At 70.7% G+C, this 82,435-nt stretch carries 86 protein-coding genes and 1 rRNA gene (1 of these 87 cut by a window edge); 43 read left to right on the top strand and 44 right to left on the bottom strand.

Features of this window, described 5'->3' with window-relative positions:
* Nucleotides 1-129: 129 nt before the first annotated feature.
* Nucleotides 130-258: ribosomal RNA gene (rrf, locus tag IA22_RS0117220) — 5S ribosomal RNA — on the top strand.
* Between the two features lie 154 nt (nucleotides 259-412).
* Here the strand turns inward: rrf and IA22_RS0117215 are convergent.
* Nucleotides 413-1,639, bottom strand: coding sequence for an esterase/lipase family protein (locus IA22_RS0117215; protein WP_030124087.1), 1,227 nt, complete (start codon nucleotides 1,637-1,639; stop codon nucleotides 413-415).
* A 518-nt stretch (nucleotides 1,640-2,157) separates the two neighbouring features.
* On the opposite strand from IA22_RS0117215, the gene IA22_RS0117210 reads away from it, so the two are divergent.
* A complete protein-coding gene (locus tag IA22_RS0117210) occupies nucleotides 2,158-3,432 on the top strand; it encodes an LAETG motif-containing sortase-dependent surface protein (RefSeq protein ID WP_030124086.1) in 1,275 nt (424 codons plus the stop codon).
* Nucleotides 3,433-3,581: 149 nt separating this feature from the next.
* Entirely contained in the window at nucleotides 3,582-4,133 is a 552-nt protein-coding gene (locus IA22_RS0117205) for a GNAT family N-acetyltransferase (protein WP_030124085.1), read from the top strand.
* Nucleotides 4,134-4,156: 23 nt separating this feature from the next.
* Here the strand turns inward: IA22_RS0117205 and IA22_RS0117200 are convergent, their stop codons facing one another.
* The 9 genes from IA22_RS0117200 to IA22_RS0117160 all read right to left on the bottom strand — a co-directional run bounded on the left by IA22_RS0117200 (nucleotide 4,157) and on the right by IA22_RS0117160 (nucleotide 15,997).
* Nucleotides 4,157-5,734: a type IV secretory system conjugative DNA transfer family protein gene (locus IA22_RS0117200; protein WP_030124084.1), complete on the bottom strand. Its 1,578-nt coding sequence runs from the start codon at nucleotides 5,732-5,734 to the stop codon at nucleotides 4,157-4,159.
* Nucleotide 5,735: 1 nt separating this feature from the next.
* On the bottom strand, nucleotides 5,736-7,154 hold the full coding sequence (locus IA22_RS0117195) for an ATP-binding protein (RefSeq protein WP_014154989.1): 1,419 nt from the start codon (nucleotides 7,152-7,154) through the stop codon (nucleotides 5,736-5,738).
* 18 nt (nucleotides 7,155-7,172) lie between these two features.
* Nucleotides 7,173-8,723 carry an SCO6880 family protein gene (locus IA22_RS0117190; RefSeq protein WP_014154988.1) on the bottom strand — a complete coding sequence of 517 codons (1,551 nt, stop codon included), beginning with the start codon at nucleotides 8,721-8,723 and terminating at the stop codon, nucleotides 7,173-7,175.
* Nucleotides 8,720-10,060: a hypothetical protein gene (locus IA22_RS0117185; RefSeq protein ID WP_030124083.1), complete on the bottom strand. Its 1,341-nt coding sequence runs from the start codon at nucleotides 10,058-10,060 to the stop codon at nucleotides 8,720-8,722. The genes IA22_RS0117190 and IA22_RS0117185 overlap by 4 nt, the downstream gene beginning before the upstream one ends.
* Nucleotides 10,050-10,916 carry a hypothetical protein gene (locus IA22_RS0117180; RefSeq protein ID WP_030124082.1) on the bottom strand — a complete coding sequence of 289 codons (867 nt, stop codon included), beginning with the start codon at nucleotides 10,914-10,916 and terminating at the stop codon, nucleotides 10,050-10,052. Before IA22_RS0117180 ends, IA22_RS0117185 begins: the two co-directional genes overlap by 11 nt.
* 183 nt (nucleotides 10,917-11,099) lie before the next feature.
* Complete coding sequence (locus tag IA22_RS0117175) at nucleotides 11,100-11,408, bottom strand: hypothetical protein (RefSeq protein ID WP_014047394.1); 309 nt, start codon at nucleotides 11,406-11,408, stop codon at nucleotides 11,100-11,102.
* Between the two features lie 362 nt (nucleotides 11,409-11,770).
* Nucleotides 11,771-12,466, bottom strand: a complete 696-nt coding sequence (locus tag IA22_RS0117170) for a ribonuclease FAU-1 family protein (RefSeq protein ID WP_030124081.1) — start codon at nucleotides 12,464-12,466, stop codon at nucleotides 11,771-11,773.
* Complete coding sequence (locus IA22_RS0117165; protein WP_030124080.1) at nucleotides 12,463-13,380, bottom strand: aldo/keto reductase; 918 nt, start codon at nucleotides 13,378-13,380, stop codon at nucleotides 12,463-12,465. The genes IA22_RS0117170 and IA22_RS0117165 overlap by 4 nt, the downstream gene beginning before the upstream one ends.
* A 49-nt stretch (nucleotides 13,381-13,429) precedes the next feature.
* Complete coding sequence (locus tag IA22_RS0117160) at nucleotides 13,430-15,997, bottom strand: polysaccharide lyase family 8 super-sandwich domain-containing protein (RefSeq protein WP_030124079.1); 2,568 nt, start codon at nucleotides 15,995-15,997, stop codon at nucleotides 13,430-13,432.
* Nucleotides 15,998-16,184: 187 nt separating this feature from the next.
* Between IA22_RS0117160 and IA22_RS0117155 the strand changes: the two genes are divergently transcribed.
* The gene (locus tag IA22_RS0117155) at nucleotides 16,185-17,021 is read left to right on the top strand and encodes an alpha/beta fold hydrolase (protein WP_014154982.1); all 837 of its coding nucleotides are present in this window, start codon (nucleotides 16,185-16,187) and stop codon (nucleotides 17,019-17,021) included.
* Nucleotides 17,022-17,043: 22 nt separating this feature from the next.
* Complete coding sequence (locus IA22_RS0117150; RefSeq protein WP_030124078.1) at nucleotides 17,044-17,577, top strand: TetR-like C-terminal domain-containing protein; 534 nt, start codon at nucleotides 17,044-17,046, stop codon at nucleotides 17,575-17,577.
* 62 nt (nucleotides 17,578-17,639) lie between these two features.
* On the opposite strand, the gene IA22_RS0117145 is transcribed toward IA22_RS0117150, so the two are convergent.
* Genes IA22_RS0117145 through IA22_RS0117135 form a run of 3 tightly spaced genes read right to left on the bottom strand, consistent with a single transcriptional unit; the run spans nucleotide 17,640 to nucleotide 18,925 of the window.
* Nucleotides 17,640-17,888 carry a DUF397 domain-containing protein gene (locus tag IA22_RS0117145; RefSeq protein WP_030124077.1) on the bottom strand — a complete coding sequence of 83 codons (249 nt, stop codon included), beginning with the start codon at nucleotides 17,886-17,888 and terminating at the stop codon, nucleotides 17,640-17,642.
* Nucleotides 17,881-18,069: a DUF397 domain-containing protein gene (locus tag IA22_RS0117140; RefSeq protein ID WP_030124076.1), complete on the bottom strand. Its 189-nt coding sequence runs from the start codon at nucleotides 18,067-18,069 to the stop codon at nucleotides 17,881-17,883. Before IA22_RS0117140 ends, IA22_RS0117145 begins: the two co-directional genes overlap by 8 nt.
* Nucleotides 18,070-18,079: 10 nt before the next feature.
* Nucleotides 18,080-18,925: a helix-turn-helix domain-containing protein gene (locus IA22_RS0117135; protein ID WP_030124075.1), complete on the bottom strand. Its 846-nt coding sequence runs from the start codon at nucleotides 18,923-18,925 to the stop codon at nucleotides 18,080-18,082.
* Between the two features lie 202 nt (nucleotides 18,926-19,127).
* Here IA22_RS0117135 and IA22_RS0117130 point away from each other — a divergent pair, with 202 nt between their 5' ends.
* Nucleotides 19,128-19,592: an ATP-binding protein gene (locus IA22_RS0117130; RefSeq protein WP_030124074.1), complete on the top strand. Its 465-nt coding sequence runs from the start codon at nucleotides 19,128-19,130 to the stop codon at nucleotides 19,590-19,592.
* On the opposite strand, the gene IA22_RS0117125 is transcribed toward IA22_RS0117130, so the two are convergent.
* Nucleotides 19,580-21,157, bottom strand: coding sequence for an adenosine deaminase family protein (locus tag IA22_RS0117125; protein ID WP_030124073.1), 1,578 nt, complete (start codon nucleotides 21,155-21,157; stop codon nucleotides 19,580-19,582). The genes IA22_RS0117130 and IA22_RS0117125 overlap by 13 nt on opposite strands.
* Before the next feature lie 88 nt (nucleotides 21,158-21,245).
* Nucleotides 21,246-21,878 (bottom strand): histidine phosphatase family protein, encoded by a 633-nt coding sequence (locus IA22_RS0117120; protein WP_030124072.1) that lies wholly within the window; start codon nucleotides 21,876-21,878, stop codon nucleotides 21,246-21,248.
* A 206-nt stretch (nucleotides 21,879-22,084) separates the two neighbouring features.
* Between IA22_RS0117120 and IA22_RS0117115 the strand changes: the two genes are divergently transcribed.
* The 6 genes from IA22_RS0117115 (at nucleotide 22,085) to IA22_RS0117090 (ending at nucleotide 30,186) form a co-directional block, all read left to right on the top strand.
* On the top strand, nucleotides 22,085-22,465 hold the full coding sequence (locus IA22_RS0117115) for a hypothetical protein (RefSeq protein ID WP_030124071.1): 381 nt from the start codon (nucleotides 22,085-22,087) through the stop codon (nucleotides 22,463-22,465).
* A gap of 5 nt (nucleotides 22,466-22,470) precedes the next feature.
* Complete coding sequence (locus IA22_RS0117110; protein WP_030124070.1) at nucleotides 22,471-24,252, top strand: alpha/beta hydrolase; 1,782 nt, start codon at nucleotides 22,471-22,473, stop codon at nucleotides 24,250-24,252.
* Nucleotides 24,253-24,512: 260 nt separating this feature from the next.
* On the top strand, nucleotides 24,513-24,788 hold the full coding sequence (locus tag IA22_RS37600) for a hypothetical protein (protein WP_245229578.1): 276 nt from the start codon (nucleotides 24,513-24,515) through the stop codon (nucleotides 24,786-24,788).
* Between the two features lie 115 nt (nucleotides 24,789-24,903).
* Entirely contained in the window at nucleotides 24,904-25,893 is a 990-nt protein-coding gene (locus IA22_RS0117100; RefSeq protein WP_030124068.1) for a C40 family peptidase, read from the top strand.
* A gap of 301 nt (nucleotides 25,894-26,194) precedes the next feature.
* Entirely contained in the window at nucleotides 26,195-26,923 is a 729-nt protein-coding gene (locus tag IA22_RS0117095) for a phosphatase PAP2 family protein (protein ID WP_014154970.1), read from the top strand.
* A 224-nt stretch (nucleotides 26,924-27,147) separates the two neighbouring features.
* Nucleotides 27,148-30,186 carry a tetratricopeptide repeat protein gene (locus IA22_RS0117090; protein WP_245229577.1) on the top strand — a complete coding sequence of 1,013 codons (3,039 nt, stop codon included), beginning with the start codon at nucleotides 27,148-27,150 and terminating at the stop codon, nucleotides 30,184-30,186.
* A gap of 77 nt (nucleotides 30,187-30,263) precedes the next feature.
* On the opposite strand, the gene IA22_RS0117085 is transcribed toward IA22_RS0117090, so the two are convergent.
* Nucleotides 30,264-30,452, bottom strand: coding sequence for a hypothetical protein (locus IA22_RS0117085; protein ID WP_015578116.1), 189 nt, complete (start codon nucleotides 30,450-30,452; stop codon nucleotides 30,264-30,266).
* Between the two features lie 153 nt (nucleotides 30,453-30,605).
* Here IA22_RS0117085 and IA22_RS0117080 point away from each other — a divergent pair, with 153 nt between their 5' ends.
* Together IA22_RS0117080 and IA22_RS0117075 are read left to right on the top strand one after the other, a co-directional pair.
* Nucleotides 30,606-31,511: an SCO4651 family lipoprotein gene (locus tag IA22_RS0117080; protein ID WP_030124066.1), complete on the top strand. Its 906-nt coding sequence runs from the start codon at nucleotides 30,606-30,608 to the stop codon at nucleotides 31,509-31,511.
* A 100-nt stretch (nucleotides 31,512-31,611) separates the two neighbouring features.
* Nucleotides 31,612-31,821: a hypothetical protein gene (locus tag IA22_RS0117075; protein WP_030124065.1), complete on the top strand. Its 210-nt coding sequence runs from the start codon at nucleotides 31,612-31,614 to the stop codon at nucleotides 31,819-31,821.
* 102 nt (nucleotides 31,822-31,923) lie between these two features.
* On the opposite strand, the gene IA22_RS0117070 is transcribed toward IA22_RS0117075, so the two are convergent.
* Nucleotides 31,924-32,271, bottom strand: a complete 348-nt coding sequence (locus IA22_RS0117070) for a metal-sensitive transcriptional regulator (RefSeq protein ID WP_014154966.1) — start codon at nucleotides 32,269-32,271, stop codon at nucleotides 31,924-31,926.
* A 221-nt stretch (nucleotides 32,272-32,492) separates the two neighbouring features.
* On the opposite strand from IA22_RS0117070, the gene IA22_RS0117065 reads away from it, so the two are divergent.
* Both IA22_RS0117065 and IA22_RS0117060 read left to right on the top strand, forming a co-directional pair.
* The gene (locus tag IA22_RS0117065) at nucleotides 32,493-33,113 is read left to right on the top strand and encodes a DUF47 domain-containing protein (RefSeq protein ID WP_014154965.1); all 621 of its coding nucleotides are present in this window, start codon (nucleotides 32,493-32,495) and stop codon (nucleotides 33,111-33,113) included.
* A gap of 5 nt (nucleotides 33,114-33,118) precedes the next feature.
* Nucleotides 33,119-34,117, top strand: coding sequence for an inorganic phosphate transporter (locus tag IA22_RS0117060; protein WP_014154964.1), 999 nt, complete (start codon nucleotides 33,119-33,121; stop codon nucleotides 34,115-34,117).
* A gap of 140 nt (nucleotides 34,118-34,257) precedes the next feature.
* Here the strand turns inward: IA22_RS0117060 and pstB are convergent, their stop codons facing one another.
* The 12 genes from pstB to IA22_RS0117000 form a co-directional block, all read right to left on the bottom strand.
* Complete coding sequence (gene pstB, locus IA22_RS0117055) at nucleotides 34,258-35,034, bottom strand: phosphate ABC transporter ATP-binding protein PstB (protein WP_014154963.1); 777 nt, start codon at nucleotides 35,032-35,034, stop codon at nucleotides 34,258-34,260.
* Nucleotides 35,035-35,074: 40 nt separating this feature from the next.
* Entirely contained in the window at nucleotides 35,075-36,163 is a 1,089-nt protein-coding gene (gene pstA / locus IA22_RS0117050; RefSeq protein ID WP_014154962.1) for a phosphate ABC transporter permease PstA, read from the bottom strand.
* Entirely contained in the window at nucleotides 36,160-37,152 is a 993-nt protein-coding gene (gene pstC, locus IA22_RS0117045; RefSeq protein WP_015578122.1) for a phosphate ABC transporter permease subunit PstC, read from the bottom strand. The genes pstA and pstC overlap by 4 nt, the downstream gene beginning before the upstream one ends.
* Before the next feature lie 135 nt (nucleotides 37,153-37,287).
* The gene (gene pstS / locus IA22_RS0117040) at nucleotides 37,288-38,421 is read right to left on the bottom strand and encodes a phosphate ABC transporter substrate-binding protein PstS (RefSeq protein ID WP_014154960.1); all 1,134 of its coding nucleotides are present in this window, start codon (nucleotides 38,419-38,421) and stop codon (nucleotides 37,288-37,290) included.
* Nucleotides 38,422-38,755: 334 nt separating this feature from the next.
* Nucleotides 38,756-39,181 carry an NUDIX hydrolase gene (locus IA22_RS0117035; protein ID WP_033248189.1) on the bottom strand — a complete coding sequence of 142 codons (426 nt, stop codon included), beginning with the start codon at nucleotides 39,179-39,181 and terminating at the stop codon, nucleotides 38,756-38,758.
* Entirely contained in the window at nucleotides 39,178-40,170 is a 993-nt protein-coding gene (locus tag IA22_RS0117030) for a CHAD domain-containing protein (RefSeq protein WP_030124063.1), read from the bottom strand. Before IA22_RS0117030 ends, IA22_RS0117035 begins: the two co-directional genes overlap by 4 nt.
* Nucleotides 40,157-42,403, bottom strand: coding sequence for an RNA degradosome polyphosphate kinase (locus tag IA22_RS0117025; protein ID WP_014154957.1), 2,247 nt, complete (start codon nucleotides 42,401-42,403; stop codon nucleotides 40,157-40,159). Before IA22_RS0117025 ends, IA22_RS0117030 begins: the two co-directional genes overlap by 14 nt.
* A gap of 291 nt (nucleotides 42,404-42,694) precedes the next feature.
* The gene (locus tag IA22_RS0117020) at nucleotides 42,695-43,669 is read right to left on the bottom strand and encodes a hypothetical protein (protein WP_030124062.1); all 975 of its coding nucleotides are present in this window, start codon (nucleotides 43,667-43,669) and stop codon (nucleotides 42,695-42,697) included.
* Complete coding sequence (locus IA22_RS0117015; protein WP_472959867.1) at nucleotides 43,666-44,529, bottom strand: ABC transporter ATP-binding protein; 864 nt, start codon at nucleotides 44,527-44,529, stop codon at nucleotides 43,666-43,668. The genes IA22_RS0117020 and IA22_RS0117015 overlap by 4 nt, the downstream gene beginning before the upstream one ends.
* A gap of 32 nt (nucleotides 44,530-44,561) precedes the next feature.
* Nucleotides 44,562-44,972, bottom strand: coding sequence for a GntR family transcriptional regulator (locus IA22_RS0117010; protein ID WP_014154954.1), 411 nt, complete (start codon nucleotides 44,970-44,972; stop codon nucleotides 44,562-44,564).
* Nucleotides 44,973-45,064: 92 nt separating this feature from the next.
* Nucleotides 45,065-45,988, bottom strand: a complete 924-nt coding sequence (gene mshD, locus IA22_RS0117005; protein ID WP_030124060.1) for a mycothiol synthase — start codon at nucleotides 45,986-45,988, stop codon at nucleotides 45,065-45,067.
* Nucleotides 45,989-46,069: 81 nt separating this feature from the next.
* On the bottom strand, nucleotides 46,070-47,140 hold the full coding sequence (locus IA22_RS0117000) for a PDDEXK nuclease domain-containing protein (protein WP_030124059.1): 1,071 nt from the start codon (nucleotides 47,138-47,140) through the stop codon (nucleotides 46,070-46,072).
* A gap of 181 nt (nucleotides 47,141-47,321) precedes the next feature.
* On the opposite strand from IA22_RS0117000, the gene IA22_RS0116995 reads away from it, so the two are divergent.
* Both IA22_RS0116995 and IA22_RS0116990 read left to right on the top strand, forming a co-directional pair.
* On the top strand, nucleotides 47,322-49,124 hold the full coding sequence (locus IA22_RS0116995) for a bifunctional metallophosphatase/5'-nucleotidase (protein WP_030124058.1): 1,803 nt from the start codon (nucleotides 47,322-47,324) through the stop codon (nucleotides 49,122-49,124).
* Nucleotides 49,125-49,318: 194 nt separating this feature from the next.
* On the top strand, nucleotides 49,319-50,206 hold the full coding sequence (locus IA22_RS0116990; RefSeq protein WP_030124057.1) for a phosphatidylinositol-specific phospholipase C domain-containing protein: 888 nt from the start codon (nucleotides 49,319-49,321) through the stop codon (nucleotides 50,204-50,206).
* 7 nt (nucleotides 50,207-50,213) lie between these two features.
* On the opposite strand, the gene IA22_RS0116985 is transcribed toward IA22_RS0116990, so the two are convergent.
* From IA22_RS0116985 to IA22_RS0116960, 6 genes are all read right to left on the bottom strand, one after another.
* On the bottom strand, nucleotides 50,214-51,629 hold the full coding sequence (locus IA22_RS0116985; protein WP_030124056.1) for a sensor histidine kinase: 1,416 nt from the start codon (nucleotides 51,627-51,629) through the stop codon (nucleotides 50,214-50,216).
* Nucleotides 51,626-52,357, bottom strand: a complete 732-nt coding sequence (locus IA22_RS0116980; protein WP_014154948.1) for a response regulator transcription factor — start codon at nucleotides 52,355-52,357, stop codon at nucleotides 51,626-51,628. The genes IA22_RS0116985 and IA22_RS0116980 overlap by 4 nt, the downstream gene beginning before the upstream one ends.
* Nucleotides 52,358-52,403: 46 nt before the next feature.
* Complete coding sequence (locus tag IA22_RS0116975; protein ID WP_014154947.1) at nucleotides 52,404-52,586, bottom strand: hypothetical protein; 183 nt, start codon at nucleotides 52,584-52,586, stop codon at nucleotides 52,404-52,406.
* Between the two features lie 13 nt (nucleotides 52,587-52,599).
* Nucleotides 52,600-53,742, bottom strand: coding sequence for a S1C family serine protease (locus IA22_RS0116970; protein WP_030124055.1), 1,143 nt, complete (start codon nucleotides 53,740-53,742; stop codon nucleotides 52,600-52,602).
* A gap of 94 nt (nucleotides 53,743-53,836) precedes the next feature.
* Nucleotides 53,837-54,880: a LacI family DNA-binding transcriptional regulator gene (locus IA22_RS0116965; protein WP_014154945.1), complete on the bottom strand. Its 1,044-nt coding sequence runs from the start codon at nucleotides 54,878-54,880 to the stop codon at nucleotides 53,837-53,839.
* Between the two features lie 24 nt (nucleotides 54,881-54,904).
* A complete protein-coding gene (locus tag IA22_RS0116960) occupies nucleotides 54,905-55,708 on the bottom strand; it encodes a response regulator transcription factor (protein WP_030124054.1) in 804 nt (267 codons plus the stop codon).
* A gap of 297 nt (nucleotides 55,709-56,005) precedes the next feature.
* Between IA22_RS0116960 and IA22_RS0116955 the strand changes: the two genes are divergently transcribed.
* The 8 genes from IA22_RS0116955 (at nucleotide 56,006) to IA22_RS0116925 (ending at nucleotide 61,659) form a co-directional block, all read left to right on the top strand.
* On the top strand, nucleotides 56,006-56,953 hold the full coding sequence (locus IA22_RS0116955) for an alpha/beta hydrolase (protein WP_030124053.1): 948 nt from the start codon (nucleotides 56,006-56,008) through the stop codon (nucleotides 56,951-56,953).
* A 41-nt stretch (nucleotides 56,954-56,994) separates the two neighbouring features.
* Nucleotides 56,995-57,249, top strand: a complete 255-nt coding sequence (locus tag IA22_RS0116950) for a MoaD/ThiS family protein (RefSeq protein ID WP_014154942.1) — start codon at nucleotides 56,995-56,997, stop codon at nucleotides 57,247-57,249.
* A gap of 10 nt (nucleotides 57,250-57,259) precedes the next feature.
* Nucleotides 57,260-58,639: a hypothetical protein gene (locus IA22_RS0116945; RefSeq protein WP_030124052.1), complete on the top strand. Its 1,380-nt coding sequence runs from the start codon at nucleotides 57,260-57,262 to the stop codon at nucleotides 58,637-58,639.
* 154 nt (nucleotides 58,640-58,793) lie between these two features.
* Entirely contained in the window at nucleotides 58,794-59,489 is a 696-nt protein-coding gene (locus IA22_RS0116940) for an LmeA family phospholipid-binding protein (RefSeq protein ID WP_030124051.1), read from the top strand.
* Between the two features lie 252 nt (nucleotides 59,490-59,741).
* Nucleotides 59,742-59,822 carry a putative leader peptide gene (locus IA22_RS38245; RefSeq protein WP_350310325.1) on the top strand — a complete coding sequence of 27 codons (81 nt, stop codon included), beginning with the start codon at nucleotides 59,742-59,744 and terminating at the stop codon, nucleotides 59,820-59,822.
* A gap of 151 nt (nucleotides 59,823-59,973) precedes the next feature.
* Nucleotides 59,974-60,813, top strand: coding sequence for a sulfurtransferase (locus IA22_RS0116935; protein WP_014154939.1), 840 nt, complete (start codon nucleotides 59,974-59,976; stop codon nucleotides 60,811-60,813).
* Between the two features lie 48 nt (nucleotides 60,814-60,861).
* On the top strand, nucleotides 60,862-61,149 hold the full coding sequence (locus IA22_RS0116930) for a DUF1416 domain-containing protein (RefSeq protein ID WP_014154938.1): 288 nt from the start codon (nucleotides 60,862-60,864) through the stop codon (nucleotides 61,147-61,149).
* A 120-nt stretch (nucleotides 61,150-61,269) separates the two neighbouring features.
* Complete coding sequence (locus IA22_RS0116925; protein WP_030124050.1) at nucleotides 61,270-61,659, top strand: DUF3099 domain-containing protein; 390 nt, start codon at nucleotides 61,270-61,272, stop codon at nucleotides 61,657-61,659.
* Nucleotides 61,660-61,691: 32 nt separating this feature from the next.
* Here the strand turns inward: IA22_RS0116925 and IA22_RS0116920 are convergent, their stop codons facing one another.
* Nucleotides 61,692-62,054, bottom strand: a complete 363-nt coding sequence (locus IA22_RS0116920; protein WP_030124049.1) for a DsrE family protein — start codon at nucleotides 62,052-62,054, stop codon at nucleotides 61,692-61,694.
* Between the two features lie 105 nt (nucleotides 62,055-62,159).
* On the opposite strand from IA22_RS0116920, the gene IA22_RS0116915 reads away from it, so the two are divergent.
* The 6 genes from IA22_RS0116915 to ygfZ all read left to right on the top strand — a co-directional run bounded on the left by IA22_RS0116915 (nucleotide 62,160) and on the right by ygfZ (nucleotide 67,004).
* Nucleotides 62,160-62,960, top strand: a complete 801-nt coding sequence (locus IA22_RS0116915; protein ID WP_030124048.1) for a hypothetical protein — start codon at nucleotides 62,160-62,162, stop codon at nucleotides 62,958-62,960.
* Nucleotides 62,957-63,781 carry a hypothetical protein gene (locus IA22_RS0116910; RefSeq protein WP_030124047.1) on the top strand — a complete coding sequence of 275 codons (825 nt, stop codon included), beginning with the start codon at nucleotides 62,957-62,959 and terminating at the stop codon, nucleotides 63,779-63,781. The genes IA22_RS0116915 and IA22_RS0116910 overlap by 4 nt, the downstream gene beginning before the upstream one ends.
* Nucleotides 63,778-64,653, top strand: coding sequence for a hypothetical protein (locus IA22_RS0116905; RefSeq protein WP_030124046.1), 876 nt, complete (start codon nucleotides 63,778-63,780; stop codon nucleotides 64,651-64,653). Before IA22_RS0116910 ends, IA22_RS0116905 begins: the two co-directional genes overlap by 4 nt.
* Before the next feature lie 259 nt (nucleotides 64,654-64,912).
* Nucleotides 64,913-65,485, top strand: coding sequence for a heme-binding beta-barrel domain-containing protein (locus IA22_RS0116895; protein WP_014154932.1), 573 nt, complete (start codon nucleotides 64,913-64,915; stop codon nucleotides 65,483-65,485).
* Nucleotides 65,486-65,549: 64 nt separating this feature from the next.
* Nucleotides 65,550-66,008, top strand: coding sequence for a Fur family transcriptional regulator (locus IA22_RS0116890; protein ID WP_014154931.1), 459 nt, complete (start codon nucleotides 65,550-65,552; stop codon nucleotides 66,006-66,008).
* Nucleotides 66,009-66,038: 30 nt separating this feature from the next.
* On the top strand, nucleotides 66,039-67,004 hold the full coding sequence (gene ygfZ, locus IA22_RS0116885; RefSeq protein WP_014154930.1) for a CAF17-like 4Fe-4S cluster assembly/insertion protein YgfZ: 966 nt from the start codon (nucleotides 66,039-66,041) through the stop codon (nucleotides 67,002-67,004).
* Nucleotides 67,005-67,021: 17 nt separating this feature from the next.
* On the opposite strand, the gene dtd is transcribed toward ygfZ, so the two are convergent.
* Nucleotides 67,022-67,471, bottom strand: a complete 450-nt coding sequence (dtd, locus tag IA22_RS0116880) for a D-aminoacyl-tRNA deacylase (RefSeq protein WP_030124045.1) — start codon at nucleotides 67,469-67,471, stop codon at nucleotides 67,022-67,024.
* A 115-nt stretch (nucleotides 67,472-67,586) separates the two neighbouring features.
* Between dtd and IA22_RS0116875 the strand changes: the two genes are divergently transcribed.
* The 3 genes from IA22_RS0116875 (at nucleotide 67,587) to IA22_RS0116865 (ending at nucleotide 70,619) form a co-directional block, all read left to right on the top strand.
* Nucleotides 67,587-68,261: an RsiG family protein gene (locus tag IA22_RS0116875; protein WP_030124044.1), complete on the top strand. Its 675-nt coding sequence runs from the start codon at nucleotides 67,587-67,589 to the stop codon at nucleotides 68,259-68,261.
* Nucleotides 68,262-68,314: 53 nt separating this feature from the next.
* The gene (locus IA22_RS0116870) at nucleotides 68,315-69,292 is read left to right on the top strand and encodes an asparaginase (protein ID WP_015578147.1); all 978 of its coding nucleotides are present in this window, start codon (nucleotides 68,315-68,317) and stop codon (nucleotides 69,290-69,292) included.
* A 70-nt stretch (nucleotides 69,293-69,362) separates the two neighbouring features.
* Nucleotides 69,363-70,619, top strand: coding sequence for a GNAT family N-acetyltransferase (locus IA22_RS0116865; RefSeq protein ID WP_030124043.1), 1,257 nt, complete (start codon nucleotides 69,363-69,365; stop codon nucleotides 70,617-70,619).
* Nucleotides 70,620-70,674: 55 nt separating this feature from the next.
* On the opposite strand, the gene IA22_RS37140 is transcribed toward IA22_RS0116865, so the two are convergent.
* Entirely contained in the window at nucleotides 70,675-70,839 is a 165-nt protein-coding gene (locus tag IA22_RS37140) for a hypothetical protein (RefSeq protein ID WP_014154925.1), read from the bottom strand.
* Nucleotides 70,840-71,098: 259 nt separating this feature from the next.
* On the opposite strand from IA22_RS37140, the gene IA22_RS0116855 reads away from it, so the two are divergent.
* The 3 genes from IA22_RS0116855 to IA22_RS0116845 all read left to right on the top strand — a co-directional run bounded on the left by IA22_RS0116855 (nucleotide 71,099) and on the right by IA22_RS0116845 (nucleotide 74,003).
* Complete coding sequence (locus IA22_RS0116855) at nucleotides 71,099-72,028, top strand: GntR family transcriptional regulator (protein ID WP_030124042.1); 930 nt, start codon at nucleotides 71,099-71,101, stop codon at nucleotides 72,026-72,028.
* A 53-nt stretch (nucleotides 72,029-72,081) separates the two neighbouring features.
* A complete protein-coding gene (locus tag IA22_RS0116850) occupies nucleotides 72,082-72,852 on the top strand; it encodes an HAD family hydrolase (protein WP_030124041.1) in 771 nt (256 codons plus the stop codon).
* Between the two features lie 71 nt (nucleotides 72,853-72,923).
* Nucleotides 72,924-74,003 carry an aminoglycoside phosphotransferase family protein gene (locus IA22_RS0116845; RefSeq protein ID WP_051694800.1) on the top strand — a complete coding sequence of 360 codons (1,080 nt, stop codon included), beginning with the start codon at nucleotides 72,924-72,926 and terminating at the stop codon, nucleotides 74,001-74,003.
* Here IA22_RS0116845 and IA22_RS0116840 read toward each other — a convergent pair.
* Nucleotides 73,990-74,763 carry an ABC transporter permease gene (locus IA22_RS0116840; RefSeq protein ID WP_030124039.1) on the bottom strand — a complete coding sequence of 258 codons (774 nt, stop codon included), beginning with the start codon at nucleotides 74,761-74,763 and terminating at the stop codon, nucleotides 73,990-73,992. The two genes, IA22_RS0116845 and IA22_RS0116840, sit on opposite strands and share 14 nt — an antisense overlap.
* Complete coding sequence (locus IA22_RS0116835) at nucleotides 74,756-75,724, bottom strand: ATP-binding cassette domain-containing protein (protein WP_030124038.1); 969 nt, start codon at nucleotides 75,722-75,724, stop codon at nucleotides 74,756-74,758. Before IA22_RS0116835 ends, IA22_RS0116840 begins: the two co-directional genes overlap by 8 nt.
* A 96-nt stretch (nucleotides 75,725-75,820) precedes the next feature.
* On the opposite strand from IA22_RS0116835, the gene IA22_RS0116830 reads away from it, so the two are divergent.
* Nucleotides 75,821-76,594 carry a TetR/AcrR family transcriptional regulator gene (locus IA22_RS0116830; RefSeq protein WP_030124037.1) on the top strand — a complete coding sequence of 258 codons (774 nt, stop codon included), beginning with the start codon at nucleotides 75,821-75,823 and terminating at the stop codon, nucleotides 76,592-76,594.
* The gene (locus IA22_RS0116825) at nucleotides 76,591-77,223 is read left to right on the top strand and encodes a TetR family transcriptional regulator (protein ID WP_030124036.1); all 633 of its coding nucleotides are present in this window, start codon (nucleotides 76,591-76,593) and stop codon (nucleotides 77,221-77,223) included. Before IA22_RS0116830 ends, IA22_RS0116825 begins: the two co-directional genes overlap by 4 nt.
* A 110-nt stretch (nucleotides 77,224-77,333) precedes the next feature.
* On the opposite strand, the gene IA22_RS0116820 is transcribed toward IA22_RS0116825, so the two are convergent.
* The 3 genes from IA22_RS0116820 to IA22_RS0116810 form a co-directional block, all read right to left on the bottom strand.
* Nucleotides 77,334-77,825: a pyridoxamine 5'-phosphate oxidase family protein gene (locus tag IA22_RS0116820; protein ID WP_030124035.1), complete on the bottom strand. Its 492-nt coding sequence runs from the start codon at nucleotides 77,823-77,825 to the stop codon at nucleotides 77,334-77,336.
* A gap of 252 nt (nucleotides 77,826-78,077) precedes the next feature.
* Complete coding sequence (locus IA22_RS0116815; protein WP_030124034.1) at nucleotides 78,078-78,566, bottom strand: MarR family winged helix-turn-helix transcriptional regulator; 489 nt, start codon at nucleotides 78,564-78,566, stop codon at nucleotides 78,078-78,080.
* Nucleotides 78,567-78,693: 127 nt separating this feature from the next.
* Nucleotides 78,694-79,314 (bottom strand): DinB family protein, encoded by a 621-nt coding sequence (locus tag IA22_RS0116810; RefSeq protein ID WP_030124033.1) that lies wholly within the window; start codon nucleotides 79,312-79,314, stop codon nucleotides 78,694-78,696.
* Nucleotides 79,315-79,610: 296 nt separating this feature from the next.
* On the opposite strand from IA22_RS0116810, the gene IA22_RS0116805 reads away from it, so the two are divergent.
* From IA22_RS0116805 to IA22_RS0116795, 3 genes are all read left to right on the top strand, one after another.
* Nucleotides 79,611-80,114 carry a helix-turn-helix domain-containing protein gene (locus IA22_RS0116805; RefSeq protein WP_015578159.1) on the top strand — a complete coding sequence of 168 codons (504 nt, stop codon included), beginning with the start codon at nucleotides 79,611-79,613 and terminating at the stop codon, nucleotides 80,112-80,114.
* A gap of 28 nt (nucleotides 80,115-80,142) precedes the next feature.
* On the top strand, nucleotides 80,143-80,823 hold the full coding sequence (locus IA22_RS0116800) for a hypothetical protein (protein WP_030124032.1): 681 nt from the start codon (nucleotides 80,143-80,145) through the stop codon (nucleotides 80,821-80,823).
* Nucleotides 80,824-80,940: 117 nt separating this feature from the next.
* Entirely contained in the window at nucleotides 80,941-81,276 is a 336-nt protein-coding gene (locus tag IA22_RS0116795) for a DUF2516 family protein (RefSeq protein WP_014154913.1), read from the top strand.
* Nucleotides 81,277-81,303: 27 nt separating this feature from the next.
* Here the strand turns inward: IA22_RS0116795 and IA22_RS0116790 are convergent, their stop codons facing one another.
* Nucleotides 81,304-82,435: the 3' portion of a PP2C family protein-serine/threonine phosphatase gene (locus tag IA22_RS0116790; RefSeq protein WP_030124031.1), read on the bottom strand. Its footprint extends 218 nt past the window's final position; the window shows 1,132 of its 1,350 coding nt (coding positions 219-1,350); its start codon lies beyond the right edge, outside the window; the stop codon is at nucleotides 81,304-81,306.

Raw genomic sequence — 82,435 nt, 5'->3', positions numbered from 1 at the left:
CCGGTAACGGGTGGAGCTGACTGGTACTAATAGGCCGAGGGCTTGTCCTCAGTTGCTCGCGTCCACTGTGTTAGTTCTGAAATAACGAACGGCCGTGTTGTGTTCCGGTGTTGGTTAATTTCATAGTGTTTCGGTGGTCATTGCGTTAGGGAAACGCCCGGTTACATTCCGAACCCGGAAGCTAAGCCTTTAGCTAAGCCTTTCAGCGCCGATGGTACTGCAGGGGGGACCCTGTGGGAGAGTAGGACGCCGCCGAACAATTATTCCGGGAAAGCCCCGTGCCCTTGTGGTACGGGGCTTTTCTGCGTTCCAGGCACTTTTTCGGGCGTGACCGGCGGGGCCGGACAGAAGCACGCTGTCCGGCCCCGCTGTTCGTTCCACCGTCTGCTTCACAAGGCCGCTCACGCGTCCGTCAGTCAGGCAGACGCTCCAGGAGCCACGTGCAGAGCTCCTCGGTGACCTTGGTGTGGCGTTCGTTCTGCGACGCGCAGAGGAAGTCGTCGACCTGGGCCTCGTCCGGGGGCAGGGAGTCGATGTCCGCGTACAGGTCCTTGTGACTGTCGAGCCCGCGGATGGCGACCGCGCTGACCGCCGGCACGAAGCAGTGGTCCTTGACCGGGTTGTCGACGCCCAGACCGACGATCTTGTTGAGGGCGTCGGCGAGGATCTGGAAGCTTTCGAGAGTGCCGCCAGGGGCGCCGTCGATGTCCGGGAGGCGCTCGGCGAGGACCTCGTTCTTCTGGAGCGAGACGACGCGGAGCTTCGCCGCGAGCGTGTCACTGCCCGTCGGTGTGGTGCGCAGGTCGGTGCCGACGATGCCGAGGCCCTTGCCCTTGACCGCTGTCGTGCCCGGGTCGATGCCGTTGCCCGTGCCGTTGCCGGCGCCGTTGGCGACTGCGAGGATCCGCGGGATCCTCGGCCAGCCGCCGACCTTCTCCAGTTCGTCGAGGAACTCGGTGCGCAGCGGGCTGACGCCCGGCTTGTCCGACCAGTTCTCGATGTGCTGCCACAGCAGCTGCTGCGCGGCCGGGCTGTTCATCTGGTCGGAGAAGCGGCTGTCCAGCTTACGGATGTAGTGCGCGAACGCCTGGAGGGACAGGGGGATGTGGGCCCCGTTGTGCGGGCTGTCGTACGAGAAGTACACGCCGACCTGGTGGTCGATGCGCTGCATCTCCATCCTGGCGAGCGCGTAGCGGGTCACCAGTCCGCCCATACTGAAACCGCCGACCGCCAGGCGCGTGCTGCCGAGTCGTTCGGCGACGGCCCGGTGGATCGCGGCTGTGGCCGCCTGCGCGTTCTCGAGGATCGACGCGCTGCGTTCGTCGAAGCCGATCAGGACGACATCGCGTCCTCGCCGGCGCAGTTCGCCGATCAGCGGGTACGCGGAGCTCTCCAGGCCGGCCCACAGATCGTCCAGCGAACTCGGGCCGCTGTTGAAGCCGTCGGCCATCAGCACCGGCCGGACGATGCCCTGGTTGCGCTCGCCGTAGTAGACCCAGGCCGTGCCGCCCGGCAGCGGCCATGTCTCGTCGGGCTTCGGCGCGGGTGTGACCTGCTCCTGAGGCGGAGTGGCGGCCAGCACGATGGGTGCGGCGGCCTCGAACGCGTCGGTGACTTCGCGCTCGGTGGGTTCGGACATGCAGTTCCCCTGACATGGGACGGAGATCGGGACGCGGCGCCGGCCCTCGGCACCGTCGCCATCCTGGAGCAGCCGATCCATGGGGTGCCGATCTCGGACGGGGAATCACTCGTATGGAGGCGCCGACGCGTTCACCAGGGGTGATGCGCGGACGAACGGCTGACGTCCACCGGCAGCGGCGTGCGGTCTCGGTGTGCTCCCCGTGGCCGGCTCGTCGCCGGACGCGGCGGGCAGGTGGTGGGCGTATGCGTCCAGGAGCCGGTGGGTGACGGCTCGGAGGGCATCGGGGCCGCTTCACGGCATGTGGTGTTCCTCACAGCGAAACCACAGCAAGTGAAGGCAACTGCGTCCTTTCGTCATTTCTGTCCGCCCGGGGGGCGTTATTCCGGTTGAGAAGGGTGAAGAACTCGTGACGGTGTACAGCTACTTCGGCTCTACGATCACTTCGAGTCGCACCTGCGTGCCCCATTTCCGCTCTGCTGCGACCCCTTCTTCTTTCCGGACCTCGAAGGGCTCACGTGAAGATCCGCCGAATACTTGCCACAGCTGTTGCCGCCGCAGTGACCACGCCTGCCCTCATGCTGTCGGTCACCCCCGCGTTCGCCGATGAGAAGCCCGCGTCGCAGACGCAGGAGAAGCCGTCCATCGCTGAGCTGGAGAAGGCCGCCGCAGCGGCCAAGGCCGTGTACGACGACGCTGTGGCGGCCGAGAAGGCCGCCTACGCGGCTGTCGAGGCCGTCATGTCCGACACCACGCCGCTTGCGCTGGCCGCGGCGGAAGCCAAGGCCGAGGCGGACGCGGCGGGCACCGGGAAGACCGCTGCGGACCAGGCGGTCGTCGACGCCCAGGCCGCGGTCGATGCCCTCACGGACGAGGACACCGCCGAGGCCAAGGAGGCCGCCCAGGCGGCTCTCACCAAGGCGCAGGCCGACTCCGTGGCCGCCGACGCTGCCAAGACCGCAGCGGACACCAAGCTCGAGGAAGCCGACAAGGCACGCGACGACGAGCGGGTCGACGCGGCCCGGACGCTTCACCTGGCGAAGCAGGCCACCAAGGCGGCGCTCGCCGACAAGGAGGCCGCCGACGAGGCGCTGGCCAAGGCCAAGGAGGAGGCGGCCGAGGAGGGCGAGGACGACGAGGACTGCGTCCCCGAGCCGAAGCTCACCACGGTCGTCAAGGGTCTGCCGTCCACGGTCGTCGCCGGCACGAAGGTCGACTTCAAGCTCCGGGTGACCAACGGCACCGACAAGACGATGGACGAGGTGTTCCCGTTCGCCTATGTCCACGCCACGGACAAGAGCGGCCTCAACGACCTCGACGACCTGGTGCACCTGCAGTGGGCGTCCGGCGCTTCCTCGAAGTGGCAGAACGTCGACAACGAGAACTACATGGACCCCATCAGCTCGCTGAAGGGCGGGGCCCACGTCGACGTGAAGATGCGGCTCGCGGTCGACGCCTCGGCCCCCGCGGGCAACGGCGTCACCTTCGTCGCGGGTGACTACTGGAACGACAACGGCAGCTGCGGTGGAAGCCCGGATCTCGAGGGCTACGAGTTCCTGATCGCCGCCAAGGGCAGCAAGCCCGTGAAGGGCGAGGCCACGCCCGGCCCGGTCAAGTCGAACACCCCGGACGTCAAGCCGCAGAGCGCCTCGTCCGCCCCGGTGGGCAGCCTGGCCGCCACGGGCTCGTCCGACGCCACGTCGCAGCTGGCTCTCGCGAGCGGCGCCGCCCTGGCGATCGGCGCCGGTGCGGTGTTCGTCGTACGCCGCCGCAAGGCCGGCTCCCACGTCTGACACGTGAGGCGTGGTGCCGGCCGGGCACCATGACCCGCGCAGGCTGTCCCGACGGGCCCGACACCGAGTGGTGTCGGGCCCGTCGTCGTTCCACGTCCCGTCGGCGTATCTCGTTTGCCGTGATCGGGGTGACGGGGCACGATCGGCGAATGGACTACGTCGTGCGTGCGGTTCGGGCCGAGGAGTGGGAGCGGGCCAAGGAGATCAGGTTGGCGGCCCTGCGTGACCCGGCTGCCCCGATCGCCTTCCTGGAGACGTACGAGCAGGCGCTGACCAAGCCCGATGTGTTCTGGCAGGAGCGGTCGGCGAGGGCTGCCGAGGGGGAGCACAGCCGTCAGTTCGTCGCGGAGGCGCCCGACGGCCTGTGGGCGGGGACCGTGACGGTCCTCGTCGAGCGGCCCGCGGGCGAGCCGGGCTTCGGGGAGGCGGCCGAGGTCGACCAGTCGCACCTGGTGGCGGTGTTCGTCCGGCCCGGGCACCGGGGTCGCGGGGTGGTGGACGCGCTGTTCCGCGAGGCCGTCGACTGGTCCTGGTCGCTGACCGGACCGCCGCTGCGGCGGGTGCGCCTCTACGTCCACGAGGCCAACGCGCGGGCAGCGGCCTCCTACCGTCGGATCGGCTTCGCCCCGACGGGGCGGACGCTGCCGATGGAGGGTGACCCGACCGCGCTGGAGCTGGAGTACGAGATCCGCCGCCGGTGAGCGGGAAGTGGGAGCGGCAGTGGTCAGCACTGCCCGGGTGCGGGAAGGGGCTCCCGCCAACGGGCGCGGGCCTGTTCCTCGGAGCGGAGCAGGACCAGGGGAGTCATCCCCTGGCTCTCGCCGGCCGACAGGAGCTCCGGGAGCTGGGGAAGCGGGGCCACGGCAGCTACGTCGTCGAGGACGAGCGTCATTGGTGGGTCGAGCCGACCGTCGGTTGACCGTGCGGCCATGCGGCGGCCGTGCTCGACCACGTGCGAGGCGAGTGCGGTGAGCAGAGGCATCGCACCGGGGTGGTGGCGAGGATCCTCGATGGATTCACCGACCACATAGAGCGTTCCCCCTTCACGCGCAAAAGAATCCAGTACGAGCGCATCGGCTCGGTTGGGTGTGCATGCTTCGCGGACGTGGACGGAGGACAGCGTCGTGAAGGCACGCACGATCAGTTCCTGTGCCATGTCCCGGCGTTCGGGGTACGCGGTGAGCGCGGACTCCAGAAGCCCGGCGAGGCCCGAGGCCGCCTTGGGGTGCGTACGGAGCAGGCGTACCGGTTCGTGGCCTCCGGCGCCGGATGCCCAGCGGTGGACCTGGCGGAAGGGGCGGCCGTCCACGGCGGCGGCGTGCAGCCAGCAGCGGAGCAGGGTCTCGGCGGTGTCGGCGATCGCCGCGTCGATGCGGGCCATGGGGCGCACGGGGGTGAGGAGCGCGGCCGCCCGGGACGCTGCGGTGGCGGGGTCCTCGCAGCCGGCGGTGGGTGCCCAGTGGAGGCGGGCCGGGGTGTCGCAGAGGTGCCCCGGATCGTAGACCAGGACAGGGCCGAGCTTGCTGCGGGCGTCCTTCGTTTCGGCCCAGACGGTGGGGTCCGAGGTCACGACGAGGGCGGGGCCGTCGGCGTCCCGGATGGCCTGGACGACGGCGGGGCGGCGGGTGGCGGACGCGCCGTAGAGGACGGTGGCTGTGCGGGGTGTGGGGACCAGTGGGGCGGTCTCCTGTGCGTACGCGGCGAGTGCCTCGACGGGGTCGGCGTGCGCGGTCTCGTGGGTGAGGGGCGTGCGGGGCGCGTGGGGCGTGACGGTCGCGGGCGCCGGGACGGCGGTCTCTGCGGGGGTGACAGCGGGTGCCGGAGCGGGCGCCGGTCCGGCGGGCGGCACCTCCCGTGGGAGGCCCTGGGCCGCCTCCTGCGGCACGGGTACGGGCGCGGGTGCGTCGGACGCCCGGGCCGCGCTCCGCTGTTTGCGGACCAGCCTCCAGCGCGTCACCACGCCCACGGCGAACACCGTCAGGACCAGCAGGACCATCAACTCGCCGATGAACAGGCCCCAGAACAGCCCGTGTCCGGAGAGGTCGCCCGGCGGGGTGTCGGGCCAGGCCCCCGGCAGGTCCGTCGGCTCGACCGCCAGGGCGCGCAGGGCCAGCGGCGTCCGTGCGAACGAGACGTTGTCCGGCCAGCCCCCGTGGGCGAAGAGTCCCGCCAGACCCGTCGCCGTCCAGGCCAGGACCGTGAGCCCGAAGAGGAAGGCGAGGAGCCCGATCAGCAGGCCGTCCGGAACCCCTCCCTGGCCCTCTCCGCCGCGTCCCGAACCGGATGGTGCCTGGCGTGCCATGTCATGCCACCGTTGACTCGGACGACTCGTTCAGCCGCTGCTGGTGCTCGATCCGTGCCGCTCGCTGCTCCGCCTCCAGCTCCGCGGCCCGTACGTCCTCGGGGAGCAGGTCCACGGCGGAACCCTCGGTCATGGCGCGGTCGGTGAAGACCAGGGGGCGTTCGGCCTCGGTGATCAGGTGCTTGACGACCTGCACGTTGCCGTTGACGTCCCACACGGCGATGCCCGGGGTCAGCGTCGGGATGATCTCGACCGCCCACCTGGGCAGACCGATGACCTTTCCCGTCGCTCTCGCCTCGTCCGCCTTCTGCGCGTAGATGGTGCGGGTGGAGGCCATCTTCAGGATGGCCGCCGCTTCCTTCGCCGCCGCGCCGTCGACGACGTCGCTGAGGTGGTGGACGACCGCCACGAAGGAGAGGCCGAGACGGCGTCCGAACTTCAGCAGGCGCTGGAACAGCTGCGCGACGAAAGGGGAGTTGATGATGTGCCAGGCCTCCTCGACCAGGAAGATGCGCTTCTTCCGGTCGGGCCTGATCCAGGTGTGCTCCAGCCATACGCCGACGATCGCCATGAGGATCGGCATCGCGATGGAGTTCCGGTCGATGTGCGAGAGGTCGAAGACGATCAGCGGTGCGTCGAGGTCGATGCCGATCGTGGTCGGGCCGTCGAACATGCCGCGCAGGTCACCGTCGACGAGGCGGTCGAGGACGAGGGCGACGTCCAGGCCCCAGGCCCGTACGTCGTCTATGTCGACGTTCATCGCTTCCGCGGACTCGGGCTTCGGGTGGCGGAGTTGTTCCACGATGTCCATCAGGACCGGCTGGCGCTGGGTGATGGTGTCGTTGACGTACGCGTGTGCCACCTTGAGTGCGAAGCCGGAGCGCTCGTCGAGGCCATGGCCCATGGCGACCTCGATGATCGTACGGAGCAGGGCCAGCTGGCCGGTCGTGGTGATCGACGGGTCGAGGGGATTGAGCCGGATCCCGTCGTTCAGCGCAGCCGTCGGGTCGAGCCGGATGGGCGTGATGCCCAGCTCCTCGGCGATGAGGTTCCACTCGCCGACGCCGTCCTCGCCCTGGGCGTCCAGGACGACGACTTGGCGGTCGCGGAAGCGGAGCTGGCGCAGCACATAGGTCTTCTCCAGCGCCGACTTGCCATTGCCGGACTCGCCGAGCACCAGCCAGTGCGGGGCGGGGAGCTGCTGACCGTAGAGCTGGAACGGGTCGTAGATGTAGCCCTTGCCCGAGTACACCTCACGCCCGATGATCACGCCGGAGTCGCCGAGGCCGGGCGCGGCGGTCGGCAGGTAGACGGCCTGGGCCTGACCCGTCGACGTACGCACCGGCAGCCGGGTCGTCTCCACGTTCCCGAAGAGGAAGGCGGTGAAGGCATCCGACAACGCGGACAGCGGATCTCGCATGGCGTGACTGCCCTCTCGTTAGCGTCGGATGCCGGTGGCGAACGGCAAGGTGTTCACAAAGGCCCGGTGGTGTTCCCGGTCGCACCACTCCAGCTTCAGGTACGACTTGCCGGCCGAGGCCCGGATCGTCCGCTTGTCGCGGGCGAGCGCCTCGGGGGACCGGGACGACACGGTGATGTACCCCACCAGATTCACCCCGGCCGCGCCGCTCGCCAGATCTTCACCCCGCTGGTCGAGCCGCCCGTGGGCGGCGATGTCGCGGGGGTCCACCGTGCGGTTCATCTTGGCCTGACGGCTCGCCTCGGCGTCGTCGTTGGTCTTCTCGGTCAGCATCCGCTCGATGGCGATCTCGGTGGGTTCGAGGTCCATGCAGACGGCGACGGTGCGGATCACGTCGGGCGTGTGGACGAGGAGCGGCGCCAGGAAGTTCACGCCGACCGGGGTCATCGGCCATTCCTTCACCCAGGCCGTGGCGTGGCACCAGGGGGCGCGCGTCGTCGACTCGCGGGTCTTGGCCTGGAGGAACGTCGGCTCGACCGCGTCGAGTTCGGCGGGCCAGGCGTTGCGCTTCGTCATCGCCTGGATGTGGTCGATGGGGTGGTCCGGGTCGTACATCGAGTGCACGAGGGAGGCGAGCCGGCTCTGGCCGAGCGGCTGGCGTACCCGGATGTCGGCCTCGGCGAGCCGGGCGCAGATGTCGGTCAGCTCGCGTGCCATGACGACGGCGAGGCCCGCGTCGCGGTCCACCTTGCGGCCGCCCTGGGGGCGGATGGCACGGGCCATGGCGTTGGCCTCGCCGGCGAGGTCGCGGCTGTAGTGCATGCAGGCGACCAGGTAGGCGCGGTGCTGCTCGCTGGAGGTGGAGACCATCGACTGGAGCTGGTCGTAGGAGTCCTGGAGCCATCCGGGCGCCGACCTGTCGCCACGCTGGGCGACGTCCTTGGCGTGGGCGTCGGGGTCGGCGGGCAGGGTGCGGGCCAGCATCTGGAGGCGCGTCACGAAGCCGTCGCCGTTGGCCACGTGCTTGAGGAGGGTGCCGAAGCGGTCGACCAGGGCCTCCTGGTCCTCGCTGTCACGCAGGCCGACTCCGGGGCCCTCGATCTCGATGGCGGCGGTGACCGTGCGCCGGTCGGCGTGCAGCAGTACGGCGATCTCGTCGGGGCCGAACGGTGCGGCGAGCCAGCTGATCCTGCCGATGCCCGGCGGCGGCCCGATCTCCACCTCGCGTCCGGCGGCGCTGATGCCGGCCTCCATGGCGGAGGAACGGTAGGCCGTGCCGCGGCGCAGGGTGCGCTTGAAGCTGCGGTTGATCTCGAACCACTTGTAGAAGGTGCGGCCCTTGTAGGGGACGTACACGACGGCCAGGGCCAGCATGGGGAAGCCCATGAGCGTCACGATCCGCAGGGAGAGGACCGGGACGAGGAGCCCGCTCATCATGCCGAGGAAGGCCCCGAGGATGATCAGCGCGATCTCGCCCGTCTCGCGGTTCTTGCCGACGATCGCGTTCGGCCGGGCCCGGCCGATGAGATACGTGCGGCGGGGCGCGATCGTGTGGGACTGGGTCGTCAACGCCCTCCACCTCCTGTGCTCGTGTTACCTGTGCTGCCTGAACCGCCTCGTGAGGAGCGGCTGCCGTGGGGGGTGCCGGAGGTGGGTCCGGCACCGCTGCGGGGCGACGGGGCGGAACCGCCCCCTCCGCCCGGGTTGCGGGAGCTGTGGGCCGCGACACCGCCGCTGACCGGGTTGGCGGGCCGTGCGCCGCCACCTCCACCGCCTTCGCCGCCTCCGCTGCGGCCGCTGTGGGCCTTGATGCCCTGCGAGACGAGAGCGGCGGGCGAGCTGATCATCGCGGCGGCCTGGGAGCCGTCGGTGGCCTGCTTGCGGTTGGTGCGGGCGCCCTGGATCTCGTCACCGAAGCCGGGCACGAAGCGGTAGATCATGGCGGAGGCGAAGATGGCCAGCAGGATGATGGCCAGGCCCGACACGACGGCTGAGAAGGCGTTGGGGCCGTCGTCGGCGGAGAGAGCTCCGGCGAGCCCGAGCACGATGACGATGACGGGCTTCACCATGATCACGGCGATCATGATGCCCGCCCAGCGCCGGACGTGGCCCCACATGTTCTTGTCGACGAGCCCGGAGTACACGACGACACCCAGCAGGGCACCCACGTAGAGCAGGGCGGCCCGGATCACGAGCTCCAGCCACAGGATGCCGGCGGCGAGGATCGAGACCAGCGAGACGACGATCAGCATGATCGGGCCGCCGCCGATGTCGGTGCCCTTCTTGAGTGCCTCGGCGAAGGACCCGAAGAAGACGTCGGACTGCCCGCCTGTCGCGGCGGAGATGACTTCCGTGACGCCGTCGGTGGCGGAGACCACCACGTACAGGATGAGCGGGGTGAAGGCGGAGGCCAGGACCGTGAGCCAGAGGAAGCCGATGGCTTCGGACATCGCGGTGGTGAACGGCACGCCCCTGATGGCGCGCTTCGCCACGGCGAAGAGCCACAGGACCAGGGTGAGGATGGTGGACGCCGCGAAGACGACGGCGTACTGGGTGCGGAAGGTGGAGTTGGTGAAGTCGACGGTCGCGGTGCTCTCCACGGCCTCGCTGAGCTTGCCCACGAGGTAGGCGGCGGCGTCGGCGCAGCCGCGGGCCAGCGAGGTGAGGGGGTCCAGGGCGTCGTCGGTCACGGTGGGTGTGCTGCGGGCGCCGGAGCCTGCTTCGCCGTCCTCGCAGTAGTCCTTGGCCAGCCCGACGATGAGGTCGCACGGGTTGTTGCTCCCGCTCGGCGACGGAGTGGGCGTGGGATCGGCGGAGGCGCGCGATGCCACAGCCAGCATCGTGGCCTGGAAGGTGCCCAGGAGCCCGACGAGCGAGAAGGTGCGGAACTTGCGGCTATCGGGCATAGGTGAAGCCTCCGTATCCCTGAACCGCACCGGCGATGTCATCCGCAGACGAAGCCCGGTTGTCGCCGTTGACGGGTGTCGGTCCCTCCGCCTGACTCGAAGACTCGATCTTCCAGTCGTCGCCGACCCATTTGAGCTGTTCGGTGATGGTGAACCAGGTGGCAGTGACGGGTTTGGTGGATCCTTCGCCGGCCATGCCGACGAGACCTGTGCACCAGACCTCGACGGTCGCGGCGTCCGCGCCTTGGGCTGTCACCTTCGTGCCCACGGGAATGGTCCTCGAGACGAAGGTGAGACCGGCCGGCGTGCTGCCGTCCTCTTTCAAGCCGACGTTCGCGAGGAAACCGGGTGAGTAGGCCTTGGTCATGTCGGCCTGGAGGGTGGCCACGACGGCAGGGTCGTGGGTGGCCTGCAGGATGCCGTCGCGCTTCGTCTTGTCGAACATCTCCGCGGACCCCAGCGCCACCGCGTAGTTCGCCGCCGCGCTCTGTGCCCCCTGCTCGTCGTGCGCGAAGCCCGAGGCGATCGTGCCGTTCTTGCCCTGGACCGGCTTCGTGCCCGTCGCGGCGGTGGGGCCGGCGCCCGCCGTGTCCGACTGCTTCTCCTTGGCGCCGTCCGAGCCGCCGCCCCCGCCCTGGTTCGCGAACGCGATGGCCGCGATCAGCAGCACCACCACGCCCACCACCATGATCAGCGAGCGTGAGTTCCTGGCGGGCCTGCGGGTGTAGCCCTCGCCCTCGTCGCCGCCGGGCAGGCGCGTGCGTGTCTGCCGCGTCCCGCCGAGGGTGCTGTACGCGTCGTCGTTGCGGTTCCCCGGCTCGTGACCGCCGTAACCGCGCTCGTCGCCCTGGCTCATGCCGCGTACGCCCCCTCAGCCGTCTGCAGTTCCGCGTAGTACGACGGTAGCGCTGCTGGTTTCCGCGTGGGCGCGGAGTGGTGACTCGACATCAGGGGACGCAACCTCTGCCGGTGGGCACGACGGACGGGTGGTGGGGTGGACATGGAGGGGCCCATGGCAGGGTGGTGGTCCGACCGTGGGTCAGACAGCCATGCCGTACACGATGGTGAACAGCGTGCCCAGCGATCCGATGATGAAGACGCCGGTCAGTCCTGCCACGATCAGGCCCTTGCCCTGTTCCGCGCTGAAGGTGTCGCGCAGCGCCGTCGCGCCGATGCGCTGCTTCGCGGCGCCCCAGATCGCGATGCCGAGACAGAGGAGGATGGCGACCGCCATCACCACCTCGATCATGATGCGTGCCTCGTTGCCCAGGGTCCCGAACGGCCCCCAGTTCGGGGCGATTCCGCCGATGATGGTGGTGATGTCGCCCTTCTCTGCTGCCAGGATCATGTAAGTCACCGCCCCTGTTGGGTAGTTCGCAGCCCGTGCCGTGCGACACGGGTCGGTCTCTATCTTCGCTGATGAAACCGGCATCGCACGACGCCTTCCCGGGTCTCTTTACCCGGATCTCGCACGTTTGACCGGAGAAGCTGCCCTGACCTGCGGCTCGCACCGGATTCCGCCCGCATATGCGTGGTTACTCTGTGTATCACGCTCTGTGACCGCTAGCAACGACGGTGGCCATGGGTTCCGGGTGCGGTGGGTGCGTTCGCCTGGCACCAGGTGTTCGTACGCGCTGTTCGAGAGCCGTGCGCGCGCCGGTGGCTTTCGGCCGATGCCTCGTCAGGTGCCTGTCACCGGAGGGCTCGTGCTCACGGGGCCAGGAGCACGGTGTGCGCGGGGGCCGGGCCCCGGGCCGGGGCCGTCCAGTGCTCCGGTGGCTTGAAATCGCACCACGAGCCGTCGAACGGGAACGCTCCGGCCTCGGCGAGACGGGCCACGCGTCGCCCCTCGGCGCGGATCGCCGCCGCCTCCTGTGCGGACCAGTAGGCGGGGTGCCCGGTCTTCTCGGCGAACGACCGCTCGTCCTTCAATTCCCAGCTGCGGTCCGGAGCCACGAGGACGTCCAGTTCGTGATCCACCACGTCGATGTCCTCGCCGTGATGGGTCCGGTGTTCCAGGTTCACGTACCAGCCCCGGAACTGTCGTCCGCGTGCGAAGAACCAGAAGACCGCGTGGGCGGCTCCGGCCGGCTGGTGGATGAGGGCGCTGCCGCGGGGCCAGCGGCCGGCCGTGACCGGATAGCCGTGCGGGGGCCGGGTCTCGGGTGTGATGTCCCGCAGGTGTGCCCGGCGGGGCAGCTTCGTCCGCCACATCGGGGTGCCGGACTCCAGCCACACCCACTGGCCTTCGTCCGTTCGTTCGACCAGGCGTACGGGCACGGAGGAGCTCAGATGGCCGCCGATGAACAGGTTCCAGCGGAGGACCTGCCCCGGCTCCGGACCCGCCGCATCCGTGCCGCCCCGGCCTCCGCCCCCACCCCTGCCCCCACGCACGAACTCGTTCATCGGGCGAGGAGTGCCAGGTCCTCGTCGGAGAGCCGCAGCGCACCGGCAGCGACGTTCTCGACGAGATGGCCGGGGTTGCCGGTGCCCGGAATGGCCAGGACGTGCGGCCCCTGGTGCAGTGTCCACGCCAGCCTCACCTGGGCGGGGGTCACCCCGTGGCCGCCGGCGACCTTCAGCACCGCCTCGTCGTGGGCGCTGCTCGCGCCTCCCTCGCGCCCGGCGCCGGCGATGGCGAAGAACGGTACGAAGGCGATGCCCTGGTCGCCGCAGGAGCGCAGGAACGCGTGGTCCTGCGCCGGGGATCCGATGCCGTACGCGTTCTGCACGCAGACCACGGGAGCGATGCGCCGGGCCTCGGCGAGTTGTTCCGGTGTGGTGTGGGAGATGCCGAGGTGGCGGATGAGACCGGCCTCGCGGAGCTCGGCCAGGGCGCCGAAGTGGTCGGCGACGGATGCGGATGCCTGACTGCCCGCGAGGCGCAGGTTCACCACGTCCAGGTGATCACGTCCGAGCTGGCGCAGGTTCTCCTCGACCTGGCCGCGCAGCTGCTCGGGGGTTGCCCATACGAACGCCCCGGAGGGGTCACGGCCGGGGCCGACCTTGGTCGTGATGACCAGGTCGTCGGAGTAGGGGGAGAGCGCGCTGTTGATGAGCTCGTTGGCGGACCGCAGCGGCGAGAAATAGAAGGCCGCGGTGTCGATGTGGTTCACGCCGAGTTCGACGGCACGGCGCAGGACGCCGAGGGCGCGATCCCGGTCGCCGGACGTCCGGTCGGCGAACGCCTCGCCGTTCTGGGGAAGGCGCATCGAGCCGAAGCCGAGGCGGTTGACCGTCAGGTCACCGAGCGTCCAGGTGCCGGACGCCGCTGCCGACACGGATGCCGGTGTGCTGGTCGCTTCCGTTGAGGAGTGCATCGTCGGATTGTTCCACCGGGCCGGTTCCCGCGGTTGCCGGTGCACCGTCTCAGGCTCTGCCTCTCAGCGTCGCCGTGAAGCTGCGGCCGTAGGCGTGGTGGGTCGTGACGTCGAGGCGGGTGCCGCCGGGGACGTGGTGGACGCGGACCCCGGGGTCCGCCGAGACGGTCCGTCGGGGACGGCCGTGGAGGGTGACCGACACGGTGCGCCGTGCCGTCGTGGGGTCGGACACCGCCACGGCGTACGTGCCGCCCTCGGTGCGGCGCAGCAGGACGCTCGCCGGGCCGTCGATCACCAGGCGCCCCACCCGGTGCGTTCCGGGGGTGAACGCGTTGGCAGCGGTGATGCCGAGGTGGGTGTGCGCCGCGGCCTGCAACTGTTCCGTGTTGGACAGGACCGAGAGGGGGCCGTGGGCGTACGAGGCCAGTTGTTCCGGGGAGGCGTTCGGGACGAGAGCGTGCGCCGTGGTGGCGGGCCGGGCTCCGGCGGAGTGTTCGTAGGACAGGGTGAAGACCTGCTTGGTCACGGCGGTGTCCGCGTTGGTGAGGCGTACGAGGCGTCGGCTGCGGGTGACCGTGTCGAGGGCGACGACCGGGGGCGGGCCGGACAGGAAGACGTAGCCGACCGAGGTCCTCTGCCCCGTGTCGGCGTATCGCAGCCAGGCCGGTGGGGCGGTGCCGGTGCGCTGCCAGGGCGACCCGTCGCGGACGGCGCCCGTGACGGCGACGGGCGAGGCGGGGTCGGCGATGCGACTGTCGACGGTGGTGGTCGCCGCGCGCCCGGCGGATCCGGTCACGCCCGCGGAGAGCACGAGGATCTCGTCGTCGAACATGAACCAGGACCTGGTGGCCCGTGCCGCGCGGTAGGCCACGAAGTCCTCGGGGAGTGTGCCCGCCTGCTGGGCGGCGTAGGCGGCGTCGTCGGACAGGACGAGCCCCGCCGCCCCGTAGGTGCCGAGACGGGCGCCGCCGGAGAACTCCTGGGTGGCGCGGGGGAAGTAGACGTACGCGTTCTGCGCTTCGGAGGACGAGGTGAAGCCGCGCCCGGGGTTGTCGTACCAGAGGGTGCCGTACAGCTCGGGGACGGTGCGCCGGGTCCCGGCGGGGGCGGTGACGCCCGCGAGCCGGTCGGGCGGGACGGCGGTGAAGTGGTCGACGCCGTACGCCTGGCGCTGGTCCGTGCCGGACAGGTACAGGTGGTGGGCGCCGGTGCCCTGGAACCACGGCATCAGGTTCTCGCCGCTCATGTACTCGTACATGCTGGTCCGCGTGGAGCTGCGGGCGAGCGCGAAGGCGTAGCCGGGCCGGCGGTGGACGGTCCGGTCCATCGCGTTGTACGCGGTGTGGGAGGCGGCGGGACAGAGATCCGTCGCGGGCACGGGGGAGCCGAGGATGTCGGCGTAGCGGGCGATGCTGACGGGGGAGACGAAGGCGGTGGGGTCGAGGCCGGCCTTCGAGGTCTGCCGGATGTGTTTGACGTAGCCCTGGAGGGTTTCGGTGTCGCTGCCGGCCGTGTGCGCGGAGAGGTCGACGGCGGCTTCCACCACGGCGGTGACGTCCGCGTAGCCCGTGCCGGTCCGGGAGACCGCACGTCCCTTGACGATCTCCATCATCCAGCCCTCGAAGATCAGCGGGGCGAAGCCGTCGGCGATCCAGCCCAGGACGACACCGGGCAGGCTGTCGTCGGGGACGTAACGGGTGCCGTCGAGGATCTTGACGGTCTGGACGATGCGGGTGAGCAGCCCCTTGCCGTAGGAGCCCGTGTACGCGACGGAGCCGTGCTGGACGAAGGAGCCGTCGGCGTGGAAGCCGTCGGTGACCCCGTGGCGTGGTTGGTAGGGGTCGACCGTGGCGAAGACGGTCAGCTGGTCGGCGAGGGCCTTGGTGATGCGGGCCTCGTCGCCGAGCAGGGCGCCCTGGAGGATGCGGTTCGTCGTGATGTCGGCGAGGTTGGCGCCGGTGTGGAAGCGGGAGTCGAGATCGACGTCGCCGTCCTTGCCGTTGCGCAGGTAGGCGTCCATGGAGGCTACGTACGCGGCGGTGAGGTCCGGCCGCTGCTCGGCGAGGTCGTCGCGGAGGAGGATCAGGGTCTTGGTGGCGTAGCCCGGTATGCCGATCTCCCAGTGGAACCAGTTGCCGTAGTAGCCCTTCGACTGGTCCCCGAACCAGTCGTCGTGGAGCCGGGCCAAGCCGTCGACGACGCGGTGGCGGACCGTCGCGTCGGCGTCCGGGGTGGTGGTGCCGGGCAGGTCGGCGGCCAGTGCGATCTCGTAGAGGTACTGGTAGGACGTGCTCAGATTCGGGTCGCTGGTGCCGAGCGGTACGCCCTCGAAGAGCTCGTCGTGTCCGGCGCGGTCCATCGCCGCGAGCCTGGCACGCGCCGTCGCCCGCACGGCGTCGATCTTCGGGGCGACCTCGGGGCGTGCGTTGGACTCGGCGGTGCCGGCGAGGATCGCGACGGTGTTGCGGAGGAGGCGGGCCGTGTCCGACGGCGCCGGGGTGGTGGCCGTGGTGGTCGCATCTCGTGGTGGGGCCGCTTCGGCCCGCAGCGCCTGGGACACCGCCCAGAGGGTGGCGGCGGGGATCGCGGACAGTGCGGAACGACGTGAGAGCTCCACCAGCACGCTCCAAGGTCCGGCCCGTATGTGCTCGATGCTCTTCTCCTCCCAGCCAACCAACGGTCTCTCGCCGATGTCAACGGCCGGGTCGCGCTCCTCCCACGGGCGTTGACAACCCTGGCTAATGACATTAGCTTTTAGCTAAGAGTATTAGCCGGAACGCCGACCGAGCGCCCTGGAGGGTGTCGTGACCGAATACCTTGCCGTCGACGGCGGAACGATCGCTTACGAGGTGGCGGGCTCCGGCCCGCTGATCGTCCTCGCGCACGGCATGGGCGACAGCCGTGCCGCCTACCGCGAGGTGATCCCGCCGCTGGTGGCGGCCGGTCACCGGGTCGCGGCTGTCGACATCCGGGGCTGCGGCGAGTCCAGCGTCGACTGGCCGGCCTGGAGCCGTACCGCCGTCGCGGGCGACCTGCTCGCCGTGATCCGTCACCTGGGCGGCCCGGCCGTGATCGTCGGGCACTCGATCTCCGGCGGCGCCGCCACCATCGCCGCCGCCCAGGAGCCGTCCCTGGTGACCGGGGTCGTCGAACTGGCGCCCTTCACCCGCAAGCAGTCGATCGCTCTCGCGGACCTGAAGGTGAAGCGCTTCAGACAGGGCATGCTGCGGCTCCTCGGCGCGGGGCTGTTCGGCAGCGTGTCCCAGTGGCTGTCGTACCTCGATGTGGCCTACCCCGGCGCGAAGCCGGCCGGCTGGTCGGAGCGGGTCGGCCGCATCGAGTCGCTGTTGCGCGAACCGGGCCGGATGAAGGCCATGCAGGGCATGGGCCGCAGCACCCCGGTCGACGCGGGAGCGCAGCTCGGCAACGTCCGCTGCCCGGTCCTGGTCGTGATGGGCACGCTCGACCCCGACTGGGCCGACCCGCACGGTGAGGGGGCCGCGATCGTCGACGCCCTGCCGTCCGGCCTCGGGCGCCTCGAGATGATCGAGGGCGCCGGGCACTACCCGCACGACCAGTTCCCCGACCAAGTGGTCTCCCTCGTGCTCGGCTTCCTCCGGACGGACGCCGCCCGTGCCTAGGGCGGGCCTGGACCCGGCGTCCGTGGTCGCGGCGGCCGCCGCCCTCGCCGACGAGGTGGGCGTGGGCAGCCTGACGATGGGCCTGCTGGCCGAGCGGCTGGGCGTGCGTACGCCGTCCCTGTACAAGCACGTCGGCGGCTTGGATGACCTCAACCGCCGGATCGCGGAGCTGGCACTGGACGAGGCCGCCGAGGCCGTCGGGCTGGCGGTGCGGGGATACGCGGGCCGCGACGCCCTGGCGGCCGCCGCGCGTTCCTTCCGCGCCTTCGTGGTGGAGCACCCGGGCCGCTACGCCGCCACGCTCGGCCAGGAACCCTCCGGCCCGGACGACCCGCTGGCCGTCGCGGGCTCCCGGCTGCTCGACGCGTTCATGGCGGTCCTGCGCGGCTACGACATCCCCGAGTCCGACGTGGACCACGCCCTGCGCACCCTGCGCAGCCTCTTCCACGGGTTCGCCACGTTGCAGGCGGGAGGCGGGTTCCGGTGGAGCGCCGACATCGACGAGAGCCTCGAATGGCTGATCGCCTTCGCCGACCGGGGCCTGCGCTCCGCATGAGAACTCCCGCGCGGTGGCGGGTGCTTGCTCCGCCGTAATGGCCCCCCGGGTTTCGAGGGGCGTCAGGTGTCGTCCGTGACGAGGGCTCCGCTCCCCGGCTCGGCGAAGTGATCGAACTCGCCCGCCAGGACACCTCTGGTGAACGCCTCCCACTTCTGTGCCGTGGTGGTCACGACCGTTCCGGGGTCGCCGGTCTCGCGCAGATGCACGAGCTCCCCGGGACCGAACGCGATCTCGATCCAGGGCCCTGGCCCTTCGGCGTCCTCGGGCGCGGCGCGGGTCCAGACGAGGCCGGCCTGGAGGTCAGGCACGGTCCTGTGACTCCTTGACCGTTCGGATCAGGGCAGCCCAGGCGGCCGGACTGGTCCGGAGTATCGCGCCGCCGGGGTCGCCGCTCTCGGTGAGGGCCACGGATCCGTGGTCGGCTGCGACGTGCACGCATGAGTTGCCCTGGGCGCAGTAGGACGACTTCTGCCATACGAGTGCGGACAATTCTGATACCTCACAGATTCCGGGCGACGGTGTGTATGAAGTCGCGAGACTTCTCGGGCGACAATGCGATGGCCTCGATCCGGCTCAGCAGGACGCGGTACTTCTGCAACTGCTCCTCCGCGTCCAGGAAGACGGGACCGTGGGACTGGTCCAGATTGACGCTGTCGAGCTGAGGCACGGGGCCGTGGAGGTAGTAGATCGACTGGCCCGATCCCGCGAAGGCGCCTGCTGAGAACGGGATGACCTGGAGCACGACATGATCGTGCTGGCTCATCTCCACCAGATGTCGGAGCTGATGCCGGGTCACCTTCGGTCCGCCGAACTGCATCCGCAGGGCGGCCTCGTGGATGACGATGTGCTGGGTGGCCGGGCTGTGCCGGAAGAGTACGGCCTGGCGTTTGATCCGGAACGAGATGCGGTGCTCGATGTCGGGTGGCGAGAGCTCCGGCACGTCCTGGCGGAAAATCTCCCGCGCGTGCTCCGGTGTCTGGAGCAGCCCGGGGATGTGGACGGTGACCGCAGTGCGCAGTCGCTCCGCGTGATGCTCGCTCTCGGCGAGGTCGAGAAGGGGTGGAGGCAGGACCTCTCGGTACTCCTCCCACCAGCCACGCGTACGGTGGGCGGCCATGTCGCAGAGCGCTGAGACGACTTCGGTGTTCGAGCACCGGTAGTGGTCGGCCAGAGTGCGAACCCTCTCCGGACTGACGCCTACGCGGCCCGCCTCCATGTTGCTGATCTGGTTCTGCTTCACGCCCAGCAGCTCGCCTGCCTGCGTAGCAGTGAGGCCGGCACGTTCACGGAGCTTGCGCAGTTCGCCGCCAAGGCGCAGTTGGCGGCCTGTCGGATTGGTCCTCACCGGTCGGTCCGCCCCCTCGAACGCCTGGTCACCCGGAAGGGTGGCAGTTCACTCATTACTCGTCTTTCGGTTAATGCATTAGCCGGAGCTGGCTACCTTTGACCCAGGCCACCCGCCCGGAAGTACCCCGCTCGACGGAGCGGTCTCGTCACCGGGCTCTGCGACACGCACCCCGACCGCCCCTCCGTGAACGGAGACTTCCATGGCTCCGGCCACCGTAACGCCGCCTTGGGCGTACACCCTCCAACTTCCGCAGGATCCCCGCGGGCCCGGGATCGCCCGGTCGACCCTGCGGACCGTCCTGCGGGTGCACGGGATGCGGGATCTGGTCGACACGGCCGAGCTGCTGGCGAGTGAACTCGTGACCAACGCGTACCGGCACTCCTCGGGCCCGTACTCGCTCCGTATGCGCGGAGCGGGACGGAACCGGGTGCGGGTCGGGGTGTGGGACAGCAATCCGGAGATCCCGGCTCCGTTCTGTGGCGGCCTCCTGGACGAGAGAGACGTCCTGGCCGAACGGGGGCGCGGGCTCCAGCTCGTACGGCAGTGTGCCGAGAGCTGGGGCGCGTACCCGATCAGGAGCGGACTGCCCGGACAGGGCGGGAAGGTGCTGTGGGTGGAGTGCACGTTCCCGCCCTGCCCGGCGCGCGGGCGTCAGCCGGAGTAGCGGGCCTCGAAGGTGCGGAAGCTCTGTTCCTGGCGCCATTCGAGCCGGGCCTTCGGGTTGTTCGCGAGCAGTCGGGCGCAGCGTTCGGACTGCGGTGCCTGGCACTCGCGGACCGGGCGCCAGCCCTGGCGTACGGGGTCGGGGCGCCACAGACTGCGGCCGGGCAGGAACGCGTACTCCAGGGAGGCGCGGGCCAGGTCCTTCAGCTCCGGGTAGCCGAGTCCGTAGGTCCGGGCCGCCCGGCGGTATTCCTGGCCGATGTCACCCCGTGAGATGCCGGGGTCGTCGGTGGACAGCACGACGGGTACGCCGTACTTCCGGTAGACGGGGAACGGGTGGTCGACGCCCTCGACCTGGAGGATCTGCGCGTTGCTGGTGAGCGGTACCTCCACGGCGACCTGGCGGCGTGCCATGTCGCGGGCGAGCCGGCGCCAGTCGGTCTCCTGCACGAGGTCGACCCCGTGGCCGATGCGCTCCGCCTGGCCGGTGCGTACGGCGTCGTCGATGTGGAAGGTGAGGTCCTCGGGCTTCACCAGGCCGGGGACGAGCTCACCGGCGTGCAGGGTGATGTGGGCGTCGGGGTAGACGCCGTGCAGGTAGTTCAGCATGCGCATGTGCAGGCGGTAGTCCCGCAGGGAGATCTCGCCGTCCTCGGGCTGGACCAGGTTCACGGCGACGAACCGCTGGTCCCGTTCGGCGAGGCGGAGCCCCAGGGCGATCTGCGTGAAGACGCGCTCCGGGACGCTGTTGCGGGACACCTGGGAGATCCAGCGCACCGTGATCCGGCAGGCGGGGCGGGGGGTCGCGGTCATGCAGCCCGCGGTGTCGCGGAACTCGGCGTCGGCGGTGTCGGCCTCCTTCTTGGCCTCCCTCACCAACTGGTCCAGCCTGCCGCCGGCCAGCAGCTTGCCGTGCAGGGCCGCCAGGTCCGCGTCCCAGCCCACCTCGGTCGCCAGCTGCCTGGCTCCGGCCGAGGCTGGGCTGACCATGGTTTCCAGGTAGCTCTGGTTCTGCGCCGCGGCGGTGCCCGCGACGTCGGCCAGCATCTTCCCGCGGTGCGACGTCGCCGCGCCGAACTTCCCGAACGTGGCGAAGAAGTGGTCGTGTCCCGACTCCCCCTGCGGGAAGTCCTGCATGGACCAGGCCCGGATGACCTTCTGGCGGAACGCCGCATCGGTCAGGGCGTCGGCCGCAGGCCGGGTGCCGGTGGCGCACGGCGGTGCGACGGCGGTCGTCGTGGCGTCGATGCAGAGGTTGTCGTCGGCGGCGAGCTGGATGAGGTACTCGGTCTGCACCGCGCCGGAGAGGTGGTTGTGCAGGTCGCCTCCCTTGGGCAGCTCCCGGAAGAAGTTCCCGGGCTGTTGCGGGTGCGCCTCCAGCCACGCTGCGGTGCGGGCCTCGGCTGCGGTGACGGGCCGGGGTGGCGGTACGGCTTCGGGGGCGGCGGCCCTGGCGGTCTGTCCGGCGGGCAGGCTTGCGGCCAGGGCGGCTGCGACGAGTGCGGTGGCTGTCAACAACCGGCGAGCTCGTGCTGAGTTGTGGGGTACGGAGATCACGTCTTGCATGATCACGAAGTGCGGCACGCGCGACCCGGGGCCGCGTGGAGGGCGCCTCGTAAACCATCCGTCCGGGGGAACTATCCGCCGGACCGCCTCAGACGCGCAGTTCGGGCGGGAAGCCGGTCCACCGGAGCTCCGCCGGGAGGTGCCCCATGTCGTTGACCATGAGCAGGGCCGCCGGCCGGCCGGGGGTGTACCGGACGACGGTCAGCGCGGCGTTGGCGTGGTTGAGGCCCAGCCAGCGCCAGGCGGGCGCGTCGAGGGCGTCGCGTACGAACCAGGCGGCCAGAAAGGCGTGGGTCACCACCAGTTCGTGACGGGGCTCGTCGCCGGGGGCCACGCCGGTGAACCGTGCCAGTGCGGCGTCCGCCAGTTCCGGGCCCCGGCTCCGTTCGTCCTCCGGGAACTGCTCCAGGAAGCCGAGGAACCGGTCGGCCGAATCCGCGGGAAGCTCCTGGTGGCTCGGGACGTACGGGACGTAGTCCCCGGCCTCCTGCGCGACGTGGAGGGGTATGTCCTGCGCCAGTTGATCGTGGACGAGGCGGGCGGTCTGCGCGGCCCGGGGAAGCGGGCCGTGGTGGACGGCGGCGAGCGGTGTGCCCCGGAGGCGCTCACCGAGGAGGGTCGCCTGGCGGCGGCCCCGCTCCGTCAGCTCGGTCTCGTCCGGGGATGCCTCGGCGTGCCGGGCGACATAGAGGAAGCGGGTCGAAGTCCTGGCCGTGGTCATGAGGTCCTTTCGGCTGGTCCGGTGGATGTCGGGGTGGACGGCGTCCGCCTTCCGTTGGTTCCGGTTCGCGCGTTCGGGTGATCTCCTAACCGGCTGTTCCTTGCAGGGCCCAGGGGTCCGGCGCTCGCCGCCGGTACGCCCGGCGTGTCGGGTGTACGGCCTCTGGGACAGTGCCGCTCCGTGACCGAGGAACGGGGTGAGCGGGCATGACTGTCGTGCACGGGCTGGGTGACGGGACGGTGCCGCCGTCGGGCGGGGACCACTGCGGGCGGAGGCTGGAACACGGCGACGGACCGTGGCTGCGTGCCGCCGGCGGAGCGGACGAGCTCCGCGCGCATATGGCCCCGGTGCAGCAGGAGTTGGGCCTGGCCCACCAGGGGCTCATGTCGGGTGCGGGCCGGTTGACCGCCCTCGCGGAGCTGGCGGCTGTACGGGAGTCCTGGGAGCGGCGCATCCAGGCGGCGCAGGGGGAGTGCGGAAGCCTGGCGGACAAGCTGCGGGAGGCCGCGCGTATCCAGGGCGGCACGAACGAGGCTGTCAGGTCCTCCTTCACCTCGGTGCGGGTGTGCGGGGAGGACGAGCGGTGACGCCCATGCCGACGCCTACGTTGACCTGGGCGCAGTTACGCGACGTGAAGTGCGCCGAGTTGGAGGGTGCCGCCGACGGGTGGGGCAAGTCGAGCAACCGGGCCGACGCGGCGCGGGACCGCATCGAGCAGCAACTGCTCACCGGGCTCCGGGACACGCAGGAGGGCGAGGCGGCGCAGGCGGCGGTTGCCCGACTGCGGCAGCTGGGGCGCAACTTCCAGTACGTGTACACGGAGTGCGGGCTGCTCCGTACGACGTTGAACTCCCTGGCCCATGAGATGAGGACCCAGCAGCGGGCACTGACGGAGGCGCTGGAGGACGCGGCTGCGCTGAAGTTCACGGTGCACGCGAACGGGTCGGTCACGTATCCGGCGGGAGGCGAGGGACTTGTCGACGGCGCGCCGCTGCGGGGCGGCACCGCGTCGTCGAGCGGGACTTCGGGGCTGATGCCGCCTTCGGGCCTGATCGCGCCGAACCCCCACGCGGCCAAGGCGCAGGACATCGCGGACCGGGTGTGCGGGGCGGTGCGCGCGGCTGCCGAGATCGACTGGCGGTACGCGGGAATCCTGCGCCGCCTGAAGGCGGAGGAGGGCCTGAAGGTCCCGGCCTCCACCTGGAAGGACGCGGCAGGCGACGCGGCGGAGGTACGGGACGCGGCGGGGGCGTACCTGAAGGACGCCATCCCGCACGACGCGTCTCCGGAGGCGCGGCGCGACTGGTGGGCGGGGCTGACCCAGGAGCAGCGGGAGGAATACCTCGCGGTGTACCCGGACCAGATCGGAAACCTGGACGGAATCCCCGCCCTGGTCCGCGACGCGGCGAACCGGGACAACCTGCAACTGCTGATCGGCAAGCTGGAGGGCCGTGACGACGAGAAGTCGATGACGCAGCTCGCGGGAATGCGGGAGATCGACCGGCAGTTGGGGGCGGCGGCCAAGCCGGGGGAGCCGCCGATGTTCCTCCTGGGCGTGAGCGACGAGGGCAATGGGCGAGCGATCGTCTCGTACGGAAACCCGGATACGTCTAAGAACGTGGCTGCGTATGTTCCGGGGCTGAATACGTCGCTGGATGAGGACTTCGCGAAGAATGACCTGAAGCGGGCCCGGGACACGGCGATTGCGACCCGAGAAATCGACCCATCGAGTGCGATGGTTGCCTGGCTTGGTTACGACGCGCCGCAATTGGTGGATGGCAGGGATAGCTTGGCAGTCATGGGGAATGAAAGAGCCGAGGCTGGCGGTCGATCCCTAAATAGCTTCATGGGTGGCCTGGCCGCTACGAACAATAATGATGACCCGCACATGGTTGCTGTTGGACATTCGTACGGCTCGCGGACAGTAGGTGCGGCGACTCAGCATGGTGACGGAATTCCAGGTGTAGATGACATTGTTCTCGTAGGGAGTCCGGGCGTGGGAGTTGATCGTGCTGAGGACTTGCAGGTTGGAAAGAGTCACGTATTTGTTGGTGCAGCCGAAAATGATTTGGTGACCAAGGTCCCGTCCAAGCTGCAGGGGAACATGGGTGCTGCTGGGGGGCCGGTTGGGTACATCGTGGGAGGCCTTATGGATCGCGGCGGCGACAACCTCTGGTTTGGCAAGGATCCTGCGAGCGAGGCGTTCGGGGCGAAGCGATTTCAAACAGATGCAGGCCCTTCGGTGATCGCTGGCGGGTTCGATGCCCACTCGCTCTATTTTGATCGGAGTCGAGCCGATTCCGTGTCGTCGGACAGCATTGCTCTAATTGCAGCTGGCAAGGCCGGAAAAATCAAGTTGGAGGGGCTGCGGTGAGGCTGTCGCGGTTTTTGATGCTGACATTTCTTGTGGCCTGTGGGGCTTTAGTGGGCTGCGCGGATGAGGGGAAAAGTGGCATGGATATGCAAGAAGCTGCCGAAGCGTCAGATCGAATGCTTGATGATGTCTTGCTGTCGATTCAGCCGCAAGTGAGGTGGACTCATGGACCAACCACTACGGGAAGTTGTGAAGTGTCGCGTCGGCGAACAGTCATGACTGTGATTTCGGCGGAGCGTCGAGGGAGTTTCCTCGGCGTCGTGGACAGATCTCTGCGGAAGGCGGGGTACAAGGTCGAGGCTACGAACAACGACGTGGATTTCCCGGCGATCTACGCGCGGAGTACGGACGGGTACACCGTCAGCCTTCGGTTCGGTGGTGAAGGGCAGGCGTTCTTGCGCGCAGACACCCCCTGTGTCGAGGAGTCCGAAGTAGCCGAATCCACCACCCAGGCCACCGCGCCCACCTACGAGGGCATGGAGCACATCCCCCGCCCCAACATCCGCTCCCCCTTCTGGTCCGCCGGCGCCCCCTGACCCTTCGCAGCCGCCCCTGACGCCCCCTCATGCACCCGTCCACCCGTACACACCAGCGAATCGTGCGGTGAAGCGCGCCCGAATGGGGGATGGTTGGGGTGTGCGGAAATACTGGGTGTTCGTCGGCGGTGGGATCGGGCTGGGCCTGTGCTTCATCGCCCTGCTCGTCGTCGGGACGTACTCCGCCGCCGCCGGGATCGCCGGGGCGAGCGGGGCCGTCGGGCTGGCCAAGGGGGCGGTGCCCGCGCGGTACCAGCCGCTCGTGGAGAAGTGGGGCAACCTCTGCCCCGCCATCAACCCGGCTCTTCTGGCCGCACAGTTGTACCAGGAGAGCGGCTGGAACCCGCGCGCCCAGAGCCACGCCGCCGCGCAGGGCATCGCGCAGTTCATCCCCGGTACCTGGGCCTCGCACGGGGTCGACGGGGACAACGACGGGGACCGTGACGTCTGGGATCCGGCGGACGCGATCCCGTCCGCCGCCTCCTACGACTGCGAACTCGCCGGTTACGTCAAGAAGGTGCCGGGCGACCCGACCGACAACATGCTCGCCGCGTACAACGCGGGCGCCTACCGGGTGATCCAGTCGGGCGGGGTGCCCGCCATCAGCGAGACGCAGAACTACGTCAAGATCATCCGTTCCCTGGAGAAGAGCTTCGCCAAGCCGATCGGCAGGGTGCAGCCCTCGCAGCAGGCGGCGGGGGCGATCTACTTCGCGCAGAAGAAGCTGGGTACGCCCTATCTCTGGGGTGGGAACGGCACGGCGGACCAGGGGGGCAGGTTCGACTGTTCCGGGCTGACGCAGGCCGCGTACCGCACGGTCGACATCGAGCTGCCCCGGGTGGCCAACGACCAGTACAACGCGGGACCGCACCCTTCCCGGGACGAGCTCCTCCCCGGCGACCTGGTGTTCTTCTCGGACGACCTCAACAACTCACGGGCCATCCGGCACGTGGGGCTCTACGTCGGAGGGGGGTACATGATCAACGCTCCGTACACCGGTGCGGTGATCCGGTTCGACAAGATCGACACCCCGGACTACTTCGGTGCCACCAGGGTGACGAAGGACGGTGCCGCGGCGCTTCCGACCGCGCTCCCGGAGAGCTGACGGCCGGCCGTCCGTGGCCGGAACTCTCCGTGAAGCCTGGGCCCTGAGCTGCGACGATGAGTCACTCTTCGATAACGTCATGGTGATCATTCGGTGGAGAACGGAACGTCCGTCCCTGACAGGTCGTTCCCTGGACCGGGACAGCATGCGCACGTGACCATGCGTGACTGCCCGGACCGGTCGGGCGTGACGGCATGATGGCGTGACGCGGCACTGAATCCGCACCGACCACGGGGGTCAGACCAGGGCGACGCACACCCATGTGCGTCGCAGCAGAAGACAAGGCAAGGGGCCGCGGCAGATGGCTGGACTCGCACTCGATGGGTCGAACCCCGATGTCAGCCTGCTCTACGACATCAACGGGCTGGCGAAGGCCGCTCCTACCTGGTTCGACCGGGTCATGGAGTTCGTCGGTGAGTTCGGGATCATGCTCGCCATGGTCCTGGCGGTCCTGTGGTGCTGGTGGAGCGTGCGCCGACGCGGGACGACCGAGGACTCGGTGACGGCGGTCGCCGGGCTGGTGTGGGCGCCTCTCGCCGCCGGGATCGCGTTGCTCATCAACATCCCGATCCGCGGCTTCGTGGAGAGGCCGCGCCCGTTCCTCGACCACGAGGGGCTCGAGGTCCTGGTGCAGGGCAAGACGGACTTCTCCTTCGTGAGTGACCACGCGACGATGGCGATGGCCATCGCGGTGGGGCTCTTCGTGGCCAACCGGAAGTTCGGCCTGGTGGCCATCGGGCTGGCTCTCGTCGAGGGCTTCTGCCGCGTCTACATGGGCGTGCACTATCCGACCGACGTGATCGGCGGCCTTGCCCTCGGCACGGCCGTGGCGCTGTTGCTCGCTCCGCTCGCGATGATGCTGCTGACCCCTCTGGTGGGCGCCGTGGCCCGTACCCGGGCCACCGGTTGGCTCGTCCGCGCGGGCGGCGCGTCCGCGGTCGCCGAGGGCCGGGGCGAGTCGCGCGGGATTCCCGAGCCGAGCCGGGGTTCCGGCCGCGGCGCGCCCGACGAGAAGGACCTCGCCGCGTAGAAGGATCCGTTCGCCGGCTGAGGGGGTGTCCCGTGGGGCACCCCCTCACGCATGTTCCGATAAATGGCTGATTTCTTTCGATCCGTCATCGGCCCTCCGGTGACGGGGCATCATGTGCGGGGACCGCGGGGGTGGTGCATGTGGCCGGTCGGCGGCCGTCACGTCAGGAAGTCAACCGACGGCGCGAACGCACGGGGTTCGTGGGGCGTCGCGGGGAGCTGGCGGTGTTCCGGGAGACCTTCGCCAGGGACCCGGAGGAGGGCGACTTCCCGTTCCTCTTCCACGTGCGCGGAAACGGCGGTGTGGGGAAGTCGACCTTGGTGCGGCAGTGGGAGTCCACCGCCCGCGAGCAGCCCTCCGTCGTCACGGCGTACGTGGACGACGAAGTGCACGACGCGCTGGAGGCGATGGAGGCCGTCAGTGCCCGGCTCGGCCGGCAGGGGCACCCTCTCAAGAGGTTCGACAAACAGCTGACCACCTATCGCCAGCGCAGGCACCAGGCCGAGAGCGCCGTCGCTGCTCCGCAGTCCGGCCCGGGAGAGCCGGGAGCGGCGGCAGCCGGCCCGTCGCCGTCCAGCACGGTGGCGGCCCAGGTGGGCCTGGCCGGTCTGGGCGCGCTGGTGCCCGGGGCCGCGTTGTTCACCGGGGCCGTCGACCCGCAGCAGGTGGCACTGGGCGCGGACCGGGTACGGGCGATGCTCAACACACGTCTGCGCAGCCACGACGACGTGCAGCTGGTGATGAACCCGCTCACGGGTCTCGCCCCCGTCTTCCTCGACGACCTGGCCGAGGTCGCCGAACGGTGCGAGCGGGTGGTGCTGTTCTTCGACGTGTACGAGAGGACCGGGCCGGTCCTCGACACCTGGCTGCGGACCATCACCTTCGGGGACGAGTACGGCAGCCTCCCCGTCAACGTGCAGATCGTGCTGGCCGGACAACTGCGCCTGGACACCCGGGTCTGGGGTGATCGGCTGGGGCAGGTCACCGAGGTGTCCCTGGAGGTCTTCTCCGAGGAGGAGGCCCGGACGCTGCTCGCCACCCACGGGGTCACCGACGAACCCAGCATCGAACTGGTGCTGCGCCTGTCCGGACGGCTTCCGCTGCTCGTCGACATGCTGGCCCGGAGCGATCCGGGAGGCGGCGCGGCCACGGGCGACCCCTCCGAGACGGCGGTCGAGAGGTTCCTGAAGTGGGAGCCCGATCCGGAGCGGCGCGAGGCCGCCCTGGCCTGTGCGCTCCCCCTGCAGACCGACGAGGACATCTACCGTGCGGTCGTCCCGGAGTCCGCCGCCGGGAGCTACGCGTGGCTGCGCGGCCTGGCCTTCGTCTCTCCCCAGGCCGGCCGCTGCCGCTACCACGACGTCGTACGGGCCGCGATGCTGCGTCTGCAGCGGACCCGGTCACCCGCCCGCTGGCAGCAGGCGCACACCCTGCTCGCCGATGTGTTCCGGCAGCGGCGGCTCGCGGTGGAGGCGGACCTCGGCACCGATCCCGAGGACCTCTGGAAGGAGGCCGTCTGGCGGGAGCACCGGCTGAACGAGACGTACCACCTGCTGTGTGCGAATCCGCGTACGGCCCTTGCCGACGCTCTCCGCGAGAGTGCCCACGCCATCGGGCTCGACGTGGCCACGTTGCGCCGCTGGGCGCAGATCCTCGGGGGCGCGGGGCTCGACACCGACACGGCGGCCCTCGTCTCCTGGGGGGAACGGCTGGAGGCCGCGGCGGAGCAGGAGCAGCCGGGTGCGGTCGTGCTGACCCTGCTGCTGAACGCGTCCGAACTCGACGCATCCGGAAGGGCGTTGGCCTACACCGTCCGGGCCGAGGAGTACCGGCACGTGGGTGATGCCCGGAGCGCGCTGGCGGACTGCGAGGCGGCCGTCGCCCTCGCGCCGGACGCCGCCCGCGCCCACGCGGGGCTGGGGGAGACCTACCGGGTGCTGGGCCGCTACGAGGAGTCGGTCGCCTCCTGCACCCGTGCGGTGGAGATCGACCCGGGATACGCCCCGGCGTTCGGCAGCCGGGGCGATGCCTACCGGAACCTGGGCCGTCACGACGAGGCCTTCGCCGATTTCGGCCGTGCCATCGAGATCGACCGGCGGTACGCCTGGGCGTTCGGCAGCCGTGCAGGGGTGCACGAGGCCATGGGCCGCCACGAGGAGGCCCTGGCGGACTACGACCGTGCGTTGGAGATCGACCCGTTGTACGAGTGGGCGGTCGGGAGCCGCGCCCAGCTCTTCGAGCGGATGGGCCGGTACGAGGAGGCGCTGGCCGACTACGACCGCGCCGTGCAGATGGACCTGCAGTACGCCTGGGCGCACGCCGGACGGGCGCAGGTGTACGAGGCCATGGGCCGCCACGAGGAGGCCCTGGCGGACTACGACCGTGCGTTGGAGATCGACCCGTTGTACGAGTGGGCGGTCGGGAGCCGTGGCAGGCTCTTCGAGCGGATGGGCCGGTACGAGGAGGCGCTGGCCGACTACGACCGCGCCGTCGTGATCGACCCGGAGTACGCCTGGGCCCTGGGAAGCCGGGCGCGGGTCAAGAAGGACATGGGCCGGCCGGAGGAGGCCGTCGCCGACTACTCCCGGGCCGTCGAGATCCTGCCCGACTACGCCTGGGCCTTTCAGGGCCGCGCGCAGGTGTACGCGGGAATGGGCCGCCATGACGAGGCCCTGGCCGACTTCGCCCGCGCCCTCGAACTGCGACCCGGGTACGGCTGGGCCTTGGGCAACCGGGGGGAGCTGTACGAGAAGCTCGGCCGTCGCGAGGACGCGGTCGCCGATTTCACCCGGGCCATCGAGATCGATCCGACCTCGGACTGGGTGCTGGGCGCCCGGGCCCGGACGTACCTGTGTATGGGCAGGCACGAGGACGCCCTTGCCGACTGTGCCCGGACCGTCGAGATCGATCCGCGGGACGGCTGGAACCAGATGCTGTACGGCGTGGTGCTGCGGGCGGCGGGTGACGCCCCGGCGGCGGAGGCACGCTTCGCGGACGCCCTGCGCCTCTTCACCGAGGAGGGTGCGGGGGCCGGGGACGCTGCCGTGAACGCCCGTCAGGGCCTGCTCGTCCTCCACTGCGCCCTGTTCGACCACGGCGCGGCGGCCTCCGTGGCCGATGCGCTGATCGCGCTCGGTCCCGGGAGGAACCTGATCGAGGAGGCCGTCGAGGACCTGTCGCTCCTTGGCACGCTCTGTCCCGAAGCGGGGCCGGGCATCGAGCCGCTCACGCGGAGGCTGCGGGAGACGCTCCGGCAGGGTTGACGGCCGAGCGCCATCCCGGCCCAGCGACCCCGGCCCAGCGTTCCGGCCGCTGCCGCCCTTCGGCCGCGGAACCGTCCTCAGTCCTGCGGTTCCGGTGCCCCGAGGTGTTCCCGCGCGTCGGTGCGGGCCCGGTCCCGGGAGCGCCTGGCGGCGCCCGACCAGCCGCAGCTGCAGCGTGCCAGGCAGAAGGAGCCCCGTTCGACGGTCGTGGTGGTGTGTCCCGGAGAGGGGTTGTGGACGGGGGGGTCCGCAGGGTCCTGATACACGCGTCCACGGTACCGGGGGCGCCCTGCGGAGGGTACGCAGTGGGCCGATCGGCTGCCGTGAGGGGGCCCGTGGCGTGACGGGGCGCCCCGGCCGTCGTTAGGCGAGGCGGGCGGGAGTTCGGTCAGGTGTACGTCGTTGGGGGTTGGCAGGCGATGGTGGTGCGACAGCAACGGCGCGGAGGCGGGGCACTTGCTGTGTGCGCCCTGGCCGTCGCCGGCGTGATGACGTTGGTCGGCGGGTGCTCCGGTCCGGGCGGTGACGGCAAGGACGGCGGAGACGGTGGTGACGGGGCCGGTCGACGCGCGGTCGCCGTGGACGACCCGGCCGGTCCGCCCGTGGCCGTCGTGCGGCGGGCGGCCGAGAAGCTGACCGGTGCGGGCAGCGCCGGGACACGCACGTCGATGGAGACGGCGGCCGGCGGTACCCGGGTGACGATCAGGGGAGAGGGTGCGTACGACTTCCGCAGGCAGCTGGGGCGGATCAAGGTCGTCCTGCCGAAGGACGCCGCAGGGTCCGACGAGCACAGGCCGATCAAGGAACTGCTGGCACCGGGTGCGCTGTACATGAAGAACCGGGGTGCGGGGGTGCCCGCCGACAAGTGGGTGCGGATCGACACGACCACCCTGGAGGACGGCAATCTGGTCACCGGCGGTGTGACCGATCCGATGGCCTCCGCCGAGCTGCTGCGCGGCGCGGACGAGGTGACCTACGTCGGGACGACGGAGCTGGCCGGGGTCACGGTCCGGCACTACCGCGGGGTCGCGGACATCGGGCGGGCGGCGCGGGCGGCCTCGCCGTCCTCGCGCGGGGCGCTCGGCGCGGCGGCGAAAGGGTTCAGCACGGACTCGGTGCCCTTCGACGCCTATCTGGACGACGAGGGGCTGTTGCGGAAGGTGCGCCACCGCTTCACCTTCGCGACCGAGGGGCCGGCGGTGGCGGTGGTCTCGACGATGCTGCTCTACGGCTTCGGGGTGCCGGTCCCGGTACGGCTTCCGCCCGGGGCGGACATCTACACGGGACAGGTCGAACAGGGCCGGAGTGGCCCGGAAACACCGTAGGGAGGGGGGCCGAAATGGTCCGTCCGTGCCATGCGCGGGGCCTACCGCGCTCCCTACGCTAGGGAGTCGGTGCGCCAGGATTCGGCGACGGCAGAGAGAGGTGACGCAGGTGGTGACGCTCAGCGCTCCGAACGCTCAGGACCGTGTGGCCCTCGCCGAGATCGAACTGTGCGCCGAGCTCATGATCGCGGCGGCCGACGCGCGCGAGGACCGGCTCAGTCCGGACCGGATCGACGAGGTGCTGAACGTCGGGGCGGAAGCCGCCGAACCGGCACCGACGATCCCCCGGCAGGCCCGCCACCGGGGATGATCCGTCCCTGACCACGCGGCCGCGGCCCGTACCGAGGCCCATGTCCGCACCGCTGTCGCCGCGCGCGTCGCGGCCCTGCCCACCCCGCCGTTTCCGTGCACCTCAGGTACGCAGGAGGCGGGCGATCGCCTTGGTGGCCTCCTCGACCTTGGCGTCGATCTCCTCGCCGCCCTTGAGCGCGGCGTCCGCGACACAGTGGCGCAGATGCTCCTCCAGCAGCTGGAGCGCGAAGGACTGCAGGGCCTTGGTGGACGCCGAGACCTGGGTGAGTATGTCGATGCAGTAGACGTCCTCGTCCACCATCCGCTGGAGGCCGCGGATCTGGCCCTCGATCCGGCGCAGGCGCTTGAGGTGCTCGTCCTTCTGGTGGTGGTAGCCGTGGATTCCCCGGTCGTGGTCGGTGACGACCGCGTCCGGACCGGCCGCGTCGGCGGCCTCGGTGGTGGTCATGGGGTCCTCCCGTTGTCCTCTTGGCCTGCGGTGAGCGTGCCGTTCTGTACCGTCTACATACCCCTGCCGGGTATATCGTACCGAATCGAGCCGAAACGTGACCGGGGGGCCGTGCTGATCACTGTGCCCGATGCGCGACACTGAAGAACGCCGGTTAGCCGTGGCCGGATGATGCGCCTAGCATCAGCCTGACCGAATCCAAAGCACCCCGAGGACCCCACGTGCGCTTTCGTCTGACCCCCAGGGAGACGAGCTTCTACGACATGTTTTCCGCCTCCGCGGACAACATCGTCACGGGCTCGAAACTCCTGATGGAACTGCTCGGGGCGGATTCTGCCTCCCGAGTCGAGATCGCGGAGCGTATGCGGGCAGCGGAGCACGCGGGGGACGATGCCACCCACGCGATCTTCCACCAGCTGAACTCCTCCTTCATCACGCCGTTCGACCGCGAGGACATCTACAACCTCGCGTCGTCGCTCGACGACATCATGGACTTCATGGAGGAGGCCGTCGACCTGGTCGTCCTGTACCAGATCGACGAGCTCCCCAAGGGTGTCGAGCAGCAGATCGAGGTCCTGGCCAGGGCGGCGGAACTGACCGCCGAGGCCATGCCGAGTCTGCGGACCATGGAGAACCTCACCGAGTACTGGATCGAGGTCAACCGTCTGGAGAACCAGGCCGACCAGATCCACCGCAAGCTGCTGGCCCACCTGTTCAACGGCAAGTACGACGCCATGGACGTGCTGAAGCTCAAGCAGATCGTGGACGTGCTGGAAGAGGCGGCTGACGCGTTCGAGCACGTCGCCAACACGGTGGAGACCATCGCGGTCAAGGAGTCCTGAACCTCGTGGACACCTTTGCGCTGATCGTGACCATCGGTGTCGCGCTCGGCTTCACGTATACGAACGGCTTCCACGACTCGGCGAACGCCATCGCCACCTCGGTCTCCACCCGGGCGCTGACCCCGCGTGCGGCTCTGGCGATGGCCGCTGTGATGAACCTCGCAGGCGCCTTCCTGGGCCAGGGGGTCGCCAAGACCGTCAGCGAAGGCCTGATCGCCACGCCCGAAGGCCAGAAGGGGATGGGCATCCTCTTCGCCGCGCTGGTCGGCGCGATCATCTGGAACCTGATCACCTGGTACTACGGCCTGCCGTCGTCGTCCTCGCACGCCCTTTTCGGCGGCATGGTCGGCGCGGCCCTGGCCGGCGGGACGATGGTGCACTGGGACGGGGTGCTCGACAAGATCGTCATCCCGATGTTCCTGTCCCCGGTCATCGGCCTGGTCGGCGGCTATCTGGTGATGGTCGTGATCATGTGGATATTCAGGAAGGCCAACCCGCACAAGGCCAAGCGCGGTTTCCGTATCGCGCAGACGGTATCGGCCGCGGGTATGGCCCTCGGGCACGGTCTGCAGGACGCCCAGAAGACGATGGGCATCGTGGTGATGGCGCTGGTCATCGCCGATGTCGAGGGTCCGAACGACGAGATCCCGGTCTGGGTGAAGATCGCCTGTGCGGCGATGCTGTCCCTCGGGACGTACGCGGGCGGCTGGCGCATCATGCGGACGCTGGGCCGCAAGATCATCGAGCTGGACCCGCCGCAGGGTTTCGCCGCCGAGACGACCGGCGCGTCGATCATGTTCGGTTCGGCGTTCCTGTTCCACGCACCGATCTCCACGACTCATGTGATCACCTCGGCGATCATGGGCGTCGGCGCGACGAAGCGGGTGAACGCGGTCCGCTGGGGCGTGGCCAAGAACATCATCCTGGGGTGGTTCATCACGATGCCCGCCGCGGCGCTGGTCGCCGCGGGGAGCTACGGGATCGTCGTACTGCTCTTCGGCTGAGCCGAATCCCGGCGGCGGGTTGCCGCCGCAGCCTCCGTAGGACACGGAATGGGTCCGCCCCTGCTCTCCACAGAAGAGCAGGGGCGGACCCTTTCGCCTTGCGGTGGCACCGCCATGCAGCACCCCAAGGCCGTCTGTGGTTATCCGAAGCGGCCCGAGATGTAGTCCTCGGTCGCCTGCACCGACGGGTTGGAGAAGATCCGCTCCGTCTCGTCGATCTCGATGAGCCGGCCGGGCTTGCCCACCGCCGCGAGGTTGAAGAAGGCCGTACGGTCCGAGACGCGTGCCGCCTGCTGCATGTTGTGCGTCACGATGACGATCGTGAAGCGCTCCTTCAGCTCGCCGATCAGGTCCTCGATGGCGAGGGTCGAGATCGGGTCGAGCGCCGAGCACGGCTCGTCCATCAGGAGCACGTCCGGCTCGACCGCGATCGCGCGGGCGATGCACAGGCGCTGCTGCTGGCCGCCGGAGAGGCCGGAGCCCGGCTTGTTCAGGCGGTCCTTGACCTCGTTCCAGAGGTTGGCGCCCTTGAGGGACTTCTCGACGATGTCCGACAGCTGGCTCTTGCGGTACGAGCCGTTCAGCCGCAGTCCCGCCGCGACGTTGTCGAAGATCGACATGGTCGGGAAGGGGTTGGGGCGCTGGAAGACCATGCCGACCGTGCGGCGCACGGTGACGGGGTCGACGCCGGGGCCGTACAGGTTCTCGTCGTCCAGCAGCACCTTGCCCTCGACGCGGCCGCCGGGGGTGACCTCGTGCATGCGGTTCAGGGTGCGCAGGAAGGTGGACTTGCCGCAGCCGGAGGGGCCGATGAAGGCGGTCACGGAGCGGGGCTCCACCGTCATCGAGATGTCCTCGATGGCCTTGTGGGAGCCGTAGTAGGCGGTGAGTCCGCCGATGTCGATGCGCTTGGCCATGTGAATCACTGCTTCTTTCGGGAGGTCGCTGATGGCCGCGTCAGCGACCGGTCTTGGGGGCCTTCCAGCGGGCGATGCCGCGGGCCACCAGGTTGAGGATCATGACGAAGGCGATCAGGACCAGGGCTGCCGCCCAGGCGCGGTCGTAGGACGCGGCCTCGCCGATCTTGTACTGCTCGTAGATGTAGAAGGGCAGCGAGGACTGGGCGCCTTCGAAGGGGTTCGAGTTGATCAGCTGGCTGCCGAAGACCAGCAGGATGATCGGTGCCGTCTCTCCCGCGATGCGGGCGATGGCGAGCATGACGCCGGTGGTGATGCCGCCGATCGCGGTGGGCAGGACCACCTTCAGGATGGTGCGCCACTTGGGGATGCCGAGGGCGAGGGAGGCCTCGCGGAGCTCGTTCGGTACGAGCTTGAGCATCTCCTCGGTGGAGCGGACCACGACGGGGATCATCAGGATGGTCAGGGCCAGCGCGCCCATCAGGCCGGAGGGCTCGATGCTGCCGATCAGCATGATCGACAGGATGAAGAGGCCGGCCACGATGGACGGGATGCCCGTCATGACGTCGACGAAGAAGGTGACGGCCTTGGCGAGCGTGCCCTTGCCGTACTCGACCAGGTAGACGGCGGTCAGCAGTCCCAGCGGTGCCGAGATGACGGTCGCGATCCCGACCTGTTCCAGGGTGCCGATCAGGGCGTGGTAGACACCGCCGCTGGCCTCGGAGCCGAGGACCCCGGCCATCGAGTGGCTGAGGAAGTATCCGTCGAGGCGCTCGGAGCCGCGGCTGATCGTGGTCCAGAGCAGCGAGGCGAGCGGGACGACGGCGACGAGGAAGCACACCCAGACGATGCTGGTGGCGAGGCGGTCCTTGGCCTGGCGCTGGTTCTCGACCACGGTCGTGGCGACGTACGAGATGGCCAGGAACAGCAGGGCGGAGATCAGGCCCCACTGCACGCGGCTGTGCCAGCCGGCCGCCAGGGAGATCCCCACACCGAGGGCGATTCCCAGGGCGGCGAAGCCGAGGGGGGCCCAGCGGGGGAGGCTGCGGCTGCTGAGGCCGTCCTTGCGGGGTTCCGGCGAGGTCTCAGGACGCCGGTCCTGGACGTCGGTGGTGGTGGCGTGGCTCATGCGTTGGCCCCCGAGTACTCCTTGCGGCGGGCGATGATGAGCCGGGCCGCGCCGTTGACCAGCAGGGTGAGGACGAAGAGGACGAGGCCCGAGGCGATCAGGGCGTCACGCCCGAACTCGTCGGCCTCGCCGAACTTGGCCGCGATGTTCTGTGCGAAGGTCCCGCCGCCCGGATTCAGCACGTGCAGCGAGATGAGGAAGCTCGGCGACAGGACCGTGGCGACGGCCATCGTCTCGCCGAGTGCCCGGCCCAGGCCCAGCATCGAGGCGGAGATGATGCCGGAGCGGCCGAAGGGCAGCACCGAGAGGCGGATGACCTCCCAGCGGGTGGCGCCGAGGGCGAGCGCGGCCTCCTCGTTCATCTTCGGGACCTGGAGGAAGACCTCGCGGCTGACGCTGGTCACGATCGGCAGGATCATGATCGCGAGCAGGATGCCGACGGTGAAGAGCGAGCGGGCGACGCCGACCTCGGTCTTCTCGAAGATGTACGTCCAGCCGAAGAACTGGTCGAGCCAGAGGTTCAGGCCCTCCAGGTACGGGACGAGGACGAGGGCGCCCCAGATGCCGTAGACGATGCTGGGCACCGCGGCGAGCAGGTCGATCACGTAGGCGAGGGGGGCGGCCAGCTTGCGCGGCGCGTAGTGCGAGATGAACAGGGCGATGCCGACAGCGATCGGAACCGCGATGAGCATCGCGATGATCGAGCTGACGACCGTGCCGAAGAGCAGGACCGCGATGCCGAAGACCGGCGGGTCACCGGCCGGGTTCCAGTCGAAGGTGGTGAGGAAGTTGCCCTCGTCCTTCGAGATGGCGATGACCGAGCGGTAGCTGAGGAACACGGCGATCGACGCCATGATCACGAGCAGCAGGATGCCTGAGCCCCGGGAGAGGCCGAGGAAGATCTTGTCGCCGGCGCGCCCGGTGGACTTGGGGCGGCCGCGCGTGGCCGGCGGAGCCGGTGGGATGTCGAGCGGTGTCGTGGAAGCCATGGTCTTTCCGGTCTGTGTGGGGGAGCGGCTGGCTCCCCTGGCGGCGGTGCACCGGATGGGTCGGGCGGTGGGGGCCGGTCCGGAGGGGTGCGCCGGACCGGCCCGCCTGTGCGTGCGTGTCGTGCGGTGGCCTGGTTACGAGAGGCCGGCCACGGTCTCGCGGACCTTGGCGTTGATCGCCTCGGGGATCGGGGCGTAGCCGGCGTCGGTGAGGACCTTCTGGCCTTCCGCGGAGGCGGTGTAGGTCAGGAAGGACTTGACCGTGCCGAGGGTGTCGGCCTTGTTGCCGGTGTCGCAGACGACCTCGTAGGTCACCAGGACCAGCGGGTACGCGCCCTCGGCCTTGGTGGTGTAGTCGAGGTCGAGCGCCAGGTCCTTGCCGGTGCCCTTGACCTTGGCGGCGGCGATGGCCTTGGAGGCGTTCTCCGAGGTGGCCTCGACCGGGGCTGCGCCGCCGGTGTTGATGTCGACGGTGGTGATCTCCTGCGACTTCGCGTAGGACAGCTCGAAGTAGCCGATGGAGCCGTCGACGGCCTTCACCTGGCTGGCGATGCCGGAGGAGCCGGACGCGGCCTGGCCACCGGGGGCGGGCCACTTCTTCTCGGCCTCGTACTTCCAGTCGCTCGGGGCCGCGGCGTTCAGGTACTTGCCGAGGTTCTGCGTGGTGCCGGAGTCCTCGGAGCGGTGGAAGGCCTGGATCGGCTTGTCCGGCAGCTTCGCGCCTTCGTTGAGCTTGGCGATCGCCGGGTCGTTCCACTTCTTGATCTTCGTGTCGAAGATCTTGGCGAGGGTGGGGGCGTCCAGCGTGAGCTTGTCGACACCTTCCAGGTGGAAGCCGACCGCGATCGGGCCGCCGACCATCGGGAGGTTGATCCCCTGGCCGGTCTTGCAGATCTTCTTCGACTCGGCGACCTCTTCGGGCTTCAGGGCGGAGTCCGAGCCGGCGAAGCCGACGGTGCCCTGGTTGAAGGCGACGATGCCCTCGCCGGACGAGGAGGAGCTGTAGTTGACCTCGACGCCGGAACAGGCGGCCATGTAGTTCTTGACCCAGAGGTCCATCGCGTTCTTCTGGGCGCTGGACCCGGAAGCGCGCAGCTGGCCCTTGGCGTCGTCGCACTTGATGTTCGACGCCGCGGCGCTGGTCTTGTCGCCGCCCGCGTCGGCGCCGGTGTTGTCGTCCGAACCGCACGCCGTGAGGACCAGGGCGCCGGAGACGGCGAGGGCACCGAGCGCGGTGGCACGAAGCCGGTTCTTGCGCTGAAGCTTCACTTTCGGGGTGTTCCTTCCAGGAGCCGCCGCGGCTGGTGGGGACGAGGCGGCGTGCGACGGGATTGGTGCGTGGCTTGGTGCCGTGCACCTGGTACGTCCGAAATTAGGCAGAACAGGTGAAGCGCCCTACGGGGCAGAGTGAACGGCAGGTGAACCGTGCCGGGCGGGCTGGTTCTGCTGGTAGTGCAGCGGGGCGGAAGTGCCCCGGCAGTCCTCGTGGGGCCGGGGCGGTGGGGCCGCGCGGGCCGTCCGAGGCCGGCCGGGGGTTCCGGGGACCGGGCACCGTCCCGGCCGGGGTGGCGCGGGGACCTGGCAGGTCCCCGCGCGCGGGCGCTCAGTCGCCGGACGGGCCCGGGTCCGTCGGTCCGATGCGCAGGAAGGCGTCGAGCTGGACGCGGTCGCCGGGACGGGACAGCCGGTCGCGGACGGTCCCCGGGGCCAGCCAGGCCAGCCGGTCGACCTCGTCGTTCGGCACGAAGGTGCCCTCGGCGGCCTCCGCCGCCCAGTAGCTGACCTCCTTGGGGCGCCCGTTCGCCGTGTACAGCGCGGTCGGCAGCGGGGCACCCGGCACGCAGTGGTGCCCCGTCTCCTCCAGGACCTCGCGCCGGGCTGCCTCCAGCGGCGTCTCGCCGCGCTTCAGCTTGCCTTTGGGGTACGACCAGTCGTCATAGCGGGGCCGGTGAACGAGGCAGATCTCCAGGCCACCGTCCGGGGAGCGGCGCCAGAGCACGCAGCCCGCGGCCCGCACGGTGCCGCTCATGACGCGGTCACGGCCGCCGCGCGCGGCCAGGTCTCCCGGAACACCCCGCGCGCCGCCTCCACCTCGTGCCGCTGATCGGCGTGCAGCACGCCCAGGGCGTACGCCGTCGCGGGCGCGATGCGGGGAGTGCGCGCCGCCGCCGAGGCGGCAGCCGCGGCCTCTGCCGCGTCCCGGTGCAGTTCCAGCGCGTGCCCCGGCCCGACCAGGGCCGGATCGGGAGAGCCCCGCAGCAGCTCGTGCGCGTACCGGTGCAGCCGGAGCAGCTGACGGGCCTGGTGCCAGAGGGCGTCGTGGGCCTCGTTGTACGGTTCCACCGCCTCGTCGGGCGGCAGCGCGGCCACCGCGTCCAGCATCCGCTGCTCGGCCAGCTCGGCCGGGGCGTGCAGCACCAGGCCGGCTGGCTCCGCGGCGGAGGACGACAGGGGGACCTCCGAGGCGAGCAGCGCGACCGCGTCCGCGACGGCGTGGAAGCGGGAGGAGCCCAGTGCCTGGAGCGCCGCGGAGTGGGCGCGGGTCCTGGCGAGGGTCAGCCGCCGTTCCAGGAGGGCCCCGGCGCGGGCCGCGCCGACGCCGAGCGCGGCCCGCTCCTTGTCGGTCTCGGCCGCGCCCTCCCCCGAGGGCGGCCGGGCCGCCGGGAGCGAGGCCCCGGAGAGCTGGTGCAGCGCGTCCATGAGCCTGCCGAGGCGGGTGGCGTACGCGTGCTCCCGGGCCAGCGTGCCGGAGAGCCAGGCCAGTTCGGCCCGGAGCTGGTCGGCCCAGACGGGTTCGAGCGCGCCACGGAAGGTGTGCAGCGTGCCGCTGATCCGGCGGGCCGCGTGGCGCAGCGCGCGGGCGGCCTCGTCGGCGCGCTGCGTGCCGGCGTCCGCGGGCGCGCTGTGCTCGCGTTGCAGCCGGAGGCCCCGTAGGAAGGAGGCGGCCTGATCGCGCAGGTAGGGCGCGAGGACCTCTTCCGCGGTGAGGGTCGTCGTCTGGTGGTCAGGGCGTCGCACGCCGGCGCCTCCGGGCGTCAATGAGCATCTCTTGTACGTGCCGCAGCGGCTGCCCGTCCGCGTCCGTGGAGTGCCTGGTCCAGTTTCCGTCGGGGCCCAGGTGCCAGGAGGAGGTGGTGTCGGACATCCCTGTCTCCAGGAGCCTGCTGAGGGCGGCGCGATGCGCGGGGTCGGTGACGCGGACCAGTGCTTCGATCCGGCGGTCGAGGTTACGGTGCATCATGTCGGCGCTGCCGAACCACACTTCGGGCTCGCCGCCGTTGCCGAAGGCGAAGACCCGGGAGTGTTCGAGGAAGCGGCCCAGTATCGAGCGGACCCGGACGTTCTCGGAGAGGCCGCTGACACCGGGGCGGATCGCGCAGATCCCGCGTACCCAGATGTCGACGGGCACCCCGGCCTGTCCCGCGCGGTAGCAGGCGTCGATGACCGCTTCGTCGACCATCGAGTTGACCTTGATGCGTACGTAGGCGGAGCGGCCCGCGCGGTGGTGGGTGATCTCCTTGTTGATGCGGGCGATCAGTCCGTCGCGCAGGGACTTCGGGGCGACCAGCAGCCGGCGGTAGGTTTCGCGGCGGGAGTAGCCGGAGAGCCGGTTGAAGAGGTCGGAGAGGTCGGCCCCGACCTGCGGGTCGGCGGTCAGCAGGCCGAGGTCCTCGTAGAGCCGCGCCGTCTTGGGGTGGTAGTTGCCGGTGCCGACGTGGGAGTAGCGGCGCAGCGTGTCGCCCTCCTGGCGGACGACGAGCGACAGCTTGCAGTGCGTCTTGAGGCCGACCAGGCCGTAGACGACGTGGCAGCCGGACTCCTCCAGCTTGCGGGCCCACTTGATGTTGGCCTGCTCGTCGAAGCGGGCCTTGATCTCGACGAGGACGAGGACCTGCTTGCCGGATTCGGCGGCGTCGATCAGGGCGTCCACTATCGGGGAGTCGCCCGAGGTCCGGTACAGGGTCTGCTTGATCGCGAGGACGTCCGGGTCTCCCGCCGCCTGCTCCAGGAACGCCTGGACGGAGGTGGAGAAGGAGTCGTACGGGTGGTGCAGCAGCACGTCGCGTTCGCGCAGGGCGGCGAATATGTCGGGTGCGGAGGCGGACTCGACCTCGGCGAGGTCGCGGTGGGTGCCGGCGATGAACTTGGGGTACTTCAGCTCGGGCCGGTCCAGCGAGGCGATCCCGAACAGCCCGGTGAGGTCGAGCGGTCCCGGCAGCGGGTAGAGCTCGGTCTCGGAGATCTTCAGTTCGCGTACGAGCAGGTCCAGGACGTACGGGTCGATGGACTCCTCGACCTCCAGGCGGACCGGCGGGCCGAAGCGGCGCCGCATGAGCTCCTTCTCCAGGGCCTGGAGCAGGTTCTCCGCGTCGTCCTCCTCGACCTCCAGGTCCTCGTTCCTGGTGACCCGGAACATGTGGTGCGCGAGGACCTCCATGCCCGGGAACAGCTCTTCGAGGTGGGCCGCGATGATGTCCTCTATGGGGACGTAACGCTGCGGGGACGCCTCCAGGAAGCGGGTGAGCAGCGGCGGGACCTTCACACGGGCGAAGTGCCGGTGGCCGCTGACGGGGTTGCGCACGACGACCGCGAGGTTCAGCGAGAGCCCGGAGATGTACGGGAACGGGTGCGCGGGGTCGACGGCGAGCGGGGTCAGCACGGGGAAGACCCGCTGCCGGAAGAAGGTGAACAGGCGGGCCTGTTCCTTCTCGGTCAGGTCGGGCCAGCGGACCAGCTGGATGCCCTCGTCGGACAGGGCCGGGGCGACGTCCTGCTGGTAGCAGGCGGCGTGCCGGGCCATGAGCTCGCGGGAGCGGGTCCAGATCAGGTCCAGGACCTCGCGGGGCTGCAGTCCCGACGCGGACCGGGTGGCGACACCGGTCGCGATACGGCGCTTGAGCCCGGCGACCCGGACCATGAAGAACTCGTCCAGGTTCGAGGCGAAGATGGCGAGGAAGTTAGCCCGTTCGAGTAGCGGGGTGGCGGGGTCCTCGGCGAGTTCCAGAACCCGTTCGTTGAACGCGAGCCAACTGCGCTCCCGGTCCAGGAAACGTCCCTGGGGCAGTTCGTCGCCCTCGGTCCCGGGCTCGTAGGCGTCGGGATCGTTGTCCAGATCAGGGTCCAGATCGGCGGCGGTGGACAGGCCTGCGGGCACGGAGCCCGCGACGGCGTGCGGCCGGTGGGAGGCGAGGGAGCCGACCGACGGCTGGACGGACTGGACCGGGACCTCGGAGCTGGGCTGCTGGCTCATGGACCTATTCTTCCGCGCGTTCGGCTCCTCAGGCGCGTCGGAGCCCGTAAAGATCGCGGAAGAAGCGGAAGTCGGTCCCGGGCCGGGGCCGCTCCCGTTGCGGGGGGTGGGCACAGCTGGCTGCATCCCGTGAGGGTCGCAAGCCCGTCTGAATGGCCGGTAACGACGACATGACGTACAGGAAGCGGTGTGGCTGCGGTGCTGCTGAAGGGCCCCTGGAGGGATCCCCGACCTCACCGTAGGTGAACCCCCTGCCCGGACTCCCCCCGGGGCCCGGACAGGGTTGGTCTCTCAGCCGGTGCGGCGGCGCAGGAGGCGGAAGGCGACGGTGACGGCCACGGCGGCGAGGGCGAGCAGGATGCCGGTCTCGACGAGCTGGAGGGGCCAGAAATGGGAGGCGGGGTGGTAGTCGAGGTAGTGGCCGGTGATGCCGTTGTCCGCGAAGCACCGGGCCCGGGCGCTCTCGGACACGTCGGCGCACACGTCCTGCGACAGCCGCTCGCCGGTGCCGGTCAGGTGGCCCGTCTCCACCCACCAGATGTTCTCGCGTACGTCCAGGCTCGTGCCGGACACGGTGCTCGGGGGCCACAGGTGGGCGCGGAGGCCGGCGAAGGCCACGCCCACGGCGCCGGTGACGAGAACGGACAGGGCAAGTGCGAGGAGCGTGCGGCGGACCAGTATTCCGATGAGGGCTCCGACGCAGAGCGCGAACAGGACATGGCCGGCCAGGACCGTGCCCGTGGTGCTGAATACGCGCATCGCGTGCCACTCGGACGGATAGGGACTCTCCGTGTGGGACCGCGCTTGGTAGAGGCTTGCGGACACTACGCCGGTACCGGCCAGCAGCAGCACGGCCGGTACGGCGAGCCTGGCGGCGAGCCAGCGCGCGGGTGACACCGACTGGGTCCAGGACAGCTTGAAGGTGCCGGTTTCCAGCTCCCGGGCGATCAGCGGCCCGGCGACGAATCCGCTGAGCAGGACCGGCAGGGCCATCAGGGCAAGGGCGACGTCTTCGAAGAGGCGGCGGTACGTGAACATGCTGTCCAGGTAGTTGCTGGCTACCTGCATGCATTCCCGGTTCCCGTCGGCGCCGTCCGTCCGGCACTCGCTCGCCGCGAAGACCTCGGCGACATGGGCCGATCGCAGGGCGAGGGCGATCAGGCCGGCGACCGTGAGCAGGGCGAGTCCGCCCGCGATCCACAGCGTCCACCGGTGCTGGCGCACCACGACCCGGGCGGGGCCGCGCAGCGCGGTGAGGGTGCTCATGCCGCGACCACCTCCTCGCGGGCGCGGGCCCGGGCGCTCGGGGTGAGCAGGGCCGGGGCCTCCGGCGAACGGAGGTGGGCCAGCAGCAGCTCCTCCAGGGAGGGTTCCGTGACGTCCCAGGCGGTGTCGTCCAACGGGCCTTCCTTCCGCACCAGGGCGGTGAGCTGACGGCCCGTCGTGCGCGACTCGACCACGGTGTGCGGGGCGAGGTCACGGACCTGTCCGGTGAGCACGGCGTGCGCCGCCAGGATGTCCTCGCTCTCGCCACCGAGCCGCACCCGGCCGCCCTCGACGAGCAGGAGGTAGTCGCAGGCACCCTCCAGCTCGGTCAGGATGTGCGACGACATCACGATGGTGGTGCCGTGCTCGGCGACCTCGGCCATCAGGACGCCCATCAGCTGATGACGCACGAGCGGGTCGAGGTCGGCCATCGGCTCGTCCAGCAACATCAGTTCGGGCCGCTTGCCCAGCGCGAGCGCCAGGGCGAGCCGCGTGCGCTGGCCGCCTGACAGCGTGCGGACCTTCGCGTCCTGCGGGAGCGGACCGGCGACCCGGTCGGCGGCCGCACGGTCCCAGGTGGCGGGGTTCAGCTCCGCCCCCGCCCACAGGGTGTCGGCCACGGTGAGCTGCGGGTACAAGGGCTTGTCCTGTGCCACGTACGCGATACGCGCACGCGCCTCGGCGGGCGTCGAGCCGAGCACCCGCACGGACCCCTCGGTGGGCCGGAGCAGGCCGGCCGCGAGGGCGAGCAGGGTGGACTTGCCGGCACCGTTCGGCCCGACGAGGGCGCATATCCGTCCTGCGGGCAGGCGGAACGAGCAGTCGCTCAGCGCCCGCCCGCGCCGTCTCCCGTAAGCCATGCCGAGGCCGTTCGCCTCGATCGCGGCACCTGTCATGAGTGCGGGTCCCCCTTGAATGTGCTGTCCAGTACGTCGGTGAAGAGCGCGCTCACGTCGTCCTTATCCAGACCGGCGGCGCGGGCCCTGCGGGTCCACTCGGCGAGCTCGGCACGCAGGGGCGGGTCGGTCGTGACCGCCGCGCTGCCGAGGGTCCGGCGGACGAAGGTGCCCAGGCCCCGGCGGGCCTCGACGAGCCCCTCGCGTTCCAGTTCGCGGTAGGCCTTGAGCACGGTGTTCGGGTTGATCGCCGTGGCCTCGACGACCTCGCGGGCCGTGGGCAGACGGTCGCCCGGCTCCAGGACACCGAGGCGGAGCGCCTGCTTGGTCTGCTGCACGATCTGGAGGTAGGTGGCGACGCCGCTGCGCCGGTCGATACGGAACTCGACCGCTGCGGACTCTGCCATGTGCACCACCCTTTCACTAATTGAGTAGTGAAAGGGTGACCCAAGAAAGGGGCGACGTCAAGTGACGCCGCCCCTCGGGGTGTTGGTGCTGCTCAGGACTCCGTGCGGTACATCAGGTCGACCTCGTGCGTGGCGAAGCCCATCCGCTCGTACACCGACACGGCCGCCAGGTTGTCGGCGTCCACGTAGAGCATGGCCGTCGGCAGGCCCAGGGAGGCCAGGTGGCGCAGCCCGATCGCGGTGAGCGCCTTGCCGAGGCCGCCGCCCTGGGCGTCGGGCCGGATGCCGACGACGTAGACCTCGCCGAGCTGGTCCTCGGCGTGCACCTTCGTCCAGTGGAAGCCGATGATCTCGCCGTCGCGCTCGGCGAGGAAGAAGCCCTTCGGGTCGAACCAGGGCTCGGACTTGCGGTCGTCCAGGTCCCGCTGGGTGAGGGAGCCCTGCTCCGGGTGGTGCGCGAACGCGGCACGGTTGACGGCGAGCCAGGCCGAGTCGTCCTGTCCCGGTACGAAGGTCCGGACGGTGACGCCCGGCGGCAGGGCCGGCTCGGCGACGTCGATGGTGTCCAGGGGGCGGCGGAGCTGCCGCAGTTCGCGGAAGAGGGAGAGGCCGAGCACCTGCGCCAGGTGGCGGGCGGCCGACATGCCTCCGTGCGCCCAGACCCGCAGGCGCTTGCCGGTCGCGGCGAGGAGCGCGGCGCCCAGCGCCCTGCCGTGTCCACGACCGCGGTGGGAGGGGGCCACGACCAGTTCGGCGGCGGGGGCCTCGACGGGGTCGACGTCCTCCAGCTGTGCGTAACCAGCCAGGACGCCGTCGACGCTGAGCAGGAAATGCCGGACACCCTCACGATGACCGCCCCTCAACTGCAGCCGCCCCTGCTCGGAGACGGCCTGCCGGCCGTCGGTCCCGGCGGCCTCGCCGAGAAGGGCGAGGACGGCGTCGGCCTGCTCGGGGGTGAGCGCGTCGAGGGTCTCGATCTCGCGCCCGGGGGAGGGGAGGGGTGCGTCAGTCGTCATGGGTACGAGCGTACGGGGCGGAGGTGGGGCGCCGGGGCAGGCTGTCGCACGGCCGGCGAGGGCGCCGTCCCGCCCGCCCCGTCAGCCGGTACCGGCCCCGCCGTGCAGGACTTCATGAGCGAGGCGGGAGAGGTCGTCCGTCGTGGGCATCAGTTCGCGTACGCCCGGGGGAAGGCCCGCGTACGTGCTCACCGCGAGAGGCTGGTTCTGGGACTGGAGAGCGAATTCGACGGTCGTCGCGTCCTGGCTCTCCGCGATGAGGATGCCGAGCGTCCGGTCGTCCCGCTCCGGGTCGCGCAGGAGGCGGTCCACCGCGGTGACGTAGAAGCTGAGCTGCCCCAGGTGCGAGGGGTGAGCCTTGGTGGTCTTCAGCTCGACCACCACGAAGCGGTGCAGCCTGAAGTGGTAGAAGAGCAGGTCGATGCGGAACTCCGTATCGCCCACGGTGAGGGGGTACTGGCGGCCGACGAAGGCGAACCCGAAGCCGAGCTCGGTGAGGAACTGGATGATCCTGTTCGTCAGCGCGTCCTCGAGCTCGCGCTCGGCGGCGGTGTCCGACAGCTGGGTGAACTCCAGGCGGTACGGGTCCTTGAAGATCTGCTTCGCGGCCTCGGACTGCTCCGGGATGGTGACGTCGAAGTTGTTGGCGGCCGCGCCCTGGGCCAGATGGAGACCGCTGCGGATGTGCGTGGTGAGGCGGTCGCGGGACCAGCCGTGGTGGACGGCGTGCTGGGCGTAGAAGTCCAGCTCGAAGCGGGTCTTGCACTTGTCCATGAGAGTGGTGATGTGGCCCCACGGCAATTGTCCAACAGCCTGTTGGACAATTGGGTCCGGCCACGTCCGGGCCATCTGCTGCATGTAGTGCAGGTTGCTTCGGCTGAACCCCCGCTGGTTCGGAAACTCGGTCCGCAGCTCCGTGGCGATGCGGTCGACGACCTTCGTCCCCCACTTCTCGCCGCCCTGCCTCTCCAGGATCGTCCGGCCGATCTGCCAGTACATCTGGAGCATCTCGGTGTTCACCTTGAGCTGGGCGCGCACGTGCGCGCCCCGCACGATCGATTTGAGATCGTCGAGCATGTCGTGGAAGCCGGGGGGAAGTTCGCCCCGGTGCTGGGCCGGCACCACTGCCTTGCCCGTGAGTTCGTTGTTCACACGTGCATGATTACGTCATGTATGACTGCGGTGACGTTTCTGCCGGCATATGTGCGCCCTACGGGTGATCGGCCCGTTTCCGAGTACGAAGCAACCAGTTCGTAACCCCGGACACCTGTCGCGCTACGCGCGTTGACTCTAGGCTGCCGCACGCAGGATCCAGACACTCACAAGGGGACCGATGTCAGCGACTCCGCAGAAGAACCGTGTGCCCCGGCGGGTGCTCGCCGCCACCGCCGGGCTCGTCACCGTCGGCGCGCTCGTCGCCGCGATGCCGGCCGGCGCCCATGACAAGGGCCACGGCCACCACCCGTCCCGCACCGTCGACGTGCAGCTGCTGTCCTTCAACGACCTGCACGGCAACCTGGAGCCGCCGGCCGGCTCCGCCGGGTCGGTCAGCGAGACGCAGGCCGACGGCACGGTGAAGTCGGTTCCGGCCGGCGGCGTCGAGTACCTCGCCACCTCGCTGCGCACCGCGCGCAAGGGGCACCCGTACTCCGTCACGGCGGCCGGCGGCGACATGGTGGGCGCGAGCCCGCTGCTCTCGGGGCTGTTCCACGACGAGCCCACCATCGAGGCGCTCAACGGGCTCGACCTCGACGTGACGGCCGTGGGCAACCACGAGTTCGACGAGGGGGCCACCGAGCTGGGCCGTCTGCAGAACGGCGGCTGCCACCCGGTCGAGGGCTGCTACGAGAAGGGCAAGAAGTTCAAGGGCGCGGACTTCCCGTACCTCGCGGCCAACGTGACGAGCGAGAAGACCGGCAAGCCGATCCTCAAGCCGTACACGGTCTGGAAGAAGAACGGCGTCAAGATCGGCTTCATCGGGGTGACCCTGGAGGGCACGCCGAACATCGTCACGGCCAACGGCGTCAAGGGCCTGAAGTTCCACGACGAGATCGAGACGGTCAACAAGTACGCCAAGGAGCTGGACCGCCAGGGCGTCAAGTCCATCGTCGCGCTGATCCACGAGGGCGGGGCCCCGGCCTCCTCCTCGTACAACTACGACTGCGACAGCCCGGGCGCCGGTGACGGCATCTCCGGTCCGATCGTCGACATCGCGAAGGGCATCACGCCGAAGGTCGACGCCCTGGTCACGGGCCACACCCACCAGGCGTACGTCTGCACGGTCCCGGACCCCTCCGGCAAGCCGCGCATGGTCACCTCGGCCTCGTCGTTCGGCAAGCTCTACACGGACACGACCCTCACCTACGACCGCCGCACCAAGGACATCGTGCGCACGTCGGTGGAGTCGGCCAACCACATCGTCAGCCGTGACCAGGCCAAGGCCACGGACATGACGGCGCTGATCGCCCGCTGGAACACGCTCGCCGCCCCCATCGCGAACCGGCCGCAGGGCTACATCTCCGCCGACATCAACGGCCGCGGCTCCACGGCCCCCGAGAAGCCGCTCGGCAACCTGATCGCCGACGCCCAGCTGGAGGGTCTGGCCCCCGCGGACAAGGGCGGCGCGGTCGTGGCGTTCATGAACCCGGGCGGTATCCGCTCCGACCTGGTGTTCAAGGCGTCCGGCAGTGAGGGCGACGGGGTGGTGACCTACGGCGAGGCGTTCACGGTCCAGCCGTTCACCAACATGATGAACGTCGTCGACCTGACCGGCGCCCAGCTGGTCGCCGCTCTCCAGCAGCAGGTCAGCGGCTCGAACGAGGCGTCGCCGAAGATCCTCCAGGTCTCGAAGGGCCTCACCTACACGCTGGACATGAACAAGTCGGGCGCCGCACGGGTGGTCGCGGACACGATCCGTCTGAACGGTGAGGCGATCGACCCGGCGAAGTCGTACCGCGTCGCGATGAACGAGTTCCTCGCGGGTGGCGGCGACGGCTTCGCGGCCCTCGGCCAGGGCACGAACAAGCTGGTCGGCGCGTCCGACCTGGACCTGTTCAACGCCTACCTGGCGGCCCACTCGACGGCTTCCGCACCGCTGGCCCCGCCGGCCACGGACCGGATCACGATCGTGCAGTAACGCCGTCACACGGGAGCGTCTCGCTGCTCCCGTCCGGCCCGGAGACCGATGGTCCGCCACGCCACGTGGCGGACCATCGGCTTGTGGTCGACGGGTTCCGGCCACGCGGGCGTCGGTGGCGGGACGACCCTGTTCCGTCATTGAGGTGTGCCCGACATAATTCGAGCCCCCACGGCCCCCGGAGGCACACCCCCATGAGCCCGTACACCGCCACCCGCCGGAGCTTCCTCACCGGCTCGCTCGCAGTCACCGCAGGAGTCCTCCTCGGCGGGACGTCCGCGGCCGCCTCCCGCGCGCTCGGCACCCAGGACTGGATGGGCGGCATAGCCGACTCCACCCCGCTGCGACGCCTCACGATCCCGGGGACGCACAACGCCGGTGCGCGCCACGGCGGCCCCTGGACGGCCTGCCAGAACACGACGGTGGCCCAGCAACTGGACAGCGGCATACGGTTCCTCGACATCCGGTGCCGGATCAGCGGCGACGCGTACGCGATCCACCACGGGGCCTACTACCAGCACCTGAATTTCGACGACGTGCTGGGTGCCTGCCGGGACTTCCTGGCCAGGCACCCTTCGGAGACCGTGCTGATGCGCGTCAAGCAGGAGTACTCCCAGGAGAGCGACGCCGCGTTCCGGCGGATCTTCGACATCTATCTCGACGACAAGGGCTGGCGTCCGCTCCTGCGCCTCGACTCCACCCTTCCGGACCTCGGCGGTGCCCGCGGCAAGGTCGTCGTCCTCGCCGACAACGGCGGCCTGCCCGGGGTCCGGTACGCCGACCCGGCGCTCTTCGACATCCAGGACGACTACATGGCCGAGCCCTTCGGCAAGTACCCGAAGATCGAGGCGCAGTTCCGCAAGGCGGCGCAGCAGCCCGGCAAGTTCTTCATGAACTACGTGAGCACCGCGGCCCTGCTGCCCCCGCGCTCGAACTCGGACCGGCTCAACCCGCAGGTGCACTCGTTCCTCGACGGATCGGAAGCCTCGGGCTGGACCGGCCTCGGGATCGTCCCGCTGGACTTCCCCGCCACCCGGACCGGGCTGGTGGAGTCGCTGATCCGGCACAACCCGGGGTCCTGAGGTCCGCTCACAGCCCCGGCGGCGGCTGAGGTGCCCCCGGCAGCCTGATCGCCGCCACCGTGCCGCCGCCCTCCGCCGGGGTCAGCGCGATCTCGCCGCCCGCCTGCTGGACCGTACGGGCCACGATGGAGAGGCCGAGGCCCGAGCCGGGCAGCTGGCGGGCGGACGGGGAGCGCCAGAAGCGGTCGAAGACGTGCGGGAGCTCTTCGGCGGGGATGCCGGGCCCGTGGTCCCGCACGGTCAGCTCACCACGGTGCAGGACGACCTCGATCGTGCCGCCCGCGGGGCTGAACTTCACCGCGTTGTCGAGCACGTTGACGACCGCCCGCTCCAGTGCGGCGGGTTCGGCGCGTACGTACCAGGGGGCCAGCTCGGCGGTGATGGTCAGCTCCGGGCCGCGCAGCCTGGCGCGCTGCAGCGCGGTCCGGGTGATGTCGTGCAGCGCGACGACCTGGAGGGGACCGGGCTGGGCGGCGTCGGGGCGGGAGAGCTCCTGGAGGTCGCCGATCAGGGCGGCCAGCTCGGTCATCTGGGCCTTGACCGAGGACATCAGGGCCTTGCGGTCCTCGGGCGGGATGGCACGGCCCGTGTCGTCGCTGCGGGCGAGCAGCTCGATGTTCGTACGGAGCGAGGTGAGCGGGGTGCGCAGCTCGTGGCCGGCATCGGCGATGAGCTGCGACTGACGGTCGCGGGACGTGGCCAGTGAGCTGGTCATGGCGTTGAACGAGCGCGAGAGCCGGGCGATCTCGTCCTCGCCCTCCGCGGGGATCCGGACGGTCAGGTCCTCGGTCTCGGCCACGTGCTCGACGGCGCGCGCGAGGTCGTCGACGGGGCGCAGGCCGGTACGGGCGATCCACAGACCGGCCGCGCCGGCGCCGACGACGCCGATGCCCGCGACGAGGACGAGGACCCACGCGAGGGTGGAGAGCGGTTCGGTGACCTCGCTCATGGGGCGGGCGATGGAGACCGCGAGGTTTCCGGTGTCCGATCCTGGGCCCCGGACATCCAGCTGGGAGGTGTAGACCCGCATGTCCTCGCCGCCCTCGGCCGTCACCGAGTGCAGGGCGTAGGTCCGCTGCCGCTTGGCCACCTCCAGGTCCTCGTCGCCGACCGGCAGTTTCGACGTTCCCGGGGCGATGCAGACCGTGCCCTGGGAGTCGATGAGCTGGACCGTCACACCGGTGAAGGGCCGGGGTGGCAGCGAGTTGCCGCCGTTGCAGTACGTGTACAGGTTCGCCAGGTAGGGCTGGTCCACCTTCGAGCCGCGCAGCGACTCGTCCAGCTGGTGCTCCAGCTGCTCCCGGGTCACGAACCAGCAGGCCGCCGCCACCGCCGCCACCGCCGCCGCCACCGCGGCGGCGACCAGCAGGGCGAGCCGGGAGCGGAGCGGGAGGGCGCGGAGCCGGCGGGGGAGGCCGGTCACCCGTCACCTCCGCCGGAGCGCAGGGCGTACCCGACACCTCGCACGGTGTGCACGAGGCGCGGCTCGCCGCCCGCCTCCGTCTTGCGGCGCAGGTACATCACGTACACGTCCAGGGAGTTGGAGCTGGGTTCGAAGTCGAAGCCCCAGACGGCCTTGAGGATCTGCTCACGGGTCAGCACCTGGCGGGGGTGGGCCAGGAACATCTCCAGGAGGGTGAACTCGGTGCGGGTGAGTTCCACCCGGCGTGCCCCGCGGGTGACCTCCCGGGTGTTCAGGTCCATGCGGAGGTCGGCGAAGGAAAGGACGTCGTCGTCGGGGACGTCCCCGCCCTGTGCGGCCGCGTAGGAGCTGCGGCGCAGCAGCGCGCGGATACGGGCGAAGAGCTCGTCCAGCTCGAAGGGCTTGACCAGGTAGTCGTCGGCACCGGCGTCGAGGCCGGTGACCCGGTCCCCGACCGTGTCGCGGGCGGTGAGCATCAGGATGGGCGTGGTCGACCCCGTGGACCGGATGCGCCGGGCGGCGGTCAGGCCGTCCATGCGGGGCATCTGGATGTCCAGGACGATCAGGTCGGGTGCGTACGACTCGGCCTTGGCGAGGGCGTCGTAGCCGTCCACGGCCACCTCCGTCCCGTACCCCTCGAAGGCGAGACTGCGCTGCAGGGCCTCGCGCACGGCGGGCTCGTCGTCGACGATCAGGACACGCTGCGGATCGTCTTCGGCGGGGCTCATCGCTTCTTCGTCCTCTTCCTTCGTGCCGGGTGGTGGGGCTCGGTCCTCAGCCTCGCACGGCCGCCGCACGACGTCGCGCGGCACGTCGCCCGCGGCCGTTGCCGCCGCGGATCTCGGGCGGGCGGGGAGCGGAGGCGGCGGGGGCCGCGGCGGCCAGTTCGGCGGCCAGGGCGAGGGGGAGGGCCAGGGCGGACGGGCCGGCGGCCACGCTCGCGGTGTCGGGGTTCATGGAGACCTCCTGGTCAGGAGCCGTTGCCGGCGCGCAGGGTGTCCAGGTCGGCCTTGACGGTGTTGACGGGGATGGCGAAGCCGAGTCCCACGCTGCCCGCTGCCGAGCTGCCCGAGGTGCTGGCAGAACTGGGTGAGTACATGGCGGAGTTGATGCCGATGATCTCGCCGTTCATGTTGATCAGCGCGCCGCCGGAGTTGCCTGGGTTGAGGGAGGCGTCGGTCTGCAGGGCCTTGTACGTCGTCTTGGACGAACCGGTGTCACCGTTGAACTGCTGACCGCCGAACTCGAACGGCCAGTTCTGGCCGCCCTGTTGCTGCTGCTGGCCCTGGCTCTGGTCCTCGTCCTTGGCGACCGTGACGTCGCGGTCCAGGGCGGAGACGATGCCGCTGGTGACCGTGCCGGTGAGTCCTTCGGGCGAGCCGATGGCCACGACCTGGTCGCCGACCTTCACCGAGGAGGAGTCGCCGAGCGAGGCCGTCTTCAGCCCGCTCGCACCCTGGAGCTTGATGAGCGCCAGGTCCTTGTCGGCGTCGGTGCCGACGACGTCGGCGGTGTACGTCTTCCCGGTGCTGAGGGCCACCTCGATCTTGGAGGCGCCGGAGATGACGTGGTTGTTGGTGACGATCTCGCCGTCGGCCGTGATGACGACACCCGAGCCGGTGGCCTCGCCGGACGAGGACGTCGCGCTGATCTCGACGATGGCCGGCGACACGGCCGCGGCCACGCCGGAGACGGTGCCGGCGCTGCTCTGCGAGACGGTGGTGCCGCTGACGACGCCGCTGGAGCCGGAGCTGCCGCCCGCGAGCTCCCCGATGAGGGTGGCGGTGCCGCCTCCGACCGCCGCGGCGGCGATCGCCACGGCCGCGAGCAGGGCCAACGGCCGCTTGACCCGGCGCTCGGGCTTGGGGGTGTCCGCGGCCGGGAGGGGCTGGGGTGCCGGCCAGGCGTAGGCACCGGCGGGCACCTCGGTGGTCTGCCGCTCGGGCTCGTAGGAGGGCGGCGGCGGGTAGGCCGCCGCGCCACCACCGTAGGAGCCGCCGCCGTACGAGCCGGTGCCGTACGCGTTGCTGTCGCGCGATCCGTTGTCGTGCGATCCGTTGTCGTGGGAGGGGGACATCGGGTACTCGCCGCTCGGGCGGTGGCTGTCGGTCATGTCTACGAGAGTGGCCAGCGAACATGAGAGCAGCCTGAGTACGTCCTGAGAAGCCCGGCAGAACCGTGTATGCCCGATATAAGGACGCGCCCCGCTACAGCGTGGTCACGGTCGGTTCCCCGCAGCCGCACGACCGGCGCACCACCAGCGCGGACGGGAACTGCTTCAGCCGCTCCCGCCGCGAGCCCGAGACCCGCAGCGAGTCGTCGAGGACGAGGTCCACGGCTGCCCGTGCCATCGCCGGACGGTCCGAGAAGACCGTCGTCAGCGGCGGGTCGGTCAGCCCGGCCTCCTTCACGTCGTCGAAGCCGGCGACCGCGAGCTCGCCCGGCACGTCGATCCGCAGCTCGCGCGCGGCCCGCAGCACCCCGATGGCCTGGTCGTCCGTGGCGCAGAAGATCGCCGGGGGCCTGTCGGGCCCGGAGAGCAGCTTCAGGGCCACCTGGTAGGCGTCGTAACGGTTGTAGGGGGCGTGGAACAGCCGGTCCTCCGTCGGCAGCCCGGCCTCCTGCATCGCCCTGCGCCAGCCCTCGATGTGGTCGGCGACGGGGTCGCCGACCACCGGGGTCGACTCCATGCCGCCGAGACACGCCACATAGGCGTTGCCGTGCTCCAGGAGGTGGCGGGTGGCGAGCTGGGCGCCGCCGATGTCGTCCGTGACGACCGCGACGTCGTCGATCGCCTCGGGGCGTTCGTGGAGCAGGACGACGCGCGCGTCCCATGCCTCTATCTCGGCGGCCGCCCGCTCGCTGGGGCCCTGGCTGACCAGGATCAGCCCGGAGACCCGCATGCCGAGGAAGGCCCGCAGGTAGTGGACCTCGCGCTCGTCGCGGTAGTCGGAGTTGCCGACGAGCACCATCTTCCCGCGCTCGGCGGCGGCCTGTTCGACCGCGTGCGCCATCTCGGCGAAGAACGGCTGCCGGGCGTCCGGCACGATCATCCCTATGAGGTCGGTGCGCCGCGAGGCCATCGCCTGGGCGACCCGGTCGGGCCGGTAGCCCAGCTCCTTGATCGCGGCGAGCACCCGCTCGCGCGTGGCCGGGGCGACCGGCCTGGGTCCGTTGTTGATGACGTAGCTGACGACCGCTGTCGAGGTCCCCGCCAGTCTCGCCACATCGTCCCGCGTCACCTTGGCCACGCGCGGCAGTCTACGCGGATCGACCTACCGCTTGGCAGGCCGCACAGGGGCTTCTTCCGGGACCTCGATGTCCGCCGACTGCTCCGAACGGGTGACAAGATCGTCCGTGGGCTTCGACGCCGCCCTGGCCTTGGCCTCCTCGGCCGCCCGGTCCACCTTCTCGGGGGTGACGAAGCGGTAGCCGACGTTGCGCACGGTGCCGATCAGCGACTCGTGCTCGGGTCCCAGCTTGGCGCGCAGCCGCCGTACGTGGACGTCCACCGTGCGGGTGCCGCCGAAGTAGTCGTAGCCCCAGACCTCCTGGAGCAGCTGGGCGCGGGTGAAGACCCGGCCGGGGTGCTGCGCGAGGTACTTGAGCAGCTCGAACTCCTTGAAGGTCAGGTCGAGGACCCGGCCCTTGAGCTTCGCGCTGTACGTCGCCTCGTCGACCGAGAGGTCGCCGTTGCGGATCTCCATGGGGGAGTCGTCCGTGGTGATCTGCTGGCGGCCGGTGGCCAGCCGCAGCCGGGCCTCGACCTCCGCGGGGCCCGCGGTGTCCAGTAGGACGTCGTCGATGCCCCAGTCGGCGGTGACGGCCGCGAGGCCGCCCTCCGTCACGACGAGGATCAGCGGACAGCCGGGTCCGGTGGACCGCAGCAGCTGACAGAGCGAGCGCACCTGGGGAAGGTCCCGGCGCCCGTCGATGAGAATGACGTCGGCACCCGGGGTGTCGACGAGAGCGGGTCCCTCGGCGGGGGCGACCCGCACGCTGTGCAGCAGAAGGCCGAGGGCGGGGAGCACCTCCGTCGACGGTTGAAGGGCATTCGTCAGAAGCAGCAGTGAACTCATCGCCGCCCACCTGCCTGGGTCGTCGGTCGATCGTGCACGTTCAGCTCGCCCATTACGTCGGTCCTCCTCGTTCCCTGCGAGAGGGGCACTCCCGGGTCGGACCCGGGGGAGTATGCGGCAGTGCTTCGTACTCCCGTACGGCCGTCACCTGCGACGGCCGTCATACGGTTTTTACTGTGCGGCCCCGCGCCCGGGGACCGCTGAGCTTGTCGAAACGTCGCCGTAACAACGCTCGGAAAGCACAAAAGGACCCGGGGGCTGCTTTGCCCGGATCCTCTTCGCAGCAGAATAGCCCACATGAGTTCTGTGTCCGAGGGTGGTTTCCCGAGTTCTTCTGTTCCCTCGATCACGCCGGTGCCCCGGCGCACCACGTTGCTGACCGGTGACGGGGTCCGTATCGAGGCGGTGTACACCCCGTGTACGGCGGGTTCCGGGGGCGCCGGAGGCGGTGCCCCGGAAGGGCCCGCCGTGGTCCTCGCACACGGTTTCACCGGCTCCGCGGACCGGCCGGCGCTGCTCCGGGCGGCCGCGGTGTTCGCCCAGCGTGCGGCCGTGATCACGTTCTCCTTTCGGGGGCACGGAAGGTCCGGCGGACGGTCGACGGTGGGCGATCGCGAGGTGCTGGATCTCGCGGCCGCGGTCGCCTGGGCACGGTCGCTGGGGCACCGCCGAATCGTTACGGTCGGTTTCTCGATGGGCGGTTCTGTCGTGCTCCGGCACGCCGCTCTGTATACGGCGCCGGAATCCGGAGAATCCGCCGAGGAGGAATTCGGCCCGGGGGCGACCGAACGGGTGGGGCCGCGCACGGGGGCGCACACGGCGCACAAGAGGCGTGCAGAAGCGCAGCCATTCATCGGGGCGGCCCACACGGATGCGGTCGTCGCCGTGAGCGCTCCGGCTCGCTGGTACTACCGAGGCACGGCGCCCATGCGTCGCCTGCACTGGGTGGTCACGCGGCCCGCGGGCCGGCTCGTCGGCCGCTACGGCTTCCGGACCCGCATCCATCAGCAGGACTGGGACCCCGTGCCGCTCTCGCCGGTGGAGGCGGTCCCGCTGATCGGTGTGCCTCTGCTGATCGTGCACGGCGACCGGGACCCGTACTTCCCCGTCGACCATCCCCGGATGCTGGCCGGAGCCGCGGGTGACGGGGCCGAGCTCTGGCTGGAACACGGCATGGGCCACGCGGAGAACGCCGCGGACGAGGCACTGCTGACCCGCATCGCGGACTGGACGGAGTCGGCGTGATCCATGATGGACAGCCGACGTACGACGAAAGGGGTGCCGCCATGGCAGCGGGCACGATCCGCTACTGGGCCGCGGCCAAGGCCGCCGCAGGGACCGCGGAGGAGCCGTACACGGCGAACACACTCGCCGAGGCTCTCGACGGGGTGCGCGAGCGGCACCCCGGTGAACTGACGCGCGTACTGCGCCGATGCTCGTTCCTGATCGACGGGAATCCTGTGGGGACCCGCGGTCATGAGACCGTACGGCTTGCCGAGGGCGGCACGGTCGAGGTGCTCCCGCCGTTCGCAGGAGGGTGAACCGCAGACCATGAGCGACAACGATCAGCAGTATCCGTACGACCCGGGACACGGGCAGCAGCGCCAGGGACAGGAGCCGTACGACCCGGCGGCGTACGGGCAGCAGCCGTACGACCCGTACGGGCAGCCGCAGAGCCCGCAGCCGTACGACCCGGCGTACGGACAGCCGCAGAGCCCGCAGCCGTACGACCCGGCCTACGGACAACCGCAGAACGGGCTGCAGCCGACGTACGGGCAGCAGCAGCCGTCCTACCCGCAGCCGCAGCAACAGCAGCAGCCGTACTCGCAGCAGCAACAGCAGCCGTACCCGCAGCAGCAGGAGCAGCAGCCGTACGGTCGGCAGCCCGCCGTCCACCCGGAGCAGGGCGCGTTCCGGACCCAGCCCGCCGACCAGGGCGTTGCCCAGACGTGGCAGGGGCAGACCTGGGACACCACGTACCAGCCGACGATCCAGCCGCAGCACCCCGACGCGCCCGCCGGGCAGGGCGGCCACCCGCTGCCGCCCGAGGCCCCGGCGCGGCAACCGCAGTACGTCCCGGCCGCCCCGCCCGCCCAGGCGGCTCCGGCGGCCGCTCCGGGGGCTGGTTCCGACGACTCCGGGTACAGCGCGCCGACCACTCTGGGCAACAGCCGGATCACCGACGCCCAGCGGGCCCGCGCCGAAGGGCGTTCGCCGATCATCGCGCCGGGGATGCAGCCCGCCGCGATCACGGCGGGCCTCGGCCTGCTCCTCGCCCTCGCCGCGGCGATCGGGGCCTACGCCCTGCTCGTGCCCCTGGTCCTGCTCCAGGCCGTGACGGCCGCGGGCTGGTTCCGGCTCAACGGCATGTGGCCGGCCCGGCAGGGCATCGCGCTCGCCTTCGCCGGCGGTGTGGCGGCCGATGCGGTGCTGCTCGCCGCGGGCCGGGACAACGCCCCGGCGGCCATCCTCGGCACGCTCGGTGGCTGGGTGCTGCTCACCATCGTCCTGCAGCTGCGCAGCCATGCCGGTGCCGACGAGCGGATGTACGGCCTGACGGCCACCGTCGCGTCGGCGGCGCTGGCCGTGCTGGCGGCCGGGCACCTGGCGGCGGTACCGGACGCGGTGACGGTGGGCGGTGTCGCGGTCGCCGTGGGCGTGCTGGTCAGGGCCCTGCCACTGCCCGGAGCGGTCTCGGTGGTGGTGGCGCTGCTCGCCTCGGCGGGAGCGGGCCTGGCCGCCGGGGTGTTCACGGACTTCGGGGCCCGGTCGGCGTTCCTCGGGTTCGCGGCGGGTGGCTGCGCGCTGATCGGTCTGCGGGTCGCGAGCTACGACTACCCGTCCCGGTTCGTGCACATGACCGCGGGGGTGGCGCTGCCGCTCACGGCCGCGGCTCCCGCCGTCTATCTGATCGGCCGTGCGATCGCCTGACGTTCCCGGACGTTTCCGGCGTCCCCGCACTTCGAGGCCCGGCCGGGGAACCGGCCGGGCCTCGTGTTCGTCGATCACTCAGGGCACGCCGCACCGCGGCAGTAGGCTCAGGTGCACCAGAGGTCCGGCCGGTCCGAGTGGGGGAACAACAGGCATGCGAGCACTGCGAATACTGCTGATCCTGGCCGTGGTGCTGGGCGGTGTCTTCGTCGCCGTGGACCGCGCCGCCCTGTACTTCGCCGAGTCGGAGGCAGAGGGGCGGATCGCTTTCGGTGACGCCGAGGCCGGTTCGACCGATGTCTCGATCAAGGGCTTCCCCTTCCTGACCCAGGTCGCGGCCTCGGAGTTCGACCGGGTGGACGTCACGGTCAAGGACATCCGCGCGAACGCTGCCGGGCGGGAGATACGCATCAGCGAGATCCAGGCCGAGCTGAGCCGGGTCACGCTGGGTGCCGGCTACACCAGCGCCACCGCCTCCCGGGCCTCCGGGACGGCCGTCATCCCGTACGCGGCCCTGACCGAGGCCGCCGACGACGGTGTCACCGTCGCCTACGGCGGCGACGGCAAGGTCAAGGTCACCGGCTCGGTGGAGATCCCCCTGCTGGGCCGCACGCTCACGCGCAGCGTGCTCTCCACGGTCACCCTGGTCGACGGCGACACCGTCAGGGTGCGCGCCGACGAGGTGCCGGGCGAGGGCATCCCGGGCCTCGAGGGCCTGGTCAGGAAGAAGACCGACTTCGAACGCGGGATCGGCGGGCTGCCCGAAGGCCTGGAACTGCAGAAGATCGAGGTGGCTCCGGGCGGGCTGGAGATCTCGGTGACCGGATCGGACGTCCGGCTCGCGGGCTGACGCCGCTGCGCCGGACGGCCGCGGACCGCGCCCGGAGCGGGTGCGGCGGGGACCGTCCGGCGGTGAACCGGACGCACGATCCAGATGATGAGACGGGCTCGTCCGTTCCCTAGCCGGCCGTCGGGCACCGACTGCCGGAATCCGTGCCTCCGAGGCCCTGGACCACTCCCTCGTCTCGCATATCGGACGATCGCGTCTCATCATCCGACACGACGGTGACATCTCCGCCCGTACCTCCCTACGATCGGACGCATGAAGCGACAGGCGGACCTCACGAAGCGGCGGGCAGTAGACCTGTGCCGCGTCGCCGCCATGCTCTGTCGCACCTTCTGAGCGGGACCTCTCCCGTTTCCCGCCGGCCCTTCGACGACGTCAGGGCCGAATCCGTGCCCGCCGTGCGCGTTCCGCTGCCAGCGCCCGCGCGTACACCCGGCACCCAGCACTCCGCACCACCCCGCCGCAGACTGCCCCGGAGGAGAAACACATGAGCCGCGCAGACGTCCTGGTCGACGCCGACTGGGTCGAGGCCCACATCGACGACCCGCAGGTCGCCATCGTCGAGGTCGACGAGGACACCTCGGCGTACGAGAAGAACCACATCAAGAACGCGATCCGGATCGACTGGACCAAGGACCTCCAGGACCCGGTCCGCCGTGACTTCGTCGACCAGGCCGGCTTCGAGAAGCTCCTGTCCGAGAAGGGCATCGGCAACGACACGCTGGTCGTCCTCTACGGCGGCAACAACAACTGGTTCGCCTCGTACGCCTACTGGTACTTCAAGCTGTACGGCCACGAGAACGTCAAGCTGCTCGACGGCGGCCGCAAGAAGTGGGAGCTCGACTCCCGCGACCTGACCGACGCCGTCCCGGCGCGCCCGGCCACCGAGTACAAGGCCAAGGCCCAGGACGAGTCGATCCGCGCCTACCGCGACGACGTCGTGAAGGCCATCGGCAGCCAGAACCTCGTCGACGTGCGTTCGCCCGACGAGTTCAGCGGCAAGCTGCTCGCCCCGGCGCACCTCCCGCAGGAGCAGTCGCAGCGCCCCGGCCACGTGCCGAGCGCCCGCAACATCCCGTGGTCGAAGAACGCCAACGACGACGGCACCTTCAAGTCGGACGACGAGCTCAAGGCCCTCTACGAGGACGAGCAGGTGGACCTGTCGAAGGACACCATCGCGTACTGCCGCATCGGTGAGCGCTCGGCCCTCACCTGGTTCGTGCTGCACGAGCTCCTCGGCCAGGAGAACGTCAAGAACTACGACGGTTCCTGGACCGAGTACGGCTCCCTGGTGGGCGTTCCGATCGAGCTCGGCGCCAACAAGTAATTCCGCAGGATCCGATCAGCAGGACCCCGACCAGAAGGACAGAACACCATGTGTGGAGCACAGGCCGGCGGCCCCGACGCTTCGACGATCAAGCCGGGCGAGACGACCATCCAGGGCAGCGTGACCCGCGACGGCGAGCCCGTCACCGGCTACGTCCGACTGCTCGACTCGACCGGTGAGTTCACCGCCGAGGTCCCGACCTCGGCGACCGGGCAGTTCCGTTTCTACGCGGCCGAGGGCACCTGGACGCTGCGTGCCCTGGTTCCGGGCGGCACCGCCGACCGTACGGTCGTGGCGCAGACCGGTGGCCTCGCCGAGGTCGCCATCGCCGTGTAGTTCACGCGCACGGACGGCCGGAGGGCCGCACCCCAGGGGGTTGGACGCCACCTGACACGGGGTGCGGCCCTTCGCGCCGTCCGCGTGCGCTTCCGCGCCGGTGAGCCCTACGCTGGACTCATGTACGCCCGGCGCAGGCGCGTCTATTTTCTGATGATGGGCGGATGCCTCTTCCTCTTCGTCTCCGCCTGGGCCTTCGTGCGTCTGTGGTCCGTCCCCGCGGCCGTGGCGATGTGCGTGGTCGCCATGGTCCTGCCGCCCGTCGCCGCGATCGTCGCCAACCGGCGCGGACCCGAGGACCGTTGGTGGGACGATCCCTCACCGGGATCCAGGGCACCGGGGTCCAGGGCACCGGGCTCGCGGCCCGAGGGCTCCGCGCCCGACCTCTCCCGGCCCTCGAAGCCCCCTCCCCCCGCCTCGCGGCCGCGCTCGCCGCAGCAGGCCCCCACGGGAGATCCGACGTCCGACCGGTGGTGGGACGAGCTCGACGGCAGGGACAACCGCCGCTGAGGGCCGTCCCGTGGGCCCATGGCCCGGCGGGATCAGTACACGAGGGCCTGAGTGCCGTCCGCCATGGCCTCCTGCACGAACACCTGGGCGCCGGCGATCCTCACGCCGTCCAGGACGTCCTTCTCCGTGATGTCGCGCCGCGCCGCACACTGCGTGCAGAGCGTGATCCCGCCACCCGCCAGGATCGAGTCGATCAGATCGGGCAGGGGCGCGGAGTGCGGCAGCTCGAACTCGGCCGCGCGCCCCGGCAGGGCGAACCAGGCGGACTCGCCGGTCAGCCACAGGGACACCTCGACACCACTGGCGACGGCCACGGCCGCCACGGTGAAGGCCTGCGAGCAGCGCTCGGCGGCGTCGGCTCCGGCGGTCACCTTGATCACGAGCTTCTTCGACATGTACCGAACTGTAATCCTCGGCCGGACAACCTCCCCCGTGACCTGTGGGTCTGCTGTGTGCGCAGGTGATGCGACCTGCGCCTCAGGTCTCATGGGGGGACCCTTTTGGAACCGAACGACACCCTTTTTGACGTGCCGCCGGAGGCACCGGCCGAGGCACCGGCCGCCCCGGTGCGCACCCGCCCGCGCGGCCGTACGGCTCTGCTGATCGCCGCCGCGGCCCTGCTCGGCATCTCCGGCGGTACGGCGATCGGCTACGGCATCCAGGCGCAGCGGCCTCCGTCGCCGTTGCCCGCGCTGTCGCAGACGGAGCTGGCCTACCCGGCGAAGGCGCTTCCCGCGGACAAGGTCCCGGCCCCGCTGCCCGCCTCGCAGGACCACCGGGTCAAGACGGACGGTGATCTGCGCAAGCTGATCATCGACCGCCCGGCGGGCTGGAGCGAGGACGAGGACGCCGACTGGCTGGACGACGGCTGGATGAGCGTGGGGGTCCTGGCACGCGGCTACGAGGTCGAGGACGGGATGTTCGAGTACTTCCTGGAGTCGGACATCCGCCGTGTCGCGGGTGCCGCCTGGACGAAGGGCGAACACCGCGAAGCCACGATCACGCTCACGCAGTTCTCCTCCGGGACGGACACGACGGCCGAGGACCACGCGGTCGGTCAGCGCTCGTACATGGCCGATGACGATCACGCGGGCAACAACGGCGACCTGGTCAAGGGCAGCGGCGAAGGCCGCTACTACGTCTACGGCGCGGACCTGGAGCCCGGCTACGAGCCCTTCTACCGGGCCCGGGCCGTCGTGCACCGGGGCGACATCATGATCGAGATCAATCTGTACGACACCCGGCCGATCAGCAAGAAGGACATCCGGACGCTGGTCGAGCGACAGCTGGAGCGTGTGTGAACGACATGACCCCGCCCGAACCCTCCGGCGGCGCCCCGCTCCACGGAACGTCCGGAGCCCCGGAGGCTTCCGCAGGGCGCGGCCGCGCCCTGCGTGTCCTGCTCGCGGCGCTGCCCTTCGTCCTGGTGCTCGGCGCCGTCGGCGGTGCCGCGGCGTACACGAAGATCACGGTGGACGGCGCGGACCGCACCGCCGAGACCACCACCTGGGACGTCCCCGAGCGTGAGCTTGACAAGGATCCCGCGGGGGACACGAGCCGCGGCAGGTCGGACACCGAGCTGAGCAAGCTGCTGCTGCCCGTGCCCAAGGGCTACCGGCTGGGGCCGGACGACGGGGAGTACGGAAACGACGGCGAGGCGGAAGGTGAGCGGGCCGTCGCCGCGATGAAGGAGTCCGGCCGCGGGCTCGCGGGCAAGGAGCGCCGGGAGTTCGACGGCCGGATCGACAAGCTCCGGCTGCAGGGTCTCGCCGTCCGGTCGTACGTCTCCCAGGAGAACGACCTGGAGGTGCACGCCGTGATCGTCCGGATGAAGGACAAGAAGGCCGTGCGGGACCTCCACACCTTCCGGACGGGGCTCTTCGATCTCGTCGGCCTCTTCCGCGACGGCCCGAAGGTCCAGGGCCACACCCGTAACGCGACCTGCTACCTGCAGCCGAAGGACAGCGACAGCGACATCGAGGACATGATGTGCGCGGCGTACGACGGTGAGCTCAGCATCAGCTACCGGGCGACGGGCACCAAGCCGGTCGACAAGAAGGCCGTCGCCGAGCTGCTGAAGGACCAGCTGGACCACATCTCGTCCCCGGGGGAGTACATATGACCGAGCAGACGGCAGCGCCTGCCGACACGGCCGTTCCGGCCGCCGTCCCCTTCCCGCCGGCCCCGCAGGACCCGCCGGCCCCTCCGGCTCATGACCCGGTACCCGCCGCACGCCCCCCGCGCCGAGTGCTGCGGACCGTCCTCCGGTGGACGGCCGCCGTGCTCGTCATGGGCGGGCTGGGAGCGGGCACGGTCGCCGGCATCACGTCGATGAAGCGCACCGACGTTCCGGGACTCGCCACGAAGAGCGACGGGCGCTGGGACTACCCGGTGCTGAGCCTGCCCGCGCTGCCCGCCGACGCGCCCCGCCCGTACAGCGACTCCAACACCGCGGAGGTCCACCACGCGGACCTGCGGCGCCTGCTGCTCCCCGCGCCGGCCGGCGCCACCGTCGACAAGGAGCTCGACGGCGGCTGGACGGACGTCGCCCGCTTCGTCTCCGAGTACGGCAAGGACGACCGGGCCGCCCTCACCCAGCACCTGAAGGACTCCGCCCTGCGGCACATCGCCGCGCGCGGCTGGACCATGCCGGACGGCACGTCGTCCCGCGTCTACCTGCTCCAGTTCAACTCGGTGGCGTACTCCACCGCCTTCGAGGGCGAGCTCTTCGACAGCGACTCGCTGCCACGGGCCCTCGCGGGGGCGCCCGAGCTCGACTTCGACGGGGACTGGGCCTCCGACGCCCGGGCGGAGTACACGACGGTGCGCGCGTTCTCCGAAGCCCGGCCGTACGGCGCCGAACAGGTCCGCCACGCCTATGTGCTGGCCGGGGACACGGTCGCCCTCGTCGTCCACAGCCGCAAGGGGAGGGCCGGCACCGAAGCGGTTCCGTTCCACCAGACGCTGGTGCTGCAGAACCAGCTCCTGGGCTGATCCGGCCGCGCCCGGGGGAAACCCCGCGCCGCCGCGCCGGGCCCCCACCCATTAGGCTGGGGGCCCGGCCGTCCGCTGCCGTCATGTCGTTCGTTCCGAGGAGCTCCCGTGCTTGAGGCTTTCTTCTCCGCTCTGCTGGTCCTGGTCTGCGTCGGCGTGCTCGCCTTCGCCGCCGTGACCGTGAAGAAGCTGTACCAGGGCCAGCGCTGACCCTCGCCGAACACGTCCCGTACACCCTCACAGATCGTCTGAGCCGCTCATGATCGAGATTCCGTCCGACCTCCACCCGGACCTCGTGCCGCTGGCCTTCCTCCTCGGCAACTGGGCGGGTGCGGGCGTCTCCGACTTCCCCGGCGCCGAGAAGTGCAACTTCGGCCAGGAAGTGACCTTCAGCCACGACGGCCGTGACTTCCTCGAGTACGTCTCGCACTCGTGGGTGCTGGACGCCGAGGGCAACCAGGTCAAGCCGCTGGAGTCCGAGTCCGGCTACTGGCGCATCGACAAGGACCGCAAGGTCGAGATCGTCATGGTGCGCGACCAGGGCGTCGTCGAGGTCTGGTACGGCGAGCTGGCCAAGCAGAAGCCGCAGATCGACATCGCCACCGACGCGGTGGCCCGCACCGCGGCCTCCGGCCCGTACAGCGGCGGCAAGCGCCTCTACGGCTACGTGCACAGCGACCTGATGTGGGTCGGCGAGAAGGCCACCCCCGACGTGGAACTGCGGCCGTACATGTCGGCGCACCTGAAGAAGGTCGTCACGCCGGGTGAGGTCGCCGAGATGGCGAGGGGCCTCGGGGACCTGCCGGACGACGGCATCGCCTTCTTCAAGTAGCCGGACCGGGCCCCGTTCCGCACGGACCCGGGGCCCCACGCCCGCCCAGCCCTACACTGGGGCTGTGGTGAGCACCGACTGGAAGACCGATCTTCGGCAGCGTGGCTACCGGCTGACGCCCCAGCGCCAGCTCGTCCTGGAAGCCGTCGACAAGCTGGAACACGCGACCCCCGACGACATCCTCTGCGAGGTGCGCAGGACGGCGTCGGGCGTGAACATCTCCACCGTCTACCGGACCCTGGAGCTCCTGGAGGAGCTCGGGCTGGTCAGCCACGCCCACCTCGGGCACGGTGCCCCCACCTACCACCTGGCGGACCGCCACCACCACATCCACCTCGTCTGCCGTGACTGCACGGACGTCATCGAGGCCGATGTCGACGTGGTCGCCGACTTCACGGCGAAGCTGCGGGGTGCCTTCGGCTTCGAGACCGACATGAAGCACTTCGCGATCTTCGGGCGCTGTGCCGACTGCGCGGCGAAGGCGGCCGAGGACGGGCCGGCCGGGAGCGCCGGCGGGCGGTAGTCCGAGCCGTACGAGTCGTACGCTGGTCGCATGAAGAGCCCCCTGCTGTCCCTGCCCGGTGCCGTTCCCGCCGAGGGGCGTGACGAAGGCGTCGCCGCGCACTACGGCGACCTGTTCCGTGAGCAACGCGCACTCGCCGACGGCAGCGGTCTCGTCGACCTCTCGCACCGCGGGGTCGTCACGGTGACCGGAGACGACCGGCTGGCCTGGCTGCACCTGCTGCTCACCCAGCACGTCAGCGACCTCGCGCCGAACCAGGCGACCGAGGCGCTGATCCTCTCCGCCAACGGACACATCGAGCACGCCCTCTACCTGGTCGACGACGGCACGACGGTGTGGATGCACGCCGAGCCCGGGACCCAGGGCGACCTGGTCGCGTACCTGGAGTCGATGAAGTTCTTCTACCGGGTCGAGGTCGCCGACCGCACCGAGGACTTCGCCGTGGTGCACCTGCCGGCCGGTTCCATCGCGGAGGTCCCCGACGGGGTCGCCGTGCGCGAGACGGCCCACGGCCGCGATCTCTTCCTGCCGCGCGCCGACCTGGAGCCCTACGCGGCCGCCCACGGCCCGGTGGCCGGGATCCTGGCGTACGAGGCGCTGCGCGTGGAGGCGTACCGCCCGCGCCTGGGCTTCGAGACCGACCACCGCACCATCCCGCACGAGCTGGGCTGGATCGGCAGCGCCGTGCACCTCCAGAAGGGCTGCTACCGGGGACAGGAGACGGTCGCCCGTGTCCACAACCTGGGGAAGCCGCCGCGCCGGCTCGTCTTCCTGCACCTCGACGGCAGCGAGGTGCACCTGCCCGGACACGGGACGCCGGTCCGGCTCGCCGCCGACGGACAGGAAGGCCGCCAGCTCGGCTTCGTCACCACCTCGGCCCGCCACCACGAGCTGGGGCCGATCGCCCTGGCCCTGGTGAAGCGGAACGTCGCGGTGGACGCGGAGCTGATCGCGGGTGACACCGCGGCGGCCCAGGAGACGGTCGTCGAGCCGTAGAGGGGCGGGGCGGGCCGCTACACCTCGACCAGGACGGTGAACGGGCCGTGGTTCGTGAGCGAGACACGCATGTCCGCCCCGAACCGGCCCGTCTCCACCCGTGCGCCGAGGGCGCGCAGCTGCGCGACCACCTCGTCGACCAGCGGTTCGGCGACCTCGCCGGGTGCCGCGGCGTTCCAGGTGGGCCGGCGACCCTTCCTGGCGTCTCCGTACAGAGTGAACTGCGAGATCACCAGCAGCGGGGCGTTCACGTCCGAGCACGACTTCTCGCCGTCCAGGATCCGCAGGGTCCAGAGCTTGCGGGCGAGCTGTGCCGCCTTCTCCGCGGTGTCCCCGTGGGTGACTCCCACCAGCACACACAGGCCCTCACCGACGATCTCGCCGACCGTCCCGGCACCCTGCGAGTCGTCCGCGGCGCCCGCCACGGTGACGCTCGCGCCGTCCACCCTCTGTATCACTGCACGCATACAGACCAACCTATCTTGGGCCGAACGGGTACAGAGCACCTGCATGAACACCGTGCGTAGTGGCACCATGCACGATGTCGGTGTGCCGACGCACCGGTCGAGGGGACGGAACATCATGACGACACGTGGAACCGGGCCATCGTCCGGCGCCGTACCGAGGACGCGTACCGCCGGCCTTCGGCCGCCGGTCCAGCGGACGGGTGCCGCGCCGGGGCAGCCGCCCACCCCGCCGCCCGTACAGATGCCCGCAGCGGTGTCCGTGCCCGGGCAGACCGGAGGCGGTGCGGTCGAAGGTCTGGCCTCCGTGCGACCACAGCCCGAATTCGGCGGGCTGCGACTGCCGGATCTGCGCACCCTGCGCCGTGACGCCCAGCGTGACGAGGCGGACCTCAGTTACGTACGCCGCCTCGTCCAGGGCCGCATCGACATCCTGCGGGCGGAGCTGGCCCGGCGGGTGGACCCGGAGTCCCCCGTCGTCGACCGGCTCTCGGAGATCCTCACCGACACCCCGTCCGTCCACCGCTCCTCGGTGCGGCACGTCACCCTCACCACGCCGCGCAGCGACGAGTACCGGCAACTTGCGGCGGACACGCTCGCGGAGGTCGGGCTCTCCGACCTCGACGCCCGGACGGACGAAGAGCTCCTCGCCGCCATGGGGCGGCTCGTCCGCTACGAGCGGCAGGTGTCGCGGCGCCGTCACCGGCTCCAGCGGACCGTCGACGATTGCAGCGCGGAGATCGCCCGCAGGTACCGTGACGGGGAAGCACAAGTAGCGGACCTGCTCGCCTGAAGCGACCCTTCCGGGGGCGGGTCACAGCCCGTCCCCGGAAGGCCACCCGCCCCATGACCTCCTTCATAGCTCCCTCGTCGACCCCGTCCCCCGAGCTCCCGGTGCTGGCCGAGGTCGTACGGTCCGGTTTCACCGAGGGCCGCCACCGGGGATCGCTGGTCGTCCTGGCCGCGGACGGGAGTGTGGAGCTCGCACTCGGCGACCCGGCCGGCCCGGTGTTCCCGCGCTCGTCCAACAAGCCGATGCAGGCCGCCGCGATCCTGCGGGCCGGCCTGGACCTCTCGGGGGAGCGGCTGGCGCTGGCCGCCGCGAGCCATTCGGGTGAGGGTTTCCACCTCGAACTGGTCCGCACGATGCTCGCCGAGCACGGCCTGGAGCCGGACGACCTCCAGACCCCGCCGGACCTGCCGCTGGACCCGGTCGAGGCGGAGGAGTACCTCGCGGCCGGGGGTGTGCGGGAGCCGCTCACCATGAACTGCTCCGGGAAGCACGCGGCGATGCTCGCCGTCTGCGTACGCAACGGCTGGGACACCGCCACCTATCTCGACCCGGCGCACCCCCTGCAGAGGCTGGTCGGCGAGGTGGTCGCGGAGGCGGCGGGCGAGCCCGTCGCGGCGGTCGGCACGGACGGCTGCGGGGCCCCACTGATGGCGATCGGGCTGGTGGGCCTGGCCCGTGCGTTCCGCTCCTTCGTGCTGGCGGAGCCCGGTTCCGCGGAGCGCCGGGTCGCGGACGCGATGCGGGCGCACCCGGAGTACGTCGCGGGCACGCGGCGTCCGGACACCTGGCTGATGCGGGAGGTGCCGGGCACGCTCTCCAAGATGGGCGCGGAGGCCGTGCAGGCCGTGGCCCTCCCCGACGGCAGGGCACTGGCGTTCAAGATCGACGACGGTTCCACCCGCGCCCTGGGCCCGGTGCTGGCCAGGGCCCTCGAACTGGTCGGCGTGGACGCCCCCGTGGTGTCGCGGATCGGGCGTGCGCCGCTGCTGGGCGGTGCCGAGGAGGTCGGCGCGATCAGGGCGGCGTTCTGAGCCGGGCCCGCAGCCGGGCGGCGGGAAAAGCGCGCGACATCACGCGCGCCCCGTGCCTAGCGTGGGCCGTATGAGCCTTGATCCGCGCCTCGTGACCGCCGCCGAATACCCCGACTGGCTCCGTGCCGTCGGGACCGGGTTCCTGCGGGCGTCGGCCGCGGTTCCCGGCGAGCAGGAGGTCGCGGTGCGGCTGGCACACACCGATCTCGCCCGTGTCCAGGGCGTCTTCGACGCCGGGCGCTGCGTGGCGACCTTCCGGTCCTTCGCGCAGGAACTCACCGTCGTCGGCGGGGCGAAGGTGCGGGCGGACGCCGTCACCGCCGTGACGGTCACCCCCACGCACCGCCGGCGCGGGCTGCTGAGCCGGATGATGGCCACGGACCTGGCCGCGGCGAAGGAGCGCGGCGACGTGGTCGCCTCGCTGATCGCCGCCGAGTACCCGATCTACGGACGGTACGGATTCGGGCCGGCCGCCTGGGCCACCGAGTGGGAGATCGACGTCCCCCGGGCGGGTCTGGATCCGCGTGCGAGGATCCCCTCGGAAGCGGACGGCGGCCGGATCGAACTGGTCGACGGAGCCGACGTACGCAAGCTGGGGCCCGAGCTCCACACCCGTCTCGCCGCCCGGCAGCACGGTGTGGTCTCGCGGGACGAGCGCTGGTGGCAGCGCAGCACCGGGGTGGACCTCCCCGCGTACGAGACGTGGACGGAGCCGTTCTACGCGGTGTACCGCTCGGCGGACGGGGAGACGGACGGGTTGATCGCCTACCGCGCCGACGACCGCTGGGGCGACGGGAAACAGCCGCTCAACAAGGCGACGGTCGTCGGCATGACCGCCGTGACCCCGGCGGCGGAACGCGCCCTGTGGCAGTTCGTCTGTTCGATCGACTGGATCACCACGGTCCGTACCGGCTACCGCGCCCCGGACGACCTGGTGCCGCTCCTCCTGCCGGACCCGCGTGCCGCCCGCGTCGTGACGTACGCGGACTGGCTGTGGCTGCGCGTCCTGGACGTGCCCCGGGCCTTGGAGGCGCGTACGTACGCCACCGGGGCGGCCCTGGTCCTGGACGTCCGGGACCCCGCAGGTCTGGCCGGCGGCCGTTTCCTGCTGGAGGTGTCACCGTCGGGCGCCTCGTGCGTCCCGACGACGCGGGACGCGGACCTGTCCCTGGACGTGGGCGAGTTGGGCACGCTGTATCTGGGGGACGAGTCCGCGCTGCGGCTCGCCGCGCTGGGCCGGATCGAGGAGCACCGTGCGGGGGCGGCGGCGGAGGCCGACACGGTGTTCCGGGCGCCACGGCGGGCGTGGTGCCCGGACGTGTTCTGAGGCTTCACCGCCACCCTGACCGTTCCGCCGGCCTGGACCGCCGGCGCAACGGTGGTCAGTCGGTCGGCGCGAACAGCAGGGCCAGGATGAGGGCACCGGCACAGGCGCAGTTGGGGTTGCCGACCTTGGCGCCGAGACTGAGCAGGGTGACACCGAGGGTGCCCATGACGCCGTACTTCCACTGAATGATCTGCTCAAGGCCCAAGGTGATGAAGGGCATGGCGGTCACTCCTTCCCAGATGGAGGAATCGGCGCGGTACGCGCCGCTGGGTGGGGGAGGCCGGCTACCGTGCGCGACGCTGCGCATGAACCAGACAAGTTCCTTACAAGTCCCCCGTTTGACTTGTCGTACTTATGCCCCGCTGTGGCAGCCTCACAAACTTGTATGGTTATTTGGTTAGTTGTTGGCTTCAGGCTGTGACTGGCGAATATGTGTGCCCCATCTCAAAGTGCCAGCACAGGAGTTGTAAGGTTGCAGTGTGACAAGTCATGGGTCCGTCCCGCGTGATGCCAAGTTCCAGTACCGGTGGGTAGCCGACGAACTGCGCAAGGAGATCAACAGCGAGGCGTACGCGCCGGGGGAACGTCTCGCGACGCAGGAGGAGTTGGCGTCGCGCTTCGGGGTCTCCCGGGCGACCGTCAGTCAGGCGCTGGCCATTCTGCGCAAGGAGGAGCTGATCGTCACCCGGCAGGGAAGCGGGTCCTACGTGGCCTCCGAGCCCGACGAGACACGTCAGGTGCCGGCGCCGACCGGGAGCCCCGAAGGCGGCGTGTGGGCCGTCGTCTCCGAACGCGTACCGCCGGTTCTGCTCAGGCCCTACCTGGTGGAGGCGTTCGAGGCCAACGTGGTCAAGCTCGACGTCTTCTCGATGACGACGGAGTCGCTCGCGGCGCGTGTCGTCGACCAGAAGGACCGCATCGTCGCCGGAGAGGTCAGCCCGCCGCGGAGCATCACCGCGCGGCTGCTGCTCCCGAACACCGAGTCGACGGCGCTGGCGATCCCCCGGCAGGTGTCCGGGGAGGACGACCCCCGGGTGCGCGCGCGGCTCGGTGGGATCCTGCACAGCCACGTGACCATGCTGCGGTCCGCCCTGTTCGAACTCCGCCGGCTCAAGCTCGTGGAGGAGGTCGACGTGCAGGTGCGACTGGTCCCCTTCGCGCCCCAGATGAAGCTGTACATCCTGAACAACCGTGTGGTGCTGCAGGGCTTCTACATCCCGGAGGAGGGCACCGCGACCCTGCCGGACGGGGAGGAGATCGCGACGTACGACGCCTACGGCACGGGGGCGACGCTGTATCCCTTCCGGGCCTCCGCCGACTCCACCCCCGAGCAGGCCGGAGTGGTGCGGGCCGCGCGGAAGTTCTTCAACGCCACCTGGGAGAACCTCGCCACGAGGGCGGCGTTCTGACCGTGCCGGGTACGGCAACCCATCCGACCGCCCTTCCCGAACGGAACACCCACATGAGCGCCCGGCGCGATGCTTCCCTCTCCGGCGCCACGGATCGGTGCCCGGCCGCACTCCTGGAGGCGGCGGACTGTGTCCTCTTCGACTTCGACGGCCCGCTGTGCGACCTGTTCTCGGGGCGCCCGGCCTCCGGGGTCGCCGAACGCCTGGCCGGCGAGCTGCGGGACGTCGACCCCGTCGTCGCGGCATCGGCGGCGGGTGACCCGCTGGCACTCCTCCAGGCGGTGGCCAAGCACCATGGGAGCAGCACGGCGACGGACCGCGCCGAGCGTTTCCTGACCACCGAGGAGGCCGAGGCCGCGGGCGTCGCGACGCCGACGGCGTACGCGCTGGAGCTGATCGGGGCGCTCGACGCCGGTGGCTGGAGGCAGGCGGTGACCACCAACAACTCCCCGGCGGCGGTCATCCGTTTCCTCGAGCGGCACGGGCTTTCCGTCCCGGCCGTCGCGCACATCCACGGGCGCACCTCCGACCCGGGGCTGCTCAAGCCCGACCCCCACTGTCTCGTCCGCGCCCTGGAGTCGACCGGTTCCACCGCGCAGGAGGCGGTGATGATCGGTGACTCGCCCGCGGACTGCCTGGCCGCCAAGGTGGTAGGTGTACCGTTCATTGGCTATGCGGTGAACGGGCGCAAGCGCCGGGCGCTCGAGGATGTGGGAGCCCGGTGCACGGTGCCTTCGCTGCGGGGCCTTCTGGAAGCGGCCCGGCGGCGTGTGCGGTCGAGGGAGCCGGGAGCGGGACCGCCGGCGGCCGGCGTCCACGGGTAGGGCCAGGTCCTGTCCGGACGGGAACCGGCCGGCGGTCGTTGCCGTCCCCTTCACGGTCGAGGGAGCAGGCGGTGACGGTCGACACCACGATGGGCGTGCACGGATGCCCGGGGGGCGGTCCCGGCGCGCCGCGGGACGGGACCGCGATCGAGGGCCCCTACCGAGGCCATTACCGCGAGACGTACGTCTTCGCACTGCCGGACGGGCCGATGCGCTGCAAGGTGCACGAACCGCGTTCGGAGCTCTTCCGGTTCGACCGCAGGTGTTTTCTCTCCGAGGACCGGCTGCTCCTGGACCTGCGGGGCCGGGTGAGCCGGATACCCGAGATCGTCGTCCTCGACGAGCACGTCCTGCTGCAGGGGTTCATCGAGGGGAGCACGCTCGGAAGCAGTCCGACGGGGGCCCTCTCCCCTCGGCACACGGGGCAGTTGGAGCGGCTCTTCGGTGAACTGGTGGCCCTGGACGCCTCGTCGATCGGCGCGCGCAGGATCTGCGACCGCACGGACCACCCGGACGACGGCAACGCGGCGTCCTTCCTGGACGGCCTGATCACGTTTACCGAGCAGCAGGTCTACCGGCGTCACGATGACCGCTTCGGCTCACTGTTCCATGCACTCGGCCTGCGGGGAGACGCGTTGGACGGCATCAGGCGCCGGGCGTGGACGCTGAGCGACCGCCCCTTCACCCTCCTCCACGGCGATCTGCACGGGCTGAACTTTGTCGTGGACGCGGCGGACGACCTCTGGACCATCGACTGGGAACTCTCCATGATCGGTGATCCGCTGTACGACCTCGCCACGCATCTGCACCTGATGAGGTACTCGGCCCGGGAGTCCGACCGGATCGCCCGCCGCTGGGCGTCGGCGGTGCGGGGTGTGCGGCCGGAGTGCGCGAAGGGGTGGCGTGACGATCTCGGTACCCTCCTGGCGTACAAGCGCGCCCAGTCCGTCTACACGGATGTGATCCGCGGAGCCATCGGGCTGGAGCGGCCGGGACCCGGACCCGCGCCGGTCCGGATCTCCCTGACCGCGCACCGGATCCGCGAGGTGCTGTCGTGTGCACGGGTGCCGCTCGGTCTCGGTTCTGTGCCTTCGGTGCGTGAGGTCATGAGCGCCTACGACCGCTGGCTCCGCGCCGTCACCGCGTCCTGACCGTGAAGAGCGCCCCGGACAGGGCGACGGCCACCAGCAGGATTCCCGCCGCCCACGCGAGCGCGGTCCAGGGGGTGTTGCCCACCGGCTGGTCCAGGAGGAGCCCCCGGAGGGATTCGATGGCGGGGGTGACCGGCTGGTGGTCGGCGAAGCCGTGGAGCCAGCCCGGCATGCTGTCGACCGGGACGAACGCGCTGCTCGGGTAGGGCAGGAACGACATGAAGAAGGTGAACCCGCCGGCCGCTTCGGGCGTGCGGGCCAGCAGGCCGATCGCCGCGGAGATCCAGGACAGGGCGACGATGTAGGCGAGCAGCACGGTGGCGCCGGCGAGCCAGCCGGCGGGGGTGGCCGCGGGGCGGAAGCCGATGAGGACGGCGACCGCGAACACGAGGGCGGTGGAGACCAGATTGCGTACGGTGCTCGTCACGACATGGCCGGCGAGGATCGGCATCCCGCCGACGTCCAGGGAGCGGAAGCGGTCGATGATGCCGCCCTTCATGTCCTCGCTCACCGCGACCGCGGTGGTGGCCGAGCCGAAGCCGGCGCACAGGAAGAGGACGCCGGGAACGACGTACATGACGTACGAGTCGTAGGCGGCGCCCGTGTCGATCGCGCCGCCGAAGAAGTAGACGAAGATCAGCATCAGCATGATCGGCAGCATCATCGAGGTGATGACGGCGTCGGTGTTGCGGCGGCTGAGGAGGAGGCTGCGGCCGGTCATGACCGTGGCACGGGTCAGTGCTCCGGGAGCGTCAGACATGGGCCGGTGCCTCCGTCGCCGCGGTGGTGAGCGCGAGGAAGACGTCGTCGAGGGTCGCGGTGTGGAGCGAGAAGCGGTCGACGTCGGTGCGGTGCGGGTCGATCTCGTCGAGCAGGGCGCGTGCGTGGGCGGCGGTGCCGTCCGTGGGGATGCCCAGGGTGCGGGTCTCGGGGGAGTGGTGGACGGCGCGGGCGGCCAGTCGGAGGTAGGCCTCGCGGGTGCTGAGCACGAGGTCGAGCCGGTGCCCGGAGACGCGTGACTTCAGGGAGTCCGGGGTTCCCTCCGCGACGATGCCGCCCTGGTCGAGGACGGTGACGCGGTCGGCGAGCTGGTCGGCCTCGTCCAGGTACTGGGTGGTGAGCAGGACCGCGGCGCCCCGGCCGGCGAGGTCGCGGACGACCTGCCAGAGCTCGCGGCGGCTGCGCGGGTCGAGGCCGGTGGTGGGTTCGTCGAGGAAGAAGACGCCGGGCTCGGGTGAACCGACCAGCCCCGCCGCCAGGTCGAGGCGCCGGCGCATCCCACCGGAGTACGTACGGGCCTGGCGGCGTGCCGCGTCGCCGAGGCCGAAGCGGACGAGGAGTTCCTCGGCGCGCTCGCGGGCCCGGGCGCGGGGCAGACCGGAGAGCCGCGCCATCATCCGCAGGTTCTCCTCGCCGGTCAGCGTCTCGTCGAGGGCGGCGAACTCTCCGGTCAGGCTGATGGCGCGGCGTACCCGGCGCCGGTCGGTGACCACGTCGTGGCCGGCGACGAGCGCCGTGCCGGAGTCGGCGGTGGTCAGGGTGGCGAGGATCCGCACGGTCGTGGTCTTGCCCGCCCCGTTGGGACCGAGGAGTGCGTGGACCCCGGCGCGGGCGACCCGGAGGCCGACGCCGTCCAGGACCCGGACCCGGGCGCCCGGTCTCCCGTAGGACTTGGTCAGGCCCTCCGCCTCGATCATGACGTCGTTCATGGCCGTGCTCATGACGATCCCCCTTCTGCGTATGCTGTACGCGTTACTGTGTAAGCATTACGCAAACCTAGGATGGTGGCAAGCCAGTACTGGGGAAGGCGGCTTCGGGTGACGGAGAAGAGCAGCGCGTCGGGCGGCACCGGCCTGCCGGCCAGCATCGAGGCGGCGTGGGGCCTGCGCGACCGCCCGGTGAAGGGTCCGAAGCCCGGACTGACGCTGGACCGCATCGTCGCCGCCGCGGTGGCGGTCGCCGCGTCGGAAGGGCTCGCCGCCGTCTCCATGGGCCGGGTCGCCAAGGAGCTGGGTGTCTCCACGATGGCGCTCTACCGCTACGTCTCCGCCAAGGAGGAGCTGTACCTCCTCATGCAGGAGGCGGCCATGGGAGCCCCCGAACCCCTGCCGGCGCTGGAGGACGGCGCGGGCTGGCGGGAGGCCCTCGGCCAATGGGCGTGGGCCCAGCGCCGCGTGTTCCACCGCAATCTGTGGGCGTTGCGCATCCCGATCGCGGGTCCGCCGGCCAGCCCTCATTCGATCGCCTGGTGGGAACAGGGGCTGCAGGCGCTGGAGGGCAGCGGCCTCGACGAGGGCGACAAGATCTCCGTCGTCCTCTTCGTCGGAGGCTTCGTGCGCAACGAGGCCCTGCTGATGAGCGATCTCGCCGCCGCCGTCGAGGCGAAGGGCCTCGCGCCGCAGGAGGTGATGTCGCAGTGGGAGCGGACGGTGGAACGGCTCACGGACCCGGTCCGTCATCCGGCACTGTCCCGCCTGCTGGCCTCCGGCGTCATGAACGAACCGGACCAACCCGACCACGAGTTCGTGTTCGGCCTCGAACGGGTCCTCGACGGTGTCGAGGCGCTGATCAGGAAGGGTGCGTCGTCATGAGCGCCGAGAGGATCGGCCTGCGCGCCCGCAAGAAGCAACTGACCTACCAGGCCGTCTCCGACGCAGCCATCTCGCTGTTCCTGGAACGGGGCTTCGACAAGGTCTCCGTGGCCGAGGTCGCGGCGGCGGCGGACATCTCGAAGCCGACGCTGTTCCGGTACTTCCCGGCCAAGGAGGACCTGGTCCTCCACCGGTTCGCCGACCACGAGGACGAGGCGGCCCGTGTCGTCTCCGGCCGGCCGGACGGTATGTCACCGCTGGACGCGCTGCGCCACCACTTCCTCGACGGCCTGGACAGCCGCGACCCGGTGACCGGGCTCTGCGACGTCCCGCAGGTACTGGCCTTCCACCGGCTGCTCTACGGGACACCGTCGCTCGTCGCCCGGCTGTACGGCTACCAGAGCCGCTCGGAGGCGGCGCTCGCCCGCGCCCTGGACCCCGGGGCCCCGGTGGCGGCGAGGCTTGCCGCGGGCCAGATCGTCGCCGTACTGCGGATCCTCGCCGAGGAGAACTGGCGGCGTATGGACGCGGGGGAGAGAGCCGGTGCGGTGTACGGGGACGCGGTCGAGGCGGCCCGCCTCGCCTTCGCGCAACTGGGGCGCGGGCTGTTCACGCCTCCCGCCGCCTGAGGCCGGACGGTCCGTGCGACGACGATCCGGACCAGGGCGTCGAGTTCGCACAGCACCGCGTCACGGGGCGGATCAGGCGACGCCGGCCGGTCCCGTCGCGCCCGGCACGGTCAGGCGGCGCCGGCCGGTTCCGTCATGTCCAGCGCGGCCCCGTAGAGCCGCGACACGCGGACCCGGATGACCACACGCCGTTCCGCCACGGCCTCCTCCAGGAAGGCGCGTTCGGCGGCCGGATCGTCGAACCCCGGTGTCAGCGAGAGGAGTTCCCGCCCCGTCCGGTCCCCGGCCTCGGTGGTCGGCTCCGAGACCTCCGCGACGCCTTCCGCCACGGCGAACGACCAGATGTCATCGCCTCGGACATGCAGGGAGGCGTGCGGGTTCCGCCGCAGGAGCCGTGCCTTGAGGCGGTCCACGGTGGTGGAGATCAGCAGGACGCGCTCCTTCTCGTCCCACCGGTACAGCACGGTCGACAGATGCGGGTGCCCCGTGGAGCGGACGGCGGCGAGGACGCCGAACTGCTGCTCCCGCAGGATCCGGGAGAGCGCCGAGTCGTCGAGGGGCCGGGGTGCGGGCTTGTCGCCGGTGGCTTCGGGGGTCTTCACGGTGTGCCTTTCGGTTCGTGGGACACGAGCCCGGCGTCGTCCCGGCCCCCGCCGGCAACCTGAGGGTCGTCGGTGCGGGAGGGCGTCACGGGGAGCACGCCGCCGTCGGTGCCGTCCTGCCGGGTGGCTCTACTGAAGAAGACCGTAACAGATGGTTTTGTTGCAGACTATATTGCGCGGTCCTTTCTTCGGGGTGCTTCGTACGTCTGTGGTGGTCCGTTCTTCAGGTCGCGCCCGCCCTGGCCTGGGTGCTCACCCCTGGCCCTGGCGCGCCCGCCGGACCGGCCGGGGGTTCGCGGAGGGCGTGGCCAGGTCGCCCGTGGCCAGCTGGTTCAGGGCGTGCAGCAACGCCTCCCGGGTGCCGTCGGGGAGTGCCTCCAGGGCGTCGTGGTGGACCCGGTCGACGATCTCCTGGCTGCGCGCGGCGATCCGTGCGCCCTCCTCGGTGACGGCGATGATCCGGGCCCGCCGGTCACGGCTGGAAGGCTTCCGTTCGGCGAGGCCCGCCTTCTCCAGGGCGTCCACGGTCACCACCATCGTGGTCTTGTCCATGTCGCCGATCTCCGCGAGCTGGATCTGCGTGCGCTCCTCCTCCAGGGCGTGGACCAGGACGCAGTGCATGCGCGCGGTCAGTCCGATCTCCGCGAGGGCGGAGGCCATGCGGGTCCGCAGGACGTGTCCGGTGTGATCGAGGAGGAACGACAGGTCGGGTTCCGTGCGGCGGGGAGTCAGGGCGGTCATGCCGGCCAGGGTAACAATTCGTACCGAGTCGGATAGTCCCGAAACGGACGTTACGGCGGTGCGGGCCGGGCCCAGATCGTGCGCACCAGCGGCTCGAACGGACGAGCCGGCAGGGGCGGCGCCGCACTTATCGGCCGGGCACCACGGGACGAGCTCGGTCCGCCTCTCGGGCCGCCTGCTCCAGCCGGTTCCGATGGCTTTCCCAGTAGGCCGCGTCGCCGGGCGGTACGGCCACGTTGTCCTCGCGCATGCCCACGGAGCCGTCGATGAGCTCGCGGACGATGTCGGCGTGCCCGGCGTGCCTCTGTGCGTCGGCGATCACGCGCACCACGGCGTGATGCAGGGTCACCTCGGCCCGGTGCGACGCCCACCAGGGCACCGTGCCGACCGTGTCGAGCGGCAGTGCCTCGATCGTCCCGTCCGCGTGGGCCCAGGCCCGGTGGTAGAGCCCCACGATCTGCTCACGCGACTCGTCGGCGGTGGCCCACATGTCCGCGTTGGCCTCGGCCTTCTCGTCGACCCAGGGCAGCGGCTCACCGGACGGCCGGGCGAAGGTGTCGCCGAGGTAGCCGAACTCCACGCCGGCCACATGCTTGACCAGGCCCAGCAGGTTCGTGCCGGTCGGAGTCAGCGGGCGCCGGACGTCGTACTCCGAGAGGCCTTCGAGTTTCCACAGCAGGGCGTCGCGGGCCGACTGGAGGTAGAGGCGGAGTTCGGCCTTGGCGTCGGGGCTCTCAGAGGCGGTCATGGGGCCAGTCTGCCGCCGCCGGTGCCCGGGTTCACCGTCTTTTTCGCCGCGCCCGCGAGCGGTGGCCGCGGTGCCCGGGCACCCCGCCCGGGCACCCCGCCCGGGCACCCCGCCCGGGCACCCCGCCCGGGCACCGCGCCCGGAGCGCCGAGGGCTGCGGATACCGGGGCCTGCCCTTCCGGGCTGCAGGTGTGAGCGCGTCCGGCCGCACCCCGTCGTGGAGCGGCATCGTGGGGTGGAACACTTTTGCAAGCACCCGCTTGCAAAAGTTAGCAAGGCTGGTGCACCATCGACGCATGGCATCACTCAACGTCGGCAATCTCGGCGAGTACCTGCGTGAGCAGCGGCGTACCGCGCAGCTCTCCCTGCGGCAGCTCGCCGACGCCGCCGGGGTGTCCAATCCGTATCTCAGCCAGATCGAGCGCGGTCTGCGCAAGCCGAGTGCCGAGGTGCTCCAGCAGGTCGCGAAGGCCCTGCGGATCTCCGCCGAGACGCTCTACGTGCGGGCCGGGATCCTCGACGAGCGGGAGCGGGAGGAGCTGGAGACACGGGCGGTCATATTGGCCGATCCGTCGATCAACGAGCGGCAGAAGAACGTACTGCTCCAGATCTACGACTCCTTCCGCCGGGAGAACGGTTTCGATGTCGCGCCCGACACCGGGTCCGAGTTCCACGGCGCCGCCGAGGCGAAGAGCAGAATCGATGCCGACGCGGACGGCGGTGCCGAGAGCGGTACCGGTCCGGATGCCCGCGGCCCCCGTACGGCCGGCGGTAGTGATGCAGACCCACCAGCGAACTGACTTCTGATGATCCGGGAGGACCACAGTCATGGCCATCACCGATGACCTGCGCAAGACCCTCACCGACCCGACGCCCCTCTACTTCGCCGCCGGTACGGCCGACCTCGCCGTGGAGCAGGCGCGCAAGGTCCCGGCTCTGATCGAGCAGCTGCGGGCCGAGGCGCCCGAGCGGATCGAGGCGGTGCGCAACACCGACCCGAAGGCCGTGCAGGAGCGGGTCACCACGCAGGCCAAGGAGGCTCAGGCCACCGTGCAGGCGAAGGTGACCGAGGTCTTCGGGGCGCTGGACACCGACCTCAAGAAGTGGGGCGAGACCGCCCAGGACCTGGCGCTGCGGAGCGTGGGCGTGGCCGCCGAGTACGCCGTCCGGGCCCGGGAGACGTACGAGAAGGTCGCCGAGCGCGGTGAGCAGTCCGTGCGCACCTGGCGCGGCGAGACGGCCGACGAGATCGTGGAGATCGCCGCCGTCGTCGAGGCCGAGCCGAAGGCCGTGCCGAAGCAGAAGTCCGAGACCGCGGCCAAGCCGGTGACTCCGGCGAAGCCCGTCACCTCCGCGAAGCCGGTGTCGTCCGCGAAGCCGGCCGCTCCCGCCGCGAAGAAGCCCGCGCCGAAGACGGACGCTTCCCGGACGGCGCCCGCCGCGACGGCGAAGAAGCCGGCGCCCGCGCGGAAGCCCGTGGCGAAGAAGACGACCCCGCCCGCGAAGTAGGCGGAAGTGGTCAGAGGATTGCCGGAGCAATGCGCCGGGCACCTTTCGGGGTGCCCGGGGCGTTGTCCCGGTACCTTGGCCGCGAGGCGCTCATCCACTGACTAGGCGGTGTTCACCGTGTTGCTCGAAGCATTCGGCTCGATCCTCCAGCTGCTGTACCTGGCCATGCTCGTCCTGGCCGTGGTCGCGCTGGTCTTCGCCGTGACGGCGCGCGAGGACGCCTACCGGGCCGCGGACAAGCAGAAGAAGTCCTTCTGGCTGATCATCCTCGGGATCACCGTCTTCGTGAACCTCGTCATCCCGATCCTGTTCCTCCAGATCGCGGGCGTGATCGCGTCCATCGTCTTCATGGTGGACGTGCGGCCGGCGATCAAGGCCGTGTCGGGTGGCGGCGGACGCCGCGGAGGTTCCAGCAGCGACGGACCGTACGGCCCCTACAACGGCGGGCGCTGAGCCCCTACGACGGCGGGCGCTGAGCCCCTACGACGGCGGGCGCTGAGCGACCGCCGGCGAGGCGGCACCGGGGCGGGAGCGCATGGCGTTCCTGCCCTTTCGGCGTATCCGGGCCTCGTCGCGTTCCAGCAGCAGGACCGCCACGTCGTCGGTCAGCTCGCCGCCGTTCAACTCCTGGACCTGGGTGACCGCGGCCTCCAGCAGCGCTTCGCCGCCCAGCCCCTGGTCCAGCCGGCCGTTGACCATGGCGACCATGCCGTCCTGGCCGAGCCGCTGGGTTCCGCCCTCCCCGACGCGCCCCTCTATCAGCCCGTCGGTGTACATCATCAGGCTCCAGGAGCCGCCCAGCTGCACCTGGCGGCGGGGCCACCGCGCGTGCGGCAGCAGGCCGAGGGCCGGGCCGCCGTCCTCGTACGGGAGGAGGTGCGCCGCTCGTCCCTGCCGGGCGATCAGCGGTGCCGGATGTCCCGCGATGCACAGCCCGGCGCGGCGGCCGTCGGGGGCGATGTCGACGGTGCAGAGCGTCGCGAAGATCTCCTCGCTCTGCCGTTCGTGCTCCAGGACCTGCTGCAACGTGGCGAGCAGGTCGTCGCCGCAGAGCCCGGCCAGCGTCAGCGCGCGCCACGCGATGCGCAGTTCGACGCCGAGCGCCGCCTCGTCCGGGCCGTGCCCGCAGACGTCGCCGATCATGGCGTGGACCGTGCCGTCGGGGGTGCGGACCGTGTCGTAGAAGTCGCCGCCCAGCAGGGCACGGCTGCGGCCCGGCCGGTAGTGGGCGGCGAACGCCAGGTCGGAGCCGTCGAGGAGCGGGGTCGGCAGCAGCCCGCGTTCCAGTCGGGCGTTCTCCTGGGCGCGCAGCCGGGACTCGGTCAGCTGGTGCTGGGCGATGTCCGCGCGTTTGCGCTCCACGGCGTACCGGATGGCACGGCTGAGGAGCCGCCCGTCGAGCTCGCCGCGGAAGAGGTAGTCCTGGGCCCCGACGCGTACGGCCTCGGCCGCGCGCTCCGCGTCGTCCTCCGCGGTGAGGGCGAGCACGGCATGACGCGGTGCGATGCGCAGGATGTGTTTGAGGGCGGCGAGCTCGTCCGGCCGGCCGGTCTCCTCGTCGCGGCCGTCGGCGCGGGCGCCGGTGGGCAGCGAGGCCGCCTCCAGGTCGAGG

Source organism: Kitasatospora papulosa, from assembly GCF_000717245.1.
Classification (GTDB): Bacteria; Actinomycetota; Actinomycetes; order Streptomycetales; family Streptomycetaceae; genus Streptomyces; species Streptomyces papulosus.
The sequence above is the reverse complement of the archived record's forward strand: the minus strand, read 5'-3'. Positions and strand labels throughout refer to the sequence as shown.

Coding starts and splice junctions, on each gene's coding strand:
- IA22_RS0117215 (WP_030124087.1), bottom strand. CDS start 1,639: ATGTCCGAACCCACCGAGCGCGAAGTCACCGACGCGTTCGAGGCCGCC.
- IA22_RS0117205 (WP_030124085.1), top strand. CDS start 3,582: ATGGACTACGTCGTGCGTGCGGTTCGGGCCGAGGAGTGGGAGCGGGCC.
- IA22_RS0117200 (WP_030124084.1), bottom strand. CDS start 5,734: ATGGCACGCCAGGCACCATCCGGTTCGGGACGCGGCGGAGAGGGCCAG.
- IA22_RS0117195 (WP_014154989.1), bottom strand. CDS start 7,154: ATGCGAGATCCGCTGTCCGCGTTGTCGGATGCCTTCACCGCCTTCCTC.
- IA22_RS0117185 (WP_030124083.1), bottom strand. CDS start 10,060: ATGCCCGATAGCCGCAAGTTCCGCACCTTCTCGCTCGTCGGGCTCCTG.
- IA22_RS0117180 (WP_030124082.1), bottom strand. CDS start 10,916: ATGAGCCAGGGCGACGAGCGCGGTTACGGCGGTCACGAGCCGGGGAAC.
- IA22_RS0117175 (WP_014047394.1), bottom strand. CDS start 11,408: ATGATCCTGGCAGCAGAGAAGGGCGACATCACCACCATCATCGGCGGA.
- IA22_RS0117170 (WP_030124081.1), bottom strand. CDS start 12,466: ATGAACGAGTTCGTGCGTGGGGGCAGGGGTGGGGGCGGAGGCCGGGGC.
- IA22_RS0117165 (WP_030124080.1), bottom strand. CDS start 13,380: ATGCACTCCTCAACGGAAGCGACCAGCACACCGGCATCCGTGTCGGCA.
- IA22_RS0117130 (WP_030124074.1), top strand. CDS start 19,128: ATGGCTCCGGCCACCGTAACGCCGCCTTGGGCGTACACCCTCCAACTT.
- IA22_RS0117125 (WP_030124073.1), bottom strand. CDS start 21,157: ATGCAAGACGTGATCTCCGTACCCCACAACTCAGCACGAGCTCGCCGG.
- IA22_RS0117120 (WP_030124072.1), bottom strand. CDS start 21,878: ATGACCACGGCCAGGACTTCGACCCGCTTCCTCTATGTCGCCCGGCAC.
- IA22_RS0117115 (WP_030124071.1), top strand. CDS start 22,085: ATGACTGTCGTGCACGGGCTGGGTGACGGGACGGTGCCGCCGTCGGGC.
- IA22_RS0117110 (WP_030124070.1), top strand. CDS start 22,471: ATGCCGACGCCTACGTTGACCTGGGCGCAGTTACGCGACGTGAAGTGC.
- IA22_RS0117095 (WP_014154970.1), top strand. CDS start 26,195: ATGGCTGGACTCGCACTCGATGGGTCGAACCCCGATGTCAGCCTGCTC.
- IA22_RS0117080 (WP_030124066.1), top strand. CDS start 30,606: ATGGTGGTGCGACAGCAACGGCGCGGAGGCGGGGCACTTGCTGTGTGC.
- IA22_RS0117070 (WP_014154966.1), bottom strand. CDS start 32,271: ATGACCACCACCGAGGCCGCCGACGCGGCCGGTCCGGACGCGGTCGTC.
- pstB (WP_014154963.1), bottom strand. CDS start 35,034: ATGGCCAAGCGCATCGACATCGGCGGACTCACCGCCTACTACGGCTCC.
- pstA (WP_014154962.1), bottom strand. CDS start 36,163: ATGAGCCACGCCACCACCACCGACGTCCAGGACCGGCGTCCTGAGACC.
- pstC (WP_015578122.1), bottom strand. CDS start 37,152: ATGGCTTCCACGACACCGCTCGACATCCCACCGGCTCCGCCGGCCACG.
- IA22_RS0117035 (WP_033248189.1), bottom strand. CDS start 39,181: ATGAGCGGCACCGTGCGGGCCGCGGGCTGCGTGCTCTGGCGCCGCTCC.
- IA22_RS0117025 (WP_014154957.1), bottom strand. CDS start 42,403: ATGAGCCAGCAGCCCAGCTCCGAGGTCCCGGTCCAGTCCGTCCAGCCG.
- IA22_RS0117020 (WP_030124062.1), bottom strand. CDS start 43,669: ATGAGCACCCTCACCGCGCTGCGCGGCCCCGCCCGGGTCGTGGTGCGC.
- IA22_RS0117015 (WP_472959867.1), bottom strand. CDS start 44,529: ATGGCTTACGGGAGACGGCGCGGGCGGGCGCTGAGCGACTGCTCGTTC.
- IA22_RS0117010 (WP_014154954.1), bottom strand. CDS start 44,972: ATGGCAGAGTCCGCAGCGGTCGAGTTCCGTATCGACCGGCGCAGCGGC.
- mshD (WP_030124060.1), bottom strand. CDS start 45,988: ATGACGACTGACGCACCCCTCCCCTCCCCCGGGCGCGAGATCGAGACC.
- IA22_RS0116995 (WP_030124058.1), top strand. CDS start 47,322: ATGTCAGCGACTCCGCAGAAGAACCGTGTGCCCCGGCGGGTGCTCGCC.
- IA22_RS0116990 (WP_030124057.1), top strand. CDS start 49,319: ATGAGCCCGTACACCGCCACCCGCCGGAGCTTCCTCACCGGCTCGCTC.
- IA22_RS0116980 (WP_014154948.1), bottom strand. CDS start 52,357: ATGAGCCCCGCCGAAGACGATCCGCAGCGTGTCCTGATCGTCGACGAC.
- IA22_RS0116975 (WP_014154947.1), bottom strand. CDS start 52,586: ATGAACCCCGACACCGCGAGCGTGGCCGCCGGCCCGTCCGCCCTGGCC.
- IA22_RS0116970 (WP_030124055.1), bottom strand. CDS start 53,742: ATGACCGACAGCCACCGCCCGAGCGGCGAGTACCCGATGTCCCCCTCC.
- IA22_RS0116960 (WP_030124054.1), bottom strand. CDS start 55,708: ATGAGTTCACTGCTGCTTCTGACGAATGCCCTTCAACCGTCGACGGAG.
- IA22_RS0116955 (WP_030124053.1), top strand. CDS start 56,006: ATGAGTTCTGTGTCCGAGGGTGGTTTCCCGAGTTCTTCTGTTCCCTCG.
- IA22_RS0116950 (WP_014154942.1), top strand. CDS start 56,995: ATGGCAGCGGGCACGATCCGCTACTGGGCCGCGGCCAAGGCCGCCGCA.
- IA22_RS0116945 (WP_030124052.1), top strand. CDS start 57,260: ATGAGCGACAACGATCAGCAGTATCCGTACGACCCGGGACACGGGCAG.
- IA22_RS0116940 (WP_030124051.1), top strand. CDS start 58,794: ATGCGAGCACTGCGAATACTGCTGATCCTGGCCGTGGTGCTGGGCGGT.
- IA22_RS38245 (WP_350310325.1), top strand. CDS start 59,742: ATGAAGCGACAGGCGGACCTCACGAAGCGGCGGGCAGTAGACCTGTGC.
- IA22_RS0116935 (WP_014154939.1), top strand. CDS start 59,974: ATGAGCCGCGCAGACGTCCTGGTCGACGCCGACTGGGTCGAGGCCCAC.
- IA22_RS0116930 (WP_014154938.1), top strand. CDS start 60,862: ATGTGTGGAGCACAGGCCGGCGGCCCCGACGCTTCGACGATCAAGCCG.
- IA22_RS0116925 (WP_030124050.1), top strand. CDS start 61,270: ATGTACGCCCGGCGCAGGCGCGTCTATTTTCTGATGATGGGCGGATGC.
- IA22_RS0116920 (WP_030124049.1), bottom strand. CDS start 62,054: ATGTCGAAGAAGCTCGTGATCAAGGTGACCGCCGGAGCCGACGCCGCC.
- IA22_RS0116905 (WP_030124046.1), top strand. CDS start 63,778: ATGACCGAGCAGACGGCAGCGCCTGCCGACACGGCCGTTCCGGCCGCC.
- IA22_RS0116895 (WP_014154932.1), top strand. CDS start 64,913: ATGATCGAGATTCCGTCCGACCTCCACCCGGACCTCGTGCCGCTGGCC.
- ygfZ (WP_014154930.1), top strand. CDS start 66,039: ATGAAGAGCCCCCTGCTGTCCCTGCCCGGTGCCGTTCCCGCCGAGGGG.
- dtd (WP_030124045.1), bottom strand. CDS start 67,471: ATGCGTGCAGTGATACAGAGGGTGGACGGCGCGAGCGTCACCGTGGCG.
- IA22_RS0116875 (WP_030124044.1), top strand. CDS start 67,587: ATGACGACACGTGGAACCGGGCCATCGTCCGGCGCCGTACCGAGGACG.
- IA22_RS0116870 (WP_015578147.1), top strand. CDS start 68,315: ATGACCTCCTTCATAGCTCCCTCGTCGACCCCGTCCCCCGAGCTCCCG.
- IA22_RS0116865 (WP_030124043.1), top strand. CDS start 69,363: ATGAGCCTTGATCCGCGCCTCGTGACCGCCGCCGAATACCCCGACTGG.
- IA22_RS37140 (WP_014154925.1), bottom strand. CDS start 70,839: ATGCCCTTCATCACCTTGGGCCTTGAGCAGATCATTCAGTGGAAGTAC.
- IA22_RS0116850 (WP_030124041.1), top strand. CDS start 72,082: ATGAGCGCCCGGCGCGATGCTTCCCTCTCCGGCGCCACGGATCGGTGC.
- IA22_RS0116840 (WP_030124039.1), bottom strand. CDS start 74,763: ATGTCTGACGCTCCCGGAGCACTGACCCGTGCCACGGTCATGACCGGC.
- IA22_RS0116835 (WP_030124038.1), bottom strand. CDS start 75,724: ATGAGCACGGCCATGAACGACGTCATGATCGAGGCGGAGGGCCTGACC.
- IA22_RS0116825 (WP_030124036.1), top strand. CDS start 76,591: ATGAGCGCCGAGAGGATCGGCCTGCGCGCCCGCAAGAAGCAACTGACC.
- IA22_RS0116815 (WP_030124034.1), bottom strand. CDS start 78,566: ATGACCGCCCTGACTCCCCGCCGCACGGAACCCGACCTGTCGTTCCTC.
- IA22_RS0116810 (WP_030124033.1), bottom strand. CDS start 79,314: ATGACCGCCTCTGAGAGCCCCGACGCCAAGGCCGAACTCCGCCTCTAC.
- IA22_RS0116805 (WP_015578159.1), top strand. CDS start 79,611: ATGGCATCACTCAACGTCGGCAATCTCGGCGAGTACCTGCGTGAGCAG.
- IA22_RS0116800 (WP_030124032.1), top strand. CDS start 80,143: ATGGCCATCACCGATGACCTGCGCAAGACCCTCACCGACCCGACGCCC.